Source organism: Nocardioides montaniterrae (assembly GCF_054782655.1).
In genome coordinates this window covers 113,551-226,782 of sequence record NZ_BAAGSB010000004.1, presented here as the reverse complement: position 1 = coordinate 226,782, position 113,232 = coordinate 113,551, and the positions used below count along the sequence as shown (strand labels likewise).

The following is a 113,232-nucleotide window of genomic DNA, read 5'->3' as shown; positions in this document are numbered from 1 at the left end:
CTCCATCACCGGCAGCGCCGCGCCGGGGCCGAGGTTGCCCAGCCCGAGGACGGCGGAGCCGTCGGTCACCACGGCGACGGAGTTGCCCTTGATGGTGAGCCGGGAGACGTCTTCGGGCCGGTCCGCCAGCGCCTGCGCGATGCGGCCGACACCGGGCGTGTAGGCCAGCGACAGGTCGTCGCGCGTCTTCAGCGGCACCTTGGAGGCGACCTCGATGATCCCGCCGAGGTGGGTGAGGAAGGTCCGGTCCGACACCTTGTGCACCCGTACGCCGGGCACGGCCTCGACCGCGGCCTGGATCTCCGCCGCGTGGTCGGCGTCGGCCGACGAGCAGGTCACGTCGACGACGAGCCGGTCGTGGCTGGAGTCGGCCACGTCGATCGCGGTCACCACACCACCGGCGTCGCCGATCGCCGTGGCCACCGACCCGACGACCCGGTGGTCGGGGTCGGCGTACAGGCGCAGGGTGACGGAGTTGGACGACGCGGTGACGGTGCGGGACATGGTGCGATCATCAGGCCTGCGCGGGGTTACTTGGAAGTACGCCGAGTCCGGCTCGACGAGCGTGCTCACGCGGTCACCAGCGCCGGCTGCGGAGCGGCCGGGACGGCGTCGGGCTTGCCGTCGGGCTGGCCGCTCGTGGTGACGTGCTCGGGGACCGCGGTCTCGTCGTACGGCTCGGCCCCGGAGAGCACCCGGTCGAGGCGGCCGCGGTCCAGGGTGCCGGTCCAGTGGCCGACCAGCACGGTGGCGATCGCGTTGCCCGCGAAGTTGGTGAGGGCGCGGGCCTCGGACATGAAGCGGTCGATGCCGACGATGAGGCCGACGCCGTCGACCAGCTCGGGTCGGTGCGAGCTCAGGCCGCCGGCGAGGGTGGCCATGCCGGCGCCGGTCACGCCGGCCGCGCCCTTGGAGGCGATCATCATGAAGACCAGCAGGGAGAGCTGGGCGCCGATCGAGAGCGGCTGGCCCATCGCCTCGGCGATGAAGAGCGAGGCCATGGTCAGGTAGATCGCGGTGCCGTCGAGGTTGAAGGAGTAGCCCGTCGGCACGACCACGCCCGCGGTGGCGGCGTCGACGCCCGCGTGCTCCATCTTCGCGATCAGCCGCGGCAGCGCCGACTCCGAGGAGGAGGTCGACAGGATCAGCAGGAACTCACGACCGAGGTAGCCGAGCAGGCGCAGCACGTTGATCCGGGTGGTCAGCCACAGCACGGTGCCGAGCACGCCGAAGACGAAGACCGCGCAGGTCAGGTAGAAGCCGACCATCAGCAGCGCGAGGCTCTTCAGCGCGTCCGCGCCGGTGGCGCCGACGACGCCGGCCATGGCGCCGAAGGCACCGATCGGGGCGGCCCACATGATCATGGTCAGCACCCGGAAGACCAGGCGCTGCAGGTGCGCGACCCCGGTCAGGATCGGCTGCCCGGCGGAGCCCATGCCCTGCAGCGCGAAGCCCACCAGCAGGGCGATCAGCAGGGTCTGGAGGACCTCACCGGACGTCAGCGCGGAGCCCAGCGAGGTGGGGATGATGCCGAGCAGGAAGTCCGTCGTACCGCCCTCGCCGGGGGTGACCTGGGCCTGGCCCGCGGTCGCGACGGCGTCCGACATGTGCAGCCCGCTGCCCGGGTGCAGCACGTTGCCGACCACCAGGCCGATCCCGAGCGCCACCGTCGACATCGCGGTGAAGTAGAGGAGCGCGAGGCCGCCGACCTTGCCGACCTTGGCAGCGGACGACACCGACCCGACGCCGAGCACGATCGTGCAGAAGATGACCGGCTGGATCATCATCTTGATCAGGGCCACGAAGCCCTTGCCGAGCGGCGCCAGCTGTACGCCGGTGTCCGGTGCGACCAGGCCGACCACGACGCCCAACGCGACGGCCGCCAGCACGGCGAGGTAGAGATAGCTGGTCCGGTTCCGGGGAGCACTGGTGCTCACGGCGTCCTCCTTGTTCTGGGGCCGGCCCGGTGCCGGCTCTGCGGATCACCTTCGGACGGCATGTGACCGCAGTCACCCTTGTGTTCGTTGTGTTCGCGCCGTCGGTGGAAGACTCCGGCTCATGGCCCGCGCCTCCGATCCCGGACGTACCCCGCGGGCGGAGCCGTCCCTGGCGCGCCAGATGCTGGTGCTGCAGGTCCTGGTGGTGCTCCTGCTCGGAGCGGCGGCGATCGGGCTGGCGGCGTACGACGCCCATCGCGACGCGCGCAACGACGCGACCCACCGGGTGGTCGCGGTGGCGACGACGTTCGCCGACTCCCCGGACCTGGTCGCCGCGGTGCAGACGGCGCGGCCCAGCGCGAAGGTCCAACCCCTGGCCGAGGCCGTACGCCGGTCGGCGGGCGTCGACTTCGTGACGGTGATGTCGCTCGGGCTGATCCGCTACAGCCACCCCAACCCGGCCGAGATCGGCAGGCGCTTCGTGGGCGACGTCGGCTCGGCGCCCGAGGGCCGGGTCTTCACCGAGCAGTACACCGGCACGCTCGGTCCGTCCGTGCGCGCCGTCGCCCCCATCCGCGACGGCCACGGCAAGGTCGTCGCGCTCGTCGCGGTCGGCATCAAGGTCGCCACCATCGACCGCCGGCTGGCCCGCTCGCTCGTCCTGATCGTCGGTGCGGCGGCCGCGGTGCTCCTCCTCGGCCTGCTCGGCACCTGGTTGGTGGCGCGGCGTCTGCGCCGCCAGACCCATGGCCTGGGCGCCCACGAGCTCGGCCGGATGTACGAGTTCTACGCGGCCGTCCTCGGCGCGATGCGCGAAGGGTTGGTGCTCCTCGACGACGAGGGCCGGGTGCAGCTCGCCAACGACGAGGCGCACCGCCTGCTCACCCTGCCCACCGACGCCGTCGGGCGACGGTTCGCCGACCTGGGCCTGGCTCCCGGCCTCGTCGCCGCCGCCACCGGCACGACGGCGAGCAGCGACCACCTCTACGCCGCCGGCGAGCGCCTCGTCCTGGTCAGCTCCGCACCCGCGAGCTGGGCGGGCCGGGAGGTCGGCGCGGTCGTCACCCTGCGCGACCAGACCGAGCTGCGCGCCGCGACGGGTGAGCTCGAGCTGGTCCGCGGGCTGACCGACTCGCTGCACGCGCTCAACCACGAGGCCGCCAACCGGCTGCACGCGGTCGTCTCGCTCATCGAGCTCGGGCGGCCGGACGACGCCCTCGAGTTCGCGACGACCGAGCTGCAGCTCGCGCAATCGCTCACCGACCGCCTGGTGGCCGCCGCCGGCGACCCGGCGCTGACGGCCCTGCTCGTCGGCAAGAGCGCCGAGGCGGCCGAGCGCGGGATCGAGCTGACCGTCGAGGGCGAGCTGCCCCAGCTCGCCGCGGTCGCCAGCCGCGACCTCATCACCGTCGTCGGCAACCTCGTCGACAACGTCTTCGAGGCGGTCGCCGACGCAGCGCATCGCCGCGTGCTCGTGCGGTTCGGCCAGGTCGACGACACGGCGACCGTGCTGGTCGAGGACAGCGGACCGGGGCTGAGTCCCGAGCAGTCGGCGCTGGTGCTGACGCGCGGCTGGTCGAGCAAGGCCGAGGCGGGCCACGGCCTCGGCCTGGCGCTCGTGGCCGGCGTCGCCCGCCGCCACGGCGGACAGGTCACCATCGGGCGCGCCGACCTGGGCGGCGCGTCCTTCCTCGTGACGCTGTCGCTGCGATCCGCCGGGGAGGATTCGTGAGCCCAGCGCTGCCGCCGATCCGGGTGCTGGTCGTCGAGGACGACCCGATCGCAGCCGAGGCGCATGCGGCGTACGTCGAGCGCCTCGACCGGTTCGCCCTCGCCGGCGTCGCGCACAGCACCGCCGAGGCCCTGCGCCTGCTGCGGCGCGTCCCTGTCGACCTCGTGCTGCTCGACCTCAACCTGCCCGACGGCCACGGGCTGGCGCTGCTCCAGCGCTTCCGCGCCGACGGCGTCCTCGCCGACGTGATCGCGGTGACCTCCGCGCGCGACCGCGAGGTCGTCCGCCGCGCGGCGACCCAGGGTGTCGCGCACTACCTGCTCAAGCCGTTCACGTTCGCGGGCTTCCGCGCCAAGCTCGAGCAGTACGCGACGTACCGCATGCAGCTCGCCGCGACCGCCGACTCGGTCGTGCAGGGCGAGGTGGACGCGATGTTCGGCGCGCTGCACCGGCCGGCGACCCCGCTGCCGAAGGGCATGAGCGAGGAAACGCTGTCCGCGGTGCTGGCCGGCCTGCGTGACGGCGACGGCGGGATGTCCGCCTCCGAGGTGGCCGCGCGCACGGGGACCTCCCGCGTCACCGCCCGGCGGTACCTCGAGCACCTGGCCGACAGCGGCGAGGTCGTCCGGGGACACCGGTACGGCGCCGGGCGACCCGAGGTCGAGTACCGCCTCCGCTCCGCGCCATGACCCGGCGCGCGTCCGCGCTGGTCGACCCCTAGGCCATGGTTCGATGGCGCGGTGCCTGCCCGGGTCGCCGTCGAGTCGGTCCACCTGCACCCGGTGCTGGGTTCGCGCAGATCCTGAGCGAGGCTCACCCCGGGCCGCCGGGGTGGGTCAGGTCGTAGGCACGCGCGCACTTCTGCGGCACCACCATCCGCCAGGCATCGACGACCAGCTCGCGCGCCTCGGCGGGGTCGAGCGCCGCCAGGTCGGCGTGGACCCAGTTGAAGCGCAGGTCCGAGGGACGCGGCAGGGAGAACCGCGGGTCACCACCGACCAGCGCGTCCCGCTCCTCCTTGGGGAACGCGAACCCCATGACGCGCTCGTCCGGCGAGAAGCCGACGTACACGATCTGCCCGACCCGGAACCGGAGCGCACCGCGGACGTACGCGATGTAGGACCGCTCGAGCTCGGAGCCCAGCGGTCGTACGTCGTCCACCACCGCCATGCCAGCACACTAGGCGCGTGCGCCGACATCAGCGGGCGCTGGCCTCGGCGAGGTCCTTCAGGTTCAACAGCTGGCGCCGAGCCATGACGAGGTCACCGACCGACAGGGCCGTCGCCACGATCCGCGGGAAGTCACCGACGATCTTGAGGACGAGCCTCGTCCGGCGATCACCGACCGGGTGGAGCCGGTAGGTCATCACGGCTCCCATGATCCGGGCGGTGAGGTGGTCCCCGTGCCGGACGTCGACGACGCGGCCGAGTGGCCGGCCGGCCGAGGAGCTGAACGCGTCGCCGATGTCCGGGTCGTCGAGGTGCAGGAGCTCGCGTGGCGAGCGGCGACCGAGGTTGTCGATCCTGTCGTAGGAGTACGGCGCCAGCCGCAGCTGCACGATCCACGGCCACACGACGCTCGGCGGCGCGTCGATCGTCACTCCCCGCCATGCCTGCAGCGATGCGCCCGGGACGTGGTCGTCGCAGGGATAGGACGCGCGGGTCTCCTCGGTCGTGACACCCCACCGATCGCCGATCACGTGCCGCTCCGATCGTGCGGCGGCACGATGCGGGTGGCGCGGTACGTCGGTGCGACCGGGCCGAGCTGACGGGCGAGGAAGCCGTTGAAGGCGCGCAGCCGTGTCTCGTCGTCTCCCGGCATGGCCGCGACCAGCCGAGTCAGGCCGCGGTCCACCCAGGTGACCGTGGCTGCCGCACGGTCCGCGCGCGGCAACTCCTCGAGCCCGAGCGCGGCCGGGACGTCTCGGCCGGGCAGCGTCTGCACCATGTCCTCGGACAGGAGGTCGCGCACCAGGGAGGCGTGGACACGGCGAGAGACCGGGAAGATCCGTTTCATGGTCGCCAGCCCGTCGATCATCGCCGCGGTCGCGACGCGCGAGTCCTCCGTCGGCCGGTAGAGGTGGTCGCTGATCCGGGTCGCCAGCTGGAGCTGCTCGGCGTCGGTCGTGCCGAGCAGCTCGGCGCTGGCGCCCTCGATGCGTGCGATCCAGCGCCACATCAGCTTGAAGCCGGCGGCCTCATCGGGTGTCGGTCGGGCACCGAAGTGCTCCATGAGCTTGATCCGGTAGGCGCCGAAGATGTGCCCGCCGACGGCAGTGGCGGCCTGGCTGATCGGCATGCTCACCGACGTGTCCCAGCGCCCCGAGCGGAGGATGCCCAGGCGGATCTGGGTGTGCAGCAGCCGGATCCGCACCCACTCCTCCCACCGCGGGCCGCCAGGCCTCATCGCGTCGACGTCGAGAGCGCCCACGAAGCCCGACGCGGACTCCCAGAACCGTCGCCGGAAGTCCGCTCCTGGCTTGGTCATCCGCCCGGTGCTCGCCATGACCCGCGCGGTGCCGCCGTCGACGTAGGTGAAGGGCAGTGCACCGTGCAGGCTGAGCACCATCCCGAGCGGGTGGCGCAGACCGAACGAGGCTCCGGGGCGCATCGCGTCGAAGTCCGCCCATTCCGGCAGGTGCTCGACGTCGGCCAGGAACGCCTCCGCGATCGGGTCGCCTTCCCTCCTCAGCCGCCGGGTGGTGGCGAGGATGTCTCCGCCCATCAGCTTGCGGTCGCGCAGGCGTCCGATGAGCGCCTCGGCGAGCGGGTCACCGACGTGGTCCCAGGCCTCGACGTCGACCTGCTCCGGCGGTCGATGAGCCGTGCAGCCGGGCGTGGCAGCGCGTTCACGGACCGCCTCGATGCGCTCGGCCAGGTCGGTGTACGAGGGTGTCGCTGCTCTGTGCTCCATGGCGGCCTCCGCAAATCAATCTTGACAACGACTAGATTCGTCGGACCGGTCGAACTTGTCAATGGCTAGTTCTCGGTAGGCTGCCGCCATGACGAAGAAGCCGTACCACCACGGTTCGCTGCGCGAGGCAGTGATCGCCGCCGCCGTGGCCGAGGTCGAGGCGGTCGGCGCAGCCAGCGTCAGCCTCCGCGAGATCGCGCGGCGCGCGGGCGTCTCCCACGCTGCACCGGTGCACCACTTCGGCGACAAGACCGGCCTCTTCACCGCCATCGCCACCGAAGGTTTCCGGCTGACGACCGAGGCCGTCGCACCGGTCGCGGTGGGGCCCTACGGGTTCCTCGACGGCGGAGCGGCGTACGTGCAGTTCGCGATCACCCACCCCGGCTACTTCGAGGTGATGTACCGCCCGAGGCTCTACCGCACCGATGACCCGGAGCTCGTCGAGGCCAGGGAGACCGCCTTCGCCGTGCTCGACGGCAGCGGCGCTGCCCTCGCCGAACGATGGGACGTCGACGACGCTCCCGGCCTGGTCCTCACCGGCTGGTCGATGGCGCACGGCCTGGCCACGCTCTACCTGGCCGGCAACCTCGAGGACCGCCTCGGCGCCGACCTGACCAGCATCAGCCAGCACCTGAGCGCCGGGATCATCGCGCTGGGCAAGGTCACGGAGCACCGCGCCCAAGGGAGCTGAGGGCGACGTCCGCACCCCATGCCGACGCGCGTACCGGCGTCAGTGAGCCATGTCGACGAAGCGGGAGTAGTGACCCTGGAAGGCCACGACGATGTCGCGGGTGGCGCCGTTGCGGTGCTTGGCGACGATCAGGTCGGCCTCGCCGGGGCGGGTCGACTCCTTCTCGTAGACGTCGTCGCGGTGCAGCAGGATCACCATGTCGGCGTCCTGCTCGATCGAGCCGGACTCACGCAGGTCGGACATCGCGGGGCGCTTGTCGGCGCGCTGCTCGGGACCACGGTTGAGCTGCGAGAGCGCGATGATCGGGACCTCGAGCTCCTTGGCGAGCAGCTTGATCTGGCGCGAGAACTCCGAGACCTCGAGCTGACGGGACTCGACCTTCTTGCCCGAGCTCATCAGCTGGAGGTAGTCGATGACCACGAGCTTGAGGTCGTGCTTCTGCTTGAGCCGGCGGGCCTTGGCCCGGATCTCGGTCATCGTCATGTTGGGCGAGTCGTCGATGAACATCGGCGAGGAGGACACCCGCGAGACGTTGCGCGCGAGCCGCTCCCACTCCTCGGTCGACATCTTGCCGTTGCGGATGTGGTTGAGCGCGACCTTCGCCTCGGCCGAGAGCAGACGCATGACGATCTCGGCGCGCGTCATCTCCAGGCTGAAGAAGACGCTGGTCAGGCCGTTGCCGATCGAGGCCGCACGGCAGAAGTCCAGCGCGAGGGTGCTCTTGCCCATGGCGGGTCGCGCCGCCACGACGATCATCTGGCCGGAGTGCAGACCGTTGGTCAGGTCGTCGAAGTCGGCGAAGCCGGTGGGTACGCCGTACACCCCCGCGTCCCGGTTCTCGATCGCCTCGATCTCGTCCAGGACGCTGTCCATGATGTCGCTGAGCGGGACGTAGTCCTCGGACTTGCTGCGGTTGGTGACCTTGTAGATCTCCGCCTGGGCCTCGTTGACGATCCCGTCGACCTCGCCCTCCTCGGCGTAGCCGATCTGGACGATGCGGGTGCCCGCGTCGACGAGCCGGCGCAGGATCGCCTTCTCGTAGACGATCTCGGCGTAGAAGCCGGCGTTGGCCGCGATCGGGACGTTGGCCGCGAGCGTGTGGAGGTACGCCGCCCCGCCGATCTTGGACAGCTCGCCGCGCCGCTGCAGCTCGGCGGCCACGGTCACCATGTCGACCGGCTCGTTGCGGCCGTAGAGGTCGAGGATCACCTCGTGGATCGACTCGTGCGCGGGGCGGTAGTAGTCGTTGCCCCGGATCTGCTCGATGACGTCGGCGATGGCGTCCTTGGAGATCATCATCGCGCCGAGCACCGACTGCTCGGCGGCCATGTCCTGCGGCGGCGTACGGCCGATGGGACCGCTCGACGGAGCGTTTCCGGGCTCGTAGGCGGCCGGACCGTCACCCCACTGCTCGGGCTCCCACTCCTCGGCCGCGCTCACCGCCACACTCCCCCTCGCCCCCGGCCAGACGGCCGGATCGAAACTCGCTGCTCACGATAGGTTCGAGCACCGACAGGGTCGGCAACAAGCCCTGACGGGCCCGTTGTCCACAGGGCCTGTGTATAACCCGGCCGGCCCCGTGGACGACACGCACGAACGGTGTGCACGGACTGGGGAGAAGGGTGTGGACAGGATGCCGCTGATGCCGACCACATGCCCCCTGACCTGGGGTTTTGTCGATCCACAGCTGTGGAAGGCAAATAGTCGGGGCCGGTTCGGGTTCACCGGGACGTCACCGCACGCTCGCCGTGAGGTCGCCGTACCGGCCTACCACGGGTACCGGACATACCCCCGGTATCCACAGGGTCACCCCAGTTATCCACCGGTGTCATGAGGGTCCTCTCACGTCTCCGCCCGCTGCCGAGCGGTGAGGACCGCGAGATGCTGCGGCTGGCGGTGCCGGCCTTCCTCGCCCTCATCGCCGAACCGCTCTTCCTGCTCGGCGACGCCGCCGTCGTCGGTCACCTCGGCACTCGCGAGCTGGCCGGCTTCGGCCTGGCCGGCACCGTCCTGCAGACCGCCGTCGGGCTCTGCGTCTTCCTGGCCTACGGCACCACGGCCGCGGTCGCCCGCCGGGTCGGCGCCGGCTACCGCCGGGCCGCGCTCCACCAGGGCGTCGACGGCCTGTGGCTCGCCGTCCTCATCGGCGTGCCGACCAGCATCGCCGTCGCCCTCGCCGCCCACCCCCTGGTCGCGCTCTTCGGCGCGCACGCCGCGATCGCGGACGCCGGTACGACGTACCTCCGCATCGCAGCCGGCGGCATCACCCCGCTCCTGGTCGCCCTCGCCGCGACCGGCGTGCTGCGAGGCCTGCAGGACACCCGTACGCCGCTCCTCGTCGCGGTCGTCGCGAACGTCGCCAACATCGCCCTCAACGTCGTCCTCGTCTTCGGGCTCGGCCCGATCCACCGGTTCGGCCTGGCCGGCTCGGCGCTCGGCTCGGTCATCGCCCAGCTCGGAGCGGCAGCCGTCCTCGCCGCGGTCGTCGCCCGCGCCGCACGGTCCGAGGGCGCCCGCCTGCGCCCCGACCGGAGCGGGATCCTCCGGGCCGCCCGCGCCGGCGTACCCCTGCTGGTGCGGACCCTCACGCTGCGCGCCTCGCTGCTGGTCACGACGTACGCCGTCGTCCTGGCCGCCCACGGCGGCGACGGACCCATCGCCACCCACCAGCTCGCGACCACGATCTGGGGCTTCCTGGCGTTCTCGCTCGACGCGATCGCGATCGCCGCCCAGGCCATCATCGGGCGCCACCTGGGCAGCGGCGACGTAGCCGCGACCCGCAGCGCCACCGACCGGATGATCCGTTGGGGCGCCGGCTCCGGGGTCGTCACCGGGCTGTTGCTGGCGGCCAGCGCCCCCTGGCTCGGCGCGCTGTTCACCAGCGACGCGAGCGTGCGCGCGGCACTGGTGCCGGTGCTGCTGGTCGCCGCGCTGCTGCAACCGGTCGCCGGCGTCGTCTTCGTCCTCGACGGCGTGCTCATCGGCGCCGGCGACGGCCGCTACCTGGCCCGCGCCGGCCTGATCGTGCTCGGCGGCTACGCTCCGCTGGTGCTGTTGGCCGGTTCCCTGTCGCTCGCCCTCGCCTGGATCTGGCTGGTCTTCGGGACCCTCTTCATGGGCGGCCGCCTGGTCACGCTCGTACGCCGGGCACGGGACGACGCCTGGCTGGTCACCGGGATCGCCCGATGAAGCCGCTGCAGTGGATCGGCTTCGGCCTGCTGATCGTCGGCGCCAAGGCGACCCTCCACGGCGGCTACGACCTGCTCGTCGACCCGGTCGGCTGGCTCCTGGTCCTCGTCGGCGTACGTCGCTTCGCCTCGGTGACGACGCCGCGCCAGGCCCGCCTGCTCGTGGCGATCGCCGTCGTCGCGCTGCTCTGCTCCGGGCCCTTGTGGTGGCCCGACACCCGGCACGCGCTCGAGGACGCCGATCCGGCCGTCCTGTGGAGCGTCAGCCTGGCCGAGCTCGCCTTCCAGCTGCTGCTCTGCCACGTCCTGGCCAGGCGGGCGTGGGCGGCCCACGACGAGGGGCCCTCGATGGGCCTGCGGCTCTGCGAGGTCGGCCTCGCCGGCGGCATCATCGCGCCGATCGTCTACTACACCGCCGAGCAGGGCTGGCTCAACGGCGTCGCCGCGCTCGGCCAGATCGTCCAGCTGGCCGTGATCGTGCTGTGCTTCGTGTTCTCGGGGCGGACTTGGGCGGGTGCAGGTTCCCCAAGGGATGCAGCCGAACCTCCGCTTCCCTAGCGTTGCAACCACTGGGAAGCGCCGGTTTCCCTGCATCCCTTGGGAAACCTGCAGCACCAGCCGACCCCCGAGAACGCCGAAGCGGCCGGCCCCCGAGGGGACCGGCCGCCTACGCGGTGATCAGTTGATCAGGCCGAGACGACGCTCAGCGCGACGGAGGCCGAGACCTCGTCGTGCAGCTTGACCGACACGGCGTGGTTGCCCAGCGCCTTGATCGGGGAAGCCAGCGCGATGGTGCGCTTGTCGATCGGCTCGCCAGCGGCCTCGCCGAGGGCGGAGGCGATGTCGGCAACGGTGACGGCGCCGAACAGGCGGCCTTCCTTGCCGGCCTTGACCTTGACCTTGACGGCCGAGCCCTCGAGCTTGGCCTTCAGCTCCTGCGCGTGCGCCACGTCGCGGACCGAACGGGCCGCGCGGGCGGCCTTGATCGAGTCGGCCTGGGACTGGGCGCCACGGGTCCAACGGATGGCGAGGCCCTGCGGGACGAGGTAGTTACGGCCGTAGCCGTCCTTGACCTCGATCACGTCACCGGCGCCACCGAGGCCGTCGACCTCCTGGGTCAGGATGATCTTCATATCTGCTCTCTCCTCTTTCCGGTGTCGCTCAGCGACCCGCGCCGGTGTACGGCAGCAGGGCGACCTCGCGGGCGTTCTTCACAGCCATCGCGATGTCGCGCTGGTGCTGGACGCAGTTGCCGGTCACGCGACGCGCGCGGATCTTGCCGCGGTCGGAGATGAACTTGCGGAGGAGAGCGGTGTCCTTGTAGTCGACACCGGTCGCCTTCTCCTTGCAGAACTGGCAAACCTTCTTCTTGGGCTTGCGAACGACTGCCTTAGCCATTGTGGTGCTCCTCCTTCAGAGCCCGGCGGTCCCAGTCACGGACCGCCGGAATGGTAGGTGAAATGAGTTGGATCAGAACGGGGGCTCGGAGTCAGCCACACCAGGCGCGGCCCACGGGTCGTTGGCGGGAGCACCGCCACCGAAGCCGCCACCGGACTGAGCCGGAGCAGCGCCCCACGGGTCGTTGCCACCAGCAGGCGCGCCGCCGCCGGACGGGGCGCCGCCGTACTGCTGGCCACCACCCTGTCCACCGGAGGAACGACCAGCACGCGCGACCTTCGCCGTCGCGTAGCGCAGGGACGGACCGACCTCTTCGACGTCGATCTCGAACACGGTGCGCTTCTCACCCTCGCGGGTCTCGTACTGCCGCGACTTCAGACGACCCTGAACGACGACCCGCATGCCCTTCTGGAGGGACTCGGCCACGTTCTCGGCCATCTGCCGCCACACCGAGCAGGACAGGAACAGCGCGTCGCCGTCCTTCCACTCGTTGCTCTGGCGGTCGAAGGTGCGCGGCGTCGACGCGATCCGGAAGTTCGCCACGGCCGCACCCGAGGGGGTGAAGCGCAGCTCCGGGTCGTCGACGAGGTTGCCGACGACGGTGATGGTGGTCTCGCCTGCCATGGATGTCTCCTGAGATTCCGTTCGAGTGATCGAGCTGCCTTGATCGTGTCCTACGCCACCGACAATAGGTAGGCGCTGTCCACAGGCTCCCGATCATGGGAACCGCGAACTGACCAGAGGTCAGTTGGCGGCGCGCAGCACCTTGGTGCGAAGAACGGCCTCGTTCAGACCGAGCTGACGGTCGAACTCGTCGACGGTCGCCGGCTCAGCCGTGATGTTGAGGATCGCGTAGATGCCTTCGGCGTTCTTGTTGATCTCGTACGCGAGACGACGGCGACCCCAGATGTCCACGTTGTCGACGGTGCCACCGTCGCCACGGACAACATTGAGGTACTTGTCGAGCGACGGCTGAACCGTCCGCTCGTCGAGGCTGGGGTCGAGGATGACCACGACTTCATACTTGCGCAAAGCGGTCTCCACCTCCTCTGGACTTGGCGGCCACGGACTTTCCGCGGCAGGAGGGCTTCGCGGCGCACCCCTCCAGGAAGGAGGAGGTGAACCGTCCGGGGTCCGCACCCACCATTCGGGTACGTAAATCCGGACAGGGCAGGCTAACAGCGGCCGGGACGGCGTACCGAATCAACGGGTCCCGGCGCCGCCAGCGGTCACTGGAAGGTGCCCGCACCCGTCGCCACCGGGCGCCCGGCGACGGTGACCGTCGCCGTGGCGGAGGCCGGCGGATCCCCCTTGAACGTCAAGGAGAGGTAGATGCAGGTCTTGCCGGAGCCGAGGCCCCACGGCTTGGTGCCGCCCGCCAGCTGGTTGCCGGCGTCGTCGACGGCGGTGATGGACACGTCGGTGCCGTCGGCCATGCCGGTCACGGTGAACTGCATGTAGACGGTGTCGCCTGCGTGGACGCCATACAGCTGCGAGGGGCTGCTCGGGCTGCTCGTGCCGGCGCAGTGGGTCTGGCTGGTCGCCCACTCGTTGGCGACCACGCTCGCGCTGGAGCTCGGCGGGGTCGAGGGGCTCGGCGAGGACGGGCTGGAGGGCGAGCCCTCGTAGTACGGCGAGACGTACGACGGGTCGCCACCCTTCTTGGCCAGGTCCAGGATCGCCTTGGCCAGGGCGACGGGTCGGATCAGCGCCGATCCGCCGGTGAACTCGCCCGCGTGGCCCTGGGCCGTGGTCGCGGTGATGACCGCGTCGTTGACGCCGATCAGCTCACCCTTGTCGTCGATCGAGGCTCCGCCGGAGTTGCCCGAGCCGATCCGGACGTCGCTGTCGATCCAGGCGCGCTGGGTGTCGAGCTTCGGGTCGGGCTCGAAGGTCGCCACGACACCCTTGGTGACGGTGAGCGAGGGCTTGAGCCGATCGCCGTCGGAGCCGAGGCTCGCCAGCGCCGGGAAGCCGAGCGCGGTGATCTCGTCGCCGGTGGACAGGTCGTTGCTGTTGCCGATCGGGATCGGCTCGGGGAGCTTGCCGCGCAGGTCGCCGGGCTTGATCGGGTTGCCGTCGGCGTCGGAGGTGATCTGCAGGACCGACATGTCCAGGACGCCGTCGGTCACGACCGGCTTCGCGCGGTACGCCGCCTCGACGGGCTTGTCGTCCTCGGGCGAGGTCAGCGCGATCAGCAGGTGGTCGGGTGCGGGCTCTCCCGTCTGCTGGCCCTGGGCCTCCGGGTCGCCGACGTGGGCCGCGGTGAGGATCAGGCCGGTGTCGCTGATGATCGCGCCCGAGCCGGTGTACTCCGGGGTGTCGTCGGCATCGGCGCCGATGATGAAGACGCTGGCGCGCTTGGCGCGCTCGAGCCCGCTGCTGTGGTTGCTGTCGCCACCGCCGCTGAGGGCGGCGGTCAGGCCGATGCCGCCGCCGACCAGCACCAGGCCGGCCAGCACGGCCGACCCGACCAGCAGCCCCTTCTTGCGGCGCTTGCGGGCGAACCCCCGCTGCGCCGTCGCGGCGTCGACGGCCGGGATGACCTCGATCTCGTAGCCCGCGGTCGGGTGGCCGAGGGTCAGGGTGGTCGGCTCGGTGATCCGCTTGTTGGTGACGCGGTCGCCGTCGACGTCGTACGTCCCGCCGGTGGAGCGGTCGGAGTACCACCAGCCGTCCGGACGCGGCTCGATGACGGCGTGCTGGCGCGAGACCGCCTCGTCCTCGATCGTCATCTCCAGGCCGGGCTCGCGGCCGATCCGCACGGGGCGGCCGGGCGGGAAGCGCAGCTGCTGGTTGTTGTCGCGGATCATCAGGCCGGGGCCTCCGCCGTACCCCTCCCGACCGGGCTGGCCCGCCGACGGGACCCGGGTGACGTCCAGGCCCGGCGCCGGCAGGTTCGGGATCGCGGAGATCGGGCGGGCCGAGGAGACCGGTGCGGGCGGTGCCTGCGGCGCGGGCGGGGTGACCCCGACCAGGCTCAGGCCGATCGTCTCGCCGCTGTGGTCGTCGCCCAGGCGCAGCGCGACCGGGGCGCCGAGCAGGAACGACTGGACGCGGCGGTCGCCGACCCAGGTCCCGGCGCTGCTGCCGACGTCGACGACCTCCCAGCCGCTGCCCTGCGAGCGCACCTCGAGGTGGCGGCGCGAGACCGACTGGCGGTCGACGACGACATCCGAGCCGGCGTCGCGGCCGATCCGCACCACCGCCGGCTCCTCGAACGTCCAGCTCTGCCCGGACATGGCGATGCGCAGGGTCGTCATGAGCGCATCATTGCCCGTCCCGTCGGTGGCCGAAACTAGGCTGGCCGCATGAGCGAGCTGCGCATCGGTGCCCACGTCGACCAGACCGACCCCGTGGCCGAGGCCGCCGCCCGCAACGCGCCGCTCGTCCAGTTCTTCCTCGGCAACCCCCAGTCCTACAAGGGCCCCGTGATCTCGTACGCCGACGGCGCGACCGCGCTGCGTTCGGCGGCCGAGGCGGCGGGCGTCGACCTGTACGTCCATGCGCCGTACCTCATCAACGTCGCGACCACGAACAACCGCCAGCGGATCCCCAGCCGCAAGCTGCTCCAGCAGCACATGGACGCCGCCGCCGAGCTCGGCGCGAAGGGCCTGATCGTGCACGGCGGTCACGTCCAGGACGACGACGACCCCGCCAAGGGCTTCGACAACTGGCGCAAGGCGATCGAGGCGACCGACCTCAAGATCCCGCTGCTGATCGAGAACACGGCCGGCGGGACCAACGCGATGACCCGCTACCTCGACCGGATCAAGGGCGTGTGGGACGCGATCTCCTCGGCGGAGGGTGCCGACATGGTCGGCTTCTGCCTGGACACCTGCCACGCCCACGCGGGCGGCAACAAGCTGGAGACGATCGTCGACGACGTCCGCGCGATCACCGGCCGGATCGACCTGGTCCACGCCAACGACAGCCGCGACGACTTCGACTCCGGAGCCGACCGGCACGCCAACTTCGGCGCCGGGATGATCGAGCCCGACCTGCTCGCCCACGTGATCCGCGAGGCCGGTGCACCGGTCATCTGCGAGACGCCCGGTGGCGCCGACCAGCACGTCACCGACTTCGGCTGGCTGCGCGAGCGGCTCTGAGCCGCGCCTGAGTCGTGTGCGGCGGGGGCTCACCCCCGAGATGGGGAGCCCCCGCCGCTGGTCGTGGGGTCAGCCCGCCCTCGTCGCGAAGACGACCGCGTTGCCGATCGGGTCACCGCGGTGGAGCGGTCCGCCGACGCTGACCAGCCGCAGCTCCGGGCGGCCGACCGAGGCGAAGACCTGCGTCGCCGGCAGCTTGCCGCGCGGGTAGAACGCGATCTTGGTGACGCGGTACCGCACCGCGGCACCGTCGCGCCGGCGTACGACGATCCGATCCCCCGCGCCGAGGCGGTGCAGCTGCTCGAGCGCACCGGGCTCCCCGACCCGGCGCTCGATGAAGCCCGCCACCACGGAGACGCCGGCCTCGCCGGGGGTCACCGAGGTGGCATCCCAGCCGGCCGCTCGCAGCGGTGGAAGGGCGAGGTCATGGCCGCCGGCCGCCGCGCCGAGCCGCACGACCCGGACGTCGAGGTGCAGGCGCGGGATCCTCAGCCGGGTCGGCGGCGAGGCCGGCAGCGGCGCCGACGAGCTGGGCGCTGCCGACCCGGTCGGCTCCGGGGCAGGCTCCGCCTCAGCGGGGCGCGAGCCCTTGGCCCCGTTGATCAACCCGGCGACGAGCATCAGCGCCAGGCACGCCAGGAATCCGTACGCCGCGATGCGGTGCGTGCGTGAGTACGACGAGCTCATCTGCCCTCCCGAGGGGTTCTCTCCAGCCGATCAAGGTGCGCGAAGACGACGACGTTGGACTGGTAGCCGCCGTTGTCCCGCTCGTAGGTGCCGCCGCAGGTGATCAGCCGCAGCTCGGCATCACGGGTCTCGCCGTACACGGCGCGGGTGGGGAACGTCCTCTTCGCGTACGCCGCGACGCGGTCGACCGAGAACACGGCCGTCCTGCGGTCGCTGCGATCGACCTCCACCGTGTCGCCGCGGTGGAGCGCCGAGAGCGCGTAGAACACCGCCGGACCGGTCTCGGAGTCGACGTGGCCGGCGAGCACGGCCGGACCGACCTGCCCGGGCACCGGGCCGAGGTCGTACCAGCCGGCCGTGTCCGCCTGGGACAGCGGCGGGACCTCGAGCTCACGCTCGCTCGTCAGGCCGAGCCCCATCAGCCGGGTCCGTACGTCGATCCGCGGGATCGCCAGGCGGACCGGACGAACCTTCGGGCCGGCGCCAGCCCGGGGCGCGAGCCCTGCCTGCGCCGCCGTGTCCTTCGGCGGGGTCGGGACGGCCGGACCGCCCCGACCGTCCAGCAGGACCGCGACCACGACCAGCACCAGGAGGACAGCGCCCACCCAGCAGCCGGTGCCGGGCAGCCGGCGTACGGCGAGGTCGCGGTGCGCGGTCGTCATCTCAGCCCCTCATCGCCGTCGTGGTGACCGAGACCGCGTGGGCGAAGACGATGACGTTGCGCCCGGTCGCGGTGTCGTAGCTGATCAGGCGGGCCAGCGGCTTGAGCGAGCGGCCGTAGACCCGGCGCGTCGGGAACTGCGCGGGCGCCACCCGGTCGACCTCGTCCACGACGAAGGTGACCTTGCTGCCGTCGGCCCGTGTGGTGCTGAACCGCTGCCCGGCCTGCGCGGAGCCCAGCTTCGCGAAGACCCCCTTGGCATCGCCGATGAAGACGGCCGGTCCCCGCTGGCCGGGCGCGGCTCCCTGGGCGAACCACGCGGCGTGCTCGCCACGCGGGGTGCCGAGCGTGCCCTGGTTGGTCATCCGGACCTGGGCCGGCGCGTCGTCGACACCGACCGCCGCGAAGGACAGCCCGGTCGGCGTGACCCGCTGCCTGGTGTCCCAGGTCCGCGCACCGGCGACCGTCGCCAGGTGCGGTTGCGGCATCTCGGCGTCGTGTGCCACCGGGGTCTCACGGGCCGGTCGCTCGTGCGGTCCCACCAGCGGCGCGAGCAGCACCACCGCGGCGACCATCGCGGCGAAGCCGCCGAGGACCACGAGCTGCTGGCGGCTGGGTCGCGGCAGGCTCGGCGTACGACGGACGCGCGGAGCGCGTGCGACACCGGACCCGGGGCTCGCGGGCACGACCCGCAGCCCGCGGTGCTGCCAGCCGGGCAGGAACACCGCGAGCGGACCGCGACCGACCAGCCACGGCACGCCCCACGCCATCGCGAACAGCGCGCAGTAGTGCCCGAAGCCGATCCCGATGCCCAGCAGGTGCACGACCGGGTTGTCGATCAGGCCCTCGACCACGCCTGCCCCCAGGGCGAGCGGGGCGGGCCAGTCGCCCTCCCAGCGCCGCTGCTGGAGGGCGTGGTCCACGCACTCCCACCCGACACCGAGCACGGTCACGACACCGAGCACGAGCACCGCGGTGATGGCACCCAGCCCACCGAGCACGAGGCTCGCGAGCAGGGCCATGGGCAGGCCCACCACCACGGCGAGCAGCAGGCGGGTCTGCAGGCGACCCGCGAACGTGGGGGTCACAGCTCCCGCCCTCCCATCCAGCCGAGCCAGCCTCTGAGCGAGCGCAGCGGCCCGAGGCGTCGGCCGATCCCGGCCGCCGCCAGCTGATCGGCGATCGTGAGGGCGGCGTACTGCATGCCGGCGAAGGAGTCGACCGGCCCGTAGTGGCCGCCGCGCGCGGTGGCCCCGCTCGCGAACATGCGGCCCTCGCCGCTGGTGCCGCCGGTGACACCGAAGACCTCGTCCACGCGCAGGCCGCCGAGGCGGTTGAGGCTCACGTCGTTGAACCGGAGCAGGTCGGCGACGAGGCCGTGATGGTCGGCGCGCCGCTCCAGGCCGGTGGCGTCCAGGACGTGGTCGGCGGCGAGCGCCATCTCCTCGCCGTTCTCGAGCCGGACCGAGGCGACGACCTTGGCCCCGCGCGGCATGAACGACTCGACCTGGCCGACCACGGCGTCGTACCAACCCTCGTGCCGACCGCTCGCCAGGACCCGTTCGGTCTCTCCGTGGAACGGGGACGTGGTGGCCCCGAGCTGCTCGATGAGGCGGATCCGCTCGTCCTCGTCCTCGGTGGCACGGATGCGGTCGCCGAGCTCGCCGCCGTACGCCGACCGTGGGAAGTCGAGGTCCTGGCGGACGAACCCGAGGCCGACCGAGTCCTCCGGACGGATGTCGTCGGCGACCGGCCAGCGGCGCATCAGGTGCCAGACGTGGATGTCGGCACCGTTGACCTCGCGGGCCGCGCCGATGCGTCGCAGCAGGTTGGCGGCGGAGGTGCCGGCGCCGCGGACGACGACCGATCCGCCGGACGCCGCGAGGCTCTCGATGACGTCCTCGTGCTCCTCGTAGACGTGCCGCACCCGGCCGTCCTCGTCGCCGGTGCGGAACTCGTCGGCCTCCGGGGTGATCGTCGGGCCGGGGGCTCCGAGCGCGAGATGCACGTGGTCGCATTGCAGCGCGGCGAGGCGCCCGTCCTTGCGGCAGATGACGAAGTAGCCGCCGCCGGCGCGCTTGAACAGGTACTCGGCCTGGGCGACGACCGTCATCCGCGACCAGCCGATGCGGTGGCCCTCGCGGGTGACGGCGCTGTTCATCCGGCGCACGGTCGGCGTGTAGGGCTGCTTCGCGAGCGGTCGGCCGATCGCGCCCAGCAGCGGCTTCACCGAGCGGCTCGACCAGGCCTCGCCGGCGGCGTACCCCGGGAAGCCCCAGGGGTTGTCGATCCGCGCCCGCGAGTCCGAGCGGAGACGGTCGTCGAGGAAGAGGCCCGACGACGTGCTGCGCTCCAGGAACGCGCCGACGGGTTGGCGGTGCGCGCTGACGACGGCGATGTCGCCGGCCGGTACGCCGCCGATGCGGAGCCGGTCGACCAGGGCGAACGAGCCGAGGCCGCCGCCGATGCTGACGACCTTGACCTGGGTGACGGGGATCTTCTGCGCGGCGAGCTGCTCCTCGCTCACGAGGCGTTCGGCCGGGTCGCCGTTGCCCACATCCGTGGTTTCCAACGTGGTGCTCAAAGGACTGCCTTTCGGTGGCAGGAGAGGAAGGTCGGTGTGGTGCGGCGGCGCCGACCGCCGCACCACACCGACCTGCGCTCAGCGACGTACGCGCTGACGGGACCGCGCGATGGCGACGGACGCACCACCGGCGAGGAGGAGACTCCAGACCCACGGCGACTCGTCGGAGCCCCCGTCGTCCTGCGCCTTGTCGGCCATGCCGCCGCCACCGGCGGCAACTGCGCCGGCCGGCATCGGGAAGGCACCCAGCGACGGGTTCACGAACTGCGAGATCGGGCCGGGTACGCCGGAGCTCACCGGACCGACCTCCCCCGCCAGACCGCTGACGTCACCCAGCGCGACGGTGCCAGGGGCAGGCGCCCCCGCACCCACCGCGCTGATCACGCCACCGGGGCTCTGCGCCGGGGCCGTGCCCTGGACGCGGAGGGTCTGGTGGCTGACCGTGCGCGACCCATCGGGCTGCACCGCGGACACGACGATCGGGCTGGCCTGCACACCCCGCTCCGGCGTGAAGCGACCCATGCAGGTCGCGCTCTCGCCGGGCGCGAGCTCGGTGCTCGAGCAGGACGTCGACTCCCCGGCCGCCGTGCCGCTGACACCGGTGACCGTCCGGTCGCTGGTGTTCGTGACCGTGAAGGAGACCGTCTGCGGACGGTGCGCCGCGACCTGCACCGCGCCGTTCGAGGCCGACTGGCCGTTGACCTCCGCCGTGCTGATCTTCAGCACCGGAGAGGCCGAGTCGCCGCTCCCGGCGGTCGGACCGTCGGTGGTGCTGCCAGGCGTCGTCGTGACCGGGATGTTCTGGCCACCGATCGTGACCGTCCCGTCCGGGTTCACCGGGTACGTCGTCCCGCCGACCGTGACCGTCCCATCCGGGTTCACCGGATACGACGTCCCCCCGACCGTCACCGAACCGGGCGTCGTCGAACCAGGCGTCGTCGAGCCAGGCGTGGTCGAACCAGGCGTGGTCGAACCAGGCGTGGTCGAACCAGGCGTGGTCGATCCGGGCGTGGTCGATCCGGGCGTGGTCGATCCGGGCGTGGTCGAGCCAGGCGTAGTCGAGCCAGGCGTGACCGGGATGTTCTGGCCACCGATCGTGACCGTCCCGTCCGGGTTCACCGGGTACGTCGTCCCGCCGACCGTGACCGTCCCGTCCGGGTTCACCGGATACGACGTCCCCCCGACCGTCACCGAGCCAGGCGTCGTCGAGCCAGGCGTGGTCGAACCAGGCGTGGTCGAACCAGGCGTGGTCGAACCAGGGGTCGTCGAACCAGGCGTGGTCGAACCAGGCGTCACCGGAATGTTCTGGCCACCGATCGTGACCGTCCCATCCGGGTTCACCGGGTACGACGTCCCGCCGATCGTGACCGAGCCACCCGACACCGGGTACTCGACGCCACCGACCGTCACCGAACCCGACGGCGTCGAGCCAGGCGTGGTCGAACCAGGCGTGGTCGAACCAGGCGTGACCGGGATGTTCTGGCCACCGATCGTGACCGTCCCATCCGGGTTCACGGGGTACGACGTCCCGCCGATCATGACCGAGCCACCCGACACCGGGTACTCAACGCCACCGACCGTCACCGAACCCGACGGCGTCGAGCCAGGCGTGGTCGAGCCAGGCGTGGTCGAGCCAGGCGTGGTCGAGCCAGGCGTGGTCGAACCAGGCGTCGTCGAACCAGGCGTCGTCGAACCAGGCGTCGTCGAACCAGGCGTCGTCGAACCAGGCGTCACCGGAATGTTCTGGCCACCGATCGTGACCGTCCCATCCGAGTTCACCGGGTACGACGTCCCGCCGACCGTGACCGAGCCACCCGACACCGGGTACTCAACGCCACCAACCGTCACCGAACCCGACGGAGCCGAGCCAGGCGTGGTCGAACCCGGCGTGGTCGAACCGGGCGTCGTCGAACCAGGCGTCGTCGAACCAGGCGTGGTCGCACCCGGGGTCGTCGAACCCGGCGTTGTCGAACCAGGCGTGGTCGAACCCGGCGTGGTCGAACCCGGCGTGGTCGAACCCGGCGTGGACGAACCAGGCGTAGACGAACCCGACGTCGTCGAACCGGAGGGCATCTGGGCCGTGCAGCCGCCGGGCGGCGTACCGGGGGTCCATGCGCTGACCGGGTAGGTCATGTCACCGATGGTGACCGTGCCGTCCGGGTTCACCGGGTAGCTCACCCCGTCGACCATGGCCGACGTACCGCTCACCGGGAAGTTCGCCCCGTTGACCGAGATCGAGCCGGTCGGCGTCGGCGCCGTGGCATCCGGCGTCTGGGAGACCGGCGTCGTCGAACCCGGTGAGGTCGAACCCGGTGAGGTCGAACCCGGCGAGGTCGAACCCGGCGTCGACGGCGTGACCGAGTAGGTCATGTCGCCGATCGTGACCGTGCCGTCCGGGTTCACCGGGTAGCTCACCCCGTCGACCAGGGCCGAGGTACCCATCACCGGGTAGCTCCCACCGTTGACCGAGATCGACCCGGTCGGAACCGACGAGGAGCCGACCGGCGTGGTCGAACCCTGCGTGGTCGAACCCTGCGTGGTCGAACCAGGCGTGGTCGAACCAGGCGTGGTCGAACCAGGCGTCGTCGAACCAGGCGTCGTCGAACCAGGCGTCGTCGAACCAGGCGTCGTCGAACCAGGCGTCGTCGAACCAGGCGTCGTCGAACCACTGACACCGGTCACGTAGCCGTAGCCCGTGGTCGACTTGATGCCGGCGGGCGTCGTACCGGAGACCGTGATCGGGACGACCTGGTCACCGGCGTCCGGCGTGAACGGTTCGGAGCAGACCGTGGAACCACCGGGTGCCAGCGCGGTCTCGTCGCACGTCATCGATCCCTGGGGCGTGTGCGCCTGCAGGTCCGCGACGTTCGCGGTCCCGGTGTTGGTCACCGGCACCGAGAGACTGCCCGACTGCCCGGCCGGCGCCTGCGCCGTCTGCGGAGCACCCGCGGCCATCCCGTCGAAGATGGGAGTACCGCTGGTCACGACGCAGTCGCACGCGTTCGAGAGCGCGTCGGCGGGCTGAGCACCCGGAACGGCGTCCGGACCGACCGGGTCGGGCCCGGCGGCAGCGGCCGACGTCGTCCCCGTGAGGTACGCCGTACCGCTGGTCCGCGTGGTGCCGTCGGCGTTGATGCCCGACACCGTCACCGGAACGGTCTGGGCTCCGACGACGGGCGTGTAGCTGCCGCTGCACGTGGTGTCGCCGCCGGCGCCCAGCTGGGCGTCGGTGCAGGCCAGCGAACCCTGCGGCGTCGTCGCCGTGAGGTTGCTGATCGTGCCGTCCGAGCTGTTGTAGACCGGGATGGCGAGGTCGGCGGGCTCGCCGGCCGGAGCCGAGGCGACGCCCGGAGCACCCGCCGCCGTCTGGTTGACGGTGGGGGTCTGCGAGGTGATGTCGCACTCGCAGCCCGATCCGCTCGCGCCCGACGACGCGGCGAGCGTCGCGGTGTCCTGCCGTCCCGACTGGATCCCGCTGGGGCGCGGGACCGAGGCCACCGCCGACGCCGCCTGGGCGTCGGCGGCAGGCGCCGGGGCAGCCGGCTCCGCAGGAGCGGGCGCCGGAGCCGCAGGCGCCGGGGCGGCCTGCGCCTGGATCGCCGGCGACACGGAGACCTTCGGGACGGCGTACGTCGGAACCTGCCGGCCGCTGAGGCTGCTGGCGATGCTGTTGACGGTGTCGGACAGGCTTCCGGTTGCGGGCGTGCTCTTCAGCAGCTGCGTGACGGGCTGGAGAAGACTCGGGTCATTGTTCGCGGGCGTGGTGGTCCCGCTGTCGGCGTGGGCGACGCCCACACCGACAGCGAGGAACCCGCCGACGAACAAGCCGGCCTCCACTGACCGCCTCATCCATGGATTCATCTCACTTCACCTTTCCCGAGGTACTCATGCGCCCGGCGCAGCGTCGGAGCCGCCGCAGGTGCAGAGCGTGTAGTCGAGCGACTTCGTGCTGGTCGTGGTGTTGCCGTTGACGTCGACACCGGTGAAATCGACCTTCACCCGGTTCTGGCCCGACTGCGGGGCGATCCCCACGGTGCAGGTCGTGGACTCACCGGGCTGCAGCGAGGACTTCGCGCAGCTGACGGAGCCGTTCGGCGACGTCGCGGTGAGGGTGCGGATCGGCGCGTTGCCGGTGTTGGTCACCTGGAAGGCGACCTTCGCCGGGGCGGTCGAGTGGAACGTGTACCGGACCACCGGGTTGGCCGCCTGGCCGTTCACCGACACCGAGCTGCCGGCCGCGATCTTGCCGGCGGCCGGGGCCTCACCGGTGTACGACGCCGCGCAGGTCTTGGCCATCTGCTGGCCGTTCTCGTTCGACGCGACGATGTTGAACCCGACCGAGTTCAGGCCGGTCCCGGCCGGAACGGTGTAGGTCAGGTACGCCGTCTGACCGGGCTGCACCGCCCCTACCGGCGTGGTCATGTGGCCGCCGTCGGAGGTGATGCCGGACAGGTGCGTCAGCGGCAGGTTGCCCGTGTTGGTGACCGGGACCCTGAACGTCACGCTCGAGCCCTTCTGCACCGAGATGCCGGAGCTGCCGCCGTTGACCGTCGTCTGGCCGATGGTGAAGGCGACCTTGCCCTGCTGCGCAGGCGCCGGGGTGGGCGCCGGGGCAGGAGCCGGCGCGGGCTCCGGTGCCGGAGCCGGGTTGGGCTCGGGTGCCGGGGTCACGGAACCGGGTGTCGTGGTGGACGGAGTGGTCCCGGCCGGGGTGCCGCCCTGCGGGCTGCCCGGCTGCTGGGTGCCCGGCTGCTGGGTGCCCGGCTGCTGGGTGCCCGGCTGCTGGGTGCCCGGCTGCGGAGTAGTCGCCGGAGCCGAGGAACCGCCGAGGACGCTGCCGACGACCGGGAGGCTGCCGAGGGAACCCAGCCCGGGCAGCGAACCGGAGGTCTGGGTGGATCCGCCCGGCGTGGTCGAACCCGGGGTCGTCGAGCCCGGGGTCGTCGAGCCCGGCGTGGTCGAGCCCGGCGTGGTCGAACCCGGGGTCGTCGAACCCGGCGTGGTCGAACCCGGCGTGGTCGAACCCGGCGTGGTCGAACCCGGCGTCGTCGAACCCGGCGTCGTCGAACCCGGCGTCGTCGAACCCGGGGTCGTCGAACCCGGCGTCGTCGAACCCGGCGTGGACGAACCCGGCGTGACGGACTCGACCGGCTGGCCGGTGGCCGAGGAGAGCACGCCGCCCACGACGGGGAGCGAGCTCAGCAGGTCGGCACCCGGGAGCGAGCCGCTGGACGGCAGCAGACCGCCCTGGCTACCACCCGAGATCGGACCGGTCAGCTGGTTCACCGGCAATGCGCTGGTCAGGCCAGAGAGCGGCGAGGACGAGTTCGGGTCACCGGTGGTCGAGCCCAGGATCGGGAGCGAGCTGGTCAGGCTTCCGAGCGGCGACGAGCCCGGCGTGGACGAGCCCGGCGTGGACGAGCCCGGCGTGCTCGAACCCGGCGTCGACGAGCCCGGCGTGGACGAGCCCGGCGTGGACGACGAGGTCGACGTCTTCACTGGGTAGGAGACCCCGTCGATGGTCACCTTGCCGTCGGTGACGGGGTACGGCATGCCGTTGACGGTGACGGTGTCGTTCGGGGCGACCGTGTACTGCTTGCCCTTGATCGTGACGGTCTGGACCGGGACGTTGTTCTGCGCGCCGAGCAGGTCGGCGACGAGCGGGCCCACGGTCGGGATCTGCGAGGTCGGCAGCCCGCTGAAGAGGCCGGCGGTCGGCAGGCCCGCGGTCAGGCCACCCGTGGGGAGGCCACTGGTGAGCGTGCTGCCGCTGGTGCCCGGCAGGCCCGGCAGACCGAGCGACTGCAGGGTCTGCAGGTTGTCGGTGATCTTGAGGACGTCGAGGATCGACACCGGGTCGTTCATCTTCGAGAAGACCGTCGTCGCGAGCGTCCGGAAGACGTCGAAGTTCTTGCCGGCGAACTGCAGGTACTCGTCCGGGGTCATCACGGTGTTGAACCCGAGGCGCTTGGTGACCTCGTCGACGCGGAGCGTGTTGTAGAGGTAGTCCGAACCCAGCAGCTTCGGCAGCGACGGGACGTTCGGCATGACCCGCTGGGCGAGGTTCATGACCTTCTCGGGCGTGGGCAGCCGGTCGAGGTTGAGCCTGCCGGTCTTGACGTCGATCGGCAGACCCATGCCGCCACAGCCGGTGAGGAGGGTGACGTAGTCGGTTCCGTGACCGCGGACGTGGGTCGGGTTGAAGATCGGGATCCAGCCGAGCGGGCCCTGGTAGATGTTCACGACCGGCATCTGCGAGTTGCCGATCGCGCCACTGGCCAGCGACAGCATCAGGTTCTTGTACGACGGATCCGTGTGATAGGTCAGGAAGTGCGACATGCTGCCGAGGACCGGGATGCCGTCCTCGTTCTTCCACATGTGCTGGAGGAAGAAGTCGCACATGTCGCCGCCTCCCTTCTCGGTCTGGTCACCGGTGGAGTGCGGCATCTGGTTCGGGTCGGTCGAGGTCTGCTCGGCCGGAGCGCCGGCGAGCAGTCCGCCGCTGAAGATCATCGGCGCGTTCGCCACGAACTTGCCGATGACCGGGAGGCTGCCGCCCGGCATGGATGCACTGAGACCGGAGAGGCCTCCGAGGCCTCCGGGCGCAGAGGTCGTGGACCCGGTGCTCGCCGGCGTGGTCGTCGGAGAGGTGGTGGTCGACGTCGTGGACGTCGACGTCGTGGTGGGGGCCCCGGTGGTCGAGGCGGAGACGGAGGTGGACGACGCGGTGGCGTCGACGGTGGGCGCCGCCATCAGGCCGCTGGCGGCAGCGGTCGAGGCCACGCCGAGGGTGGCTGCGAGGACCACGCCGGGGGCGATGATCGATCGGGCGGCGCGACGAGCGCGGACGACCGAGATGTCGTGGACGTAGGTCTGCGCCGCCTTCGGCGTCAGTGGGGTGGCGAGCCCGATCGGCTGCCAGTTCGCGGGTGCTTCACCGCGGTCGTACGCGTTCCGAGACGTGATGGACATGTCACTACTCCTGTTTCAGGTATCGCTTCGGAGGAAGTCGGTGCTACGAAGGACGGAGCGAGAGGGCTCCTGCGAATGCCGTCGCCGGGCGCCACCGAGAAGGTGGGCGGAGCGAGGTCGACGGCCCCGCGTCAGGACGACGCGGGTGACGCGGGCTCAGTCAGGTGAGAAGCCCGGGTCGACCAACGGAGTGCCCGGCCGAGGCCCGGCGACGGTGACGGCGGGACTGCCGATCACCATGACTGCACGGAACGCGAAGGTGCCAGCCACCTGGGTGAGCTCGTGCGAGCCGGTGGATCCGCTCGATGCGGGGCCCGGGGTGGAACCCGCAGCGGCACCGACTGCACCCGGCACCGGAACCGCGGAAGCGGTGACGATGCCCGGAGCGGACTGAGCCGCGAGGACGGCGCCGGCGGTCTCCGGCGGCGCAGAAGGTACGCCGGCAGCCGGACCGTCCAGCGCGGCGAAGGCGCCGGGGGAACCGGCGGCGAGACCCGGACGAGCACCGAGGACGAGCAGGTCGCTCAGGTGCGCCGCGGGTGAGTCGACGGAGGAGGTGCCGGCACCGGCCGGCGAGCTCGCACCGGTCGGGGACCCGACGGTCGGCGTACCGGCGCGGCCGCCGGCGAGCGGCGCGAGGACGGTGCCGAGGGCGACGCTCGCCTGACCCAGCGTGGTGTCCAGGCTCGTGCCCAAGGACGAGACCGAGGAGCCGACCGCGTCTACCACCGCGGTGCCCGTGTCGCGCAGGAGCGCGGTCATCGAGCCGACGACCGGCAGCGGGGCGGTCGCGTCGGCGACCATGTCGACGGCACCGTCCGCGGCCTGGGCCGCGGCGCCGAGGACCGGGGCGAGCGCGTCGTGCAGCGAGGGCAACCGGACCGGCTCACCCTGCGAAGGCTGGGCGGCGGCCGGGGTCGTCGTGGCGAGCGTGCTCGCCAGGGGCGCGGTCACGTGATGGGTAAGCGTGGAGGCTGGGCCGTGGGCGGCCGGCACGTGCGGCGTGGGAACCGGAGTCGCCTGGTGGGCGTCGCTCGCGTGGGCGAGCAGCGGGTGCAGCAGCGAGCCGGTCAGGTCGAGCAGACCGTGCACCAGACCGGGCCGGGCGGCCGGGGCCGCCTCACAGCTCGGGCGGTCGCAGTCCTTGGCATTGGCCGAGCTGCCGAGCAGCAGGACCGCGACGAACGACAGGCCGAGCAGCACGAGGAGCCGGCACGCGGTCCGGGCCGTGCGGCCCCCGCGTACGCCGGCCCGACCGCATGATGCGGTCGCCGCGACTGCTCCCATGTCGTCACCGTCCTGATCGGCGACACCCTCCGTGTCGCGTCATTCCCCGAGGAACCTCAGTCGGTGGGATCGGCGCGGGAGGCGCGTGGCCTCCCTCCCCCCGTCACCGCGACCGCGATCCCCCAGGATCCGCGGCATCGGTGACCGGGACTTGGATATTCAACGAATATCCGCGTCCCTGTGAGAATTCTTAGTCCCGAAAATTCGCGGTGTCTAGACCATTTCAGGAATTAATGGGAATTGTTTCCCGTCCGGCCACTTTCACCGCACGGACAGCTCGGCGTCGATCACCGAGGTGAGCCGGCCGACCTCTGGGCCCAGCCCCAGACGGGGCAGCCAGTCCACGACGTTCTCGCGGAACAGCACCCCGTTCGCCACCAGCTCGGCCTCGACGTACCCGGTCACCTCCAGGGTGATGATCCCGATCTGCGAGGCCCCGACGCGGGTGTGCAGCCACTCCAGCTCGGCGGACCAGTCGGCCTCCCGGCGTCCCGACCTACCGCCCGGGGGCGGGCGTCGTACGGCCCCTGCCGGAGCGGGAGGTACGTCGAACCCGCGGTGTGCCCACAGGTCGTGCAGGAGCGTGCCGAGGTAGTTGTCGGAGGCCTCACGCAGGCTCAACGGCTGCTCGCCCCCGCTGCGCGGATGCGCCACCAGCAGGCGGAACTCACCTCCGTGGCGCAGGGCCCACTGCCGGTAGCCCGCCCAGCCGGCGACCCACCGCGCGCCCGGATCGCCGGCCGGGTAGCGCGCGACGTCGGACTCGACCTCGCGCACGGCCTCGGCGTCGACGGTCTCGGCGACCAGGTCGATCAGCTGGCGGCGGCTGGCGACGTACCGGTAGAGGGCCGGCGAGCTCATCCCGATCGCATCGGCGATTCCGCGCAGGGCCAGCTCACGACCTTCGGCCAGCTGGAGCCGCGCCGCGGCCACGATCTCTTCATAGGTGGCTGCCCGACGACGGTCACGCCTGGTTGTCGACAAATTGATCGCCTTTCCGAGAACAAGTGCGATTCACGCTCAAATGCGAGCACCATTAACAGTAGTTATCAAGCGCCCACGCGGTCATTCGATATCTCAGCAGGTGATGACCGGCGCCCGGCACCGCGCCGGGCGTCGAGGCGCGCGGCGGCGACGGCCCGTCACCGTTTAGCCTTGCCCCATGCCTCTCGTGCGCCCGATCTCCCCGACCGAGCACCACGACTACCTGGCGGGCCTGCCGTCGGCGAGCTTCCTCCAGACGCCGGCGTGGGCGAAGGTCAAGAGCGAGTGGCGGGCCGAGTCGCTCGGTTGGTACGACGACGCGGGCACCCAGGTCGGTGCGGCACTGGTCCTCTACCGCCAGCTCCCCAAGCTCCGGCGCTACCTCGCCTACCTGCCCGAGGGCCCGGTCATCGACTGGGACACCGAGGACCTGGCGGCGTACCTCGACCCGATGGTCGCCCACCTCAAGAAGCAGGGTGCCTTCGCGGTCCGGATCGGTCCGCCGGTGGTGACCGCCCGCTGGTCGACCGAGCAGATCAAGCAGGGCATCGCCGACCCCGCGATCGACCTGCTCTCGCAGATCCCGCCGTCCGAGCGCAGCCCGCAGGGCGCCCGCACCGTCTCCCAGCTGGCCCGGCTCGGCTGGCGGCACCAGGGTGTCGACGGCGGCTTCGCCGCGGGCCAGCCGCAGTTCGTCTTCCAGGTCCCGCTCGCGGGCCGCACCGAGGACGACGTGCTCAAGGGCATGAACCAGCTCTGGCGCCGCAACATCAAGAAGGCCGCCAAGGAGGGCGTGGAGACCAGCCGCGGCACGCGCGCCGACCTGCCGGCGTTCCACGAGCTCTACGTCCACACCGCCGAGCGCGACCACTTCACCCCGCGACCGCTGTCCTACTTCGAGAAGATGTACGACGCACTCACGGCCGAGGATCCCGAGCGCTTCGTGCTCCACCTGGCCCGCCACGAGGGCGACCTGGTGGCGAGCACGATCGCGATCCGCGTCGGCCAGCACGCCTGGTACTCCTACGGCGCCTCCTCCACGATCAAGCGCGAGGTGCGCGGCTCCAACGCGATCCAGTGGGCGATGATCCGCGACGCGCTCGCCGCGGGCGCGACCGTCTACGACCTGCGTGGCATCACCGAGACCCTCGACGCCGACGACCCGCACGTCGGCCTGATCCAGTTCAAGGTCGGCACCGGCGGCCAGGCCGTCGAGTACGCCGGTGAGTGGGACCTACCGATCAACCGACCTCTCTACAAGGCCTTCGAGATCTACATGGGGCGTCGCTGAGATGTCCCTGACGCTCACCGTCGACGGCCCCCGCTGGCGCGCGCACCTCGAGCAGGTCGCGGCCGCCAACCCCGGTCTGGTCCCGGTGGCGAAGGGCAACGGCTACGGCCTGACCCTCGCGCGCCTGGCCCGCCGCGCGACCTGGCTGCGCGAGCGCGGCCACGACGTGACCGCCGTCGCCGCCGGGACGTACGCCGAGGTGCCGCAGCTCGCGCTCCGCTGGGACGGCGACATCCTCGTCCTCACGCCGTGGCGTCCCTGGGTCGGCCAGCAGCGCCCCGACCTGATCCACACGATCAGCCGGCTCGAGGACCTCCGCGCGATCCTCACCGCCGACCCCACGGCACGCGTCGTCCTGGAGCGGATGACCAGCATGCGCCGCCACGGCCTGTCCGCCGAGGACCTGTGGGCGGCCGGCGCCCTGCTGCGCGAGCATCCCGGCGCTCGCGTCGAGGGCCTCGCGATCCACCTCCCGCTCGCGGCCGGCGGCCACCTCCCCGAGGTCGACCGGCTGGTCACCGACTACGTCGGCGCCGGCGTGCCCGGTCGTCACGCGCGCACCATCTGGGTCAGCCACCTCACCCCGACCGAGCTCGACACGCTGCGCTCGACGTACGCCGACTTCACCATCCGTCCGCGGATCGGCACCGCGCTCTGGCTCGGTGACCGCGGGGCGCTGTCGGTCACCGCGACCGTGCAGGACGTGCACCCGATCCGGCGAGGCGAGAGCTTCGGCTACCGCGGCCGCACCGCGCCGAGGGCCGGGCACCTGCTCGTCGTCAGCGGCGGCACCGCCAACGGCATCGGCCTGGACGCCCCGACCGGCGACCTGTCGCCGCGCGCCCGGGCGGCCACCGTCGCCAAGGGCGGTCTGGAGGCGATGGGGCGCGCGCGCTCGCCGTACTTCCTGGACGGCCGCCAGCTCGCGTTCGCCGAGCCCCCGCACATGCAGGCGTCGATGTTGTTCCTGCCCGGCGCCGACGTCCCGCAGGTCGGCGACCGGATCGATGTCCGGGTCCGCTACACCGCGACGGAGTTCGACGAGATCGTCATCTCCTGACCCGCCGCGGCCTGACCAGTCGCAGGATCGGCTCGGCGAGGAGCAGGACGGCCCAGAGACCGAGGCCGAGGAAGAGGTCGAGCACCAGCTGCGACCGGTGTGGATCCAGGTCCGCCATTCCGCCTCGATCGAGAGGCGTGCTCAGCAGCAACAGGTAGTCGACCAGGCAGGCCAGCGGCAGCCCGACCAGCCACAGCGCCATCGACCACCACGAGCCACGTCCCGACCACACCCGCACGGCATGGATCACCCACGCGACGATGCCGAATCCGACGATGAGCACCTGTCGCCTGCGGCTACACCGCGACGGGCTGGGACGAGATCGCGATCGACGGCTGCGCCGCCGGGGCCGGCTCCGGCCGGAACATCTCGCGGATGATCATCACCGCGAGGTAGACCTCACCGGCGACGCGGACCACGATGCCGAGCCAGTAGAAGCCGGCGTTGCCACCGCCGTCCGGCGAGAGGTAGCCGCCGAGGAACCACCAGATCGTGCAGAAGTAGTAGACCTCGCATGCCTGCCAGACGATCTGGTCACGCCAGCGCGGGCGTGCGAGCGCCGCCAGCGGCAGCAGCCACAGGACGTACTGCGGCGAGTAGACCTTGTTGACGATCAGGAACCCGGCGACGACCAGGAACCCGAGCTGGGCGAAGGTGACCCGCTTCGCGCGCAGCCCGAGCACCAGCACGACCAGGCACCAGGCGCCGAAGAGCGCCCAGGACCACACGTTGATCGTGTGGGCCGACGTACCGCCGCCGCGCGCCTGGTCCAGGACCTGCCACAGCGAGCCCAGGTCGGCACCGCGGCTCGAGTTGAAGTGCCAGAACACCTTCCACTGGTCCGGTCCCGAGAGGTACGCCGGCGCGTTCGCCACCAGCCACGCGACCGCAGCACCGAGGACCGAGGCGACCAACGCCGCCCAGCGGCGCTGGCGGATGCAGAGCACCAGCAGCCCACCGAGCAGGAACAGCGGATAGAGCTTGGTCGCCGTGCCGAGGCCGATCAGGACGCCGGTCAGCAGCGGCCTGCCGCGCGACCAGCTCCACAGCGCGCCGGCGACCAGGGCGACCGAGATCAGGTCCCAGTTGACCAGCCCGGTGAGGGCCAACGCGGGTGAGAGCGCGAAGATCGCGGCGTCCCAGGGGCGACGGCGGTCGACCTTGGCGAGCAGCCACGCCGCCAGCAGCGCCAGTGCGGCGAAGCCGACCGCGTTGACCAGCGTGAAGATGGTCAGCTCCTTCTGCACCGAAGGATCGCCCCACAGCCGGTCGACCGGTTGGGAGGCGCGTGCGTCGACGTCCGGCGAGCCGTTGAGCCAGTGGGTCACCCAGGCGGTTCCCCAGGCCCAGTAGGAGATCCCGACCGGGTACTCCATGACCTCGTAGCGCGCCCGGGTCTCGGTGTCGCCGGAGTAGGGCCAGGTCAGCTCGGCGAACCCGCGTGGGACGTACAGCGGGCGCAGGTCAGTGTAGCACATGTGGGAGTAGGTCCAGTTCTGGTCGTGACCCTGCGCCAGCGCGCACGGCGCCTTCTGGACCAGTCCCAGGCTGAACACCACCGCGGTCAGCAGCAGCACGACCTTGGTCGGCGTCCACCAGCGGTGGGGACGGGCGTGGTCGCCCATCGGCCCACCCACCACGTCGCTGAGGGCGGCGACGACGCCGTCCTCACGCGTCGGGTGCACCTGCGGACCCGCACCGCTCATGTCAGCCTGCCGGCGGCGGTGGGTTCGCCCCGCCCGGCTTGTTCCCCGGAGGAGCTGTCGTGCAGAGGTTCTTCGGGTCGTTGGGGCACGGGTCGCTCTTGTCCGGGATCCCGTCGCCGTCGCTGTCCTTCGGCGTCGGCGTCGGAGGCGCGCTCGAGGTGGTCGGCGCGGCCGACGAGGTCGCCGCGGACGTCGAGTGCGTCGCGGTCGCCGACTTGGTCGGGGTCGCCTTCGCGGTGCTCTTGGTCTTGGTCGGCTTCGGAGGGACCGGAGCGTGACCGGCGTCAGGCGCCGTGCCGTCGACGAACGCCGGCGGCGGGAAGCTCTCGACCGGCAGGCCCTCCAGCGCCATCCGCATGATCGCGGTCCAGGTGCGGGCCGGGTAGTCGGCGCCGAAGTACGACGGCAGCCAGCCGTCGAGCTGCTCGTTGCCCTGGCCGCGGACGTACATCACGGCCGTCGCGAGCTGCGGCGTGAAGCCGGCGAACCACGCCGAGTCGACCTGGTCCTTGGCGTTGGTCGCCGTGCCGGTCTTGCCGGCGGCGGGACGACCGAGCGCCAGCGCCGCCGTACCGGTGCCGTGCTGGACGACCTGCTGCATCGCGTACGTCGTGTCCGCGTCGATGTCCTCGGGGATGGCCCGGTGGGTGCTGACCTTGTGGTGGTACCGGACGTTGCCGTCGCTGTCGACGACCTTCTCGATGATGTACGGGTCGGCGGCGACACCGTGGTTGGCGATCGTCGCGTAGGCGTTGGCCATGTTGATCGGGCTGACCGTCTGCGAACCCAGCGCGATGCCGGCGTTCGCCTCCTGGCCCGGCGAGTGGTCCGGGAAGCCGTACGGCGGGTGCGCGGGCTCGGCCGGCGGGATGCCCGCGGCGTTGATCAGCGCCTTGATCTTCTCGGGCCCGTCCGGGATCGACATGGTGAGGTCGGCGAACGCGGTGTTGATCGACTCCTCGAGCGCCTTGAGCAACGGGACGTGCGCGCCGTACGGCGTGTGGCCCTCGTTGTTGACCTCGTGGCCGTCCGCGTAGGTGTAGGGGCCGTTGCCCTGGAAGGTGTCCTTGAGCGAGAAGCCCGCCTTGAGGCCGGCCGCCAGCGCGAACGGCTTGATCGTCGAACCGGCCTGGCCGCCGGCGATCGCCCAGTTGAGCTGGGACTGCAGGTAGTCCTGGCCGGCGTACAGGCCCCGTACGGCGCCGGTGCCCGGCTCGACCGAGGCGACACCGATGTGCAGGTGCTTGGGCCCGAAGCCGGCCGGACGCTGCTCCTCGACGCCCTTCTCGTCCGCATCCATCGCGGCCTTGGTGAACGTGGTGGTGACCTGGAGGCCGCCCCCGTCGATCTCCTCCTCGCTGAAGCCGAGCCGCTCCAGCTCGGACTTGACCATCGTGAGGATGTGGCCGCGCTGGCCGCCGTACCGGTCGCTGGTCTTGATCTTGGGGAACTTCGGCAGGTGGTTCTCGGCCTTGTCCGCCTTGGTGGGGTCGGCCGTGCCCATCGCCACCATGGAGCTCAGCACCTTGTTGTAGCGGTCGAGCAGGTTGGCCTTCTCGGTCGCACCCTTGGCCGGGTCCATGTAGTTGGGGTTGTTGATCATCGCCGCGAGCGCTGCGCACTGGCGCAGGTTGAGCTTCTTGGCCTCGGTGTTGAAGTAGGCGTGCGCGGCGGCCTGGATGCCGTAGGCGCCGCGGCCGAAGTACACCGTGTTCAGGTAGCCCTGCAGGATCTCCTGCTTGGACTGCTGCTGCTGGATCTTCAGCGACAGGATCGCTTCCTTGACCTTGCGCTTGATGCTGCGCTCCTGGGTCAGGTACAGCAGCTTCACGTACTGCTGGGTGATCGTGGAGGCACCCTGGGTGGCGTTGCCGGAGGCATTGCTGAACAGCGCCCGGATGATGCCCTTGGGGTCGATGCCCTTGTCGGTCCAGAACGAGCGGTTCTCGATCGCGACGACGCCGTCCTTGATCGCCTGGGGCATCTCCGCGAGCGGGATCGCCGTACGGTCCTGGACGGCGAAGTCACCGAGGTCGGTCTTGCCGTTGGCGTAGTAGACGTGCGTCGTCTGGGTCAGGTACGCGCTGTTCGGGTCGGGGATGTCGATCGACTTGTAGGCGATGATGAAACCGACGATGCCGACCAGGCCCAGACACAGCAGCGGGATGACGATGAAGTAGACGAACGAGACCCACCGAGGGGTGCGCTTCAACCACGACTTCCCACCCTTGCGGGTGGCGCCAGCGCGACCCTTGGCGCGGCTCCCGGCCTGACGACGTACTCCACAAGGTGCAACCACGGCCCTCAGCGTACGCAGGGGCGCCAGGACACGTCTCATCCTCCTCGGGCCACGAGCGGGCCGCGCGCGCCTGCCCGCCACCTCCGGGACACTCCCGATCCATCGAAAGTTCCCGTTTCCCGGATATATCGATACGATAGGTCGCATGGCTAGGCGCGGCGACACCATCGAGCTGGCGGTCCTCGGACTGCTGCACGAGGGACCCATGCATGGCTACGAGCTGCGCAAGCGGCTCAACCTGATGCTGGGCTGGGGTCGACTGCTGTCCTACGGCTCTCTCTACCCGGCGCTGAAGAAGATGCTTCGCAGCAACCTTCTCGAGGAGGTCGGCGCCAGCGCCGTTCCCTCCTCGCGGCGCCAGCGCATCACCTACCAGCTGACCGACTCCGGGCGGGCGGAGTTCTCCCGCCTCATGTCCGAGGTCGGTCCCGCTGCGTGGGAGGACGACAACTTCGACATCCGCTTCCGGTTCTTCTCCTCCACGGACATGGAGATTCGGCTGCGTGTGCTCGAGGGCCGTCGCTCACGCCTCCAGGAGCGTCTCGATCGGGTCCAGCGCGAGCTGGCGATGACGCAGAAGGAGGTCGACCGCTACGCCACCGAGCTGCAGAGGCACGGTGTCGAATCGGTCGAACGCGAGGTCCGCTGGCTCTCTGAGCTGATCAATGCCGAGCGTGGTGCGGGCACCACGTCCGCCACCACCACAGAAAAGTAAGTAAGGAAGGAATCCCCATGGGTTCGGTTCGCGTAGCAATTGCGGGCGTCGGCAACTGCGCCACGTCCCTCATCCAGGGCGTCGAGTACTACAAGGACGCCGACCCCAACGGCACGGTTCCTGGTCTGATGCACGTGCAGATGGGCGACTACCACGTCAGCGACGTGGAGTTCGTCGCCGCGTTCGACGTCGACGACCTGAAGGTCGGCAAGGACCTGTCCGAGGCCATCAACGCCTCCCAGAACAACACCATCGCGATCTGCGAGGTCCCGACCCTGGGTGTGGAGGTCCTGCGTGGACCGACCCTGGACGGTCTGGGCAAGTACTACCGGATGACCATCGACGAGTCGCCCGCCGAGGCGGTCGACGTCGTCCAGGCGCTCAAGGACGCCCAGGTCGACGTCCTCGTCTCCTACCTCCCGGTGGGCTCGGAGGAGGCCGACAAGTTCTACGCCCAGTGCGCGATCGACGCCGGCGTGGCCTTCGTCAACGCCCTCCCCGTCTTCATCGCCTCCGACCCGGTCTGGGCCAAGAAGTTCGAGGACGCCGGCGTCCCGATCGTCGGCGACGACATCAAGTCCCAGGTCGGCGCGACCATCACGCACCGCGTGATGGCCAAGCTGTTCGAGGACCGCGGCGTCATCCTGGACCGCACGTACCAGCTGAACGTCGGCGGCAACATGGACTTCAAGAACATGCTCGAGCGTGAGCGCCTGGAGTCCAAGAAGGTCTCCAAGACCCAGGCCGTCACCTCCAACCTGACCGGCCCGCTGGCCGGCCTGGTCGACAGCAAGAACGTCCACATCGGCCCGTCCGACTACGTCGCGTGGCTCGACGACCGCAAGTGGGCCTACGTCCGCCTCGAGGGTCGCGCCTTCGGTGACGTCCCGCTGAACCTCGAGTACAAGCTCGAGGTGTGGGACTCCCCGAACTCGGCCGGTGTCATCATCGACGCCGTCCGTGCCGCCAAGATCGCCAAGGACCGCGGCCACGGTGGCCCGATCCTGCCCGCGTCGGCGTACCTCATGAAGAGCCCGCCGGTCCAGATCGAGGACACCCTCGGTCGCCAGCAGCTCGAGGCGTTCATCAAGGGCGAGTGATCATCGTCGGTTGAGTAGCCGCGAGCGCTAGCGAGCGGCGTGTCGAAACCGACCGAAGGGCCGGTCTCCCAGCAGGGAGGCCGGCCCTTCGCGCATCCGCTCCACGTCGCTGGGCCGCAGGAGGGTTGACACCGCTCGGAACGGGGCAGTTGAGTGGCTGAATCGCTGTCGAGGGATGGCGACCAACTCTGGGAGCGGATCCACCATGAACAATCCCCTGATCGCACGCTTCGGCGTGATCGGCTCAGCTGCGCTGCTGCTGATCTCGAGCTTCCTGCCGTGGTACCACGCCAGCGCGGACGGCCTCGGTTCGGCCAACCAGAACGGCTGGCACAACTTCGGACCCGTGGTCTTCGTCCTGGCGCTGCTCCTCATCGCCTACCAGGCGGTCCGTGTCGCCGGAGTGCTGCCGCTCGACGACGCCAAGGCCGACCTGATCACCGTCGGCCTCGCGGCCGCCACCCTGCTCTGCGGCGTCCTCTTCGTGATCATGCGGTTCGCCGGTGCCGGCGACCCGCCCGAGGTGTTCGGCATCTCCGCGTCGCCCGGCTGGGGCATGTACATCGGCATCGTCGCCCTCATCGCCCTGGGCGTCACCGCGTTCGCCGCGTTCAAGGCCGGCAACGCGATGGCCGGCCTGAAGAGCCTCCAGGCGCAGGGCGGCAACACCCCGCCGCCCCCGCCGCCGGCCCCGCCGGCCGCTCAGTGAGCTAGCCACGTACGACGAGAGGGTCGGTCTCCCACCGGGAGACCGACCCTCTTGCCGTGTCGGTGGTCGCGGGTCCTACGCCTCGGCCTCGGCCTTGAGGCGGACCAGCGTGGTGCTCATGCCGGCGAGGATCTCCTCGTCGAACTTCTCCTGCCCACCCATGGCGAGCTTCTGGGACCAGGCCGAGATGGGCGAGAGGCCGTCGGGCGCCGTACGCGTGTGGCGGACGTGGGTGCCGCCGTCGGCGGTCGGGCTGAGCTCGAAGGCCCAGTGCAGCCAGTTGTCGGCGACCCGGAAGGCGATCTCCCGCTCCGGCTCGACGACGGTGACCTTGGCGACGGTGGGCCACCGCTTCCAGCCGCTGCGGTTGACGTTGATCATCCGCGCACCGGGCACCACGGCCCCGCCGCGAACGACGGTCTTGACGACCTGCGGGCTCCAGCTCGCCATCCGCGGCAGGTCGGAGACCATGGCCCAGACCTGGGCGGGCGTGGCGGCGATGTCGATCTCAGCTTCGAGGGGCTTGGCGTCGTAGGACATGACGCACACGCTAGCGACGGTCAGCCGCGGCCGGCCCACCACTCCTGGAGGGCGGCGGTGGCGGCGGCCTCGCTCATCGGTCCGTTGTCCAGGCGCAGCTCGAGCAGGAAGCGGTAGGCCTCGCCGACCTCCCGGCCCGGCCCGATGCCGAGGATCGCCATGATCTGGTCGCCGTTGAGGTCCGGGCGGATGGCCGCGAGCTCCTCCTCGCCGGCCAGGCGCTCGATCCGGGCCTCCAGGTCGTCGTACGTCCGGGCCAGGCGCTCGGCCTTGCGCTTGTTGCGGGTCGTGCAGTCGGCCCGGGTGAGGATGTGGAGGCGCTCGAGCTCGTCACCCGCATCACGGACGTAGCGGCGTACGGCGGAGTCGGTCCACTCACCGGTGCCGTAGCCGTGGAAGCGCAGGTGCAGCTCGACGAGGCGGCCGACCTGGTCGACCTGGTCGTTGCTGAACTTCAGCGCCTTCATCCGCTTGCGGGTGATCTTGGCGCCGACCACGTCGTGGTGGTGGAAGCTGACCTTGCCGTCGGCCTCGAAGCGGCGGGTACGCGGCTTGCCGACGTCGTGCATGAGGGCTGCGAACCGGGAGACGAAGTCCGGCTCGTGCCCGCGCTCGCGCTCCAGGTCGATCGCCTGCTCGAGGACGGTCAGGGTGTGGTCGTAGACGTCCTTGTGGGAGTGGTGCTCGTCGCGCTCGAGCTTGAGCGCGGGCAGCTCGGGGAGGACGTGCTCGGCCAGGCCGGTCCCGACCAGGAGCTCCAGGCCCAGCCGCGGGTACGGCGCGCAGATCAGCTTGACCAGCTCGTCGCGCACGCGCTCGGCCGAGATGATCTCGATCCGGCCGGCCATCTCGGTCATGGCACGGACCACGCCCGGGTCGACGGTGAAGCCGAGCTGCGCGGCGAAGCGAGCGGCGCGCATCATCCGCAGCGGGTCGTCGGAGAACGACCGCTCGGCCGTGCCCGGCGTACGGATCACGCGGTGCGCGAGGTCGACGACCCCACCGAACGGGTCGACGATCTCGCGGCCGGGCAGCCGCACGGCCATCGCGTTGACGGAGAAGTCGCGGCGACCGAGGTCACCGGTGAGGCTGTCGCCGTACTCGACCTCGGGCTTGCGGCTGTCGGCGTCGTACGCCTCCGAGCGGTACGTCGTCACCTCGACGACCCACTCGCCCTTGCGGCAGCCGATCGTGCCGAAGTCGCGGCCCATGTCCCACCACGCGTCGCCCCACCTGCGCAGGATCTTGTCGGTGACGTCCGGGCGCGCGGACGTGGTGAAGTCGAGGTCGTTCGAGCGGCGTCCGAGCATCGCGTCCCGGACGGGGCCGCCGACCAGGGCGAGCTCGTGGCCCGCTCGCGCGAACAGCTCGCCGAGCTCGTCGACGACCGGACCGATCCGGTCCAGCTCGGCGGTCACGGCGGCCTGGACGTCGACCAGGCGCAGCGGCTCCCCGGGCACGGGCAGGTCGGCGTCACTCACGGGGCGTGAGTCTAGTAATCGCGCGGTCCGGCACGTCGGGCGCGCTCCCCCGGCCTGCCCTGCAGCTGTTCGCCAGATCACCCGACTACGGTTGGGGGGTGGCTTCAGGCAGGTGGGTGTCGCGCGCCGCGGCCGGCTTGCTCGGTTGCGCCGTGCTGTCCTCGGTGACCCTTCCCGCCGCCCACGCCACCCATCCGCGTCGCGCCCCCGACCCGGACGCCCCGCTCCAGATCGTCATCTCCGACCTGACCCCGGGCGTCCTGCCCCGCAGCGGGCCGATCGTCGTCAGCGGCACGGTCACCAACACCGACTCCGTCCCGTGGACCGACGTCAAGCTCTACCCGTACGTCGACAAGGACAGCTGCGTCGCCGCCTCGACGTGCTCGCCCGAGATGCGCAGCGCCACCGAGCTGGCCGAGGGCGCCAGCGCCGACCCGACCAGCCCGGTCGGCGAGCGCATCACCGACGCCAACGTCCAGCAGACGCTCTCCACCATCGCGCCGGGCCAGACGCTGTCGTTCCAGCTGACCGTCCCCCAGAAGGTCCTGCGCGACAACATCGCCAGCCCGCAGCCGGGCGTGTACTGGTTCGGGGTCCAGGCGATCGGCGCCAGCAGCACCACCGAGCGCGACCTGATCGCCGACGGCCGGGCCCGCACCTACCTCCCCTACATCCCCGCCGGGTACGCCGTGAACGGCCACCGGGCCGTCCTGCCGACCGCGATCGTCGTACCCCTGCGGGCGCAGATCCGGCACTACCGCGACGGGCGCGTGGCCGAACCCCAGACGTGGCTGGCCGCGCTCGGCCCCGACGGCACGCTCAGCAAGACATTGAGCATCGGCCAGGCGGCCGGAGGCCTGCCCATGACCTGGCTGGTGGACCCCGCCGTGCTCGACGTCGTCCACCAGCTCGGTGAGGGGAACCCGACCCGCCTCGTCGCCGCTCCCGGCCAGCAGCCCTCGGCGTCCGCGTCGGCCAGCGCGACGCCGGCGGACGACGACACCACCGACGACCCGGTCGCGGCGGCTGCGAACACCTGGCTCGACGACGCCCACCGCACCCTGTCCGACGGCCGGCTGATGACCCTCCCGTACGGCGACCCGCAGATCCTGGCCTCCGACGACACCGCCCCGCTCTACCGCGCGGCGCGCGCCCAGTCCGGTCTCCTCGACGAGTGGAAGCTGCCGTCGCGGCGCGCGATCGCCGGCCCCGACGGGTACGTCGACCCCGCCGGGCTCGCGACGATCAAGGACCGCAGCGTCGCCCTGCTCGCTGACGACGAGCTGCCCCGCGCGACGAAGCCCGGCACCGTCGGCACGCACCCGCTCGTCCCGACGTCCTCGGGCGCCGCGGCCGGCGGCCCCGAGCCCGGTGACCGCTTCTCCTCGATCGCGGTCCGCCAGCGGATCCTCAGCGAGGCGGCGATCCGGCTGGTCTCCGGCGACACCACGCCGCTCGTCGTCCAGCTGCCCGCACAGATGGGCGCCGGCGGCGCCGACCAGTTCTGGAGCGGCCTGAGCCAGACCTGGCTGCGGCTCACCGACCTGGGCTCGGTCATCGACAGCGCCGGTCCCGCCGTCGACGCCGGCCGGCTCAAGGCCCGGCACGCGAGCGTGGCGGACCAGTACGCCGCCCTCGCCCAGACCGAGGCCAGCCAGCTGATCGACACCGGCGACCTGCTGCAGTCGGTCGTCACCGCCCCCCACTCGGCCGCCGCGAACGCCCACGTGCGGACCGACGTCGTCCGCGAGGCGCTGGCCGGGACGTCGTACTCCCTGCGCACCGACCCCTCCGCCGCGGCACGCCTGACCCGCTCGCGCGCCTGGATCCTCGACACGCTCGGGTCCATCACGCTCAGCGCGCCGCCCGGCGTCACCCTCTCCAGCGCCGAGGGAAGCTTCTCCGTCACCGTCACGAACGACCTCGACGTGCCCGTGACCGTGCACATCGCGGCCGAGGCCGATGGCGCCCGCGTCGAGAAGGTCGATCCCGTCGCGCTCGCCGCCCACTCCCGCGCCTCGGTCCGCCTCGACGTGCACACCTCGCGTGCCGGCGTACGCAACGTGCGCCTCGAGCTCACCGACGGCTCCGGCCGCCCGATCGGCTCCGTCGTGACCGTGCCGATCCGCACCGGCTCGGTCGGCATCGTCATCTGGGCGATCCTCGGGACCGGTGCCGGCATCCTCTTCGCGGCCATCGTGATCCGGCTCCGCCGCCGGCTCGGCAAGCGCTCCGCCGGTGGGGCAGCGTGAGCGCGGAGAGCCTCCCGGAGGCCACCGGCGGGTCGAGCGTGCTCGGGAGCAGCGCGATCATGGCCGCCGGCACCGCCTTCTCGCGCGTGAGCGGCTTCCTGCGCTCGGCCCTCCTCGCCGCGGCGCTCGGCGCCAGCGTGCACGCGGACATCTTCACGGTGGCCAACACCGTGCCGAACATGCTCTACATCCTGCTGGCCGGCGGTGTCTTCAACGCCGTGCTCGTGCCCCAGCTCGTGCGTGCCATGAAGAACGACGCCGACGGCGGTTCGGCGTACGTCGACCGCATCGTCACCCTGGCGATGTGCTTCCTGACCGTCGTCACGGTGCTGCTCGTGGTGGCAGCACCGTTGGTGATGCGGGTGCTGCTCTCGGGTCAGTTCTTCGAGCCCGGCATGGAGGCCGAGCGCGACTCGGCGATCGACTTCGCCCGCTACTGCCTGCCGCAGGTCTTCTTCTACGGCATGTTCGTGCTGGTCGGGCAGATCCTCAACGCGCGCGGCCGGTTCGGGCCGATGATGTGGGCGCCGATCGCCAACAACGTCATCTCGATCGCCGTGCTGGTCGCCTACCTCGCGCACTTCGGCGCCGCCAGCGCCAGCGAGCAGGTCGGCGGCTTCGGCAGCGGCGAGGAGCTGCTGCTCGGCCTCGGCTCGACCCTCGGGATCGTCGCGCAGCTGCTGATCCTGCTGCCCTACCTGCGCAGGGCGGGCGTCCGGATCCGGCCGCGCTTCGACTGGCGCGGGACCGGCCTCGGCCAGACCATGCGCCTGGGCGTGTGGACCGTGCTGTTCGTGATCGTCAACCAGATCGCCTACGTCATCGTGACACGACTGGGCACCGGCGGAACGGCGGCGGCCCACGACGGCACCGGTATCACCATCTACTCCAATGCCTTGCTGATCGTGATGGTCCCCCACTCGATCATCACCGTCTCGCTGGCGACCGCGATCCTGCCGCGGATGTCACGCGCCGCCGAGGCCGGCGACCTGGCCGCCGTCGGCGCCACGCTCGCCTCCACCAAGCGCACCGCTCTCTCCGTGGTCGTCCCGTTCGGACTCTCTCTGCCGATCATCGCGCTGCCGCTGGCCCACGTGATGTGGGGCCACGGCGCCACCGCCGAGGTCTTCCACCGCTACGAGGCTCCGGTCGCCCTCTTCGGCGCCGGCATGCTGTTCATGACGATCCACTACCTCAACCTGCGCGGCTTCTACTCCCTGCAGCGCAACCGGACGGTCTTCTACATCCAGTGCGTCATCGCGGTCGTGAACGTCGCCGTCGCCGTCGCACTCGTCCATCGGGTCGATCCGTGGGACACGGCCCCGGTCCTCGTCCTCGCCTACACCGTCGCGTACGCCGTCGGCTCGGTCGTGTCCGGCGTGGTGCTGCGCCGCGAGCTCGGCGTACGTCGCTCGGCGCGGATGCGCGGCTTCGTCGTACGCCTCGTGGTCGCCACCCTCCTCTCGGTCGGCGTGATGTGGGCGATCGACGGCGTCTTCACGGACACCGTCGCCGAGATCACCGCCCACCCCGGCTGGGAGTGGGCCGCGGTCGAGCTGCTGGTCGACGGGCTCGCGCTCGGCGTGATGCTGCTGTGGCTGGCTCGTCCGTTCCGGCTGACCGAGATCACCGATGTCGCCGAGCAGGTCGGCCGCCGGCTCGCGCGCTGACGCGGTCGGCGGGACGCCACCTGCATAGGATGGGCCCGTGGCGCTGTCGACCCGGCCCGGGGAGGTCCTCGCCGGTCGCTATCGCTTGATCGATCTCCTCAGCGAGAGTGGCGGCGGGCGGTTCTGGCGTGCCCACGACCGCGTGCTCGAGCGGTACGTCGCCCTGCACGTCATCGCCGAGGACGACCCGCGCGCCCCCGGGCTGATCGATGCCGCCCGTGCCTCGGCGATGGTGCTCGACCCGCGGATCCTGCGCGTGCTCGACGCCGAGACCGAGGACGGCAAGTGCTACGTCGTCAACGAGTGGGGCACCGGTACCTCCCTCGACCTGCTGCTGGCCAACCACGGCCCCCTCGGACCGCGCCGCAGCGCGTGGCTCGTCGCCGACGTCGCCGGGGCCGTCCAGCAGGCGCACACCGTCGGGGTGGCCCACGGCCGGCTCAACCCGGAGAACGTGCTCATCGACCGGTTCGGGTCGGTCCGGCTGATCGGTCTCTGCGTCGACGCCGCCCTCCACGGCCTGCCCGGCGATCGCTTCACCACCGACCTCGGTGATCTCGGCGGCCTGCTGCACGCCTCGCTGACGGGCGCCTGGCCCGGACCGTCGAGCTCGCTGGTCCCGGCCGCTCCCCGCACCCCGGAGGGCATGATGCTCTCGCCGCGGCAGGTGCGCGCCGGCGTACCCAAGCAGCTCGACGACCTCTGGCGGGCGATCTCCGAGGCGACCGACCCGGCGCGCCACCGGCGGCGCGGGTTGCTGCGCTCACCCCTGACCACCCAGATCGACGTCGCCAACGCCCACGCCATCAGCACGGCGCTGCTGGACTTCGTCGGTGACCCGAGCGGCCTGCCGGCGGCCCTCGCCGCCTCCGTGCTGCCGATCAACCAGATCCGGCCCGTCGACCTCCCGGCCGTCTCCGATCCGATGGTCCACGACGTCGACCCCGATCCCGAGCCGCCGGTGGTCGAGCCCGAGCCCGACCCTGACCCCGAGCCCGCGGCCGCCGACGAGGCTGCGCCCGAGACCCGCGAGCCCGACGACTCCATCCCCCTGGTGACCGAGCTGCCCACGGAGGCCGGCCTCCCGGTGTTCGGGGACGACGGCGACGTCGAGTGGCTGCGAGCGCGCAGCACCCCGCCACCGCCGCCGCCCCCGTTCGAGGAGCCGCCGGAGCGGCCCCTGTTCGCGCCCGACCCGCCGGACGGCGCCCCCGTACGCCGGCCTCGGACCGACGTACCCACGCCCACGACCGTCGGCCTGGCCGATCGGGACCACCCGCTGGACCGGTCGTTCCCGACCGGTGAGATCACCGGGTTCTGGCCCTGGGACCACGACGCCGAGCTCGCGCGCGCCGAGTCCGCGGACGCCGACGAGGTGCCGGGACGCAGCTGGCTGCGGCTCGCGATGAGCGTGCTGGTCGCCATGCTCCTGCTGTTCGCGATCGTGATCGCCTTCAACCTCGGTCGTGGGCGCACGCCGCTGGGCAGCGTGCCCGACCACAAGCCGAAGGCGACCCACTCCGCCGCCGCCGGCACCGTGACCGGCCTGAAGGCGACCTCCTTCGACCCGCTCGGTGACGGCGAGGAGAACCCCGAGGACGTCGCCGCACTGCTCGACGGCAACCGCGCGACCACGTGGAACACCTCGACGTACGCCCAGCAGCTCGGCCCGCACGGCCTCAAGACGGGGGTCGGGATCCTGCTCGACCTCGGCTCGACGCGGACCGTCGCCGACGTGCAGGTCCAGCTGATCGGCGACCCGACCGCGGCCTCGCTCTACCTCAGCGCCGAGAAGCCGACGGGCGCGCCGACCGGAGCGCCGGCCGCCCACGCGACCTCCTCGGGCGGCACCCTCCGGCTCACCCCGGCCACCGACAGCTCCAGCACTACCGGTCGCTACGCCCTGATCTGGCTGACCGGGCTGCCGCACGTCTCGGACGGCTTCCGCGCCACCCTCACCGAGGTCACCGTCCATGCGCGATGACGCGGAGCTGCTCGCCGCCCACGTCGCCGGCGACCCCGAGGCCTTCGGCGAGCTCTTCGCACGCCACCGCGATCGGCTCTGGGCCCTCGCTCTCCGCACCACCGGCGACGCCGAGGTAGCCGCCGACGGCCTCCAGGACGCCATGATCGCCGCGTTCCGCCGGGCCGCATCCTTCCGCGGCGACGCCCAGGTCACCACCTGGCTGCACCGGGTCGTCGTCAACGCATGCCTGGACCAGCTGCGCCGGCGCGCGAGCCGGCGTACCGACGCCCTGCCCGACGACGTCGACGAGACCGACCGCCGCACCCTGCGCACCGACGAGGCCGCCGACCCCGCCGAGCTGAACGTACGCCGGGAGCGGGCGGCCGCCGTGATGACCGCGCTCCAGCGGCTCCCGGCCGAGCAACGGGCCGCCGTGGTGCTGGTCGACATGGAGGGCTACCCGGTCGCCGAGGTGGCCGAGATGCTCGACTGCGCGGTCGGGACGGTGAAGAGCCGGTGCTCGCGAGGCCGCGCGCGGCTCGCGGTGCTGCTCCGGGACCTGCTCGACGTCGACGAGGCCGCCCCCGTCGGCGAACCGCACGGGAACCCGTCGAACCCGCCTGACGTCGGATCAGGGAGCCCGCGCGGCCCACCCGCCACGCCGCTCGTCCCCGACTGACCCGACCCCTGCCCGAAGGCATCCCGTGACCGACTCACCGCTCTCCCCCGACCACGAGGCCGCCGTACGCCGTCTCCTGGCGTCGGTGGACGCACCCGAGCTGCCCGCCGACGTGGCCGGCCGGCTCGACGCGACGCTGGCAGACCTCGTCGCGGAGCGCTCGTCGGCCGACCCCGCGGTCGAGCCTGCTCCGGTGGTCGAGCCTGCTCCGGTGGTCGAGCCTGTCGAGACCCCGGTCGACCTCGCCGCGCGGCGGCGCCGGCGCGCGATCTCCACCCTGTTCGTGGCGGCCGCTGCCGTGGCCGCGCTCGCGGTCGGCGTACCCCTCCTCGGCCACGACCCCGACCAACCCAGCGCCGGCGCGCCTGCCGACCGGACCAGCGCAACGACTGCCGGACCCCAGGTCAGCAGCGTCCAGCAACCGGGGGCGACCACCCTCGGCTCCGGCAGGGCCGAGGACGACATGGCCGCCCGCGGCGTTCCCGTCCTGGGCCGGCGCGACCTGCGCAGCGGCCTGCTCGACCTGCGGCGCCGGCTCGGCCCCGCGGCGCGCTACGACACCGCCCGCCTGCGGGCGCCGCGTGGCTTCACGTGTGCGCCGGCGGCGTACGGCAAGGGCCAGCTCCTCGCCGTGAGGTACGCCGGAGCACCGGCCGTGGCCGCCTTCCGGGCACCCACCGCCTCCACCCAGGTCGCCGAGGTGCTGCAGTGCGGGACGGGCCAGGTCCTCGGCTCGGTCACCCTCCCGCCGCCCCACTGAGACCAGCACCGGCAGCCACACTGAGACCCTCCGCACCCCGGGGAATGCGGCGACCTACGATCGTCGTTGTTGCCATGACCTGCCGCCCGAGATCGATGCGGCGCACCTGACACGGAGGACCCGATGACCGACCAGCAGACCCGCGAAGTGATCGTGATCGGCTCGGGCCCGTCCGGCTACACCGCCGCCATCTACGCCGCTCGCGCCCAGCTCAACCCGCTGGTCTTCGAGGGCTCGGTCACCGCCGGCGGCGCGCTCATGCAGACCACCGAGGTCGAGAACTTCCCGGGCTTCCGCGACGGCATCCAGGGCCCGGCCCTGATGGACGAGATGCGCGCCCAGGCCGAGCGCTTCGGCGCCGAGCTGATCGCCGACGACGTGGTCGAGGTCGACCTGACCGGCGACGTCAAGGTCGTCAAGACCGCCGAGGGCACCTTCACCGCCAAGGCCGTCATCCTCGCCACCGGCTCGGGCTACAAGAAGCTCGACCTCCCCAACGAGGAGAAGCTCTCCGGACGCGGCGTCTCCTACTGCGCCACCTGCGACGGCTTCTTCTTCCGCGAGCAGCACATCGCGGTCGTCGGCGGTGGCGACTCCGCCGTCGAGGAGGCCACCTTCCTCTCGCGCTTCGGCACCAAGGTCTCCCTCATCGTGCGTCGTGACGAGCTGCGCGCCTCCAAGATCATGCAGGAGCGCGCGTTCGCCGACCCGAAGATCGAGATCGAGTGGAACTCCGTGGTCGAGTCGATCAACGGCGAGGAGTCCCTCGAGGGCATCACGCTGAAGGACACCGTCACCGGCGAGACCCGCGAGATCCCCTCGACCGGCCTGTTCATCGCCATCGGCCACGAGCCGCGCTCGGAGCTCCTGGTCGGCCAGGTCGACCTCGACGACGACGGCTACGTCCTGGTCCAGGGCGGCTCCACGGCGACCAACATCCCCGGCGTCTTCGCGGCCGGTGACCTGGTCGACCACCGCTACCGCCAGGCCATCACGGCCGCCGGCAGCGGCTGCGCCGCCGCGCTCGACGCCGAGCGCTACCTGGGCGAGCTCGCCCACACCACCGCGGCCGCCGGGAATGTCCCGGCCTCCGCGTAGGTTCAACACACCAGACGTTCCGTTCACCTCCCTCTGGAAGGAAGCCACCATGGCTGACAACATCTCCGCCGTGACCGACGCCGAGTTCGACGCGACGGTCATCAAGTCCGACAAGCCCGTCCTCGTGGACTTCTGGGCCGAGTGGTGCGGCCCGTGCCGCCAGGTCGCCCCGATCCTGGACGAGATCGCCGGACAGCACGGCGACAAGGTCACCTTCCTCAAGATGAACGTCGACGAGAACCCGGTGACCCCGGCCTCCTACCGCGTGACCGGCATCCCGACGATCAACGTCTACTCCGGTGGCGAGGTCGTCAAGACCATCGTCGGTGCCCGCCCGAAGGCCGCGATCCTCAAGGAGCTCGAGGAGTTCATCGCCTGACACCAGGCTCGGTGCTCCCGGCGCCCGCTCATCGTTCGCGATGGGCGGGCGTCGGCGCTTTTGCGCCCACCGGCCGTACGACGTGCACCAGCCGCTCCCATGCCGCACCGAGCTCGTCGCGCCAGGTCAGCACCGACCGCAGGTCCATCCGCATCCGCGGGTTGGTGGGGTGCGGGCGGTGGGTCTTGAAGCCGACCCGCGCGAGGAACTCCATGGGCAGCGCGCAGCCACCGCTGCGCCGACCGGCCCGCGCGAAGGCCTCGACCGCGCGGATGCTCGGATCCCCCCGGCCGATCAGGTCGCGCGCCATCCCCTGCACGAGCAGGCGACCCATGCCGACGCCGTCGTACGCCGGATCGACCCATGCGGTCGTGAGCAGCACGGCGTCCTGGGACACGGGCGCGGTCGGGAAGGCGCCCGCGCCCGGGACGTACGCCGCCGGCGCGTAGACGATGTAGCCGCGCGGCTCGCCGTCGATCATCAGGACCCGCCCGCACGAGCCCCACTCCCGCAGGACCTCGGAGATCCACGCCTCCTTCTCGGGCGTCGCCTCGGTCGCCTCGAGCCGCTCCCGGCGTACCGGGTCGAGCTCCCAGAAGACGCACGAGCGGCAGGGCGGATCGAGGCGCGCGAAGAGATCGAGCGTCAGCGGGACCGTCGTACGGGCCATAACTGGATCGTAGGCCTCGCGCGCAGGTGCGAGAATGGCTTGTGCGCAAGATCCGACAGAGCAAGAAGCTGGCCAACGTCCGGTACGACGTCCGGGGACCCATCCTCGAAGAGGCCCAGAAGCTCGAGGCCGAGGGTCACAAGATCCTCAAGCTCAACATCGGCAACACCGCACCCTTCGGCTTCGAGGCCCCCGAGGCCGTGCTGGCCGACATGATCCACCACCTGCCGAACGCCCAGGGCTACTCCGACTCCCGCGGCATCTACTCCGCCCGCACCGCGGTCGCGCAGTACTACCAGTCCCGCGGCCTGATCCGCACCGACGTCGACGACGTCTTCATCGGCAACGGCGTCAGCGAGCTCATCTCGATGGTGCTCCAGGCGTTCGTCGACGACGGCAACGAGATCCTCGTGCCCGCGCCGGACTACCCGCTGTGGACGGGCGCGATCTCGCTGTCCGGCGGTACGCCCGTGCACTACCGCTGCGACGAGGAGAACGGCTGGATGCCGGACCTCGAGGACATCGAGGCCAAGATCACCGAGAACACGCACGCCCTGGTGATCATCAACCCGAACAACCCGACCGGTGCCGTCTACTCCAAGGAGATGGTCACCAAGCTGGTCGACATCGCGCGGCGTCACGACCTCGTCGTGATGGCCGACGAGATCTACGAGAAGATCATCTTCGACGACGCGGTGCACCACCACGCGGCGGCCGCCGCGGGCGACGACGTGCTCTGCCTGACGTTCTCCGGGCTGTCCAAGGCCTACCGCGTCTGCGGCTACCGCGCCGGCTGGGTGATGATCTCGGGTCCCAAGGAGCTCGCGACCGACTTCCTCGAGGGCCTGACCCTCATCGCCAACATGCGCATGTGCGCCAACGTGCCCGCCCAGCACGCGATCCAGACCGCGCTCGGCGGCTACCAGTCGATCAACGAGCTGATCGTGCCCGGCGGCCGGTTCTACGAGCAGATCATGCTCGCCGACAAGCTGCTCAACGAGATCCCCGGCGTCTCCTCGGTCCGCCCGCAGGGTGCGCTCTACTGCTTCCCGCGCCTGGACCCCGAGGTCTACCAGATCGACGACGACCAGCAGTTCGTCATCGACCTGCTGCGCGCCAAGAAGATCCTGGTCACCCACGGCACCGGCTTCAACTGGTTCGCCCCCGACCACTTCCGGCTGGTCACGCTGCCCGACGTGGACATGCTCGAGGAGGGCATCGGCCGGATCGCCGACTTCCTCGCCACCCGGCGCTGAGGTATTTGTTCGTCCCGAACAATCCCGACCGCTGAAACTACGGCGCCCGCCGTCGCGTTCCTCGCCGCAGCCTGTCAGGCTCTGCCCCATGGCCGACCTGACGTACCCGATCACCATCGCCGCCGCGAAGACCTGGTTCCGCATCTCGAACTTCGACGTCCAGGTGGAGGGTGCTGAGAACATCCCCCGCACCGGTGGCGCCGTCCTCGCGTGCAACCACAACTCCTACCTCGACTTCGTGATGGCCGGCTACCCCGGTGAGAAGCAGAAGCGCTACACCCGCTTCATGGCCAAGCGCGAGGTGTTCGACCACCCGGTCGGCGGACCGCTGATGCGCAGCTTCCACCACATCAGCGTCGACCGCTCGTCGGGTGCCGCCTCCCTCGAGGCCGCCGCGGACGCCTGCCGTCGCGGCGAGATCGTCGGCATCTACCCCGAGGCCACCATCTCCCGCTCCTTCCAGATCAAGGAGCTCAAGACCGGCGCGGTGCGCATCGCGGCCATGGCCGGCGTACCCCTGCTGCCGACGGTGCACTTCGGCGCCCACCGGATCCAGACCAAGGGCCACCCGCGCGACCTGTCCCGCGGCAAGACCGTGCTGATCAAGACCGGGGAGCCGATGTACCCCACCGGCGAGGACCCGGTGGCCGAGACGGCCGAGCTGCACCGGCGGATGACCGAGCTGCTCGACCGCTGCATCACGGAGTACCCCGAGGACGAGAAGCCCGCGGGCGCCTGGTGGCTCCCCGCGACGTACGGCGGCTCCGCCCCCTCCCTCGAGGAGGCCGAGCGTCTCGACGTCGAGGAGAAGGCCGCCCGGGCCGCCCGCAAGGCCGAGAAGGCTGCGGCGAAGGCAGCGGAGAGCAAGAAGTAGCCACCTCGACAAGGCGATACGTCGCTTTGTCGACAAAGAGACGCCGGGTCAGCGCAGCTCCTGCGTGAGCCGGTGGGTCGTGCCTTGGATCGTCAGCGTCGCGAGAGCTCCGTTGACGAGCGGCAGGTGCGGGGGCACGTGCCCGATCTCCACATCGAGCACGATCGGCAGACCGAGCCGACTCAGGGCGTCGAGGACCGCCTCCACCTGGGACATCCGCGGGTTGTCGGCAGCCCTCGTCCGACCGATCACGATCGCGGCCGCGTCCTCGAACCAGCCGGCCAGCCGGAGGCCGTGGAGGTGGCGACAGATCGTCGCCGCCTCGTCCTCGGCGGCCTCGAGGTAGACGATCAGCCCCTCCGCAGCGTGCTTCTCGCCGAAGGCCGCCACGTCGCCGTACGCCGTGCCCGCCAGGTTCGCCAGCGTCTCGATGCAGCCGCCGATCAGCCGACCGGTCACGTGGACGTCCTCGGCTCCGTGAAGGCGCCACCCACCTCGACCGACCTCACGCCACTCGGTCGCCCGCGGATCGTCCTCGAAGCGCCACCAGTCGGCGACGACTCCTGAGTCGCTCTGGACGTGCGGTCCTGGGTCACTGACGACATCGAGCCACGCCAGCAGCCCGGTCGGAGGCCGGTAGGGCGTGTCCGCGAGGTTGTCCCCGTGCATCGTGGCCCACCCCAGCCGGGTGGTGAGCGGGACCAGCAGGGTGGAGATGTCGGAGTAGCCCACCAGCCAGGTCGGCTCGGCCTCGGCGAGGCGGTCCCAGTCGAGCAGGTCCACCACGTCGATCGCCGTCTCCCCGCCCCACGGCGGCACCACGCAGCGGATCGACGGGTCGCAGAGCATCGCGGTCAGCTCGGCCGCCCGCCGGGCCGCCGGTGCCGACGTGATGCCCGCGCCGTCCATGCACTCGCCGACCACCACGTCGTACCCCCGCTGGCGCAGCCACTGGACGCAGAACGCGACGCGCTCGGCGGCGGGACCGGTGACGCCCGACGCCGGGGAGGTCACCCCGATCGTGTCGCCCGGTCGCAGGGCTGACGGGAAACGGATCATGGGCCCGATCCTGCCACCACCCATGAACCATCGCTTTGACGATCTGTCGCTTTGTCGACATTCGCATCGTCCCAGGTCAGCGCTGGGAAATGCCGAAGGGCGCCGCGGGTGCGGCGCCCTTCTGCGTTGCTCGGTCGGCCGGAGCCGGCCGTTCAGATCACGCGGTCGTGCCGGTTGCGGGGATCGATCAGGTCGACGATGCGCTGGAGGTCGCCGGTGTTCGCGAACTCGATGGTGACCCGGCCCTTGGCCTTGCCGAGATCGATCTTCACACGCGTCTCGAGCCGATCGGCCAGGCGCTCGGAGAGGTCGGCCAGACCGGGAGCCTTCGGCTTGGCCGTGCGAGCGCGCTGCGGCTTCGCGTCGCCCTGGCCGACAGCGATGATCTCCTCGAGCGCGCGCACGCTGATGCCTTCGGCAACGACCCGCTGGGCGAGCTTGTCCTGGGCGTCGGAGTCGGCGACACCGAGCAGGGCCCGGGCGTGGCCGGCCGACAGCACGCCGGCAGCCACGCGACGCTGCACGGCCGGCGTCAGCTTGAGCAGTCGCAGCGTGTTGCTGATCTGCGGGCGCGAGCGGCCGATGCGCTGAGCGAGCTCGTCGTGGGTGCAGGCGAAGTCCTCGAGCAGCTGGTTGTACGCCGCCGCCTCTTCGAGCGGGTTGAGGTTGCTGCGGTGCAGGTTCTCCAGCAGCGCGTCGCGCAGCATGTCGGTGTCGTCGGTCTCGCGGACGATCGCCGGGATCGTGGCGAGGCCGGCCTGCTGGGTGGCGCGCCAACGGCGCTCGCCCATGACCAGCTCGTAGGACTTCTCGCCCGTCTTGCGGACGACGACGGGCTGCAGGAGCCCGACTTCCTTGATCGAGTGGACCAGCTCGGCCATCGCCTCCTCGTCGAAGACGCTCCGAGGGTTCACCGCGTTGGGCTGGATGTCCCCGACGGGCAGCTCGGCGAAGTAGGCCCCATCGACGGCCGTCAGACCCGAATCTGCGCTCTGAGCGCCGATCGCGGCGCCGGTGGACCCCAGGTCCACCGATGCGCTGGAAGGCGCTCTGGCGGCAATGTCCGCATCCCGGTCGTCAAGCTTGACAGCGGGCGTCTCGGCGTCCGCGGGCGGACCGCTCGGGATGAGCGAGCCCAGACCACGGCCCAGACCACGTCGCTGCGCGTTGTTGCTCATCAGTTCTCCACCTTCGCGCGGCCCACGATCTCTCGCGCAGCCTCCAGATAGGACAGTGCACCGGGGGATGCCGGGTCATAGGTGATGACCGTCTGACCGTACGACGGCGCCTCCGAGACGCGCACGGAACGCGGGATGTTGGTCTTGAGGACCTGGTCCCCGAAGTGCTCGCGCACCTCCTCGGCGACACCGGCGGCGAGGCGGGTGCGGGCGTCGTACATCGTCATCAGGATGGTCGACACGACCAGCTCGGGGTTGAGGTGCTGCTTGACCATCTCGACCGTGTTGAGCAGCTGGCCCAGGCCCTCCAGGGCGTAGTACTCCGCCTGGATCGGGATGAGCATCTCCGCGGCCGCGCAGAGCGCGTTGAGCGTGAGCAGGCCCAGCGACGGCGGGCAGTCGATAAGGACGTAGTCGAACCGGTCCTCCCCCGCCGTGGCGGCGTCGCCGACCCGCGGGTGGCCGAGGATCGCCTTCTTCAGGCGGTTCTCACGGGCGACCACGCTGACGAGCTCGATCTCCGCGCCGGCCAGGTCGATGGTCGCGGGGACGACGTACATGCCGGCGATGTCCGGGCATGGCTGCGCGATCTCGACGAGCGGCGTGCCGTCGACGAGGGCGTCGTACGTCGACGCGACGCCGCGGTGGTGCTCGACGTTGAGCGCCGTCGAGGCATTGCCCTGCGGGTCGAGGTCGATCACCAGGACACGCTGGCCGAGGTTCGTCAGCGCGGCCGCCAGGTTGACCGTGGAGGTCGTCTTGCCGACGCCGCCCTTCTGGTTCGCCACCACGAACAAACGGGTGGTGACCGGGCGGGGAAGCTGCTCGGACGGAATGCCCTGACGCACCATCACCGACTGCTGAGCAGCGCGGGCCAGGGGAGTGAGGTCGTCCTCGAAGGCAGCCGCGGCAGCGGCGATCTCGGCGGCGGTGCGCACCTTCGGCATGCCCGAGACCGCCTCTGTTTCACGTGAAACATCACCGGCGGTGCTGGACGGGGTCACGACGCTCTCCTGTGGAAAACTTGGGTCAACCTGTGGATGCTCACGCTCAGCACGGTCCTCGACATCGGTGGAAAACTCCGGGGATCCCGGGGCTTCGGTCACGACTTCCTCCTCGACTTGCCACGCTGATGGGTGCGCTGACCCGTTGCCCGACGACGACCGTCCCGGGCCGACTTGCGCCTGCCGACGGGCGGCCACGATACCCGCGCCGGATCGGCCGCGGTAACCCTCACGACGCGAGCGGGGACGACCGAGTCGTCCTCGTCGGCGTACACGTTGACGATCGGTTCGGCACAGCCCCAGCGCTCCAGCAGAGCGGTCGCGGACTCGATCTCCGCGGTCGCGCTCTCACCCTTGAGCAGAGACAGGGCGCCGGCGGGTTCGGTGAGGGGCAGGCACCACTCCAGCAGGTTGTCGAGGGCCGAGACCGCGCGGGCGGTGACCACGTCGAAGCGCTCCTTGCCGTGCAGCGCGTCGGCCCGTCCACGGACGACCCGCACGTTCACCAGCTCGAGCTCGGCGGCAACCTCTTCGAGGAACGTCGTACGCCGCAGCAGCGGCTCGACCAGCGTCACCGAGACGTCGGGGCGGGCGATGGCCAGCACCAGGCCCGGCAGCCCGGCGCCGGTGCCGATGTCGGCCAACGTGCAGTCGGCCGGAAGCTCGGGGGACATCAGCACGGAGTTGAGGATGTGCCGGTCCCAGATCCGCGGGGCCTCGCGTGGACCGATCAAGCCGCGCACGACGCCCTCGGTGCAGAGGAGCTCGGCATAACGATCGATCAGCGGCAGCCGCTCAGCGGGGAAATGCCGCGCGGCGGCGGGGTGCCGGTCAGGCACACCCACCGCCGCGTCGTTGTCTTGTTTCACGTGAAACGTCGTACGTCAGTCAGCCGGGAGGACGACGACGTAGCGACGGGGCTCGACACCCTCGGACTCCGAGCGCAGACCGGCGGCCGCGACGGCGTCGTGCACGATCTTGCGCTCGAAGGGCGACATCGGGTCGAGCCGGGCCGGCTCGCCGGACTCGATGACGGCAGCCGCCGTCTCCGCACCCAGCTTGGTCAGACGCGATCGCTTGTCGGCACGGAACCCGGAGATGTCCAGCATCAGGCGGGAACGCTCGCCGGTCTCGCGGTAGACCGCGAGGCGGGTCAGCTCCTGGAGAGCCTCGAGCACCTTGCCGTCGTGGCCGACGAGCTGGGACAGGTCGGCACCGACGATGGAGACCGACGCCCGGTCGATCTCGACGTCCATGTCGAGGTCTCCGTCGAGGTCGGCGATGTCGAGGAGCTCCTCGAGGTAGTCCGCGGCGATGTCACCCTCACGCTCGAGGGCCTCGACGCGGGACCCGGCAGGAGCCTCGGTGGCCTCGTCGGCCGGGGTCTCGATCTCGGTGCTCATTCGGAGTCTCCCTTGTCCTGGTTCTGGTTCTGGTTGGGGTGGCTACCGCCACCTGAGGTCTTCCGCTGCGAGCGGGTCTGGCGCTTCGGCTGCTGGCGTACGGCGGGGCGCACGTCGGTGCCCGGCTCGGCGACCTCGCCGCCCTCGGCGATCGCCGCGTCGCCGGCGTACTTCTCCGGGTGCTTGGCGGCCTTGGCCTTGTCGCGCTCCTGCTTGGCCTTGAAGGCCGGCGTGCCGGGAACCGGGTTGTTGCGGATCACGTAGAACTGCTGGCCCATCGTCCACAGGTTCGAGGTGGTCCAGTACAGGACGACACCGATCGGGAAGGCGACACCGGTGATCGCGAACACGAAGGGGAGGACGTAGAGCAGCATCTTCTGCTGCTGGGCGTACGGGCCGGACAGGGCGTCGGCCGGCATGTTCTTGGTCATCAGCTGGCGCTGGGTGGTGAAGGTGGTCGCGATCATGCAGACGAAGAGGACCAGCGCCACGATCATGACCGAGCTGTCCGGGGTCGGACCCCAGGTCCGCGCGCCCCAGAACGACTCGGTCACGGGAATCTTGCCGAAGACCTCCGAGCCCTTGAACTGGTTCGCCAGGTGGTCGGTCAGGAAGCCGTTGCCGGTACCGGACTTGGCCGCGTGGTCGACCAGGCGGAAGAGCGCGAAGAACACCGGCATCTGCAGCAGCAGCGGCAGGCAGGAGGCGAACGGGTTGGTGCCCGTCTCCTTGTAGAGCTTCATCGACTCCTCAGCGAGACGCTGACGGTCGTGACCGTACTTCTTCTGCAGCTCCTTCATCTTCGGCTGCAGCAGCTGCATGTTGCGGCTGGATTTGATCTGCTTGACGAAGAGAGGGATGAGCGCTGCACGGATCGTGATGGTCAGGCCGATGATGGCCAGTGCCCACGAGAGGCCGCCGGACGGGTCGAGCACCAGGCTGAGCAGCCAGTGCCAACCGACCAGGACGGCCGAGACGATGTAGTACAGCGGCACCATGATGAAGTGGCCGATGTCGCCGATGAAACCCACTAAAGGCTCCTAGTTGTTTGATGACGGGGCGGGACGTGATCGACCCCGCCCGGGGTCCAGGGGTGGCAGCGGGCGATGCGCTTGATCGCCAACCAGCTGCCTGTGAGCGAGCCGTGCACGGTGATCGCCTCGACGGCGTACGACGAGCACGACGGGTAGAACCTGCAGGTCTGTCCGAGCATCGGGCTGATCGCGAACTTGTAGGCGCGAAGGACCGCGATGAGGACGTGCTTCACGGAAGGATCCGGGCCAGACAGCGGTCGAGGTCGGCTCCGAGCTCGGCGTACGACGCCCGGGCGGCTGCCGTGTTGGCGCGCACCACCACGGAGCTGGTCGGCGGCAGTGTCGAGAGCCGGTCGGCGACCAAGTGCCGAAGTCGGCGCTTGACCTTCGAACGTACGACCGATCCGCCCACGGCCTTGCTCACCACGAAGCCGACCCGGGTTGCGGGTACGCCGACGTGCCCGCCGACTGGGTCGACGAGCACGTGAGTGACCAGGGTGGTTGAGCCGGCACGGCGGCCGCTTCGGGTGGTGGCCCGGAACGACTCGGCGTCCCGCATCCGGTGGATGGCGGGAAGCACGCTCAGCCCTGGCGCGGCCGCAGGCTGCGCATCAGAGGCGAAGGTGCCTCAGACCGCGAGGTCCTTGCGGCCCTTCCGGCGACGGTTCGCCAGGATGGCGCGACCCGCACGGGTCCGCATCCGAAGGCGGAAACCGTGCGTCTTGTGACGACGGCGGTTGTTCGGCTGGTACGTCCGCTTGCTCACGTCTGACCTCTCGAAGGTGATTCTGGGAAGGGCCATCCGGGCGGCACGTCTGTGTGACGCGACCTGTCGGCCGCCACCGCGCAGCCACGAACAATCCGGATGGTTTGCTCGTGGACATGCGGCGAACGGTCGACACCGAACGACCGGCCAACGGTACGCGCGGAGCGAAGACAGGGTCAAACTGACGGACCCGTTCCGAATTGTCGACAAAACCTGTGGATAGCGGGTTGATCCGGCCCCGTGCCGGTAGGTAGGTTCGATCAATCCGGGTTTCCCCTCCGGTCCGATCCCCGCCGATCGCGCGCAGTCCCGTGCTGGTCCCGAACCAGGCGAAAAATCCGGTTCTGACCTGCGGAAATGCAACAATCGGCCCGGGGCACGGCCCGGTCTCGGCGGTGCCGATCCGACGGGGGCGAGGCACAGTCCACAGCCTGTGGACAATGTTGTGGAGGGTGAGAGGGATCAAGTGACCGGGACGTACGACGACGGCAGCCAGGACGACCCGACCAACGAGGTCGCAGCGGCCGAGGACCGACTCGAGACCGAGTGGCGTGCGGTCATCGGCGACCTCCAGGTCCACCAGAGCGCGTGGTTGCGGTCGAGCAAGGCGGTGACGCTGCACGGCACCACCGCGATCGTCGCGGTTCCTGACGACTTCACGCGCAAGCGGCTCGAGGGCCGGCTCCGAGGCGAGCTCGAGGGCGCGCTGAGCGACCGCTTCGGCCACGACATCCAGCTGGCGGTCACCGTGGACGCCACGCTCCAGCACCCGCTCGACACCGACGACGGATCGTCGTACGCCGCTCCCGAGCCGGCTCCGGCCGCCGCGACGTCGATCCCGGACGGTCGGATCCCCGACGGTCGATACGACGACATGTCGACAAAGCAACATGGCGACAAGTCGACGTCGATGATCGGCGACGACACCTCCCTCCAGGCCTCGACCCCGCAGCAGGGCGAGACCCGGCTCAACCCGAAGTACACCTTCGAGACCTTCGTCATCGGCTCGTCCAACCGCTTCCCGCACGCAGCGGCCGTCGCGGTCTCGGAGGCGCCGGGCCGCAGCTACAACCCGCTGCTGGTCTACGGCGAGTCCGGTCTGGGCAAGACCCACCTGCTGCACGCGATCGGCCACTACGTCCGCACCATCTACGCCGGCTCCAAGGTGCGCTACGTCAGCTCCGAGGAGTTCACCAACGAGTTCATCAACTCGATCCGCGACGACCGGTCCGACCGGTTCAAGCGCAAGTACCGCGACGTCGACGTGCTGCTGATCGACGACATCCAGTTCTTGGAGGGCAAGGAGCAGACGCAGGAGGAGTTCTTCCACACCTTCAACGCGCTGCACAACGCCAACAAGCAGATCGTGCTCACCTCCGACCGCAGCCCCAAGCGCCTCGAGGCGCTCGAGGACCGGCTGCGCAACCGGTTCGAGTGGGGCCTGATCACCGACGTCCAGCCGCCGGACCTGGAGACCCGCATCGCGATCCTGCGCAAGAAGGCCGCGATGGACCGGCTGACGGCTCCCTCCGACGTGCTCGAGTTCATCGCGAGCAAGATCCAGACCAACATCCGCGAGCTCGAGGGCGCGCTGATCCGGGTCACCGCGTTCGCGAACCTCAATCGCCAGGAGGTCGACATGACCCTGGCCGAGATCGTGCTCAAGGACCTGATCCCCGAGGGTGGGGAGCCGGAGATCACCGCCGGCCTGATCATCGCCCAGACCGCGAACTACTTCGGGCTCTCCATCGAGGAGATCACCGGGCCGAGCCGTGGCCGCCACCTGGTGATGGCACGTCAGATCGCGATGCACCTGTGCCGCGAGCTGACCAACGACTCGCTGCCGCGCATCGGCAAGCACTTCGGCGGCCGCGACCACACCACGGTCATGTACGCCGAGCGCAAGATCAACCAGCTCCTCGGCGAGCGGCGCGCGGTCTTCAACCAGGTCAGCGAGCTGACCAACCGGATCAAGATGCAGGCCCGCCAGGCTTGATCACCCGAAGGCTCCTGCCTGTGGACAACGCACCGAAAACGGTCCGAACTACACGGGGAGGATTCCGTGGAGGCACGGGGCGCTCCGTCCCCAGGGAGCCGTTCCTCCACATGCAGGCCTGGTGCGACCCGCGGCAGTCCACATCGAACTACACCTGCAAAGACCGCTCTGACCAGCACGAACAACAGTTCTCCACAGAGTGCACAGGACCTATGAACACTACCTACCTACCTATGCATCCAGATTTCCGTGGAACTTCTCCTGCGCTCCTGCCTGTGCATGAACCCCACGATTCAGCGCGGCGTGGCAGGATGCATTCCCCTACAGCTTTGTCATTCACCAGCCCACACGGCCGTCTCGTCGTACCGGCTCCTGCGGAGGTAGACCACCAGTGAAGTTCCGAGTCGACCGCGATGTCCTCGCGGACGCTGTCGCATGGGCCGCACGCACCCTGCCGGTGAAGCCGAGCATCCCGGTGCTCGCCAGCCTGCTGATCGAGGCGAGCGACGACGGCCTGGTGCTGTCGACCTTCGACTACGAGACCTCCGCCCGGGCGACGTTGTCCGCAGAGGTCGCCGACGAGGGCAAGGCACTGGTGAGCGGCCGCCTGCTCGCCGACATCTGCCGCAGCCTGCCGAACAAGCCGGTCGAGCTGGTCCTGGACGGCGCTCGCGTCGCGCTGACCTGTGGTTCCTCGCGCTTCTCGTTGCAGACCCTGCCGGTCGAGGACTACCCGTCGATCCCGGAGATGCCGACGTCGAGCGGCACCGTCGCCAGCGACGCCTTCGCCCACGCGGTCGCGCAGGCCGTGACCGCTGCCGGTCGCGACGAGATGCTTCCGGTCCTCACCGGCGTACGCGTCGAGATCGAGGGTGACTCGATCTCGCTGCTGGCCACCGACCGGTTCCGCCTCTCGCACCGCGAGCTCCAGTGGAACCCCGGTACGCCGGACGCGTCCTTGGCCGCACTGGTTCCGGCCAAGGTCCTGGCGGACACCGCCAAGTCGCTGACCGCCGGACCCGAGATCACCATCGCGCTCTCCGGCGGTGGCTCGGGAGACGGCCTGATCGGCTTCGAGGGCACCGGTCCCGGCGGCACCCGCAGCACCACCACCCGCCTGCTCGACGGCGAGTTCCCGAAGGTCCGCGGCCTGTTCCCGAGCGAGAAGCTCACGGTCGCCAAGATCGACAAGGCCGCGCTCATCGAGTCGGTCAAGCGCGTCGCGCTCGTGGCCGAGCGCAACGCCGCCGTACAGCTGGCCTTCCAGGACGGCGTGCTGACCCTGGATGCCGGCAGCGGCGACCAGGCGCAGGCCTCCGAGTCGGTGCCGGCCGACATCGAGGGCGACGACCTCACCACGGGCTTCAGCCCGCAGTACCTGCTCGACGGCCTCACCGCCATCGACCAGGGCGTCGTCGAGCTGGCCTTCACCCAGTCCTCCAAGCCGGTCGTCATCAGCGGCACCGAGCAGGAGTCCGACGACGGTGGCAGCTTCCGCTACCTGCTCATGCCGCGTCGTCTGCTTTCCTGAAGGAAGCAACGCCACCACCTTCTCGACGCTCAAGGAGTCGCTGTGCCCACTCTCGGTCTGATCGGTCTCGGCAAGATGGGCGGCAACATGCGCACCCGCATGCGCGACGCCGGCCTGGAGGTCGTGGGGTACGACCGCAACCCGGAGCTCTCCGACGTGGCGAGCCTCCAGGAGCTGGTCGAGGCACTGCCCTCGCCCAAGCTGGTCTGGGTGATGGTGCCGGCCGGCGACCCGACCCGGTCGACCATCGCCGAGCTCAAGGAGCTGCTCAGCGAGGGTGACCTGGTCGTCGACGGCGGCAACTCCAAGTACACCGACGACGCCGAGAACGCTGCCTCGCTGGCCGAGAAGGGCATCGGCTTCGTCGACTGCGGCGTCTCCGGCGGTGTGTGGGGGCTCAAGAACGGCTACGCCCTGATGTACGGCGGCAAGACCTCCGACGCCGAGAAGGTCATGCCGTTCCTGCAGGCGCTCAAGCCCTCCGACACCGAGGACGGCCTGGTCCACTGCGGCGAGACGCCGGGTGCCGGTCACTTCTCCAAGATGGTTCACAACGGCATCGAGTACGCCATGATGCAGGCGTACGCCGAGGGCTGGGAGCTGCTCGACAAGGTCGACATCGTCGACAACGTGCCCGAGATCTTCGCCTCCTGGCGCACCGGCACCGTGGTCCGCTCCTGGCTGCTGGACCTGCTGGTCGACCAGCTGCGTGCCGACGAGCACCTGAGCAAGATCAAGGGCTACGCCGAGGACTCCGGCGAGGGCCGGTGGACCGTCGAGGCGGCCATCGAGAACGCCGTCCCCATGCCGGCGATCTCCGCGTCGCTCTTCGCGCGGTTCACCTCGCGCCAGGAGGACGACGTGGCGATGAAAGCGATCGCGGCCATGCGCAACGGTTTCGGCGGGCACGCGGTCCAGAAGGAAGCATGATCGGGGGATGAGCGTTCCCGAGCCTCCCGGCGGTCAGCCGCAACAGCCCCGCCGATGAGCGGGGCCGTGCCGGCGGTGCGGTCTGGGAGGATGGTCGGGTGCACGTCGCGCACCTGACCCTCCACAACTTCCGGTCGTACGCCGACCTGGAGCTCTCGCTCGACCCCGGGGTCACCGCGTTCGTCGGTCGCAACGGCCAGGGCAAGACCAACCTGGTCGAGGCGATCGACTACCTCTCCCGCCTGGGCTCGCACCGCGTCGCCAGCGACGCACCGTTGATCCGGGCCGGCGCTGCCCAGTCCGTCGTACGGGCCTCGGTGGTGAAGGACGGCCGGACCGCGATCCTCGAGGTCGAGCTCAACCCGGGCCGGGCCAACCGGGCGCGGATCAACCGCAACCAGCTGACCCGGGCGCGCGACATCATCGGCATCGTCCGCACGGTCGTGTTCAGCCCCGACGACCTGGCCCTGGTCAAGGGTGACCCGTCCGATCGGCGCCGCTTCCTTGACGACCTGCTGGTGCTGCGCTCACCGCGTCTCGCGGGCACGAAGGCCGACTACGACCGTGTCCTCAAGCAGCGCAACAGCCTGCTCAAGACGCTCTACGCGGCTCGCGGGGCCTCGCGTGACGCCGCGCTGGCCACCCTCGCCGTCTGGGACGACCAGCTCGTGGCCGTCGGCTCGGAGCTGCTCGAGGCTCGACTGGGCCTGACCCACGAGCTGGCGCCGTACCTCGGCAAGGCCTACGAGGCGGTCGCTCGCGGCGCCTCGCGCGACGACGCGCGGATCTCCTACCGGTCCAGCGTCCCCGGTCTCGAGACCGTTGCTGCGCAACCTGCTCGACCCACGATCCAAGCGGCGTACGTCGAGGAGCTGGCCGAGCGCCAACGTGAGGAGATCGACCGCGGGCTGACGCTGGTGGGGCCGCACCGCGACGAGCTCGAGCTCAGCCTGGGGCCGGGCGACGACGCCCGGCTGCCGGTGAAGGGCTACGCCAGCCATGGGGAGTCCTGGTCGTTCGCGCTGGCGCTGCGGCTGGCGGCGTACGACCTGCTGCGTGCCGACGGGGACGACCCGATCCTGGTCCTCGACGACGTCTTCGCCGAGCTCGACTCCGACCGGCGCGCCCAGCTCGCCAGCCTCGTCGCGGGCGCCGAGCAGGTGCTGGTCACAGCCGCGGTCGGGGCCGACGTACCTCCCGAGCTCAGCGGTGTCACCTACCGCGTCGCCGACGGGGAGGTCACCCGTGAGTGACGTCGAGGAGCCCGAGGAGCAGGAGCCGCACCGCAGCGACGGCCTGGACCTCGCGCGCTCGCTGCTGCGCGGCGCGATGGGCGCAGCCGCGCCGTCGGAGCGGCCGCGGCGCAAGCGCACGGGGGAGTACGGCGAGCGCAAGGACCGCCCCCGCCGGCTGCGGACGGGCGAGGCCCAGCTGAGCGGCGCGCACCCCGACGGCCGCGACCCGCAGATGCTGTCGGCCGAGATGGATCGCATCATCGGCGACCGCGGCTGGGGCCTGGACCTGCAGATCCGCGGCGTCTTCGCGCGCTGGGCCGAGCTGGTCGGGTCCGAGATCGGCGAGCACTCCACGCCCGAGCGGTTGGTCGACGGCGTGCTCGTCGTACGCGCCCACTCGACGGCCTGGGCGACCCAGCTGAAGATGCTCGCGAGCACCGTCGTACGTCGCCTCAACGAGGAGCTCGGCGAGGGAACGGTGACCGTCGTGGAGGTGCTCGGACCCAACGCGCCGAGCTGGAAGCACGGCCTCAAGAGCGTCAAGGGGCGCGGGCCGCGCGACACCTACGGGTAAGCCGGCGCCGTACGCCTCGAAATGCGGCCCCAGGAGGCTCGAGGCCGATACCCGCCCTCATCGACCCCCCTGATCGGGCCTGCTGTGGGCGGTTCTGAGCCGCTGAAGGGGCCTTTGTCCACAGCGACACCCCCCGCTGTGGACTGCGCACCGTGTTCTCGCCCACTCAGGGGCTAATATGGAGGTCGAGGCCGGGCCTGCGCCGCCCGGGGAGACCCAGGGCGCATGCTGCGGCCTTCGTCATGCCACCAGCAGCAAGGGGTCCAGGTGTCCGAGGAGCAGAAGTCGACCGTGGTCGAGGGGTCGTACGACGCCTCCGCGATCCAGGTGCTCGAGGGGCTCGAGGCGGTGCGCAAGCGCCCGGGCATGTACATCGGGTCGACCGGTGAGCGCGGCCTGCACCACCTGATCTGGGAGATCGTGGACAACGCGGTCGACGAGTCGCTCGCGGGTCACTGCGACGAGATCAACGTCGTGCTCAACGCCGACGGCTCGGTCAGCGTCAGCGACAACGGCCGTGGCATCCCCACCGACACCGCACCCAGCCAGGACATCCCGGCGGCGACGCTCGCGCTGACCGTCCTGCACGCCGGCGGCAAGTTCGGCGGCGGTGGCTACAAGGTCTCCGGTGGTCTGCACGGCGTCGGCTCCTCGGTGGTCAACGCGCTGTCGACCACGCTCAAGCTCGAGATCAAGAACCGTGGGCACCTCTGGGAGCAGGAGTTCGACCTCGGCGTCCCGCGCTACCCGCTGCGCCAGGTGCGCGCGCTCGAGGACGGCGAGGAGACCGGCACCAAGGTCACCTGGATGGCGTCGGCGGAGATCTTCGAGACCACGACGTACTCCCTCGAGACGATCACCGCCCGCTTCCGCGAGATGGCGTTCCTCAACAAGGGCCTGCGCATCGTGCTGCGCGACGAGCGTCCCGACGCCGGCGAGCTCGCCGAGGCGATCGAGGACAGCACCATCGAGCACGACACCGACAAGGCCGGCGACCTGCACGCCGCGCAGAGCGAGGACGGCCAGGTCGCGGTCGAGTCGGTCTTCCAGTACGCCAACGGCCTGGCCGACTACGTCGACTTCATCAACCGGCGCAAGCAGACGGTCAGCTCCATCGTCGCCTTCGAGGCCGAGACCAGCGATACCGTCCCGAACCCGATGAGCCTCGAGATCGCGATGCAGTGGCAGGTCTCGTCGTACAACGAGAGCGTCCACACCTTCGCCAACACGATCAACACCCCCGAGGGCGGCACGCACGAGGAGGGCTTCCGTGCGGCGCTCACCTCGCTGATGAACAAGGCCGGCGAGGACTGGGGCCTGATCAAGAAGAAGGAGGACCGACTCACGGGTGACGACATCCGTGAGGGTCTGACCGCGATCATCAGCCTCAAGATCTCCAACCCGCAGTTCGAGGGACAGACCAAGGCCAAGCTCGGCAACACCGAGGCCAAGGGCTTCGTCCAGGGCGTCGTGCACGAGCAGCTCGGCGACTGGCTGGAGAAGAACCCGAACGAGGGCAAGGAGATCATCCGCAAGGCGCAGGCCGCCGCGACGGCGCGGATCGCGGCCCGCAAGGCCCGCGACCTCGCCCGCAACCGCAAGGGCCTCCTGGGTGGCGGTGGACTTCCGGGCAAGCTCTCGGACTGCCAGTCGACCAACCCGGAGGAGTGCGAGGTCTTCATCGTCGAGGGTGACTCCGCCGGTGGCTCGGCCCGCCAGGGTCGTGACCCGCGGATCCAGGCGATCCTCCCGATCCGCGGAAAGATCCTGAACGTCGAGAAGGCGCGCATCGACAAGGCGCTCGGCAACGCCGAGGTCCAGTCGATCATCTCCGCCCTCGGCACCGGCGTGCACGAGGAGTTCAACCTCGAGAAGCTGCGCTACCACAAGGTCGTGCTGATGGCCGACGCCGACGTCGACGGCCACCACATCAACACGCTCCTGCTCACCCTGCTGTTCCGCTTCATGCGGCCGCTGATCGAGCACGGCTACGTCTACATGGCGCAGCCGCCGCTCTACCGCCTGCGCTGGAACAAGCCGCACGAGCACGAGTTCGTCTACTCCGACTCCGAGCGCGACGCGCTGATGAGGGCCGGCCTCGAGGGCGGCAAGAAGCTGCCCAAGGAGAACCCGGTCCAGCGCTACAAGGGTCTGGGCGAGATGAACGCCAAGGAGCTGTGGGAGACCACGATGGACCCCGACCAGCGGCTGATGCTGCAGGTCACGCTGGACGACGCCGCCCAGGCCGACGAGATCTTCTCGATCCTGATGGGCGAGGACGTCGAGGAGCGCCGCTCCTTCATCCAGCGCAACGCCAAGGACGTCCGATTCCTCGATATCTAAGTATCTAGTACTGATCTTAGATTTCGATAGAACGAGCCAGAGAGAGCAATCGTGACTGAGACCCCGAGCAACCTCGCCGGAGCGGGTGGCGGCGGACGGATCGAGCCCATCGAGCTGCAGACCTCGATGCAGCGCGCCTACATCGACTACGCGATGGCGGTCATCGTCGGCCGCGCGCTGCCCGACGTGCGCGACGGCCTCAAGCCGGTGCACCGCCGCGTCCTCTACGCGATGTACGACGGCGGCTACCGCCCCGATCGCGGCTTCTCCAAGTGCTCGCGCGTCGTCGGTGACGTCATGGGTCAGTACCACCCCCACGGCGACACGGCGATCTACGACACCCTCGTGCGCCTGGCGCAGCCCTGGGTGATGCGCGCACCCCTCGTGCAGGGTCAGGGCAACTTCGGCTCGCCGGGCAACGACTCCGCGGCCGCCATGCGTTACACCGAGTGCCGGATGGCGCCGCTGGCCATGGAGATGGTGCGCGACATCGAGAAGGAGACCGTCGACTTCCAGCCGAACTACGACGGTCGCTCCGAGGAGCCCACGGTCCTGCCGGCGCGGTTCCCGAACCTGCTCGTCAACGGGTCGGCCGGCATCGCGGTCGGCATGGCCACCAGCATCCCGCCGCACAACCTGCGCGAGGTCGCCGAGGGCGCGAAGTGGGCGCTGGAGCACCCGGACGCCACGCGCGAGGAGCTGCAGGACGCGCTCATCGAGCTCGTCAAGGGCCCCGACTTCCCCAACGGCGCGCTGATCGTCGGGCGCGAGGGCATCGAGCAGGCCTACCGCACGGGTCGTGGATCGGTCACCCAGCGTGCGGTGATCGAGGTCGACGAGGACAACAAGGGCCGCACCTGCCTGGTGATCACCGAGCTGCCCTACATGGTCAACCCCGACAACCTCGCGCTGAAGATCGCCGAGCTCGCCGACTCCGGCAAGGTCCAGGGCATCGCCGACGTGCGCGACGACACCTCCGACCGCACCGGCCAGCGCCTGGTGATCGTGCTCAAGCGCGACGCGGTCGCCCGCGTCGTGCTCAACAACCTGCTCAAGCACACCGAGCTGCAGACCAACTTCAGCGCCAACATGCTGGCGCTGGTCGACGGCGTCCCGCGCACGCTCAGCATCGACCAGTTCATCAGCAACTGGGTCGAGCACCAGGTCGAGGTCATCCGCCGCAGGACCGAGTACCTCCTGCGCGAGGCCGAGAAGCGGGCCCACATCCTGCGAGGCCTGGTCAAGGCGCTCGACATGCTCGACGAGGTCATCGCGCTCATCCGTCGCTCGCCGGACGCGAACGAGGCCCGCGAGGGCCTGATCGCCCTGCTCGACATCGACGAGCTCCAGGCGACCGCGATCCTCGACATGCAGCTGCGCTCGCTCGCAGCCCTGCAGCGCCAGCAGATCATCGACAACCTGGCCAAGATCGAGCTGGAGATCGCCGACTACCGCGACATCCTCGCCAACGTCACCCGCCAGCGGGCGATCGTCGCCGAGGAGCTCGCCGAGATCGTGGAGAAGTACGGCAACGACCGGCGTACGCAGATCATCGCGGCCGACGGCGACCTGTCCATGGAGGACCTGATCCCCGACGACGACCACGTCGTCTCGATCACCCGCGGCGGCTACGCCAAGCGCACCCGCGCCGACCAGTACCGCACCCAGAAGCGGGGCGGCAAGGGCGTGCGCGGTGCCTCGCTGCGCGGCGACGACGTCGTGGAGCACTTCATCGCGACGACCTCGCACCACTGGCTGCTGTTCTTCACCACGGCCGGCCGCGTCTACCGCACCAAGGTCTACAACCTGCCCGAGGCCGGTCGCGACGCCAAGGGCGGTCACGTCGCCGGACTGCTGTCCTTCCAGCCCGACGAGCAGATCGCCCAGGTGCTGGCGATCCGTGACTACGAGCAGGCGCCGTACCTCGTCCTGGCCACCAAGACCGGTCTGGTGAAGAAGACCAAGCTCGGCGACTACAACAGCCCACGTCAGGCCGGCGTCATCGCGATCAACTTCAAGCGCGACGACGACGAGCTGATCGGTGCCGAGCTGGTCAACGAGGACGACCACATCCTGCTGGTCTCCCGCAAGGGCCAGGCGATCCGCTTCCCGGCCGACGGCGGCCAGCTCCGTCCGATGGGCCGGGCGACCGCGGGTGTCACCGGCATGAAGTTCCGCGAGGGCGACTCGATGCTGTCGATGTCGGTGATCCGCGCGGCCGACGTCGCGATGGAGGAGGCCCAGGCCGAGGCGGAGGGCGTCACGCAGTACGTCTTCACGATCACCGACGCCGGCAAGGCCAAGCGGACCCGGATCGCCGACTACCGCGTCCAGTCGCGCGGTGGCCTCGGCATCAAGGCCATGCAGCTCGCCGACGAGACCCGCGGGTCCCTGGTGGGCGCGTTCATCGTGGTCGACGGTGACGAGATCCTCTCGATCACCGCCTCCGGACAGGTCGTCCGCTCGCCCATCAACGACGACTTCCGCCCGACCGGTCGATCGACCCAGGGGGTCAACTTCGTGACGCCGAAGAAGGGTGACTCCGTCGCGGTCGTCGCTCGCTCGGTCGAGTCGAAGGTCGACGAGGACGAGGCCGAGGACGGAGCGGTCGAATCGCCGGAGGTTGCCGCGGGTGACACAATCAGTGACGCCGTGGCGCCGGAGGGTGCAGGCGAGACCGACACCGTGGAGGATGGCGACTGATGACCCAGAGCGTGGAAGACACCGCGATCCGGCCTCCCGTCGGTTCGGGCCGGGGCCCGCGCCGGGCTCACCTTCGGCTCACCCGGATCGACCCGTGGTCGGTCATGAAGACCTCGTTCCTGCTCTCGATCGCGTTCGCGGTCGTGACCGTGGTCGCGGTCGGCATGGTCTGGCAGGTGCTCGGCTTCGCTGGTGTCTGGGACTCCATCAACAGCACGGTCGACACGGCCGGCAGCGGCGCGACCTCGACGTTCCACGTGCAGGACTTCATCGGCACCGGCCGCGTCCTGGGCTTCACCGTCCTGGTCTCCGCGGTCGACGTCATCCTGATCACCGCGGCGTCGACGCTCTTCGCGTTCCTCTACAACATGGCCGCAGCGCTGTGGGGCGGCGTCGAGGTGACGCTGTCCGAGGACGCCGCCTGAGCGTTCGGCGTACGCCGTTTTGTGGGGGCTGACACCGCTCCGGTAACGTTCAGCCTCGGTTCAGGCCGCGGGGGCTTCCACCCCAGAGCCTGCACCACCTGCGCCTATAGCTCAGACGGTTAGAGCACCACACTGATAATGTGGGGGTCGGAGGTTCAAGTCCTCCTAGGCGCACGAGACGAGCCCTGGACGCAGTCACTGCGGCCGGGGCTCTTCACGTTCCCGAGCTCGTCCATGGAAGGATCGGTCGCATGATCAAGAAGCTGCTGCTCGCCGCACTGGCCACCGCCGGTGCGGTCGTCGCCCGCCAGAAGCTCCAGGAGAGCAACGCCGAGAAGGCGCTCTGGGCGCAGGCCACCGACACGATCTGATCCACCCTGCGGGGCCTTGGCGCAATTGGTAGCGCACCTGCTTTGCAAGCAGGGGGTTAGGGGTTCGAGTCCCCTAGGCTCCACCACTCGATGCGATGGCCCGGCAACCGCCGGGCCATCGTCGTCGCTTCGGACCACCCGCATGGCAAGATCAGCCGCGTGAGACTCGTAGGCTTCGGGGCGGTGCTGGTGGCGCTGTCGGTGCTGACGGCCTGCGGCTCCGATCCCGCGCCGGTCTACCAGCAGGTGGGTGGCACCGCCCCGACCGTCGAGACGTACGACGGTACCCTGGACCCCTCCAAGGCCGTGCTGCCGCTCGTACCGGGTGCGGCCACCACCCTGAAGGTCACCGACTTCACCCAGGTGCGGCTCACGCTCGGCTTCGGCGACCTCGACGGCACCGCACCGAAGGCCGACCGGGCGCGCTTCTGGCGGGAGCTGCCGCAGACGGCTTCGCTGTCGTCGGGCCTGCTCAAGCCGGTCGACGACCGCCTGCGTGCCCGCTTCGGGTTCGGCGCCGACGACGTCGACTGGGAGGCGTCGTACGCCGGCGGCGGGACCGACGGCTGGGTGCTGGCCTTCCGCGAGGGCCTGGCCATGGGCGGCGTCGAGCGCGCGGTCCGCGCCGGTGTCGGACCGCTCAAGGGGGCGGTCGTCGATGCCGCCGAGCACCTGGTGACCTCGGCCGCGCCGCCGGACGGCTCGGAGTCCTGGGGTCACGACGCCCACCTCGTCGCGCTGGTGGGCCGGCCCGCGGAGGCGACGTACGTCCAGCGCGGGTGCCTGGACCTCGACGGCGTCTTCGGCGCCGGGAAGGCCGAGCAGCTGGCGCCAGGCCCGCAGAACGTCGTCGACTCGCTCGAGCCGCTCGACGGCTACGCGATCACCTTCGGCGGCGAGCTCGCGACCGCCCAGCTCGGAGCCGACCGCGACGACCTGTTCGAGCGGCTCCGGCTCGCGGGGGTCATGCCGGCGACCAAGCCGGACTTCGGGACGGTCTTCGCGCGGGGTGTCGCCGACCCGTCGACGGGCCGGCTGGGGTTCCAGCTGATGAAGCCCGCGGCCGGCGTACGGCTCGTCGTGGGCGGGCATCTGCCGTTCGCGGTCTGCGCCGCCGGGTGAGATGTAACTACGTGTCCAGTGCACTACCAGGGTGAAGGACCACCCGGGTAGTGGTCACAACACGTAGTTACACGTGAGCCAAGCGGTCGAACGAGGCCTTGTCGTGGGCGCAGAAGACGGTGACCTCGGGGTGGCCCTGCGCGAGCTCGTGCAGGCGCTCGAGGTTGGCGCGGCGCTGCTGGTTGTCGACGGCCATGACGACCTGGAACGCCGTCAACGCCTTCGGGCAGCTGGGGGAGGGGTCCATCTGGTGCCCGCCGAAGTAGGCGTCGCCGGCGTGCAGGAGCCAGGTGCCGTCCTCGCGGCGTACGGCGATGCCGCTGTGGCCGCGGGTGTGGCCGGGCAGCGGGATCATCACCACGTCCTCGCCGAGGACCGTCGCGGAGGCGAAGCCGAACCAGCCCTGGCCGTCCGGGTCGCCCTCGCGGTGCTCGACCCAGAGCGGGTGGTGGGCCCACTGGGCCTGGATGTAGCGGGCCTTCTCGCGGAGGGTCGGGTGCTTGGCGGCGGCGAGCTCCTTGGCGTGGACGTGCACGCGGGCGTTCGGGAAGTCGCCGAGCCCGCCGGCGTGGTCGAGGTCGAGGTGGGTCACCGCGATGTCGGTGACGTCGGCGGCGGAGTAGCCGCGGGCCGCCAGCTGCACGACCGCGGGCTCGCTCGGGTCGAGCGCGGCGCCGGTGGCCAGGACGAACGGCCTGCCCAGGCGTCGGGGATCGGCCACGTCCGCCGTACCGATGCCGGTGTCGACCAGCAGCAGCCCTTCGGGACGCTCGACGAGGAGCACGTGGGCGACGAGGGGCGGCGCGAGGCGCGGGCGCATGGTGGCGCAGTTGAGGTGGTGGATCGGCACGCCTCTAGTCTGGTGGCGTGGTCAAGTGGTGGAGTCCGACGCTGTGGGGCGCCCACCTGCTGGCCGTCGTGGCGTTCGCGGCACCGGCCGCCCTCGGCTACTGGCAGTACGACGTGTGGCACGACCACCGCATCGCCGAGCAGCACGACCTGACCGGTGCTCCGCCCGTCCCGCTCGACGAGGTGATGGGTCACGACGAGGCGTTCCCCGGGGACGGCGTGGGTCAGCCGGTCGAGCTGCGCGGTAGCTGGCTGACCGGTGCGACCGTCCTCGTCGAGGACCGACGTGACGACGCGGGTCACCGCGGCCGCTGGGTGGTCACCCCGCTCACGGTCGGAGGCCCTGACGCGCCCGCCATCCCGGTGGTGCGGGGGTGGGTGCCGGAGAGCACCGGCCCGTCCGGCGTACCCAAGCCGCCGTCCCCGACGGCCGACGTGACGGGCTGGTTGCAGCCGCCCGAGGGCCAGGGTGCGGCCGACGACAACCCGAGCGACGCGATCCTCCCGTCGCTCCAGGTCTCCGCCTTCGCCCAGCGCGTCAAGCAGGACCTGTACGGCGGGTTCGTGGTCGCCAAGCACCCCGACGCCGGCCTCGCGCCGGCCACCCTCAGCCAGCTGCCGGCGGTCGGCGCCGGCACCTCGCTGCGCAACATCCTCTACGCGTTCGAGTGGTGGTTCTTCGCGGCCTTCGTGGTGTTCATGTGGTGGCGCCATGTGCGCGACGCCACGACGGAACGACCTGTGGGGGACGCCTCCGCCGACGGGGTAACCGATGACCCCGTAGCCTCTGGCTCGTGATCAAGCTCTTCGCCGCGTACCGGATCTTGGCGATCGTCGTCGGCATCTTCCTGCTGGTCGACTTCGTGTGGACGTGCGCCATGATGAAGTCGTTCAGCATCGCTGCCTTCCAGACCGCGGGAGACCCCATCTGGTTCCTGTGGATGCTCCACGGCTACTTCTACATCGCCTACATCGCGGTGGTCCTGGTGTTCGTGCGGCGGGCGGGCTATTCGCCGCTCACCTTCGTCCTGATGATCCTCGGTGGCCTGGTGCCGCTCCTGATGTTCTACGTCGAGCACCGGGTCAACCTGCGCTTCAAGGCCGAGCACCCCGAGCTGTTCGCGGCTCCGGTCGCCGCCTGACCGATCTCCCCCGGTCCCACGCAGTGCGTGGGGCCGAGAGACAGCGGTCAGTCCTGGTCGCCCGGCAGCGGGTCGGTCAGCGGGTCGACCTCGGTCTTGGCCGGCGGGATGTCGACCGGCGGCGGCGGCACCTCGCCGGTGACGACCGGAGTCTCGGCGGTGTCGTCGGAGAACGGGGCGGCCTCGCCGGTCACGTCGGCCGCCGACTCGTCGGAGGGCGCGGCAGCCGGCTCGGCAGGGGCGGCGGGGGTCTCGGCAGGCTCGGTCGTGGCGTCGGGCTCGACCACCGGCTCGGCCTCCGTCGGCGCGGGAGCGGCCGGCTCGTCGTACGACGACTGCCACCCACCTGTGGCCGCGGTGGCGCCGCCACCCTGCAGCTTCTTGGCCACGGCTGCGCCGGCTACACCGAGCAGCACGAGGAACAGCAACTTCTTCAGCATCGGACGTCCTTCCTCAGGTGTCGCTCGACCTCCGAGACGGGCCGAGCGACAAGTCGTCGTACGCCTTCATCCCATCATGTGCCTCGTCACGGGGCCACCGTAGGATCGGATCGGCCCGACATCCGGGCACCTACCCGAGACGTGAGGACGACTCCCGATGGCTGCGCAGCAGGCGATCTTCAAGACCAACAAGGGCGACATCACCGTCAACCTGTTCCCCGACCACGCCCCGAACACCGTGGCCAGCTTCGTCGGGCTGGCGACCGGCAACCCGGTGACCGTCACCCCCGAGGGCCCGTTCTTCCCCTCCCCGCGCGAGGGTTCGGTCGGCGACGGCCCGTTCTACGACGGCCTGACCTTCCACCGGATCATCCCCGGCTTCATGATCCAGGGCGGCTGCCCGCAGGGCATGGGCATCGGTGGCCCGGGCTACAACTTCAACGACGAGGTCCAGAACGACCTCGCCTTCGACAAGCCCTACCTGTTCGCCATGGCCAACGCCGGCACCCAGGGCGGCCGTGGCACCAACGGCTCGCAGTTCTTCATCACCGTCGCCCCGACCCAGTGGCTGACCGGCAAGCACACGATCTTCGGTGAGGTCGCCGACCAGGCCGGTCGCGACGTCGTCGACGCCATCGCCGCCGTCCGCACCGGGGCCAACGACAAGCCGGTCGAGCCGGTCGTCATCGAGTCGGTCGAGATCGTCTGAGCATCGGCGGGCTGGTTCCGTGAATTCTGAGTCTCCGGCCGGGGTGCCGACCTGCTACCGGCATCCCGGTCGCGAGACCCACATCCGCTGCCAGCGCTGCGAGCGGGCGATCTGCCCCGACTGCATGCGCGACGCGGCGGTGGGCTTCCAGTGCCCGAGCTGCGTGGCCTCGGGCCGCAAGGAGACCCGGGTGGGACGTACGCCGTACGGCGGGCTGGTCCCCGACAAGCCCGGTGCGATCACCTCGGTCCTGATCGGCATCAACGCCGTCATCTGGGTCGTCATCATGGCGACCGGTCGCTACGGCAGCGCGCTCTACCAGCACCTCGCGCTCTCTCCGCTCGGCAGCTGTGCCTCCGCGCATCTCCCCGACCGCGTCTACCCGACGGTCCACAGCCAGGTGGTCTGCACGACGCAGGTCCAGGGTGGCGACGGCAACTGGATCCACGGCGTCGCCGACGGCGCCCCGTGGCAGCTGCTGACCAGCACCTTCACCCACGTCGAGGTCTGGCACATCGCGTTCAACATGTACGCCCTGTGGATCCTCGGCCCGCAGCTCGAGCTGGTCCTTGGTCGCGTCCGGTTCATCGCGCTGTACCTGCTGGCCGGTCTCGCCGGCTCGGTCTGCGTGCTGTGGCTGGCATCCACCGACACCCCCACCATCGGCGCCTCCGGTGCGATCTTCGGGTTGATGGGCGCTCAGCTCGTCATCGGCCACAAGGTCGGCGCCGACCTCTCCTCGCTGTGGGTCCTGCTCGCCGTCAACGCGGTGCTCAGCTTCACCATCCCGCACGTGTCCTGGCAGGGCCACCTCGGTGGCCTGGTCGGCGGCGCGCTCGTCGCCGCGATCATCGCCTACGCACCGCGTGAGCGCCGCACCTTGGTCCAGTACGCCGGCATGGGAGCCGTGCTGCTCGCTCTCGCGGGTGCCGCGGTCGCTCGGATCGGCATGCTGGCCTGATCGACAGCCTTGCTCGAACCGTCCCGGGAGTCCCCGGGGCGGTTCGTGGTTTTCCACAGGGTTCTCCACCGATGGGGATAAACCACACCCATGTAATTCATCCACATCCGTGGATAACCCTGGGGACAACTGTGGGTGCGTGGTGGGTGGTTCGGTGGGTCCCGGCCGTCGTCGGGCACCCGCCCGCGGGCGTGGAGCCCGCGGGCGGGTGCCCGCCTAGGCCGGGACCCACCGAACCACCCACCACGCACCCAAAGGGGCACACCGGGTCTCGAGAGGGCCGCAGCGTCCCTTCTCGACCTACGAAGGGGTCACTCCCAGCGCGTGGCGAAGGTGAAGCCGACGGCCATGAAGCAGATGCCGACGAACAGGTTCTTCTGGGCCAGGTCGTTGAAGATCGGCAGATCCTTCGGGTTGTTGCCCGTCAGGAAGATGTAGTATAGGCAGATCCAGATCAGGCCGAGGATGAAGCAGCCGAGCATGCCGACCACGACGCCGCGACCGCGGCCGAGCGGCGTCTTGGGGTGGGCGGAGAAGGCGAGCCCGACGAAGAATAGGGCGAAGCCGATCAGGTAGTTCCACTTCTCCAGGTCGCCCATGAAGGAGGGGCCACCGGCCGGCAGCGGGACACCCTTGGCGTTGGTGGCGCCCCAGCCGCCTTCAGGGCGGACGCCCCAGTAGGTGAACACGACCCAGGCGATACCGAGGGCGATGAGCGCCAGCGCGATCACGAACCGGACCGTCAGGACGGGTCCGCGGTCGGGGTTGGCGAAGGGGTTCGGGCCCTTGCTCTTCGGCAGGCGGGGCAGCTTGGCCACGTTCGGTGCTCCTCGATGGTTCCCGGTCGCGGTGATCGGGTCGGCGACTAACCTAGCCAGTATGACGGAGGCGGGTGGCCCCAGACGCGGCCGGGCGGTCTGGCGCATCGGTACGCCGGTGGTCGTGCTGCTCTGCGGCGCGCTGTTCGTCACCTCGGCGATCGACAGTGACGGGACGGACCTGCGTCCGGGGCGCTACTCGGACCTCGCCAGTGTCTACGCAGCGGAGAAGGCGGACGTCGCACGCTTGGACCAGCGCCGCCAGCGGCTGGTCCAAGAGGTCGACCAGCTGACGTCCGAGGTGGGCAGCCAGGGCGTCCACCGCGCTCGCCACCAGATCCGCCGGCTGGAGGACCCCGCCGGCCGGACGGCTCGCTCCGGCCCGGGTCTCTCGATCACGCTCTCCGACGCTCCTGAGGACGTCCTCGAGAAGGCCCGCAAGGCCGATGATCCCGGCCTCGACCTGAACCGGCTCGTGGTCCACCAGCAGGACATCCAGGCCGTCGTCAACGCGCTGTGGACCGGGGGAGCGGCGGCTGTCACGATCGCCGGCCAACGCGTCGTCTCGACCACGGGCATCAAGTGCGAGGGCAACGCCGTCCAGCTGCAGGGTCAGCCCTACCCGCAGCCCTACGTCATCCAGGCCGTCGGGGACCCGGCCCGGCTGCAGGCCGCGATCGACGCCGATCCGTTGGTGACCGGCTTCCGCGTCGACGCCTCCAACCCGAAGATCGCCGTCGGGTGGGCGATGCAGACCGAGTCGGAGGTCGTCGCGCCGGCGTACACCGGGCTCTTCGACATGCACTACGCGAAGCCGCTGGCTCCGAAGTAGTCGCTACGGCGTCGGAGGCGTCGTCGGCTTGCTCGCGGGGTCGTTCGGGTCGGTGCCCGCGGTGACCTCCTGGCTGTCGGTGTAGCCGTCGCCGTCGGTGTCGGCCACCAACGGGTTGGTGTGGGTCGAGTTGACCTCGCGGCCGTCACCGAGCCCGTCGCCGTCGGTGTCCCGGTTGTGCGGATCGGTGCCCTTCTGCGCCTCGACCTGGTCGGAGAGACCGTCGCCGTCGGAGTCCGGCGGCGGGACATAGGTCGAGACCCAGATGTAGACCTGCTGACCCTGCTTGAGCGTGTGGCCCTTGTCGGGCGCCTGGTCGACGACGGTGCCCTTGGGGTGCTTGGCGTCGCCCGGGTCGTCGTTGACCTTGACCGTGAAGCCGGCCTGCACGATGGCGTGGATCGCGTCCTTGTCGCTCATGCCGACGACATTCGGCACGCCGTGCGGGCCGCGCGACAGGCACAGCTTGACGGCGACGTCGGTGCGGACCGGCGTGTTCGGGACCGGCGTCTGGGAGACGACCGAGCCCTTCGGCTCGTCGGAGTCGCACTGCTTGAACGTGATGTTCTTGCGGCTGACGTGCTGGGCGACCAGCGTGCTGATCGCGAGCCTGCGCGAGGACAGCGTGGTGACGTCGGGCATCGGGAACTCGCAGGGTCCGCGCGAGAGCCACAGCTGGACGCTGGTGGTGCCGGGGTAGTAGCCGTCGGCCTCGGGCTGCTGGCGCGTCACCGTGAACGGCGTCGGATAGCGGTCCGAGCACTCGGTCAGCGAGTCGTCGATGTTGCCGAAGTCGGCGTTCCCGAGCGCCTCGTTGGCCTGCTCCTGGCTCATCCCCACCACGGAGGGCAGCTTGGAGTCGGACGGACCGCTGGGGAACAGCTTGGGCCACACCACGAACGCGGTCAGCAGGATGACGCCTAGCAGCAGGAGCAGCAGGAGGAGCAGCGGCCACTTGCCGCTGCGGCGCCTGCCGCGGCCACCGCGACCGTCGAGCGGAGGTACGGCGGCCCCGCGCACGGAGGTCTCGCTGGGCCGGTCGGCGGCGGGCACCGTCGTCATGCGGGTGGAGGTCGAGGCGAGCGGGACCGGGCCGGGCTCCTGGACCGGGGCGACCGCCTGCACGGGCCTGCCGGCGAGGTAGCGCTCGATGTCGGTGCGCATGGCCGCGGCCGACTGGTAGCGGTCCTCGACGCGCTTGGCCAGGGACTTCATCACGATCGCGTCGATCTCGGGCGTGAGGTCCGCGTCGAAGTGGGACGGGGGTACGGCGGGCTCACGGACGTGCTGGTAGGCGACCGCCACGGGGGAGTCGCCGATGAACGGCGGCCGGCCGGTGAGGAGCTCGTAGAGCAGGCAGCCGGCGGAGTAGACGTCGGAGCGCGAGTCGACGTTCTCGCCTCGGGCCTGCTCGGGGGAGAGGTACTGGGCGGTGCCGACCACGGCCGCGGTCTGGGTCATCGAGGAGGCGGCGTCGCTCATCGCGCGGGCGATGCCGAAGTCCATCACCTTGACGTCGCCGGACGGCGTGAGCATGACGTTGCCGGGCTTGATGTCGCGGTGGATGATCCCGGCGCGGTGGCTGTAGTCGAGCGCCGAGAGCACGCCGGAGGTGATCTCCAGGGCCCGCTCGGGAAGGATCTTGCGGCCCTCGCGCAGGATGTCGCGCAGGGTGCGGCCCGCGACGAACTCCATGACGATGTAGGGCTGCAGCGCGCCGTCGGTCGTGGGCTCCTCGCCCGTGTCGTAGACCGCGACGATCGCGGGGTGGTTCAACGAGGCCGAGGACTGCGCCTCGCGGCGGAACCGGGCCTGGAACGTGGCGTCGCTGGCCAGGTCGGTGCGCAGGCGCTTGACCGCGACCACGCGGCCGAGCCGCGAGTCGGTGCCCTTGCGGACCTCGGCCATGCCACCGCGGCCGAGGAGCTCGCCGAGCTCGTACCGGTCGCCGATCAGCGCACGCTGACCGCCGCCACCGCCCGAGTCGATGCGTCCCGTGCTCATCAGGGCGTGCCTCCGGTGAGGGGTGTGAGGGGGTTGCCGCCCGCGGCCGGCGAGGAGCTCGACGGGGGCGCGGAGCTCGTGGGAGCAGCGCTGGTCGTCGGTGGGGCGGAGGTGGTCGGCGCGGCCGAGGAGGTCGCGGGGGCGGGGCCGTAGTACTGGACCGTGACCAGGGAGCCCACGGGGACCTTCCCGGAGGGGTTGACCCCGGAGACCAGGTCGGCCGTGTGGGTCCCGTCGTTGTCGACCTGGTCGAGGGTCACGTCCAGGCCCAGCCCGGTCAGGTCGTCGTACACGTCGTGGAAGTCGCGGCCGATGTAGGCGTTCGGGTCGACCGTGACCGTGGTGGCCGCCGAGGAGCTCGGCGCCGTCGGCTTCGTGTGGTGGGTCCTGGCCGGCGGGCTGCTGGTGTACGTCGTCGGGGTGTTGTCGCCGCCACCGCGCAGCAGCAGCCACGCGATGAGCAGGGCGATCACGACGAGGACCAGGACCAGACCGACGGCCGGCCAGGGGCTGCCGCCACGACGCTCGTCGCCGGCGTACGCCGCAGCGGCGTCGAGCCGCTCCATCGGCGGAGCAGGCGTCGGGGTGACGGCAGTGGCCGGGAGCACGGCGGTGGCCGGCCCGGTGTCGGCTGCCGGCACCGGGACCGGCGCGACCACGGGCGCGGCCTTGACGCCCGAGGGGTTGCGCAGGGCTGCGGCGAACGCGGCGCCGTCGGCGAACCGGTCGGCCGGCTCCTTGGCCAGGGCGCGGGTGACGACGCGGGCGATGTCGCCGGGGATGGCGGGCGGCAGCTGCGGGACCGGCTGCTGGATGTGGGCGAGCAGGGTGGCGACGGGGGTGTCGGCCTCGAAGGGGCGCTTGTTGGCCAGGCACTCGAACGCGACGCAGCCGAGCGAGTAGACGTCGGAGGCCGGCGAGGACGGGTTGCCCCGGGCCTGCTCGGGCGAGAGGTACTGGGGGGTGCCCATCACCGCGCCGGTGCGCGTGATCGCGGTGGCGTCGCCGGCGCGGGCGATGCCGAAGTCGGTGACCTTGACCTGGCGGTCGGGGGTGATCAGCAGGTTGGCGGGCTTGACGTCGCGGTGCACGATCCCGGCCGCGTGGGCGACGGCCAGCGCGTCGGCGGTCTGGGCCATCAGGTCGCGGACGACCTCGGGGTCCATCGCCCTGCCGGACTCCTTGGCGGCGGAGAGCAGCATGGACAGCGGCTGCCCGTCGACGTGCTCCATGACCAGGAACGGCGCGCCGCCCTCGGGTGCGTCGGCGCTGTAGTCGAAGACGCCGGCGATGCCGGGGTGGTGCAGCGCGGCGGCATGCCGGGCCTCGGTCTCGAAGCGGGTGCGGAACGTGGCGTCGTCGGCGTACTCGTGCTTGAGCACCTTGACGGCGACCACGCGGTTCAGACGGGTGTCGGTGGCCTTCCAGACCACGCCCATTCCGCCCGTCGCGATGCGCTCGTCGAGGCGGTAGCGGCGGTTCGCGTCGGCGTACCGGGGCTCGCTCGCGGGGGTGCTCACTTGTTCATCACCGCTTCCATGACGGCCTTGGCGACCGGGCCGCCGAGGGTGCCGCCGGCGATCTCGCCGCGGCCGGTGCCCGGCGCGGACTGGATCATGACGGCGACGGCGACCTCGGCGTCCTTGGCGGGCGCGAACGAGGTGAACCAGGCGTACGGCGGCTTGTCGGTGCCGGTCTGTGCGGTGCCGGTCTTGCCGGCCACCTGGACGCCCGGGATCGCGGCGGGGTACGCCGTACCGCTGTCGACCGTGTCGATCATCAGCTGGGTGACCTCGTCGGCGGTCTGCGGCGAGATCGCCTGGCGCAGCTCGTCGGGCTGGGTGGTCTCGAGGGTCTGGTAGTCGGCCGACTGGATCTGGTCGACGAGGTAGGGGCGCATCAGCTTGCCGTGGTTGCCGATCGCGGCGGCGACCATCGCCATCTGCAGCGGCGTCGCCTGGACCTCGAACTGGCCGAAGCCGGTACGGGCGGTCTCGGCGTCGTTGAGCTCGCGCGGCGAGCTCGCTCCCGGATCGGTGACGTCCTTGGGATAGACCGACTGCGCCTGGGGGCTGTAGTCCTGCAGGTAGTCGCTGTTGAAGCCGAACGCCTCGGCCTGCGCGCGCATCTTCTCGGGGCCCAGGGCGACCGCCATCCGCGCGAACGCCGTGTTGCAGGAGTCCTCCATCGCCACGGCGAAGGAGATCATCTGCGCGTCGCAGCCGGTGCGGCCCTCGTTGTCGACGACGTTCTGCGAGCCGTGCGTGCCGGGCAGCTGGTAGCCCGAGCCCGAGGGGACCATGTCGTCGAGGTGGTAGAGCCCGTTCTCGATGGCCGCCGCGGCGGTCACCACCTTGAACGTCGAGCCGGGGAACAGCCGGAGGTACGTCGCGCGGTTGAGCAGCGGCTGGAGCCCGTTGTGGTCGAGCCGGTCGTAGGTCTTGGTGCGCACCGTGCCGTCGTGGCTGGCCAGCTTGTTCGGGTCGTAGGACGGGAGCGAGACCATCGCCAGGATCTTGCCCGTGCGGGGCTGGATGGCGACCACGGAGCCTTCGCCGTGGGGGCCGATCGTGCGGAGCAGGGAGTCGTACGCCGCCTGCTGCGCCGCGGGGTCGATCGTGGTGATGACGTTGCCGCCCTGGTTGGTGTCGCCCTGCAGCATGTCGACCAGCCGGTGCACGAACAGGCGCGGGTCCTGGCCGGAGAGCACGTCGTTCTGGGTGTGCTCCAGGCCGGTCTGCACGCCGAGCTGGAGGTAGCCGGTGATCGGGGCGAAGACCGGGCCCTTCGGGTAGACGCGGAGGTACTTGAACCGGTCGTCGCTGGCCTTGCTGCGCGCGATCGGCTGCTTGCCGGCCAGGATCAGGCCGCGTTCGCGGCTGTAGGCCTGCTCGGCCTCCCGGGTGTTGCCCGCCTTGCTGTTGTAGTCGTCGGCCTTGACGAACTGCAGGTAGGTCACGTTGAGCATCAGCGCCAGGAACAGCACCATGCAGAAGATCGAGACGGAGCGGATCGGCTTGTTCATGCGTCGACCACCTTCACCATCTGGGTCATCTCCATGTCGGGGTCGCTCTCGGCCTCGTCGAGGTTGGGGAGCGGGCGCCTGGCCTGGTCGGAGATGCGCAGGAGGATCGCGACGATCACCCAGTTGGCGATCAGCGAGGAGCCGCCGTACGACAGGAACGGGGTGGTCAGGCCGGTCAGCGGGATCAGCCGGGTGACGCCGCCGATGACGACGAAGACCTGGATGGCGAGGACCGAGCCGAGGCCGGCGGCGACGAGCTTGCCGAAGCCGTCGCGGGCGATCAGGGCGGCACGCAGCGCCCGCTCGACGATGATGCCGTAGAGCAGCAGGATGGCGATGACGGCGGTCAGGCCGAGCTCCTCGCCGACCAGCGCCATGATGAAGTCGTTGTGCTCCTCGGGCACCCGCAGGTGCAGGTTGTCACCGCTGCCGAGGGTGAGCATCCCCTGGCCCAGGCCGCGTCCGATCAGGCCGCCCCAGGAGAAGGAGTAGATGCTCTGGACGAGCTGGTAGCCGCTGCCGCTGGCGTCCTGGAACGGGTGCAGCCAGATGTCGACGCGCTCGGTGACGTGACCGACCAGCTTGTACGCCGCCAGCGCGCCGGCCAGGAACATCGCACCACCGACCACGAGCCAGCCCGAGCGCTCGGTGGCGACGTACAGCATGACCAGGAAGATGCCGAAGAACAGCAGGCTGGAGCCGAGGTCCTTCTGCAGCACCAGGATGCACATGCTGACGGCCCACATCGCCAGGATCGGCCCGAGGTCGCGGCCCCGCGGCAGGTCGATGCGCAGCACCCGGCGACCGGCCAGGGCGAGGGCGTCGCGGTGGCCGACGAGGTAGCCGGCGAAGGCCATGACCAGCAGCACCTTCGCGATCTCACCGGGCTGCAGGGTGAAGCCGCCGACGCCGATCCAGATGCGCGCGCCGTTCACCTCCTTGCCGATCACCGGGAGCATCGGCAGGATCAGCAGCACGATCGCGGCCAGCCCGAAGGTGTAGGTGTAGCGGCCGAGCACGCGGTGGTCGCTGACGAAGTAGAGGGTCGCCACGAACAGCCCGACGCCGAGCGTCATCCACATCAGCTGCTTGCTGGCGTTGCTGGTGTCGATGGCCAGGTCGATGCGGTGGATGAGGGCCAGGCCGAGGCCGTTGAGGGCCGCGACCACGGGCAGCAGCACCGGATCGGCGTACGGCGCCACGAGGCGGACCGTGACGTGCGCGGCGACGATCAGCGCGGTCAGCCAGCCGCCGTAGGCGATCAGGTTGGCCGGGACCTGGCCGTTCACGCCGAGGCCGACGGCGACGTACGCGCCGATGCCGGCGACGAGCGCGATGATCAGCAGGAAGAGCTCGGCGCCGCGGCGTTGGCGGTGGACGAAGCCCATCAGTGGTGAGCCCGCCATCAGCCGACCCCCAGCTTGCCGAGGTGCTCGACGATGGCGCGCGCGGAGGCCAGGCCGTCGGCGGACTTGCCGTCCTTGACGTCGGACTGGGCCTCGGGCGGCAGGTCGGCCAGCGAGAGGCTGCTGTCCTGGTAGACCTCGGAGAGCCCCAGGCCCTCGACGCCGCGGAAGATCGCGACATGGCCGTTGTGGTCGGCGACGTAGTACTGCTGCTGGGTCCACCAGTACGCCGAGGCGCCGGCGGTCCACAGCAGGCCCAGGCCGATCAGGGCGACCATCACCCGCCGCGTCCAGTTGAAGCGGCGCGGCGCGCGCGGGGCGTAGCGGTAGGCCTCGGGGTCGAACGGAGGATCGGCCCGGATCGCGTGGGGCGCCTCCTCGGGCAGCGGCGCAAGCTCGGCGTCGACCGGCTCGAGCTCGCCGGTGTCGCCCGAGCGATGCCCGCGGAAGCGACCGCGCGGCAGCTTGCGGCGCAGCTCGGCGGCCGCGCCGACGACCTGGGGCTCGGTGCTGTCCGTGGTCGAGCCGGTGGTCGAGGCTGCCGGGACCACGTCGGCGACGACGCAGGTGACGTTGTCGGAGCTGCCGGCGTCGAGGCTGGCGCGCACCAGCTCGATCGCTGCGAACTCGGGGGTGCCATCGGCCAACAGCTCGGCGATGCGTGCGTTGTCGAGCACGCCGCAGGCGCCGTCGCTGCAGAGGAAGAGCCGGTCGCCCGCCTCGGCCTCTACCCGGAACAGGTCCGGGTCGACGTCGTGCAGGCCGTCGAGCGCCTTGAGGATCAGGTTGCGGTGCGGGTGGACCCGCGCCTCCTCCTCGGTGATCCGGCCCTCGTCGATGAGGCTCTGCACGAAGGTGTGGTCGGTGGTCAGCTGCTGCAGCTTGCCCTCGCGCAGCAGGTACGCCCTCGAGTCGCCGATGTGGCCGAAGCCGAACGTCGTGCCGTCGAACAGCGCGATGACCGCGGTCGTGCTGGTGCCGTTGAGGGCGGGGTCGAGGTCGACCTGGTGGCCGATCGCGTCGTGCGCGAGGTGCAGCCCGTCCGCGACGCGGACCGTCAGGTCACCGGTCTCGACGGTGTCGGGGGCGACGTCGATGTGCCGCAGCTCGCTGATCGCCGTGCTCGAGGCGATGTCGCCGCGCGCGGCACCGCCCACACCGTCACAGACCGCGAGCAGCCACGGCCCGGCGTACCCGGAGTCCTGGTTGTCCTTGCGGACGCGACCGACGTCGGAGACCGCGTGGAAGCGCAGCTCGAGAACGGGAGGTACGCCGCCCTCCGGCTGCTCGTCCTGGGCCGCCGCCGCGTCCGCGGCATCCTCGGCCACCGGGTCGGGGAGCCGGGTCTCGACGGTCGGGTCGACCGGGGTGTCCTCGGCGTCGGTCATCGGCTACTTCCTCAGCTCGAGGATCGTCTTGCCGATGCGGACCTGGGACCCGAGGCCGATCGGCATGGCCTGGGTGATCCGCTGGCTGCCGAGGTACGTGCCGTTCGTGGAGCCGAGGTCCTCGACGTACCACTGGTCACCGGAGGAGACGATCCGCGCGTGCCGCGTGGAGACGTAGTCGTCGTCGAGGCGGATCGCCGCGTCGTTGCCGCGGCCGATCAGCACCGGCGCGGAGGCCAGGTCGGCGCTGATGCCGGTGTTGGCGCCCTGCACGACGGTGACGTGCGTGGGGTTGCCGCGCTTCTTGGCCGGCTTCTGCTTGGCCGCCTTGGGGGCGCGGCCCGCCGCTGCCGCCTGGGACGGGACGCGCGCGCCGAACATGTCGGAGCGGATCACCGAGATGGCGGAGAGGACGAAGATCCACAGGATCGCGAGGTAGGCGATCCGGACCAGGAACAGGGTGAGCTCAGACATCGGCGCCAGCCTCGGGTCGGAGTCGGAGGACCATCGAGGTGTGGCCGACCTGGACGCGAGAGCCCTCGCGCAGTCGGGCGCGGGCGACCTTCTGCCCGTCGACCCGGATGCCGTTGGTGGATCCCATGTCGTGCACCTCGATCTCGGGAGCGCCGTTCGCAGCGGTGGTGATCAGGAACTGCGCGTGCCGCCGGCTGACGCCGGGGTCGTTGATCCGGATGTCGGCGTCGCTGCCGCGGCCGACCACGAGACCGGGCGCCACGAGCGGCTGCTCCGTGCCGTTGACCTCGATCACCGCACGGGCGGGCCGGTCGTTGCGCACGTTGCTCGCGGTCACCGATGCCTCCGCCTTGCTGAGCACGGTGAAGCGGCCGGTGCCGAGGTCCTCGTCGGGCACGAAGGCGATCCTGATCGGGCCGGGGAAGACGTAGCCCTGGGCCTCGGCATGCTCCTGCAGCTGCTCGATCAGCTCATCGGTCAGCGAACCGACGTACGGCGCCATCCGCTCGAGGTCGCCCGGGGACAGGTCGACCTGGAAGGTGTTGGGGACCAGCCGGCGCTGCCGGGAGAGCACCTGCGCCTTGTTGTCGACCTCGCGCTGGAGCGCGGCCGCGATCTCGACCGGCTGCACGGCGGAGCGGAAAGTCCGCGCGAAGACACCGGAGATCGCCCGCTCGAGTCGTTCCTCGAAGCGCTGCAGTCCGCCCACGCGGGCCTCCTCTCCTGATGTCGTGGCTGGTGGCCGGTGCGCGTGTGCGCGCACAGGTCGGTGCCGTCGATCGTATCGGTGGGGGTGTGCACGAACCCGGAATGCTCCCCCCGGGCGGCGCGGCACGTGCGGTTCGGGTCCCCTCGGTTTGGGCGGCGTCAAGCCCGTCAGATAGTCTTACCGGGCTTTGAGCGCGCGTGGCGGAATAGGCAGACGCGCACGGTTCAGGTCCGTGTGTCCGAAAGGACGTGGGAGTTCAACTCTCCCCGCGCGCACAGTGAGATGAAGGCCCCGGTCAGTTGACCGGGGCCTTCGTCGTACGTCGGGGCGCGGGGCTGAGAGGCGACTGTGGTTTTCCGGTTGCCCCTTGCGCGGTCGCCGATGAGCGGATTGGCTCGTGGTACGCGCGCCTGACGATGGCGCCTTACTCGGAAGGAAATCGTCATGAGCTTCTTGGACAAGGCGAAGGACCTGCTCTCGGGCCACTCGCAGCAGGCTGATGCAGCGTTCGACAAGGCTGCCGAGGCCGTCGACCAGAAGACCGGTGGCAAGTTCACCGACCAGATCCAGCAGGGCGAGGGCATGCTCGAGCAGCAGCTCGGGGTCCAGGCCGACGAGCCGGCCCAGGCGCCTGAGCAGTCCGCCGCCCCGCAGCAGGCTCCCGAGGCCCAGCAGGGTCAGGTCCCGCAGGGTCAGGCACCGCAGGAGGGCACGGGCGAGGCGGTCCCGCAGGCGCCGGCAGCCCCGGAGGCGCCCGCCGCTCCGGAGGTCCCGCAGGGTCAGGCTCCCCAGGAGGGCATGGGCCAGACCACCGACCAGACCGCTGGCCAGGCCGCTGGCCAGGTCCAGGGCGAGGCAGCCCCGTTCGAACCGGCCGCGGGAGACGCGACCGTCGTCCGCGAGCAGGACCCGACGCTCGGGCAGTGAACGTCGTACGAAGGCCCCGGTCGTGACGACCGGGGCCTTTGTCGTACGTCGACCGTGGCTAGCGCGCGAGCAGCGAGTTCGGCTGGAACCTGATCCGCCGATCGGAGTCCTCGCGCGCGGGTCGCAGCAGGTCGAAGCCGGAGGTCGCGACCAGCTGCCAGTCGGGATCGGCGCCGGAGAGGCGCAGCAGGCCGCGTGCGCACTCCTCGTGCAGCGGCGGGGCGTGGAAGGCGTTGCGACCGACCTCGGTCGGCGTACCCACGAAGACCACGGGCCGGCCCAGCGGCTCGGCACAGACCCCGCAGATGCGGCTCAGCGCGCACTGCGTGACGCGGCGCATCGCCAGCTCCGCGAGCGGAGGACGGGCGTCCTCCTTCCACGCGAACGGCCCGGTCATGCCGTCCGGGAACCTCATCCGCGTGCTCCCGCCCCCGATCGCGACCAGCCGCCGAGCTCGCTGCGTCGGGCGGGCCGCTCGTCGTCGGTACGCCGGCGCCGCTCGCGGGTCGGGCCCGGAGGCTCGACCTCGTCGCTGCTGGTCCAGGAGTTCGGCAGCGAGAGCTTCATGATGGTGCGCAGCGCCTGGCCGTACTGCCGGTAGAGCGGCCCGGTCGTGTACGGGATCGCGTACTTGTCGCAGAGTGCGCGCACCTTGACGGCGATCTCGGCGTACCTGTTGCTCGGGAGGTCGGGGTAGAGGTGGTGCTCGATCTGGAACCCGAGGTTGCCGGACAGGACGTGGAGCAGCGGTCCGCCGTTGAAGTTGGCGGCGCCGAGGATCTGGCGCAGGTACCACTCCGATCGGGTCTCGTCCTCGATCTCCTCCTCGGTGAAGTGCACCGCGCCGTCGGGGAAGTGACCGCAGAAGATGATGACGTAGGACCAGAGGTTGCGGATCAGGTTGGCCGTGGCGTCGGCCGTCATCGTCGTACGCCACTGCGGACCGGAGAGCGCCGGGTAGACGACGTAGTCCTTGAGCGCCTGGTTGCGGCCCTTGCGGACGATCTGCTTGAGCTGGCGCTTCATCTCGCGCGGGTCCTTCTCGCCCTTGCGGATGCGCTCGATGTCGAGGTCGTGCAGCGCCACGCCCCACTGGAACAGCGCAGCCAGCAGCGCGTTGTAGATCGGCTGCCCGACGTTGGCCGGGTGCCACTTCTGCTCCCGGGCCATCCGCAGGATGCCGTAGCCGATGTCGTTGTCGTAGCCGAGCACGTTGGTGAACTGGTGGTGGATGTAGTTGTGGCTGTGCTTCCACTGCTCGGCCGGCTGCGCGGTGTCCCACTCCCAGTTGGAGGAGTGGATCTCGGGGTCGTTCATCCAGTCCCACTGGCCGTGCATCACGTTGTGGCCGATCTCCATGTTCTCCAGGATCTTGGCCACCGCGAGGCAGCCGGTCCCGATCACCCACGCCGGCTTTCGCGTACGCCGCAGCTGCGTGCCGGCGAGCAACGCCACCCGGCCGGCGGTCGCGAGGCCGCGCTGCACCTTGATCATCCGGTTGATGTACGCCGCGTCCGCGTCACCGCGTGACTCCTCCACCTCGGCCCTGATCGCGTCGAGCTCGCGGCCGAGCTGGTCCACCTCCTCCTCGGTGAGGTGGGCGTATTCCTTGACGTCGGAGATGGCCATTGCGTTCCCTTCTATATGTCGAGCGTGCAGTCGCCGACGGCTGCGGTGACGCACGTCTGGACGGGTTCGTTCGTGCCGGCGTACTCGTCGCCGTTGCGCAGGTCGCGCACCTTGCCCTCGACGAGCGTCAGCGTGCAGGTGTGGCAGATGCCCATCCGGCAGCCGTACGGCATGCCGACGCCGGCCTGCTCGCCTGCCTCGAGGACCGTGGTTGCGCCGTCGGCGTCGATGGTCCTGCCGGAGTTGCGGAAGGTGATGGTGCCGCCCTCACCCCCGTCGCCGCCGAGCTCGAGGGAGAACCGCTCGAGGTGGAGGCGGTCCTCCGCGTCGTGCTGGCGGAAGTGCGCGGTGATCGCGTCGAGCATCGGGGCGGGGCCGCAGGCGTAGGTCTCACGGTCGCGCCAGTCGGGGCAGATCCGGTCGAGATCCGCGAGGTCGAGCATCCCGTCGACGTCGGTGTGGAGCCGGTGCAGCACCAGTCCCTCGTGCTTGTCGGCCAGCCCCTGCAGCTCCTCGCGGAAGATCATCCGGTCCTCGGTCGGCGAGGAGTAGTGCATGACGATGTCGGGCATGGTCCCGCGGCGGTCCAGGGTGCGCAGCATCGCCATCACCGGGGTCACGCCGCTGCCGCCGACCAGGAAGAGCATCCGCGCCGGAGGCGGATCGGGCAGCACGAAGTCGCCGTCGGGCAGCGCCAGCCGGACGATCGTGTTCGGCTCGACGCCGTTGACCAGGTGGCTGGAGAGCAGGCCCTCCGGCATCGCCCGGACGGTGATCGAGATGGTGCCGCCGCATCGCTCCGGCGGCGAGCTGACGGAGTAGGAGCGCCACTGGAACCGGCCGTTGACCGGGATCCCGATGCCGACGTACTGACCGGGACGGTGGTCGTAGCGCCAGCCCCAGCCTGGTCGGATCACGATCGTCGCCGCGTCGTCGGTCTCCTGGACGACGCGCTCGATCCGGCCGCGGAGCTCGCGTGAGCTCCACAGCGGGTTGAGCAGGCGGAGGTAGTCGTCCGGGTGCAGCGGCGTCGTCAGCTTGCTCCCGGCCGATCGGACTCGTTCCCAGGTGATCGTGCTGGCCACGTCATTCAGTGAACGCGTGTGCTCCGAGAGGTTCAAGACGTTTGAGATCCGAGGAGTGGGTAGCACCCTGTCCGGCCTTGGAGGGATGTGCGAGCCTGCCGGGGTGGAGAGTGCCCCGCCTGTCGTCCAGCGCTGGACCGCGTCGAGGCGGGGCCGGGTGCTCGACACTGTCGTCCTTGCTGCGGTGACGATCATCCTGATAGCGACGTACGTCGACGACGAGGGAGCATCCGTCGGTACGCGGGTCTTCCACGTGGCACTTTTCCTGGTCGTCCTGTGGGGGACCGTCGGTGTGTGGACCGGTCGGCTCGAGCTCACCGCCGATGCCTTGGTCGCGGACGCTCTCGGCCGTAGGCGCAGGGTCATTCCACTGAGCGACATCCGGTCCGTACGCCGCACCCTGCTCGGTGTCGCCGTCGACGACGGCTCTCCCCGGGACTGGGTGACTCCCGCCTGGATCGGCTCGTCCCGGCGGCAGGGCGAGGAGATCGTTGCCGCCGTCGAGGCCGCTCGGGCTCGCGTCTCCGGGTGAGGCTCTGAGTCTCACCGACGTCCCTAGACATCGTGTGGATCTGGAGCCACCAGATGACCAGGTGTGCGACCCTGCCGGGGTGTCAGCAGACCTCCTCACCGGCGTGCTCGCCGTACTGACCGGCGTCGTGGCGATCGCGGACTGGGTGTCCGTCGTGAAGGAGCGCAAGGACCTCGAGACCTGGCTCAAGCCGGCGACGCTGGCCCTGATGACGATCACGGTGATCGCGGCCGGCGCGCTCGACCACCGAGCCGGCGTGTGGCTCGTCATCGCCCTGCTGCTCGGCTTGCTCGGTGACATCGCGCTCCTCGACGACACCGTGGAGAGCCGCTTCAAGGCGGGTCTGGCGGCGTTCCTGGTCGGCCACCTGGCGTACGTCGTCTGCTTCGTCGCGCTGCCCGGCACACTCGAGGTCCTCGGGGGCTACTGGGTCTGGGGTGGCATGGGCGTCATCGCCCTCGCGCTGAGCGTCGGCAACGGCGTGCTGCCGGCCACCTTCAAGCAGGGCGGGATCGCGCTGGCGGTGCCGGTGGCGGCGTACATGTCGGTGATCACCGCCATGACCCTGGCCGCCTGGCTGACCGCCGACTGGTGGATCGCGATCGGCGCGAGCATCTTCGTGGCCAGCGACTCGATCCTGTCGATCAACAAGTTCGTCCGGCCGCTGGGGCGCGCCGCGCGCCCGGCGATCATGGTCACCTACCACGTCGGCCAGGCGCTGATCGCCGTCGGCGTGCTCCGCCTCGTCGCCCGGTACTGACCGTCATGCCGAAGCTCGCAATCCTGCTCATCGCGTTCTTCGTCAACGTCCCGCTGGTCGCCCAGGGACCGGTCGGCCTCTGGGACGAAGCGCCCGCCCTCGTCGTCATCACGGCGGCCATCGACGTCTTCCTCGTCGTGGTGGTCGCCTTCTCGATCCGGCGACGCCTGCGAGAGCTGGTGCAAGACTCGGAGGCATGACCTCTCTCCACGACTTCACGGCGACCGCGATCGACGGCACCGACATCGACCTCTCGGCGTACGACGGCAAGGTCGTCCTGGTGGTGAACACGGCGTCGAAGTGCGGGTTCACCCCGCAGTACGAGGGCCTGCAGAAGCTCCAGGAGACGTACGCCGACCAGGGGTTCACCGTGATCGGGTTCCCCTGCGACCAGTTCGCCCACCAGGAGCCTGGCGACGACGCCGAGATCGCGACGTTCTGCAGCACCAGCTACGGCGTCAGCTTCCCGATGACGACCAAGGTCGAGGTCAACGGCAAGGGCGCGCACCCGGTCTACCAGTGGCTCAAGAAGGAGCAGGGCGGCCTGCTCGGCGGCGCGATCAAGTGGAACTTCACCAAGTTCCTGATCGGCAAGGACGGCCAGGTCATCGACCGCTACGCCCCGACCACCAAGCCCGAGCAGCTCACCGAGGACATCGAGCGCGCGCTCGGCTGATCGCGACACCTTGTCGCACTTTACATTCGCCAAACTCTTGTCAAACGGCTTTACAACTCCTAGCGTTCTGTCAATCGGCGCAACGAAGGGCAGATGACATGAGCACGGCAGCATTCGGCAGCACGGTTCCTGACGGCAGCACGGTGACCTGGAAGGACAAGAAGCGCTACCTCTGGCTCTGGGGCCTGATGGTCCCCGGCTTCGGCATCCTCTTCGCGGTGGCGTACGTCGCGAGCGGGGGCTGGTGGGGCTTCACCCTCGTCGCCCCGTTCCTGATCAACTTCTTCATCCCGCTGCTCGACCTGATGCTCGGGTTCGACAACAGCAACCCGCCGGACGAGGTCATCGAGGCGCTGGAGAACGACAAGTACTACCGCTACGTCGTCTTCGCCTACATCCCGCTGATGTTCTTCATCGTGGTCGCCGGCTACGCGATCATCGATGGCGTCAACCCGGTCGAGTGGATCGTCTCCCACGTCGGCCTGGGCGACTGGGGCCGTGTGCACCTCAGCACCAACCTGATGGCCCCGCACCTCGACCTGCCGTGGTGGCACAAGGCGCTGTGGGCGCTCTCGATCGCCGGTGTCGTCGGCGTCGGCATCAACACCGCCCACGAGCTCGGCCACAAGCGCGAGTCCGTCGAGCGCTGGCTCGCCAAGATCACGCTGGCGCCGACCTTCTACGGCCACTTCTACATCGAGCACAACCGGGGCCACCACGTCCGGGTCGCGACCCCCGAGGACCCGGCCTCCTCCCGGCTGGGCGAGAACATCTACCAGTTCTGGCCGCGCACCGTCTTCGGCTCGCTGAAGAGCTCGTGGGAGGTCGAGGCCAAGCGCTTCAAGCGCAAGGGCACGCACCCGTTCCACGTCAGCAACGACGTCCTCAACGCCTGGGTGATGTCGATCGTCTTCTACGCCGGTCTGGTCGCGCTGTTCGGCTGGGACGTCGCGCCGTACTTCCCGATCACGATCATCTTCGGCTTCTCCCTGCTCGAGATCATCAACTACCTCGAGCACTACGGCCTCAAGCGCCAGAAGGTCGGTCCCAAGCTGCGCTACGAGCGCGTGCTGCCGATGCACAGCTGGAACAGCAACAACATCGTCACCAACATCTTCCTCTACCACCTGCAGCGCCACAGCGACCACCACGCCAACCCGACCCGTCGCTACCAGGCCCTGCGTGACTTCAAGGAGTCGCCGGCCCTGCCCACCGGGTACGCCGGCATGCTGACCCTCGCGCTGTTCCCGCCGCTGTGGCGCAAGGTGATGGACCCGCGCGTCGTCGCCCACCTCGACGGCGACATCACGCTGGCGAACATCAAGCCGGGCAAGGAGGCGAAGTACCTCGCCAAGTTCCCGCCGCCGGAGGTCCACCAGCAGCACGAGGACATGTTCATCCAGGACCAGTCGGGCGAGATCCTCGCAGCCCGCTGCCCGGGTTGCGGCTACACCTACGATGTCGCCGCCGGCGACGAGCACCAGGGCTTCCCGGCGGGGACCGCGTGGGCGGACATCCCGGAGGACTGGTTCTGCCCCGACTGCGGCGTCCGCGAGAAGATCGACTTCGTCCCCTTCGACCCCGACAAGATTGAGGCCTGAGCACGTGAAGATCACCGCCGACCTGGACAAGTGCGAGGGGCTCGGCATGTGCGAGTCCATGGCCAACGACTTCTTCGAGGTCGACGAGGACACCGACCAGGTCGTGATCCTCAACGACAGCCCGACCGAGGCCGAGCGCGCCCACGTGTACGCCGCCGTCCAGGCGTGCCCGGTCCTCGCGCTGACGCTGGCCGACTGACATGACACTGGCCACCGCTTCGTCGTACGCCGTCGCGCCGCTGCGCGACCGGCTGTGCGCCGCGGCGGTGCAGGTGCTCACCGACGAGGGCTGGGGCCGGGTCACCATGGCCCGGCTGGCCGACGAGGTCGGCGTCAGCCGGCAGACCGTCTACAACGAGGTCGGCACCAAGAACGACCTCGCGGAGGCGATCGTCCTGCGCGAGCTGGAGTTCTTCCTGGCCGGGGTGAACCAGTCCTTCGACGAGTTCCCCGACGACCTCGAGGAGGCCATCCGTGCCTCGTGCCGACGGGTGCTCAAGTACGCCACCGACAACGCGCTGCTGCACGCCGTCGTGTCGGCCAACCACGGTGCCGACACCGAGCTGCTCCCGCTGCTGACCACCAACAGCGCCTCGCTGCTGGAGGGCGCCAGCGCGGTGCTGCGGGCCCGCATCTCGGCGTACGACCACCAGCTGAGCGAGCGCGAGATCTCCGTGTGCATCGACCTCGTCGTGCGACTGGTCCTCAGCCACGTGATGCAGCCCGGGGGCGAGCCCGCCGACGTCGCTGATGAGATCGCGTGGGTAGCGGCGCGGATCCTGGGCTGAGTTGACTACCCTTCAGCCCGGAGGGAAGCACATGATCCACGCGCGGCGAGGTCTGCGACAGCGTGCCCTGGCGCTCGGTGCCAGCGGCCTGCTGGGTGCTGCCCTGCTCTCCGGCTGTGGTGGATCGGGACCGGCCAAGCATCCGAGCGCCGCGCCCAGCACCCAGCCGATCGCGCACGCCGCAGATCCCAGCCACGCCATCGGCGCGCCCGGCAAGTGGGACGGCAAGCTGCCCGGTGACGACCTGCTGGTCGTCTCCGACAAGACCCTCCCCGCCGACGTCCTGAAGAAGATCGACGCGATCCGCATCGGCAAGGGCAAGGGCGCGGTCAAGGGCGTCCAGGTTTCGGTCCCGCTCTCGATCAAGCAGTTCTCGCTGGAGAACCAGCTCTACAACGTCGCCGCCGTCGACCCCGCCCGTTACCGCGACTTCACCGGTGCCAAGAGCGCCGGCTGGCAGGAGCAGTGGAACCGGATCGCCGGCGGTGAGATGGCCGTCGTCCAGCGTCTGCAGGGCACGCTGCCGCTGGACAAGGACGGGTACGTAGCCGTCGGCTCCGGTGACCAGTCGCAGAAGATCCACCTCGGTGCCTGGTCGCCGTCGACGGTCGAGGGTATCGACGTCATGGTCAACACCAAGTGGGGCGACGACCTCGGCATCCCCGAGGACAACGCGCTGCTGATCAACACCGGCTTCGCCTCGCCAGACGACGTCCGCAAGCAGATCGAGAAGATCGACAAGAGCCTCTCGATCACCGCGCTCGACGCGGTCGCCCAGAACGGCATCGACCCCAAGGCGGTCCAGAACGTCCAGTTCGTCGGTGCCTTCTCCCAGGCGGTTGGCCTCTACCGCTACACCGCCGTCGGCGGCGGCCGCGTGGTGCCGAGCTCGGCCTGGGTGGCCTCCCACATCGAGACCCGGACCATGCCGATCATCGGCCCGATGACCTGCAACAAGTACATCTTCCCGCAGCTGTACGCCGCCCTCCGCGAGATCCAGGCCCGCGGCCTGGCGGACAAGATCACCAACTACGCGGGATGCTTCGTCCCCCGCTTCATCGCCGGTACGACGACGCTGTCGAACCACGCGTTCGGCCTCGCCTTCGACATCGACCCTGCCGACAACGCCCGCGGCACCGTCGGCCACATGGACCCGGGCGTCATCCAGACCTTCCAGCGCTGGGGCTTCACCTGGGGCGGCACCTGGCGCTACACCGACCCGATGCACTTCGAGCTGAACCACCTGGTGAAGCCGGGTTCCTGACCCTGACACCATCACTGTCACGGTTGTGTCATGATCGGGCCATGACTTACCAGCTCGGTCAGGGAACGGGCCCGCTCGCGGGCGTCAAGGTCGTCGAGATCGCCGGCATCGGGCCCAGCCCGCACGCCTGCATGATCCTGGCGGACCTCGGTGCCGACGTGATCCGGGTGGAGCGTCCCGGTGGCCAGCAGCTGTCCGGCGGCTCGAACGACCTGCTCAACCGGGGACGCCCGAGCGTCGCGCTCAACCTGAAGGACCCGAAGGCCGTCGAGACCGTCCTCGACCTGGTCGCCCAGGCCGACGTCCTCGTCGAGGGCATGCGCCCCGGCGTCACCGAGCGCCTCGGCCTCGGCCCGGAGGAGTGCCAGGCGCGCAACCCGAAGCTGGTCTACGCACGGATGACCGGCTGGGGCCAGGACGGCCCGTGGGCGCAGGCCGCCGGCCACGACATGAACTACATCGCCATCACCGGCACGTTGCACGGCCTGGGCCAGGTCAAGGAGAAGCCGCAGTTCGCGGGGAACCTGATCGGTGACTTCGGCGGCGGGTCGACGTACCTCGTCATCGGCATCCTCGCCGCCCTGCTCGAATCCAAGGTGTCCGGCAAGGGCCAGGTGATCGACGCCGCGATCGTCGACGGCACCGCCAACCTCAACGCCATGACCTCGGCGTTCCTCGCCGGCGGCGGCCACAAGGAGGAGCGGGCGAGCAACCTGCTCGACGGCGGTACGCCGTTCTACGACATCTACGAGACCGCTGACGGCGAGCACATGTCGGTGGGCGCCCTCGAGCCGCAGTTCTACGACATCCTGGTCGACCTGCTCGGCATCAAGGACCAGGCTCCCGACATCTTCGGCCGCTTCGACCCGGCGCAGGCGGCGCAGCTGCGCACCCTGCTGACCGACACCTTCAAGACCAGGACCCGCGACGAGTGGTGCGCGATCTTCGACGGCACCGACGCCTGCGTGGCGCCGATCCTCAAGCTCTCCGAGGCGGCCGAGCACCCGCACATCAAGGCGCGCGGGATCTTCGTCGAGCACGAGGGCATGCTGCAGCCGGCGCCCGCTCCGCGCTTCTCGCGCACCCAGGCCACGCTCTCGATGCCGCCGGCGGCGGGCCCGGGCGCGCACACCCGTGAGGCGCTCGCCGCGTGGGGCATCGCCGACGTCGACTCCCTGATCGAGGCCGGGGTCGCCGTGCAGCCCGAGGTGGGCTGAGCTCCGCCGGAGTCAGGAGTCCTTGCGGCGGCCGCGGTAGGGCGGCGCCGTACGGGCGATGGCCGACTCGTACGCCGTCACCAGGCCACCGACCGACAGCGGCCGGAGCCGCAGCATGATCTCGCGCAGGTGCGCGGCGTCGTCGTACCTCGGAGCGAGCTGGTCGTTGATGACGTCCCAGAGCTCCTTGGCCATCTGCTCGCCGTGCTCCTGGTAGATCGCGGCCGACGCGAGGGCGACCTCGCGGGGGAAGCCGAGGTCGAGCAGGCGCAGGCCGCTGGAGAGCTGCGCCTCGAAGACGAGGTACGCCGACCCGCGCCGGCGTACGACACCGAGGGCGTTGAGCGTGGCGAGGTCCTCGGGCGAGAGGGCGCGACCGCTGCGGGCGTCGAGCTCGGCCTTGGTCAGCTCGACCGGGTCGTCGGACTGCGGCGGGGCCGCCATCGTGCGCGCCAGCGCGATCTCGTCGGGGGAGGCGTCGTGGGGGATGTTGGCCACGAAGCGCTCGATCGCGCCGAGGGTGAGGCCGTGCCTCTGCAGCTCCTGGATCAGCTCGAGACGGGCGATGTGGCCGTCGTCGTAGTAGCCGGAACGGCCGCGCCGGATGGGCGGCGGGATGAGCCCGCGCGACTGGTAGAAGCGGATCGTGCGGACCGAGAGGTCGAGCCGCGTCGCCAGCTCCGTGAGGGAGACCACACCGCTCTCAGCCACCTCTTCACCACCCTCGCCCTTGACCATGACACTAATAGTGTCACAATCAGCGGGAGGGCTGTCGCAACCTGCGCGGCCATCCCACGCGGCGCCTCTTCCGGCGCTCCGGAACCAAGCCAGCCCAGACAAGGACGGTCATGGCAGAAGCATTCATCTACGACCACGTGCGCACCCCCCGCGGTCGAGGCAAGAAGAACGGGTCGCTGCACGAGGTCAAGTCCATCGACCTCGTCGTCACGCTCATGAACGCGATCGAGGACCGCAACCCGAACCTCGACACCGCCGGCATCGACGACGTCATCCTCGGCTGCGTCACCCCGATCGGCGAGCAGGGCTCGGACATCGCGCGCGTCGCCGCCATCAAGGCCGGCCTCGCCGAGACCGTCGCCGGCGTACAGCTCGACCGCTTCTGCGCCTCCGGCCTCGAGGCCGTCAACCAGGCCGCTGCGCGCGTCCGCTCCGGCTGGGAGGACCTGATCCTCGCCGGTGGCGTCGAGGCGATGAGCCGCGTGCCCATGGGCTCCAACGGTGGCGCCTGGGCCCAGGACCCCAAGACCAGCCTGGACACGGGCTTCGTCCCGCAGGGCATCGGTGCGGACCTGATCGCGACGATCGAGGGCTTCACCCGCGAGGACGTCGACGCCCTCTCCGCGCAGTCGCACGCGCGTGCCGCGAAGGCGTGGGCCAACGGCTACTACGACGACTGCGTCATCCCGATCACGGACCAGAACGGCCTGGTCATCCTGGACAAGGACGAGACCGTCCGTCCCGACACGACCGTGGAGTCCCTCTCGGCCCTCAAGCCGTCCTTCATCCAGCAGGGCGGCGAGGTCGGCTTCGACGACGTCGCGCTGGCGAAGTACACCGAGGTCGAGGCGATCAACCACGTCCACCACGCCGGCAACTCGTCGGGCATCGTGGACGGCGCGTCGCTGGTCCTCATCGGCAGCGAGGAGGCCGGCAAGAAGCACGGCCTCACCCCGAAGGCGAAGATCGTCGCCGGTGCCGTCATCGGCTCCGAGCCGACGATCATGCTGACCGGTCCCGCCCCGGCCGCCCGCAAGGCGCTGGAGAAGGCCGGCCTGACCGCCGACGACATCGACCTGTGGGAGATCAACGAGGCCTTCGCCTCCGTCGCCCTGCGGTTCATGAAGGACATGGGCATCACCCAGGACGTCACCAACGTCAACGGTGGCGCCATGGCGATGGGCCACCCGCTGGGTGCGACCGGCGCGATCATCCTCGGCACGCTCGTCGACGAGCTCATCCGTCAGGGCAAGAAGCGTGGCCTCGCCACGCTCTGTGTGGGTGCCGGCATGGGCATCGCCACGATCGTCGAGATCGTCTGAGACGCGGACAGACAAGGAAGACAACAGACATGACTGAGACCGCTGTTAAGTACGACGTCGACGCCGATGGCATCGTCACGCTGACCCTGGACGACCCGAACCAGTCGGCCAACACCATGAACGACCTCTACGTCTCCTCGATGGAGGCGGCGGTCGACCGCCTGCACGCCGAGCAGGAGAGCATCACCGGCGTCGTCATCGCCTCGGCGAAGAAGACCTTCTTCGCCGGCGGTGACCTCAAGGGCATGATGGGCGTCCGCAAGGAGCACGCGGCCGACATCTTCGCGATGGTCGAGAAGGTCAAGGGCTCGCTGCGCAAGCTGGAGACCCTGCCCAAGCCGGTCGTCGCCGCCATCAACGGCGCCGCGCTCGGCGGTGGCTACGAGATCACCCTCGCCACCAACCACCGCATCGCCGTGGACGGCAAGTACACGATCGGTCTGCCGGAGGTGAAGCTCGGTCTGCTGCCCGGTGGTGGCGGTCTGACCCGCATCGCCCGCAAGCACGGCCTGATGGCCGCGATGACCGAGTTCGTCGCGACCGGCGCGGAGTTCAAGCCCGCCGCCGCCCAGGCCAAGGGCCTGATCGACGAGGTCGTCGCCACCCAGGACGAGCTGATCCCCGCCGCGAAGGCGTGGATCAAGGCCAACCCCGAGGCGCACACCCAGCCGTGGGACACGCCGGGCTACAAGGTCCCCGGTGGTACGCCGTCCTCCCCGTCCCTCGCCGCCTTCCTGCCGGCGTTCGCGCCGATGCTGCGCAAGCAGCTCAAGCAGGCCGACATGCGGGCGCCGAAGGCGATCCTCTCCGCGACCGTCGAGGGCCTCAACGTCGACTTCGACACCGCGCTGCGCATCGAGGGCCGCTACTTCACCGAGCTGGTCACCAGCCAGCAGGCGAAGAACATGATCCAGGCGTTCTTCTTCGACCTCGGCTCGATCAACGCGGGCAAGGAGCGTCCGGCGGGCGTCGAGAAGTACATGCCCAAGAAGGCCGTCGTCCTTGGCGCCGGCATGATGGGTGCGGGCATCGCCTACGTCCTGGCTCGCGCGGGTGTCGAGGTCGTCCTCAAGGACGTCGCGATCGAGGCCGCCGAGAAGGGCAAGGCCTACACCGCCGCCATCAACGAGAAGGCCGTCTCGCGCGGCAAGCTCACCCAGGAGGCGGCCGACGTCATCCTGAACCGGATCACGCCGACGATCGACGCCTCCGACGCCAAGGACTGCGACATCGTGGTCGAGGCCGTCTTCGAGAACGTCGAGCTCAAGCAGAAGGTCTTCAACGAGGTCATCCCGTTCCTCGCCGAGGGTGCGCTGCTGTGCTCGAACACCTCGACGCTGCCGATCACCGAGCTGGCCAAGGGCATCGACGGTGACGCCTCGCGCTTCATCGGCCTGCACTTCTTCAGCCCGGTCGACAAGATGCCGCTGGTCGAGATCATCCGCGGTGGCGAGACCTCCGACGAGTCGCTCGCCCAGGCGTACGACGTCACGCTGGCCATCAAGAAGACCCCGATGATCGCCCACGACTCGCGGGGCTTCTACACCTCGCGCGTCATCGGCTTCATGGTCAACGAGGGCATGCAGATGGTCGCCGAGGGCGTCCACCCGCTGACCGTCGAGCGGGCCACCACGCAGGCCGGCTACCCGGCCGCGGTGCTCCAGCTCTCCGACGAGCTCAACCTCGAGCTGATGGCGAAGATCGCCAAGTCGGCCGAGGAGGACCCGAACTTCGTCAAGCACCCGGGTGGCGACGTCGTCACCAAGATGCTCGAGGCGGGTCGCGCGGGCAAGCTCCGTGGCGCCGGCTTCTACGACTACGTCGACGGCAAGCGCGGCTCGATCTGGGCCGGTCTCTCCGAGCTGTTCCCGGTCGCCGAGGAGCAGATCCCGATCGCTGACGTCAAGGACCGGATGCTGTTCGCGGAGGCCCTCGAGACCGCCAAGTGCTTCGAGGAGGGCGTCGTCACCTCGGCCGCCCACGCCAACATCGGCTCCATCTTCGGCATCGGCTTCCCGCCGGCCACCGGTGGTGCGGCGCAGTTCATCACGGGCTACGACGCGGCCGATGGCAGCTACGGCATCGAGGCGTTCCTCAAGCGTGCCGACGAGCTGGCCGACAAGTACGGCGACCGGTTCCGTCCGACGCAGTACCTCCGTGACATGGCGGCGAAGGGCGAGTCCTTCCCCGCCTGAAACGGCGTGTAACTACGTGTCCAGTGCACTACCCGGGTGGTCCTTCACCCTGGAAGTGAGCACAACACGTAGTTACATCACCTCCGCCGGGTCGGTCCCCCAGAAATGGGGGGCCGACCCGGCGGCCGTTTTGGCAGGGTGTTGTCATGGCGATGGTGGTGCGCGGCGTACGGGCGGCGGACGAGTGGCGCGAGCTGCGTGACCTGCGGCTGCAGGCGCTGCGCGACCCGATCGCGTCGAAGGCGTTCGTGGCGACGTACGACGAGGAGGCGGCCCAGCCGGACCGGTTCTGGATCGACCGGGCGGCCGGCAACGCGGAGGGGGAGGCGTCGTACCAGGCGATCGCCCTCGACGGCGACCGGTTGATCGGCTGCGTGGTCGGCCTGCGGGAGCGCGCCGGCGACGTCGACTGGGCCGGCGTGCCGGTCGCGCACGACGGCGTGCTGCTGGTCGGCGTCTACGTCGCCCCTGAGGGTCGCGGCACAGGGCTGCTGGGAAGGCTGGTCGACGACGTCCACGGCTGGGCGCGGAGCGAGGGTCTGGGGCGCAGCCGGCTCCAGGTGCACGCCGAGAACCCGCGGGCGCAGGCGGCGTACGCCAAGCTCGGGTTCGCCTTCACCGGCGAGACCGTGGAGATCGCGAGTGGGGTCGAGCGCGAGATGGCCCGCTGCCTCTAGGGTCGGAGGCGTGAGCGACGAGACGCCGTTGAAGGTGCTGATCACGGGAGCCGCGCAGGGGCTGGGCGCCGCGCTGGCCGACGCCTACGAGGACCGCGGGCACTCGGTGCTGCGCACCGATCGGGAGTACGGCGACGGCGTCTTCAAGCTGGACGTGACCAGCGACGAGGACTGGGCGCAGGCACGTCAGCTCGTCGAGGAGGCGTGGCGCGGGCGGATCGACGTGCTGGTCAACAACGCCGGCATCGCCGGCGGCGGGCGTCTGGACGTGTCGGGGATGGACGAGTGGCAGCGGCTGGTCGACATCAACCTGCTCGGCGCCGTCCGCGGCACCGCCGCCTTCACGCCGGTCTTCAAGGCCCAGGGCAGCGGTCGGATCGTCAACATCGCCTCGCTCGCCGGGCTCGTCCACCCCGCCGGCATGGCCGGCTACAACGCCACCAAGGCCGCGGTCGTCGCACTCACGGAGACGACCGGCCACGAGCTGGCGGCGTACGGCGTGAGCGCGCACGTTGTGTGCCCCTCCTACTTCCGCACCGCGCTCATCGAGGGTGCGCAGGGTCGCGACGCGGCGCTGGTCTCGACCATCGGCAAGCTCGTCGCGAACGCTCCGCGGGGGCCCGAGGAGATCGCGCGCGCGATCCTCGAGGGCATCGACCGCGGGGAGGAGCTGATCGTGCCGGACCCGGAGGCGCGGGCGGCGTACGACCTGAAGCGGAGCGACCGGGCGGCGTACGACCAGGTCATGAGGGCGCAGGCGCGCAAGCTGGGGGAGGACGCAGGTGAGTGACGAGAGCAGGCCGGTCCGCGACGAGGACGCGTTCGACGTCGGGGCGGTGGAGGAGTGGCTCGGGCTGGGCCCGATCGAGCAGGTGCGGCAGTTCCCCGGCGGCGCCTCCAACCTGACCTACCTGCTGCACATGCAGCAGGGCGCCGAGCTGATCCTGCGCCGGCCGCCCAGCGGGACGAAGGCGAAGGGCGCGCACGACATGGGTCGTGAGTACCGCATCCAGGCCGGCCTCCGGTCGGTCTTCCCGCAGGTCGCCACGATGATCGCGTACGCCGCCGAGGACGACAGCCCGATCGGCACGGAGCTCTACGTCATGGAGCGGGTCGACGGCGAGATCCCGCGGCGCGACTTCGGCTTCGAGATCTCCCCCGAGCAGACCGACGCGCTCTGCCGCGCCGCGTGCGACACCCTGGTCGCGCTGCACTCCGCGCCGGTGCTGGACGTGCCCGAGCTGGCGGCGCTGGCGAAGGGCGACGGCTACGTACGCCGCCAGGTCGGTGGCTGGACCCAGCGGCTCGCCAACGCGGCGACCTCCGACATGGGCGACTGGTCCGACATCACCGCCTGGCTCGACGAGCGGCAGCCCGCCGACGTCGGGCAGTGCATGATCCACAACGACTACCGCTTCGACAACATGGTCCTCGACCGTGCCGACCCGACCCGGATCGTGGCGCTGCTGGACTGGGAGCTCGCCACGGTCGGCGACCCGCTGATGGACCTCGGCGGCACGATGTCCTACTGGGTGCAGCCCGACGACGACGACTTCTTCCTGATGTTCCGCCGCCAGCCGACGACGGCCCCCGGCATGTGGACCCGCGCGCAGTTCCGCGACCACTACCTCGCCGCGCGCGGCATGACGCTGACCGAGGACCAGTGGCTGTTCTACGAGGTCTTCGGGCTCTTCCGCCTCGCGGTGATCGCCCAGCAGATCTGGTACCGCTACTTCCACGGCCAGACGACCAACGAGGCGTACGCCGCCTTCGGGCCGGCCGTCGGCTACCTCGAGAGCCGCTGCCGGCGGCTCATCTCCGAGTCCGGGTCGGGGGCCTGACGTGGGCCTGATCCTGCTGGCCCGTCACGGCCAGGCCTCCTTCGGTGCCGACGACTACGACGTCCTGTCCGAGACCGGGCACGAGCAGGCCCGGCTGCTCGGGCGCTGGCTCGCCGCGCAGGGCGCTGCCCCCGCCCATGGGATCCACGGCGGCATGCGCCGCCAGCGCGAGACCTGGGAGGGCATCGCCGAGGGCCTCGACCAGCTCGACCAGCCCGACCTACCCGACGACCCGGCGGAGGTCGACACCGGATGGGTGGAGTTCGACCACCTCGGGGTGCTCGACCGGCACGCGGAGGCGACGGGTGCGGCGATCGATCACGGAGCGGACCGGCGTACCTTCCAGCAGCACTTCGAGGTCGCGACCGCTCACTGGGCGAGCGGGGCCGAGGGCTACCCCGAGACGTACGCCGACTTCGTCGGCCGGTCGCTGCGTGCCCTCGAGCGCGCCGCGGACGCGACCGGGCCGACGCTGGTCGTCAGCAGCGGGGGAGTGATCGCCGCGATCGCCGCCACGCTCGTCGCGCCGGGCGCGACCATCGAGCAGATCGCGCCGATCTGGCAGCGGTTCAACACGGTCATGGTGAACACCGGCGTCACCCGGATCATCGTCGGCCCGACCGGCGCGCGGCTGCTCACCTTCAACGAGCACCCGCACCTCACGCGCGAGCAGGTCACCTACCGATAGGTTCGCCGCCGTGACCGATCAGGCGATGAACGCGCTCGTCGCGACCGGGCTGGGCACGATCGCGGCGATCATCCTGCTGGTGCCGACGGCGGCGTACCAGTATCGACTCGACGGCAAGCTGCAGCCGCGCGACCTGGCGATCCTGCTGAGCGGCGCGATCTACGGCCTGGCGCTGTGGACGTACACGCTGCTGCCGATGCCGGCCGATCACCACTTCCGCTGCAAGCGCGCCGTGCTCGACCCGATGCACTCGCTGCGGGGGCTGACCGGTGGCGGCGTCGGGCTGGTCCACAACGCGGCCTTCCTGCAGATCGCGCTGAACGTGCTGCTGTTCGTGCCGATGGGCTACTACGTCCGGCAGATCCTGGGCCGCGGCGTGGTCGTCGCGACCGGGCTCGGGTTCGCGACCTCGCTGCTGATCGAGATGACCCAGAAGACCGGCGTCTGGCACCTCTACCACTGCGCCTACCGCCAGTTCGACGTCGACGACCTGGTCGTCAACACCCTGGGCGCGCTGTTCGGCTCGCTGCTCGCCGCCCTGTTCGTACGCCGCCGCCGCGGCCCGATCGTGCTGCCCACCCGGATCACCCTCGGGCGGCGGCTGGTCGGCCTGCTGTCCGACGTGCTGTTCGTGGTCCTGGTTGGGGGCGGCACAGCCGTCGCCTACAACGCGTGGTTCGTCTACGGGCCCGGTGGGCATCCCGACCCCGATGTGCGGCAGACGCTCCAGGTCGCCGTACCGGGTGCGGTCGAGCTCGCGATCGTGCTGCTCGCCGGTCGCACGGTCGGCGAGTGGGTGATCTCGGTGCGGACCGTCCTGGTCGGACCGCTGCCGCTCCCCACTGCGCGGAGCGTCAAGCTGGCGATGGGCATCGGGCCGGCCATCGCGCTGCTGGGGGTCGACACCGACCTGTCCGCCTTCGCCCTCGTCGGGTGGCTGATCCTGACGGCGGTGGCCGTCGTACCGACCAAGCAGCACCGGGGTCTCTCCCACGTCGCCTCCGGCCTCGAGCTGGCGATCGCGAAGCCGGGGGACTGAGCGCACCCCCCGGACGTCGGGGCGTCAGGGCCGCCAGGTCACGCCGTTGCCGGTGGGACCCGGGTCCTCCCGGACGGGCGGCGTGGGCAGGTTGCGCCCGGCAGCGGTGTCGCGCACAAGGAGCGCCTCGATGAGGGAGAGGCGCTTCTCCCAGGCGCTGGGTCCGCGTCCCGGGCTTCTGGTCTGCAGCACTGCGCGGCCGTGACGGATCCGCAGGGCCCAGGGGCGCCGCGACACCAGCAGGCTGACGAGCTCGACGTCGATGAGGTCGCGGACGCGGTCGGCGTTGGCCGCGGTCGACCAGACGAACGTCTCCGGCGGCCACGTGCCCTCGTCCGGCTCGATCGGGTTGCCCCAGATGTACTGGTTGCCCATCTCCTGCAGGCAGTGGACGTCGCAGTCCGGGAGCCGGTCGACGCCGTCGATGACGATGACGTCGTAGCGGTGGCCGCGCTTGCCGGGCCAGCCGACCTCGCCGCACACGATCCGGCGGGGACCGTCGTACCACTGCCAGGCGTCGCGGACCGGGGTGTCGCCGCCGTCGCGCTCGGAGTGCAGCACCTCGTCGGCCGGGATCGACGCGATCCAGCTCCAGCCTCGTGCCTGGGCGAGGGCCGCGAGATCCTCCTGGTCGCCCATCGGCTCAGAGCAGCTTCTTCACCACGCCGAGCGGGGCGTGCTTCATCACCGGCGCCATCGCGGCCCAGGGGAGGGCCGGCACGCAGGCGTCGGCGACCTCCTTCTCGATCGCGGACACCATCGAGCGGACGCCCTTCTCGGTGGAGGCCATCAGCGGCGTCGCCTGCTCGACCTTGTCGTTCATCTCCGAGGCGATGTAGCCGGGATAGAGCACGGTGACCTTGATCTTGTCCTGCAGCCGGGTGCCGTAGAGCTCGGTGCGCAGGCCCTCGGCGAGGTGTGCGACACCGGCCTTCGTGGCGGCGTACGTCGTCAGTGCCGAAGGCATGCCCCGCATCGCGGACATGCTCGAGACCATGACCAGGTGGCCGCGCTCCTGGCGGCGGAAGATCTCCATCGCGGCCTCGGTCTGCGCGAGCGCGCCGACGAAGTTGGTCATCGCGGTCTGCAGGTTGGCGTCGAAGCGGCCGGTGCCGAGCTTGGCGCCCTTGCCGAGGCCGGCGTTGATGACGACCCGGTCGATGGTGCCGAGCTCGTCGGCGAACTCTGCGAAGACCCGGAACACCGCCGGGTGGTCGTTGACGTCGAGCGCCCGCAGGACGATCCGGCGGGCGCCGTGCTCGGCGAGGATCTCGGCCTTGAGCTCCTCGAGGCGGTCGGTACGCCGCGCGCACAGCGCCAGGTCGTAGCCGCGCGCCGCGAACTGGCGGGCCATCTCGGCGCCCAGGCCGCTGGACGCGCCGGTGATGAGGATCGTCTGCGTCATGGCGTCAGTCTGGCGCACCCGGGAGGGCTGCGGCGACGAGCCGGCGCATGAGCGCGCCGACCTGCTCGATCGGCACCGTGGAGCGCTGGGCGATCGCCATCGCGGTGGCGCCCTCGGCGCTGCTGAGCACGAGCGCGGCGAGGTCCGAGGCGTCGTGGGCCGGCACGCCGGAGACACGCAGCGCGCCGGCGATCAGCTCCTGCCAGCGCACGAAGATCCGGCCCGCCGCCTCGCGGGCGAGTGGCACCTCGGCGCCGCCCAGGGCAGCCGCGACGATCGGGCAGCCCTCGCAGAAGTCGCTGGCGACCAGCTCCGCGGCCTGGAGGGCGAGGTAGGCGTCCATCGCCTCGAGGAAGTCGGGCACCGCCGCGAACAGCTGCTCGATGGCGGTCATCATCTCCTCGCCGCGCTGCTCGATGGCGGCGGCGATCAGCTCGTCCCGACCGCCGGGGAAGTTGAGGTAGAGGCTCCGGCGGGCGACGCCGGCCTGGGCGAGGAGGTCGCTGACCGTCGTACCGGCCACCCCGCGGGAGCGGGTCAGCGTCACCGCTCCGTCGAGCAGCCGGTCGCGTGCCGTGGTCATCGTGTGTCGCCCCTCACCGCTCCATCGTGCCTCAGGCACTTGCCAGTAGACCAAATAGTCTACTACCGTCGCGATCATGTCCACCCAGACCCCCGCCGCGACCGAGCTCTCCCCGGTCGAGCAGCGCGCCAAGCTCGCTGAGCCGTTCACCCTCCCGAACGGCTTCGTGATCCCCAACCGCCTGGCCAAGGCCGCGCTCAGCGAGAGCCTCGCCGACCAGGACTTCGCGCCGGGCGAGCGGATCCGCCGGCTCTACGGCCGCTGGGCCGACAGCGGCATGGGCTTGACCATCACCGGCAACGTGATGGTCGACCGCCGCGCGATCGGCGAGCCCGGCAACGTCGTGGTCGAGGACGAGCGGCACCTCGCCGAGCTCGCCGAGTGGGCCGCCATCGTCAAGTCCGGCGGCTCGCGCGCCTGGGTGCAGATCAACCACCCCGGCCGCCAGACCCCGCGCAACCTCACCCCGCACCCCGTCGCGCCGTCGCCGATCGGTCTGCAGGGGGCCGGCGGCATGTTCGCGAAGCCCCGCGAGCTGACCAGCGCCGAGATCGAGGGCCTGATCCGGCGGTACGCCGAGACCGCCCGCATCGTCGTGAAGGCCGGCTTCGAGGGCGTGCAGATCCACGGTGCCCACGGCTACCTGGTCTCGCAGTTCCTCTCGCCGCTCTCCAACGAGCGCACCGACGCCTGGGGCGGTACGCCGGAGAAGCGTCGCCGCTTCGTCCTGGAGATCCTGGCCGCGATGCGCGCCGAGGTCGGCGCCTCGGTGCCCGTGGCCATCAAGCTCAACTCCGCCGACTTCCAGCGCGGTGGCTTCGGCGAGGACGAGTCGATCGAGGTCGTCCACGCGCTCGCCGAGGCCGGTATCGACCTGCTCGAGGTCTCCGGCGGCACCTACACCTCCGCCGCGATGCTCGGCGTCGACGACTCCCTCAAGGAGAGCACCCGCAAGCGCGAGGCCTACTTCCTCGGCTACGCCGAGCGGGTCCGCGCCGAGCTGCCCGACCTGCCGCTGATGCTCACCGGTGGCTTTCGGACCGTCTCCGGCATGGCCGCGACGCTCGAGTCCGGCGCGATCGACCTCGTCGGCCTGGGCCGGCCCCTGACCGTCGAGCCCGACGGCCCCCGCGACCTCCTCGCCGGCGTGACCGCCGAGAGCGTCGTCCGCCCCCGCCGCTCCGGCATCAAGCTGATCGACAGCCTCACCGAGCTGACCGCCTACACCGTCCAGATGTGGCGGATGGGCGATGGCAAGGAGCCCGCTCCTCGTCGTCACCCGGCGTACAGCGTCACGCGCTACCTGCTCCAGAACGGCGTGGACAGCCTCAAGGGCGTGCGCAGCGCGAAGTGATGTAACGACGTGTCCAGTGCACTACCCGGGCGGTCTACCACCCGGGTAGTGCGCAGAACACGTAGTTACTCGAACTAACAGACAGGCTTGACTGTTTGTTTCTACGACGGCAGGCTGGTCCCCGTGACCAGCCTGCCGACGCGCGTTCCCCAGGAGGAACGCACCCGGGCGATGCGGGCGCGGCTGCTCGAGGCGGCCGTCGAGCTGCTGGTGGAGCAGGGCTTCAGCGGTACGTCGACCACGCTGGTCGCCGAGCGGGCCGGCGTCAGCCGGGGTGCGCTGATGCACCACTTCCCGACCAAGAACGACCTCGTGGTCGCAGCGGTCACCCACCTCACCGAGATCCGTGGCTCCGAGCTCGAGGCCGCGGTCGCCAAGCTGCCCAGCGGGCGGAGGCGCACCAGTGCGGTCGTCGAGGTGCTCGGTGAGCACTTCGCCAGCCCGGTGTTCACCGCGGCCCTCGAGCTGTGGGTCGCCGCCCGCACCGACCCTGCGCTGCTCGAGGCGGTCGGGCCGCTCGAGCGCAAGATCGGCCGTGACACCCACCGGCTGACGGTGGAGCTCCTCGGTGCGGACGAGTCGCACGCCGGCGTACGCGAGATGGTGCAGGCCACCCTCGACCTGGTGCGTGGCCTCGGGCTGGCCAGCACTCTCGGCGACGACGCCGCCCGGCGTCGGCGCATCCTCGACCAGTGGGCGCGCGTCCTGGACGACGCGCTCCGGAAGGACTCCTGATGAGCGTCTTCGATGCAGTGGCCGCCGACCTGACGGACGAGGGCGACGCGCTCCGAGCCGCGGTCGCACCGCTGGGCGACGAGCAGTGGGCGACCATGACGCCTGCGGACGGTTGGTCGATCGCGACCACGATCGCGCACCTGCTCTGGACCGACGAGGTCGCGGTGCTCGCGGCCCGCGCCTTCGGGTCCGAGGAGGGCAAGGCGGCGTGGGACGACGTGGTCATGCTCGCGCTCCAGGACCCGACCGGGTTCGTCGACACCGAGGCGCTGCGGATCGCCGGTGAGCTCAACCCCAGCGAGCTCCTGGCGCGCTGGGATGCCGCCCGCGCGGCCCTCCCGGACGCGCTTCGCGAGGTCGCCGACGCGCAGAAGATGCCGTGGTTCGGCCCGCCGATGTCGCCCACCTCGATGGCCACCGCGCGGTTCATGGAGACCTGGGCGCACGCGCTCGACGTGTACGACGCCCTCGGGCTGACCCCCGCACCGACCGACCGGATCAAGCACGTCGCTCACATCGGCGTACGCACCCGGAACTTCTCCTTCGCCAACAACGGGCTGACCCCGCCGGCCGAGGAGTTCCGGATCGACCTGGTCGCCCCGAGCGAGGACGTGTGGAGCTGGGGACCGGAGGACGCGGCCCAGACCGTCACCGGATCGGCGTACGACTTCTGCCAGCTGGTCACCCAGCGCATCCACCGCGACGACACCGACCTGGTCGCCCACGGCGTCGATGCCGAGAAGTGGCTGACCATCGCGCAGGCCTTCGCGGGTCCTGCCGGCGGCGGCCGGGAGGCCAAGGCATGACCGCACCGATCGGTTTCGATACGCCCTCGCCCAGCGGCTCGGGCTACTCAACCACCGGGAGCTTGCGCGTAGCGAACTGCTCCGGCTTCTACGGCGACCGCCTCTCGGCGCTGCGCGAGCAGCTCGAGGGGGGCGAGGTCGACGTGATCACCGGCGACTACCTCGCCGAGCTGACCATGCTGATCCTCGGCATGGACACGCTGCGCGACCCGAGCCTCGGCTATGCCCGTACGTTCGTGAAGCAGGTCGAGGAGTCCCTCGGCACCGCCCTCGAGCGCGGCGTCAAGATCGTCAGCAACGCCGGCGGCCTCAACCCGTCGGGCCTGGCGACGAAGCTGACCGAGGTCGCCCAGGGCCTCGGGCTCGCCCCCAAGATCGCGTACGTCGAGGGCGACGACCTCCGTGGCTCCGCCCTGTTCGAGGGGGCGCTGACGGCCAACGCCTACCTCGGCGCGTTCGGCATCGCCAGCGCATTGAGCAAGGGCGCCGACATCGTCGTCACCGGCCGCACCACCGACGCCAGCGTCGTCGTCGGTCCCGCCATCGCCCACCACGGATGGACGCCGACCGACTACGACCAGCTGGCCGGCGCGGTCGTCGCGGGCCACGTCATCGAGTGCGGCACCCAGGCCACGGGCGGCAACTTCTCCGGCTTCCGCGACCTGTTCCGCGAGGGCCGCTCGATGGCCAAGCTCGGCTTCCCGATCGCCGAGATCGCCGCCGACGGCAGCACCGTGATCACCAAGCACGAGACCACGGGTGGCGCGGTCACGGTCGACACCGTCACCGCGCAGCTGCTCTACGAGATCCAGTCGACGCGCTACCTCAACCCCGACGTGACGACCCGCCTCGACACGATCCGGCTCCGCCAGGAGGCCAAGGACCGCGTCGAGATCTCCGGCGTGACCGGCGCCGCGCCGCCCGAGCAGCTCAAGGTCGCGGTCAACACCCTCGGCGGCTACCGCAACCAGATGGAGCTCGTCCTCACCGGCCTCGACGTCGACGAGAAGGCGGCCTGGGTCCGTGCGCAGCTCGACGACGTGTTCACCGCCGAGGAGGTCCACTGGACCCAGACCCCGATGCGCCCGGGCGACGCCGACACCGAGGAGGGCGCCTCGGTCCTGCTCCGCGTCATCGGCAAGGACCCGAAGCCCGAGCCGCTCGGCAAGCCGTTCACCGGCCCCGTGGTCGAGCTCGCGCTCGGCAGCTACCCCGGCTTCACGATGACCACGCCGCCGGGCAAGCCGACGCCGTACGGCGTCTACACGCCGGCGTACGTCGACCGCTCGGCCGTGCAGCACACGGTGGTCCACCACGACGGCACGCGCGAGGTGATCGCCGACCCCACGGCGTACGTCGACCCGGGCGAGCTCGACGACAGCATCGGGAGCCGCACGTCGCCGTACCCCGCCCCCGCCGACACGCTCACCCGGCGGATGCCGCTCGGCACGTTCGTCCACGCCCGCTCCGGCGACAAGGGCGGCAACGCCAACCTCGGCCTGTGGATCAAGAACGACGGCAGCCCCAAGTACGCCGACCGGGTGACCTGGCTGGCCAAGATGATCAGCGAGCGGAAGGTCCGTGAGCTGGTCCCGGAGGCCGCGCAGCTGCCGATCGACGTCTACGTCCTGCCCAACCTGGGCGCCGTGAACATCGTGATCCACGACCTCCTCGGCGACGGGGTCGCCGCCTCCACCCGCTTCGACCCGCAGGCCAAGGGCCTGGGCGAGTGGGTCCGCAGTCGCATCGTCCACATCCAGGAAGGCCTCGTATGACCATCAGCTTCGACCACGGCTGGAGCCCCGAGCAGCTGGCGCTGAAGAGCTCCGCCAAGGCGTTCGCGGCCCGCGAGCTCATGCCCCACATGGAGGCCTGGGAGCGCGCCGGCGAGATCCCGCGCGAGGTCCAGAAGAAGCTGGCCCAGGCGGGTCTGCTCGGCGTCGGCGTGAAGGAGGAGGTCGGCGGCGACGGGGGCGACCTGCTCGACGCGACCGCGATGCAGGAGGGCCTGATGGAGGCCGGTGTCTCCGGCGGCTTCCTGGCCAGCGCCTACACGCACGGCATCTCGATCCCGCACATCGTCGCCGCGGGCTCGCCCGAGCTCATCGACACCTGGGTGCGCCCGACGCTGGCCGGCGACCTGATCGGCTCGCTCGGCATCACCGAGCCGGGCACCGGCTCCGACGTCGCCGGCATCACCACCAAGGCCGTTCGTGACGGCGACGAGTGGGTGATCAACGGCGCCAAGATGTTCATCACCTCCAGCGTCCGCGGCGACTTCGTCACGACCGCCTGCCGCACCGGCGGCCCGGACAGCGGGGCGCACGGCATCTCGCTGATCGTCGTACCCAAGGGCACGCCCGGCTTCACCGTGTCCCGCAAGCTCGACAAGATGGGCTGGCTCGCCTCCGACACCGGCGAGCTGTCGTACGTCGACGTGCGCGTGCCGGTCACCAACCTCGTCGGCCAGGAGAACCACGGCTTCTACTACATCGCCGACCAGTTCGTCACCGAGCGGATCTGGCTGGCGCTGATGGGCTACGGCCACGCGATCCGCTGCCTCCAGCTCAGCATCGACTACTGCAAGCAGCGCGACACGTTCGGCAAGGCGCTGGTCAAGAACCAGGTCGTGCGGGCCAAGCTCGTCGAGATGCACCGCCAGGTCGCGGTGGCCCGGTCCTACACGATGGAGGTCGCGCGGCGGTACGTCGCCGGCGAGAGCGTGATCGCCGAGGCGTGCCTGGCCAAGCAGACCGCCGTCGACACGGCCGTCTGGGTGGCCGACCAGGCCGTCCAGCTGCACGGCGGGATGGGCTACATGCGTGAGTCCGAGGTCGAGCGGCACTACCGCGACGTACGCCTCCTGCCGATCGGTGGCGGTGCGACCGAGGTCCTCACCGACCTCGCGGCCCGCCTCCTGGACTACGCCTGATGAGCCTGATCAAGCCGCTCAGCGGCGAGGTGTCGGTCCACATGAAGGCCACGCCCCAGGAGATCTGGGCGCTGCTCAGCGACGTCACCCGCATCGGGGAGTTCAGCCCGGAGACGTTCGAGGCCAAGTGGACCCGCGGGTCGACCGGCCCGGCCGTCGGCGCGACGTTCCGCGGCCACGTCAAGCGCAACGGCGTCGGCCCCGTCTACTGGACCCCCTGCACGGTCACCCGGTGCGTCCCCGGCGAGGTCTTCGAGTTCGCCGTGGGCCTGTCCGCCGAGAAGGCGATGAACACCTGGGGCTACCGGCTCCAGCCCGAGAACGACGGCACGCGGGTGACGGAGTACTTCCGGCTCACC

Annotated in this window: 109 protein-coding genes and 3 tRNA genes (2 of these 112 cut by a window edge); 61 read left to right on the top strand and 51 right to left on the bottom strand. The window is 70.5% G+C overall.

Annotation, left to right across the window (positions count from 1 at the left end):
* Positions 1–504, bottom strand: the start of a protein-coding gene (locus ACYVJ3_RS09010) for a malic enzyme-like NAD(P)-binding protein (protein ID WP_460852561.1). The gene continues 882 nt to the left of window position 1, outside the view; the window shows 504 of its 1,386 coding nt (coding positions 1–504); the start codon lies at positions 502–504; its stop codon lies off the left edge, out of view.
* 65 nt (positions 505–569) lie between these two features.
* Positions 570–1,937, bottom strand: coding sequence for a cation:dicarboxylate symporter family transporter (locus ACYVJ3_RS09005; RefSeq protein WP_460852560.1), 1,368 nt, complete (start codon positions 1,935–1,937; stop codon positions 570–572).
* A 121-nt stretch (positions 1,938–2,058) separates the two neighbouring features.
* Between ACYVJ3_RS09005 and ACYVJ3_RS09000 the strand changes: the two genes are divergently transcribed.
* Positions 2,059–3,669, top strand: coding sequence for a sensor histidine kinase (locus ACYVJ3_RS09000; RefSeq protein WP_460852559.1), 1,611 nt, complete (start codon positions 2,059–2,061; stop codon positions 3,667–3,669).
* Positions 3,666–4,358 carry a response regulator gene (locus ACYVJ3_RS08995; RefSeq protein WP_460852558.1) on the top strand — a complete coding sequence of 231 codons (693 nt, stop codon included), beginning with the start codon at positions 3,666–3,668 and terminating at the stop codon, positions 4,356–4,358. Before ACYVJ3_RS09000 ends, ACYVJ3_RS08995 begins: the two co-directional genes overlap by 4 nt.
* Before the next feature lie 124 nt (positions 4,359–4,482).
* On the opposite strand, the gene ACYVJ3_RS08990 is transcribed toward ACYVJ3_RS08995, so the two are convergent.
* Genes ACYVJ3_RS08990 through ACYVJ3_RS08980 form a run of 3 tightly spaced genes read right to left on the bottom strand, consistent with a single transcriptional unit; the run spans position 4,483 to position 6,582 of the window.
* Entirely contained in the window at positions 4,483–4,839 is a 357-nt protein-coding gene (locus tag ACYVJ3_RS08990; RefSeq protein WP_460852556.1) for an MmcQ/YjbR family DNA-binding protein, read from the bottom strand.
* 28 nt (positions 4,840–4,867) lie between these two features.
* Entirely contained in the window at positions 4,868–5,368 is a 501-nt protein-coding gene (locus tag ACYVJ3_RS08985) for an SRPBCC family protein (RefSeq protein ID WP_460852555.1), read from the bottom strand.
* Positions 5,365–6,582: a hypothetical protein gene (locus tag ACYVJ3_RS08980; RefSeq protein WP_460852553.1), complete on the bottom strand. Its 1,218-nt coding sequence runs from the start codon at positions 6,580–6,582 to the stop codon at positions 5,365–5,367. The genes ACYVJ3_RS08985 and ACYVJ3_RS08980 overlap by 4 nt, the downstream gene beginning before the upstream one ends.
* A gap of 88 nt (positions 6,583–6,670) precedes the next feature.
* On the opposite strand from ACYVJ3_RS08980, the gene ACYVJ3_RS08975 reads away from it, so the two are divergent.
* Positions 6,671–7,273, top strand: coding sequence for a TetR/AcrR family transcriptional regulator (locus tag ACYVJ3_RS08975; protein ID WP_460852552.1), 603 nt, complete (start codon positions 6,671–6,673; stop codon positions 7,271–7,273).
* Between the two features lie 39 nt (positions 7,274–7,312).
* On the opposite strand, the gene dnaB is transcribed toward ACYVJ3_RS08975, so the two are convergent.
* Positions 7,313–8,713 (bottom strand): replicative DNA helicase, encoded by a 1,401-nt coding sequence (gene dnaB / locus ACYVJ3_RS08970; protein WP_460852550.1) that lies wholly within the window; start codon positions 8,711–8,713, stop codon positions 7,313–7,315.
* A gap of 390 nt (positions 8,714–9,103) precedes the next feature.
* Between dnaB and ACYVJ3_RS08965 the strand changes: the two genes are divergently transcribed.
* Together ACYVJ3_RS08965 and ACYVJ3_RS08960 are read left to right on the top strand one after the other, a co-directional pair.
* Positions 9,104–10,462, top strand: a complete 1,359-nt coding sequence (locus ACYVJ3_RS08965) for an MATE family efflux transporter (protein ID WP_460852549.1) — start codon at positions 9,104–9,106, stop codon at positions 10,460–10,462.
* Positions 10,459–11,019, top strand: a complete 561-nt coding sequence (locus ACYVJ3_RS08960; RefSeq protein WP_460852547.1) for a hypothetical protein — start codon at positions 10,459–10,461, stop codon at positions 11,017–11,019. Before ACYVJ3_RS08965 ends, ACYVJ3_RS08960 begins: the two co-directional genes overlap by 4 nt.
* A gap of 128 nt (positions 11,020–11,147) precedes the next feature.
* Here ACYVJ3_RS08960 and rplI read toward each other — a convergent pair whose 3' ends face one another.
* The 5 genes from rplI to ACYVJ3_RS08935 form a co-directional block, all read right to left on the bottom strand.
* On the bottom strand, positions 11,148–11,594 hold the full coding sequence (gene rplI, locus ACYVJ3_RS08955; RefSeq protein WP_460852545.1) for a 50S ribosomal protein L9: 447 nt from the start codon (positions 11,592–11,594) through the stop codon (positions 11,148–11,150).
* 28 nt (positions 11,595–11,622) lie between these two features.
* Positions 11,623–11,859: a 30S ribosomal protein S18 gene (gene rpsR / locus ACYVJ3_RS08950; RefSeq protein ID WP_460852544.1), complete on the bottom strand. Its 237-nt coding sequence runs from the start codon at positions 11,857–11,859 to the stop codon at positions 11,623–11,625.
* A 72-nt stretch (positions 11,860–11,931) separates the two neighbouring features.
* Complete coding sequence (locus ACYVJ3_RS08945; RefSeq protein ID WP_460852541.1) at positions 11,932–12,483, bottom strand: single-stranded DNA-binding protein; 552 nt, start codon at positions 12,481–12,483, stop codon at positions 11,932–11,934.
* Between the two features lie 120 nt (positions 12,484–12,603).
* Positions 12,604–12,891 carry a 30S ribosomal protein S6 gene (gene rpsF / locus ACYVJ3_RS08940; protein ID WP_460852539.1) on the bottom strand — a complete coding sequence of 96 codons (288 nt, stop codon included), beginning with the start codon at positions 12,889–12,891 and terminating at the stop codon, positions 12,604–12,606.
* Between the two features lie 197 nt (positions 12,892–13,088).
* Complete coding sequence (locus ACYVJ3_RS08935; RefSeq protein ID WP_460852536.1) at positions 13,089–15,122, bottom strand: FHA domain-containing protein; 2,034 nt, start codon at positions 15,120–15,122, stop codon at positions 13,089–13,091.
* A gap of 48 nt (positions 15,123–15,170) precedes the next feature.
* Here ACYVJ3_RS08935 and ACYVJ3_RS08930 point away from each other — a divergent pair, with 48 nt between their 5' ends.
* Complete coding sequence (locus tag ACYVJ3_RS08930; RefSeq protein ID WP_460852535.1) at positions 15,171–15,968, top strand: deoxyribonuclease IV; 798 nt, start codon at positions 15,171–15,173, stop codon at positions 15,966–15,968.
* 69 nt (positions 15,969–16,037) lie between these two features.
* Here ACYVJ3_RS08930 and ACYVJ3_RS08925 read toward each other — a convergent pair whose 3' ends face one another.
* The 8 genes from ACYVJ3_RS08925 to ACYVJ3_RS08890 form a co-directional block, all read right to left on the bottom strand.
* A complete protein-coding gene (locus ACYVJ3_RS08925) occupies positions 16,038–16,655 on the bottom strand; it encodes a sortase domain-containing protein (RefSeq protein WP_460852534.1) in 618 nt (205 codons plus the stop codon).
* A complete protein-coding gene (locus ACYVJ3_RS08920) occupies positions 16,652–17,317 on the bottom strand; it encodes a class F sortase (protein ID WP_460852533.1) in 666 nt (221 codons plus the stop codon). The genes ACYVJ3_RS08925 and ACYVJ3_RS08920 overlap by 4 nt, the downstream gene beginning before the upstream one ends.
* Before the next feature lies 1 nt (position 17,318).
* On the bottom strand, positions 17,319–18,404 hold the full coding sequence (locus tag ACYVJ3_RS08915; protein ID WP_460852532.1) for a sortase domain-containing protein: 1,086 nt from the start codon (positions 18,402–18,404) through the stop codon (positions 17,319–17,321).
* Positions 18,401–19,843 carry an FAD/NAD(P)-binding protein gene (locus ACYVJ3_RS08910; protein WP_460852530.1) on the bottom strand — a complete coding sequence of 481 codons (1,443 nt, stop codon included), beginning with the start codon at positions 19,841–19,843 and terminating at the stop codon, positions 18,401–18,403. Before ACYVJ3_RS08910 ends, ACYVJ3_RS08915 begins: the two co-directional genes overlap by 4 nt.
* 135 nt (positions 19,844–19,978) lie before the next feature.
* Positions 19,979–23,749, bottom strand: coding sequence for a hypothetical protein (locus ACYVJ3_RS08905; protein WP_460852529.1), 3,771 nt, complete (start codon positions 23,747–23,749; stop codon positions 19,979–19,981).
* Positions 23,750–23,785: 36 nt separating this feature from the next.
* Positions 23,786–26,872: a hypothetical protein gene (locus ACYVJ3_RS08900; protein WP_460852527.1), complete on the bottom strand. Its 3,087-nt coding sequence runs from the start codon at positions 26,870–26,872 to the stop codon at positions 23,786–23,788.
* Between the two features lie 156 nt (positions 26,873–27,028).
* A complete protein-coding gene (locus ACYVJ3_RS08895) occupies positions 27,029–28,159 on the bottom strand; it encodes a hypothetical protein (RefSeq protein WP_460852525.1) in 1,131 nt (376 codons plus the stop codon).
* 261 nt (positions 28,160–28,420) lie between these two features.
* Entirely contained in the window at positions 28,421–29,092 is a 672-nt protein-coding gene (locus ACYVJ3_RS08890; protein WP_460852524.1) for a TetR/AcrR family transcriptional regulator, read from the bottom strand.
* A 229-nt stretch (positions 29,093–29,321) separates the two neighbouring features.
* On the opposite strand from ACYVJ3_RS08890, the gene ACYVJ3_RS08885 reads away from it, so the two are divergent.
* Positions 29,322–30,434: a lipid II:glycine glycyltransferase FemX gene (locus ACYVJ3_RS08885; RefSeq protein WP_460852523.1), complete on the top strand. Its 1,113-nt coding sequence runs from the start codon at positions 29,322–29,324 to the stop codon at positions 30,432–30,434.
* Between the two features lies 1 nt (position 30,435).
* Positions 30,436–31,494, top strand: a complete 1,059-nt coding sequence (locus ACYVJ3_RS08880) for an alanine racemase (RefSeq protein WP_460852522.1) — start codon at positions 30,436–30,438, stop codon at positions 31,492–31,494.
* On the opposite strand, the gene ACYVJ3_RS08875 is transcribed toward ACYVJ3_RS08880, so the two are convergent.
* Genes ACYVJ3_RS08875 through ACYVJ3_RS08865 form a run of 3 tightly spaced genes read right to left on the bottom strand, consistent with a single transcriptional unit; the run spans position 31,484 to position 35,412 of the window.
* Positions 31,484–31,777 carry a hypothetical protein gene (locus tag ACYVJ3_RS08875; protein ID WP_460852521.1) on the bottom strand — a complete coding sequence of 98 codons (294 nt, stop codon included), beginning with the start codon at positions 31,775–31,777 and terminating at the stop codon, positions 31,484–31,486. The two genes, ACYVJ3_RS08880 and ACYVJ3_RS08875, sit on opposite strands and share 11 nt — an antisense overlap.
* Before the next feature lie 13 nt (positions 31,778–31,790).
* Positions 31,791–33,200, bottom strand: a complete 1,410-nt coding sequence (locus ACYVJ3_RS08870) for a glycosyltransferase family 87 protein (RefSeq protein ID WP_460852520.1) — start codon at positions 33,198–33,200, stop codon at positions 31,791–31,793.
* Position 33,201: 1 nt separating this feature from the next.
* Positions 33,202–35,412 carry a transglycosylase domain-containing protein gene (locus tag ACYVJ3_RS08865; RefSeq protein WP_460852519.1) on the bottom strand — a complete coding sequence of 737 codons (2,211 nt, stop codon included), beginning with the start codon at positions 35,410–35,412 and terminating at the stop codon, positions 33,202–33,204.
* A gap of 232 nt (positions 35,413–35,644) precedes the next feature.
* Here ACYVJ3_RS08865 and ACYVJ3_RS08860 point away from each other — a divergent pair, with 232 nt between their 5' ends.
* The 3 genes from ACYVJ3_RS08860 to ACYVJ3_RS08850 all read left to right on the top strand — a co-directional run bounded on the left by ACYVJ3_RS08860 (position 35,645) and on the right by ACYVJ3_RS08850 (position 38,023).
* Positions 35,645–36,214, top strand: a complete 570-nt coding sequence (locus tag ACYVJ3_RS08860) for a PadR family transcriptional regulator (RefSeq protein ID WP_460852518.1) — start codon at positions 35,645–35,647, stop codon at positions 36,212–36,214.
* 17 nt (positions 36,215–36,231) lie between these two features.
* Positions 36,232–37,314 (top strand): inositol-3-phosphate synthase, encoded by a 1,083-nt coding sequence (locus tag ACYVJ3_RS08855; protein WP_460852517.1) that lies wholly within the window; start codon positions 36,232–36,234, stop codon positions 37,312–37,314.
* Positions 37,315–37,519: 205 nt separating this feature from the next.
* Complete coding sequence (locus tag ACYVJ3_RS08850) at positions 37,520–38,023, top strand: hypothetical protein (protein ID WP_460852516.1); 504 nt, start codon at positions 37,520–37,522, stop codon at positions 38,021–38,023.
* Between the two features lie 75 nt (positions 38,024–38,098).
* Here ACYVJ3_RS08850 and ACYVJ3_RS08845 read toward each other — a convergent pair whose 3' ends face one another.
* Both ACYVJ3_RS08845 and ACYVJ3_RS08840 read right to left on the bottom strand, forming a co-directional pair.
* The gene (locus ACYVJ3_RS08845) at positions 38,099–38,563 is read right to left on the bottom strand and encodes an SRPBCC family protein (protein ID WP_460852515.1); all 465 of its coding nucleotides are present in this window, start codon (positions 38,561–38,563) and stop codon (positions 38,099–38,101) included.
* A gap of 20 nt (positions 38,564–38,583) precedes the next feature.
* A complete protein-coding gene (locus ACYVJ3_RS08840; protein WP_460852727.1) occupies positions 38,584–40,008 on the bottom strand; it encodes a CCA tRNA nucleotidyltransferase in 1,425 nt (474 codons plus the stop codon).
* Positions 40,009–40,142: 134 nt separating this feature from the next.
* Here ACYVJ3_RS08840 and ACYVJ3_RS08835 point away from each other — a divergent pair, with 134 nt between their 5' ends.
* The 7 genes from ACYVJ3_RS08835 to trxA all read left to right on the top strand — a co-directional run bounded on the left by ACYVJ3_RS08835 (position 40,143) and on the right by trxA (position 48,848).
* Entirely contained in the window at positions 40,143–42,296 is a 2,154-nt protein-coding gene (locus tag ACYVJ3_RS08835) for a DUF6049 family protein (protein ID WP_460852514.1), read from the top strand.
* The gene (murJ, locus tag ACYVJ3_RS08830; RefSeq protein ID WP_460852513.1) at positions 42,293–43,966 is read left to right on the top strand and encodes a murein biosynthesis integral membrane protein MurJ; all 1,674 of its coding nucleotides are present in this window, start codon (positions 42,293–42,295) and stop codon (positions 43,964–43,966) included. Before ACYVJ3_RS08835 ends, murJ begins: the two co-directional genes overlap by 4 nt.
* Positions 43,967–44,003: 37 nt before the next feature.
* Positions 44,004–45,950 carry a protein kinase family protein gene (locus ACYVJ3_RS08825; protein WP_460852512.1) on the top strand — a complete coding sequence of 649 codons (1,947 nt, stop codon included), beginning with the start codon at positions 44,004–44,006 and terminating at the stop codon, positions 45,948–45,950.
* Positions 45,940–46,611 (top strand): RNA polymerase sigma factor SigM, encoded by a 672-nt coding sequence (gene sigM, locus ACYVJ3_RS08820; RefSeq protein WP_460852511.1) that lies wholly within the window; start codon positions 45,940–45,942, stop codon positions 46,609–46,611. Before ACYVJ3_RS08825 ends, sigM begins: the two co-directional genes overlap by 11 nt.
* Before the next feature lie 25 nt (positions 46,612–46,636).
* Entirely contained in the window at positions 46,637–47,371 is a 735-nt protein-coding gene (locus ACYVJ3_RS08815; protein ID WP_460852510.1) for a hypothetical protein, read from the top strand.
* Between the two features lie 123 nt (positions 47,372–47,494).
* The gene (gene trxB / locus ACYVJ3_RS08810; RefSeq protein WP_460852509.1) at positions 47,495–48,469 is read left to right on the top strand and encodes a thioredoxin-disulfide reductase; all 975 of its coding nucleotides are present in this window, start codon (positions 47,495–47,497) and stop codon (positions 48,467–48,469) included.
* Positions 48,470–48,518: 49 nt separating this feature from the next.
* Positions 48,519–48,848: a thioredoxin gene (gene trxA / locus ACYVJ3_RS08805; protein ID WP_460852508.1), complete on the top strand. Its 330-nt coding sequence runs from the start codon at positions 48,519–48,521 to the stop codon at positions 48,846–48,848.
* A 28-nt stretch (positions 48,849–48,876) separates the two neighbouring features.
* Here the strand turns inward: trxA and ACYVJ3_RS08800 are convergent, their stop codons facing one another.
* On the bottom strand, positions 48,877–49,518 hold the full coding sequence (locus tag ACYVJ3_RS08800; RefSeq protein ID WP_460852506.1) for a GNAT family N-acetyltransferase: 642 nt from the start codon (positions 49,516–49,518) through the stop codon (positions 48,877–48,879).
* Positions 49,519–49,559: 41 nt separating this feature from the next.
* Here ACYVJ3_RS08800 and ACYVJ3_RS08795 point away from each other — a divergent pair, with 41 nt between their 5' ends.
* Together ACYVJ3_RS08795 and ACYVJ3_RS08790 are read left to right on the top strand one after the other, a co-directional pair.
* Positions 49,560–50,774: a pyridoxal phosphate-dependent aminotransferase gene (locus ACYVJ3_RS08795; protein WP_460852504.1), complete on the top strand. Its 1,215-nt coding sequence runs from the start codon at positions 49,560–49,562 to the stop codon at positions 50,772–50,774.
* Positions 50,775–50,862: 88 nt separating this feature from the next.
* Positions 50,863–51,648 carry a lysophospholipid acyltransferase family protein gene (locus tag ACYVJ3_RS08790; protein ID WP_460852503.1) on the top strand — a complete coding sequence of 262 codons (786 nt, stop codon included), beginning with the start codon at positions 50,863–50,865 and terminating at the stop codon, positions 51,646–51,648.
* A 48-nt stretch (positions 51,649–51,696) separates the two neighbouring features.
* Here ACYVJ3_RS08790 and ACYVJ3_RS08785 read toward each other — a convergent pair whose 3' ends face one another.
* The 9 genes from ACYVJ3_RS08785 to rpmH all read right to left on the bottom strand — a co-directional run bounded on the left by ACYVJ3_RS08785 (position 51,697) and on the right by rpmH (position 58,092).
* On the bottom strand, positions 51,697–52,707 hold the full coding sequence (locus ACYVJ3_RS08785; RefSeq protein WP_460852501.1) for a S66 family peptidase: 1,011 nt from the start codon (positions 52,705–52,707) through the stop codon (positions 51,697–51,699).
* A gap of 152 nt (positions 52,708–52,859) precedes the next feature.
* Positions 52,860–53,885, bottom strand: a complete 1,026-nt coding sequence (locus ACYVJ3_RS08780; RefSeq protein WP_460852500.1) for a ParB/RepB/Spo0J family partition protein — start codon at positions 53,883–53,885, stop codon at positions 52,860–52,862.
* Positions 53,885–54,832 (bottom strand): ParA family protein, encoded by a 948-nt coding sequence (locus tag ACYVJ3_RS08775; RefSeq protein ID WP_460852498.1) that lies wholly within the window; start codon positions 54,830–54,832, stop codon positions 53,885–53,887. The genes ACYVJ3_RS08780 and ACYVJ3_RS08775 overlap by 1 nt, the downstream gene beginning before the upstream one ends.
* A gap of 155 nt (positions 54,833–54,987) precedes the next feature.
* Positions 54,988–55,758 (bottom strand): 16S rRNA (guanine(527)-N(7))-methyltransferase RsmG, encoded by a 771-nt coding sequence (gene rsmG / locus ACYVJ3_RS08770; protein ID WP_460852495.1) that lies wholly within the window; start codon positions 55,756–55,758, stop codon positions 54,988–54,990.
* A gap of 15 nt (positions 55,759–55,773) precedes the next feature.
* Complete coding sequence (locus ACYVJ3_RS08765) at positions 55,774–56,292, bottom strand: Jag family protein (protein ID WP_460852493.1); 519 nt, start codon at positions 56,290–56,292, stop codon at positions 55,774–55,776.
* On the bottom strand, positions 56,289–57,290 hold the full coding sequence (gene yidC, locus ACYVJ3_RS08760) for a membrane protein insertase YidC (protein WP_460852726.1): 1,002 nt from the start codon (positions 57,288–57,290) through the stop codon (positions 56,289–56,291). The genes ACYVJ3_RS08765 and yidC overlap by 4 nt, the downstream gene beginning before the upstream one ends.
* 32 nt (positions 57,291–57,322) lie before the next feature.
* The gene (yidD, locus tag ACYVJ3_RS08755; RefSeq protein ID WP_460852490.1) at positions 57,323–57,559 is read right to left on the bottom strand and encodes a membrane protein insertion efficiency factor YidD; all 237 of its coding nucleotides are present in this window, start codon (positions 57,557–57,559) and stop codon (positions 57,323–57,325) included.
* A complete protein-coding gene (gene rnpA, locus ACYVJ3_RS08750) occupies positions 57,556–57,906 on the bottom strand; it encodes a ribonuclease P protein component (RefSeq protein WP_460852489.1) in 351 nt (116 codons plus the stop codon). The genes yidD and rnpA overlap by 4 nt, the downstream gene beginning before the upstream one ends.
* 48 nt (positions 57,907–57,954) lie before the next feature.
* A complete protein-coding gene (gene rpmH / locus ACYVJ3_RS08745; RefSeq protein WP_460852487.1) occupies positions 57,955–58,092 on the bottom strand; it encodes a 50S ribosomal protein L34 in 138 nt (45 codons plus the stop codon).
* 466 nt (positions 58,093–58,558) lie between these two features.
* Between rpmH and dnaA the strand changes: the two genes are divergently transcribed.
* From dnaA to ACYVJ3_RS08685, 12 genes are all read left to right on the top strand, one after another.
* Positions 58,559–60,088 carry a chromosomal replication initiator protein DnaA gene (gene dnaA / locus ACYVJ3_RS08740; RefSeq protein WP_460852485.1) on the top strand — a complete coding sequence of 510 codons (1,530 nt, stop codon included), beginning with the start codon at positions 58,559–58,561 and terminating at the stop codon, positions 60,086–60,088.
* Positions 60,089–60,479: 391 nt separating this feature from the next.
* Entirely contained in the window at positions 60,480–61,619 is a 1,140-nt protein-coding gene (gene dnaN / locus ACYVJ3_RS08735; protein WP_460852484.1) for a DNA polymerase III subunit beta, read from the top strand.
* Between the two features lie 42 nt (positions 61,620–61,661).
* Positions 61,662–62,549, top strand: a complete 888-nt coding sequence (gene gnd, locus ACYVJ3_RS08730; protein WP_460852483.1) for a phosphogluconate dehydrogenase (NAD(+)-dependent, decarboxylating) — start codon at positions 61,662–61,664, stop codon at positions 62,547–62,549.
* A gap of 98 nt (positions 62,550–62,647) precedes the next feature.
* Complete coding sequence (recF, locus tag ACYVJ3_RS08725; protein ID WP_460852482.1) at positions 62,648–63,802, top strand: DNA replication/repair protein RecF; 1,155 nt, start codon at positions 62,648–62,650, stop codon at positions 63,800–63,802.
* On the top strand, positions 63,795–64,358 hold the full coding sequence (locus ACYVJ3_RS08720; protein WP_460852481.1) for a DciA family protein: 564 nt from the start codon (positions 63,795–63,797) through the stop codon (positions 64,356–64,358). The genes recF and ACYVJ3_RS08720 overlap by 8 nt, the downstream gene beginning before the upstream one ends.
* 225 nt (positions 64,359–64,583) lie before the next feature.
* Positions 64,584–66,701 (top strand): DNA topoisomerase (ATP-hydrolyzing) subunit B, encoded by a 2,118-nt coding sequence (gene gyrB / locus ACYVJ3_RS08715; protein WP_460852479.1) that lies wholly within the window; start codon positions 64,584–64,586, stop codon positions 66,699–66,701.
* A gap of 51 nt (positions 66,702–66,752) precedes the next feature.
* Positions 66,753–69,404 carry a DNA gyrase subunit A gene (gyrA, locus tag ACYVJ3_RS08710; protein ID WP_460852478.1) on the top strand — a complete coding sequence of 884 codons (2,652 nt, stop codon included), beginning with the start codon at positions 66,753–66,755 and terminating at the stop codon, positions 69,402–69,404.
* Positions 69,404–69,829 carry a DUF3566 domain-containing protein gene (locus tag ACYVJ3_RS08705; RefSeq protein WP_460852476.1) on the top strand — a complete coding sequence of 142 codons (426 nt, stop codon included), beginning with the start codon at positions 69,404–69,406 and terminating at the stop codon, positions 69,827–69,829. Before gyrA ends, ACYVJ3_RS08705 begins: the two co-directional genes overlap by 1 nt.
* A gap of 100 nt (positions 69,830–69,929) precedes the next feature.
* Positions 69,930–70,003: transfer RNA gene (locus ACYVJ3_RS08700), tRNA-Ile, on the top strand.
* A gap of 77 nt (positions 70,004–70,080) precedes the next feature.
* On the top strand, positions 70,081–70,200 hold the full coding sequence (locus ACYVJ3_RS08695; protein WP_460852475.1) for a DLW-39 family protein: 120 nt from the start codon (positions 70,081–70,083) through the stop codon (positions 70,198–70,200).
* Between the two features lie 10 nt (positions 70,201–70,210).
* Positions 70,211–70,286: transfer RNA gene (locus ACYVJ3_RS08690), tRNA-Ala, on the top strand.
* 73 nt (positions 70,287–70,359) lie between these two features.
* The gene (locus ACYVJ3_RS08685) at positions 70,360–71,322 is read left to right on the top strand and encodes a hypothetical protein (protein WP_460852474.1); all 963 of its coding nucleotides are present in this window, start codon (positions 70,360–70,362) and stop codon (positions 71,320–71,322) included.
* Between the two features lie 67 nt (positions 71,323–71,389).
* Here ACYVJ3_RS08685 and ACYVJ3_RS08680 read toward each other — a convergent pair whose 3' ends face one another.
* The gene (locus ACYVJ3_RS08680) at positions 71,390–72,172 is read right to left on the bottom strand and encodes an MBL fold metallo-hydrolase (RefSeq protein WP_460852473.1); all 783 of its coding nucleotides are present in this window, start codon (positions 72,170–72,172) and stop codon (positions 71,390–71,392) included.
* Positions 72,173–72,189: 17 nt separating this feature from the next.
* Here ACYVJ3_RS08680 and ACYVJ3_RS08675 point away from each other — a divergent pair, with 17 nt between their 5' ends.
* Both ACYVJ3_RS08675 and ACYVJ3_RS08670 read left to right on the top strand, forming a co-directional pair.
* Positions 72,190–72,969 (top strand): SURF1 family protein, encoded by a 780-nt coding sequence (locus ACYVJ3_RS08675; protein WP_460852471.1) that lies wholly within the window; start codon positions 72,190–72,192, stop codon positions 72,967–72,969.
* Entirely contained in the window at positions 72,966–73,313 is a 348-nt protein-coding gene (locus ACYVJ3_RS08670) for a DUF3817 domain-containing protein (RefSeq protein WP_460852470.1), read from the top strand. Before ACYVJ3_RS08675 ends, ACYVJ3_RS08670 begins: the two co-directional genes overlap by 4 nt.
* 47 nt (positions 73,314–73,360) lie before the next feature.
* Here ACYVJ3_RS08670 and ACYVJ3_RS08665 read toward each other — a convergent pair whose 3' ends face one another.
* Positions 73,361–73,753, bottom strand: coding sequence for a hypothetical protein (locus ACYVJ3_RS08665; RefSeq protein WP_460852469.1), 393 nt, complete (start codon positions 73,751–73,753; stop codon positions 73,361–73,363).
* 157 nt (positions 73,754–73,910) lie between these two features.
* Here ACYVJ3_RS08665 and ACYVJ3_RS08660 point away from each other — a divergent pair, with 157 nt between their 5' ends.
* Together ACYVJ3_RS08660 and ACYVJ3_RS08655 are read left to right on the top strand one after the other, a co-directional pair.
* Entirely contained in the window at positions 73,911–74,462 is a 552-nt protein-coding gene (locus tag ACYVJ3_RS08660) for a peptidylprolyl isomerase (protein ID WP_460852468.1), read from the top strand.
* A 19-nt stretch (positions 74,463–74,481) separates the two neighbouring features.
* Positions 74,482–75,423 (top strand): rhomboid family intramembrane serine protease, encoded by a 942-nt coding sequence (locus ACYVJ3_RS08655; protein WP_460852466.1) that lies wholly within the window; start codon positions 74,482–74,484, stop codon positions 75,421–75,423.
* Positions 75,424–75,734: 311 nt separating this feature from the next.
* Here the strand turns inward: ACYVJ3_RS08655 and ACYVJ3_RS08650 are convergent, their stop codons facing one another.
* Positions 75,735–76,241: a cell division protein CrgA gene (locus ACYVJ3_RS08650; protein ID WP_460852465.1), complete on the bottom strand. Its 507-nt coding sequence runs from the start codon at positions 76,239–76,241 to the stop codon at positions 75,735–75,737.
* Between the two features lie 61 nt (positions 76,242–76,302).
* Here ACYVJ3_RS08650 and ACYVJ3_RS08645 point away from each other — a divergent pair, with 61 nt between their 5' ends.
* The gene (locus tag ACYVJ3_RS08645) at positions 76,303–77,073 is read left to right on the top strand and encodes a DUF881 domain-containing protein (RefSeq protein ID WP_460852463.1); all 771 of its coding nucleotides are present in this window, start codon (positions 76,303–76,305) and stop codon (positions 77,071–77,073) included.
* 3 nt (positions 77,074–77,076) lie between these two features.
* Here the strand turns inward: ACYVJ3_RS08645 and pknB are convergent, their stop codons facing one another.
* The 7 genes from pknB to ACYVJ3_RS08610 are packed head-to-tail and all read right to left on the bottom strand — an operon-like array spanning position 77,077 to position 86,079.
* Positions 77,077–79,077: a Stk1 family PASTA domain-containing Ser/Thr kinase gene (gene pknB, locus ACYVJ3_RS08640; RefSeq protein ID WP_460852462.1), complete on the bottom strand. Its 2,001-nt coding sequence runs from the start codon at positions 79,075–79,077 to the stop codon at positions 77,077–77,079.
* The gene (locus ACYVJ3_RS08635) at positions 79,077–80,597 is read right to left on the bottom strand and encodes a serine/threonine-protein kinase (RefSeq protein WP_460852461.1); all 1,521 of its coding nucleotides are present in this window, start codon (positions 80,595–80,597) and stop codon (positions 79,077–79,079) included. The genes pknB and ACYVJ3_RS08635 overlap by 1 nt, the downstream gene beginning before the upstream one ends.
* Entirely contained in the window at positions 80,594–82,102 is a 1,509-nt protein-coding gene (locus tag ACYVJ3_RS08630) for a peptidoglycan D,D-transpeptidase FtsI family protein (protein WP_460852460.1), read from the bottom strand. Before ACYVJ3_RS08630 ends, ACYVJ3_RS08635 begins: the two co-directional genes overlap by 4 nt.
* Positions 82,099–83,508 carry an FtsW/RodA/SpoVE family cell cycle protein gene (locus ACYVJ3_RS08625; protein WP_460852458.1) on the bottom strand — a complete coding sequence of 470 codons (1,410 nt, stop codon included), beginning with the start codon at positions 83,506–83,508 and terminating at the stop codon, positions 82,099–82,101. Before ACYVJ3_RS08625 ends, ACYVJ3_RS08630 begins: the two co-directional genes overlap by 4 nt.
* Positions 83,508–84,896 (bottom strand): PP2C family protein-serine/threonine phosphatase, encoded by a 1,389-nt coding sequence (locus ACYVJ3_RS08620; RefSeq protein WP_460852456.1) that lies wholly within the window; start codon positions 84,894–84,896, stop codon positions 83,508–83,510. The genes ACYVJ3_RS08625 and ACYVJ3_RS08620 overlap by 1 nt, the downstream gene beginning before the upstream one ends.
* Positions 84,897–84,899: 3 nt before the next feature.
* Positions 84,900–85,370, bottom strand: coding sequence for an FHA domain-containing protein FhaB/FipA (locus tag ACYVJ3_RS08615; RefSeq protein ID WP_460852455.1), 471 nt, complete (start codon positions 85,368–85,370; stop codon positions 84,900–84,902).
* Entirely contained in the window at positions 85,363–86,079 is a 717-nt protein-coding gene (locus ACYVJ3_RS08610; RefSeq protein ID WP_460852453.1) for an FhaA domain-containing protein, read from the bottom strand. The genes ACYVJ3_RS08615 and ACYVJ3_RS08610 overlap by 8 nt, the downstream gene beginning before the upstream one ends.
* A 191-nt stretch (positions 86,080–86,270) precedes the next feature.
* Between ACYVJ3_RS08610 and ACYVJ3_RS08605 the strand changes: the two genes are divergently transcribed.
* Positions 86,271–86,354: transfer RNA gene (locus ACYVJ3_RS08605), tRNA-Leu, on the top strand.
* Positions 86,355–86,523: 169 nt separating this feature from the next.
* Entirely contained in the window at positions 86,524–87,006 is a 483-nt protein-coding gene (locus tag ACYVJ3_RS08600) for an antitoxin (RefSeq protein ID WP_460852451.1), read from the top strand.
* Positions 87,007–87,064: 58 nt separating this feature from the next.
* On the opposite strand, the gene ACYVJ3_RS08595 is transcribed toward ACYVJ3_RS08600, so the two are convergent.
* Genes ACYVJ3_RS08595 through ACYVJ3_RS08585 form a run of 3 tightly spaced genes read right to left on the bottom strand, consistent with a single transcriptional unit; the run spans position 87,065 to position 89,720 of the window.
* Positions 87,065–87,421 carry a hypothetical protein gene (locus ACYVJ3_RS08595; protein WP_460852449.1) on the bottom strand — a complete coding sequence of 119 codons (357 nt, stop codon included), beginning with the start codon at positions 87,419–87,421 and terminating at the stop codon, positions 87,065–87,067.
* On the bottom strand, positions 87,418–88,635 hold the full coding sequence (locus ACYVJ3_RS08590; RefSeq protein ID WP_460852448.1) for a fatty acid desaturase family protein: 1,218 nt from the start codon (positions 88,633–88,635) through the stop codon (positions 87,418–87,420). The genes ACYVJ3_RS08595 and ACYVJ3_RS08590 overlap by 4 nt, the downstream gene beginning before the upstream one ends.
* 11 nt (positions 88,636–88,646) lie before the next feature.
* Positions 88,647–89,720: a ferredoxin reductase gene (locus ACYVJ3_RS08585; protein WP_460852447.1), complete on the bottom strand. Its 1,074-nt coding sequence runs from the start codon at positions 89,718–89,720 to the stop codon at positions 88,647–88,649.
* Between the two features lie 157 nt (positions 89,721–89,877).
* On the opposite strand from ACYVJ3_RS08585, the gene ACYVJ3_RS08580 reads away from it, so the two are divergent.
* The 9 genes from ACYVJ3_RS08580 to ACYVJ3_RS08540 all read left to right on the top strand — a co-directional run bounded on the left by ACYVJ3_RS08580 (position 89,878) and on the right by ACYVJ3_RS08540 (position 96,558).
* The gene (locus ACYVJ3_RS08580; RefSeq protein WP_460852446.1) at positions 89,878–90,252 is read left to right on the top strand and encodes a hypothetical protein; all 375 of its coding nucleotides are present in this window, start codon (positions 89,878–89,880) and stop codon (positions 90,250–90,252) included.
* A gap of 79 nt (positions 90,253–90,331) precedes the next feature.
* Positions 90,332–91,012 (top strand): lysoplasmalogenase family protein, encoded by a 681-nt coding sequence (locus ACYVJ3_RS08575; protein WP_460852445.1) that lies wholly within the window; start codon positions 90,332–90,334, stop codon positions 91,010–91,012.
* A 5-nt stretch (positions 91,013–91,017) separates the two neighbouring features.
* A complete protein-coding gene (locus tag ACYVJ3_RS08570; RefSeq protein ID WP_460852444.1) occupies positions 91,018–91,212 on the top strand; it encodes a hypothetical protein in 195 nt (64 codons plus the stop codon).
* Entirely contained in the window at positions 91,209–91,688 is a 480-nt protein-coding gene (locus ACYVJ3_RS08565; protein WP_460852442.1) for a glutathione peroxidase, read from the top strand. The genes ACYVJ3_RS08570 and ACYVJ3_RS08565 overlap by 4 nt, the downstream gene beginning before the upstream one ends.
* A gap of 98 nt (positions 91,689–91,786) precedes the next feature.
* The gene (locus tag ACYVJ3_RS08560) at positions 91,787–93,289 is read left to right on the top strand and encodes a fatty acid desaturase (RefSeq protein WP_460852440.1); all 1,503 of its coding nucleotides are present in this window, start codon (positions 91,787–91,789) and stop codon (positions 93,287–93,289) included.
* 4 nt (positions 93,290–93,293) lie between these two features.
* A complete protein-coding gene (locus ACYVJ3_RS08555) occupies positions 93,294–93,488 on the top strand; it encodes a ferredoxin (RefSeq protein WP_460852439.1) in 195 nt (64 codons plus the stop codon).
* A gap of 1 nt (position 93,489) precedes the next feature.
* Entirely contained in the window at positions 93,490–94,077 is a 588-nt protein-coding gene (locus ACYVJ3_RS08550; protein ID WP_460852437.1) for a TetR family transcriptional regulator, read from the top strand.
* Positions 94,078–94,108: 31 nt separating this feature from the next.
* Positions 94,109–95,341, top strand: coding sequence for a M15 family metallopeptidase (locus tag ACYVJ3_RS08545; RefSeq protein ID WP_460852434.1), 1,233 nt, complete (start codon positions 94,109–94,111; stop codon positions 95,339–95,341).
* 41 nt (positions 95,342–95,382) lie between these two features.
* Positions 95,383–96,558 (top strand): CaiB/BaiF CoA transferase family protein, encoded by a 1,176-nt coding sequence (locus ACYVJ3_RS08540; protein WP_460852432.1) that lies wholly within the window; start codon positions 95,383–95,385, stop codon positions 96,556–96,558.
* A gap of 12 nt (positions 96,559–96,570) precedes the next feature.
* Here ACYVJ3_RS08540 and ACYVJ3_RS08535 read toward each other — a convergent pair whose 3' ends face one another.
* Entirely contained in the window at positions 96,571–97,269 is a 699-nt protein-coding gene (locus ACYVJ3_RS08535; RefSeq protein WP_460852429.1) for a MerR family transcriptional regulator, read from the bottom strand.
* Positions 97,270–97,406: 137 nt separating this feature from the next.
* Between ACYVJ3_RS08535 and ACYVJ3_RS08530 the strand changes: the two genes are divergently transcribed.
* The 7 genes from ACYVJ3_RS08530 to ACYVJ3_RS08500 all read left to right on the top strand — a co-directional run bounded on the left by ACYVJ3_RS08530 (position 97,407) and on the right by ACYVJ3_RS08500 (position 105,058).
* Positions 97,407–98,618 carry an acetyl-CoA C-acetyltransferase gene (locus ACYVJ3_RS08530; protein WP_460852428.1) on the top strand — a complete coding sequence of 404 codons (1,212 nt, stop codon included), beginning with the start codon at positions 97,407–97,409 and terminating at the stop codon, positions 98,616–98,618.
* 29 nt (positions 98,619–98,647) lie between these two features.
* Positions 98,648–100,813 carry a 3-hydroxyacyl-CoA dehydrogenase NAD-binding domain-containing protein gene (locus ACYVJ3_RS08525; RefSeq protein WP_460852426.1) on the top strand — a complete coding sequence of 722 codons (2,166 nt, stop codon included), beginning with the start codon at positions 98,648–98,650 and terminating at the stop codon, positions 100,811–100,813.
* Positions 100,814–100,959: 146 nt separating this feature from the next.
* Complete coding sequence (locus ACYVJ3_RS08520) at positions 100,960–101,490, top strand: GNAT family N-acetyltransferase (protein ID WP_460852424.1); 531 nt, start codon at positions 100,960–100,962, stop codon at positions 101,488–101,490.
* 10 nt (positions 101,491–101,500) lie between these two features.
* Positions 101,501–102,280, top strand: a complete 780-nt coding sequence (locus ACYVJ3_RS08515; RefSeq protein ID WP_460852422.1) for an SDR family NAD(P)-dependent oxidoreductase — start codon at positions 101,501–101,503, stop codon at positions 102,278–102,280.
* On the top strand, positions 102,273–103,331 hold the full coding sequence (locus tag ACYVJ3_RS08510; RefSeq protein WP_460852421.1) for a phosphotransferase family protein: 1,059 nt from the start codon (positions 102,273–102,275) through the stop codon (positions 103,329–103,331). The genes ACYVJ3_RS08515 and ACYVJ3_RS08510 overlap by 8 nt, the downstream gene beginning before the upstream one ends.
* Before the next feature lies 1 nt (position 103,332).
* Complete coding sequence (locus ACYVJ3_RS08505; RefSeq protein ID WP_460852420.1) at positions 103,333–104,019, top strand: histidine phosphatase family protein; 687 nt, start codon at positions 103,333–103,335, stop codon at positions 104,017–104,019.
* Between the two features lie 10 nt (positions 104,020–104,029).
* Entirely contained in the window at positions 104,030–105,058 is a 1,029-nt protein-coding gene (locus ACYVJ3_RS08500; RefSeq protein ID WP_460852418.1) for a VanZ family protein, read from the top strand.
* A 24-nt stretch (positions 105,059–105,082) separates the two neighbouring features.
* Here ACYVJ3_RS08500 and ACYVJ3_RS08495 read toward each other — a convergent pair whose 3' ends face one another.
* The 3 genes from ACYVJ3_RS08495 to ACYVJ3_RS08485 are packed head-to-tail and all read right to left on the bottom strand — an operon-like array spanning position 105,083 to position 107,046.
* A complete protein-coding gene (locus tag ACYVJ3_RS08495; protein ID WP_460852417.1) occupies positions 105,083–105,697 on the bottom strand; it encodes a hypothetical protein in 615 nt (204 codons plus the stop codon).
* 4 nt (positions 105,698–105,701) lie between these two features.
* Positions 105,702–106,463, bottom strand: a complete 762-nt coding sequence (locus ACYVJ3_RS08490; RefSeq protein ID WP_460852415.1) for an SDR family oxidoreductase — start codon at positions 106,461–106,463, stop codon at positions 105,702–105,704.
* A gap of 4 nt (positions 106,464–106,467) precedes the next feature.
* Positions 106,468–107,046, bottom strand: a complete 579-nt coding sequence (locus ACYVJ3_RS08485) for a TetR/AcrR family transcriptional regulator (RefSeq protein WP_460852413.1) — start codon at positions 107,044–107,046, stop codon at positions 106,468–106,470.
* Between the two features lie 76 nt (positions 107,047–107,122).
* Between ACYVJ3_RS08485 and ACYVJ3_RS08480 the strand changes: the two genes are divergently transcribed.
* From ACYVJ3_RS08480 to ACYVJ3_RS08455, 6 genes are all read left to right on the top strand, one after another.
* The gene (locus ACYVJ3_RS08480; RefSeq protein ID WP_460852411.1) at positions 107,123–108,400 is read left to right on the top strand and encodes an NADH:flavin oxidoreductase/NADH oxidase family protein; all 1,278 of its coding nucleotides are present in this window, start codon (positions 107,123–107,125) and stop codon (positions 108,398–108,400) included.
* A gap of 123 nt (positions 108,401–108,523) precedes the next feature.
* Positions 108,524–109,135 (top strand): TetR/AcrR family transcriptional regulator, encoded by a 612-nt coding sequence (locus tag ACYVJ3_RS08475; protein WP_460852410.1) that lies wholly within the window; start codon positions 108,524–108,526, stop codon positions 109,133–109,135.
* Positions 109,135–109,941 (top strand): TIGR03084 family metal-binding protein, encoded by an 807-nt coding sequence (locus ACYVJ3_RS08470; protein ID WP_460852408.1) that lies wholly within the window; start codon positions 109,135–109,137, stop codon positions 109,939–109,941. The genes ACYVJ3_RS08475 and ACYVJ3_RS08470 overlap by 1 nt, the downstream gene beginning before the upstream one ends.
* Positions 109,938–111,716, top strand: a complete 1,779-nt coding sequence (locus ACYVJ3_RS08465; RefSeq protein ID WP_460852407.1) for an acyclic terpene utilization AtuA family protein — start codon at positions 109,938–109,940, stop codon at positions 111,714–111,716. The genes ACYVJ3_RS08470 and ACYVJ3_RS08465 overlap by 4 nt, the downstream gene beginning before the upstream one ends.
* Positions 111,713–112,873, top strand: coding sequence for an acyl-CoA dehydrogenase family protein (locus tag ACYVJ3_RS08460; protein WP_460852406.1), 1,161 nt, complete (start codon positions 111,713–111,715; stop codon positions 112,871–112,873). Before ACYVJ3_RS08465 ends, ACYVJ3_RS08460 begins: the two co-directional genes overlap by 4 nt.
* Positions 112,873–113,232, top strand: partial view of an SRPBCC family protein gene (locus ACYVJ3_RS08455; RefSeq protein WP_460852405.1) — the 5' portion only. Its footprint extends 123 nt past the window's final position; the window shows 360 of its 483 coding nt (coding positions 1–360); the start codon lies at positions 112,873–112,875; the stop codon falls past the right edge of the window. Before ACYVJ3_RS08460 ends, ACYVJ3_RS08455 begins: the two co-directional genes overlap by 1 nt.

Bases quoted from the DNA above. Each gene is read 5' to 3' on its own strand.
- ACYVJ3_RS09000 (WP_460852559.1), top strand. From the start codon at position 2,059: ATGGCCCGCGCCTCCGATCCCGGACGTACCCCGCGGGCGGAGCCGTCC.
- ACYVJ3_RS08990 (WP_460852556.1), bottom strand. From the start codon at position 4,839: ATGGCGGTGGTGGACGACGTACGACCGCTGGGCTCCGAGCTCGAGCGG.
- ACYVJ3_RS08980 (WP_460852553.1), bottom strand. From the start codon at position 6,582: ATGGAGCACAGAGCAGCGACACCCTCGTACACCGACCTGGCCGAGCGC.
- ACYVJ3_RS08975 (WP_460852552.1), top strand. From the start codon at position 6,671: ATGACGAAGAAGCCGTACCACCACGGTTCGCTGCGCGAGGCAGTGATC.
- ACYVJ3_RS08965 (WP_460852549.1), top strand. From the start codon at position 9,104: ATGAGGGTCCTCTCACGTCTCCGCCCGCTGCCGAGCGGTGAGGACCGC.
- ACYVJ3_RS08960 (WP_460852547.1), top strand. From the start codon at position 10,459: ATGAAGCCGCTGCAGTGGATCGGCTTCGGCCTGCTGATCGTCGGCGCC.
- rplI (WP_460852545.1), bottom strand. From the start codon at position 11,594: ATGAAGATCATCCTGACCCAGGAGGTCGACGGCCTCGGTGGCGCCGGT.
- rpsR (WP_460852544.1), bottom strand. From the start codon at position 11,859: ATGGCTAAGGCAGTCGTTCGCAAGCCCAAGAAGAAGGTTTGCCAGTTC.
- ACYVJ3_RS08945 (WP_460852541.1), bottom strand. From the start codon at position 12,483: ATGGCAGGCGAGACCACCATCACCGTCGTCGGCAACCTCGTCGACGAC.
- ACYVJ3_RS08935 (WP_460852536.1), bottom strand. From the start codon at position 15,122: ATGACGACCCTGCGCATCGCCATGTCCGGGCAGAGCTGGACGTTCGAG.
- ACYVJ3_RS08930 (WP_460852535.1), top strand. From the start codon at position 15,171: ATGAGCGAGCTGCGCATCGGTGCCCACGTCGACCAGACCGACCCCGTG.
- ACYVJ3_RS08925 (WP_460852534.1), bottom strand. From the start codon at position 16,655: ATGAGCTCGTCGTACTCACGCACGCACCGCATCGCGGCGTACGGATTC.
- ACYVJ3_RS08920 (WP_460852533.1), bottom strand. From the start codon at position 17,317: ATGACGACCGCGCACCGCGACCTCGCCGTACGCCGGCTGCCCGGCACC.
- ACYVJ3_RS08905 (WP_460852529.1), bottom strand. From the start codon at position 23,749: ATGAGGCGGTCAGTGGAGGCCGGCTTGTTCGTCGGCGGGTTCCTCGCT.
- ACYVJ3_RS08900 (WP_460852527.1), bottom strand. From the start codon at position 26,872: ATGTCCATCACGTCTCGGAACGCGTACGACCGCGGTGAAGCACCCGCG.
- ACYVJ3_RS08895 (WP_460852525.1), bottom strand. From the start codon at position 28,159: ATGGGAGCAGTCGCGGCGACCGCATCATGCGGTCGGGCCGGCGTACGC.
- ACYVJ3_RS08885 (WP_460852523.1), top strand. From the start codon at position 29,322: ATGCCTCTCGTGCGCCCGATCTCCCCGACCGAGCACCACGACTACCTG.
- ACYVJ3_RS08880 (WP_460852522.1), top strand. From the start codon at position 30,436: ATGTCCCTGACGCTCACCGTCGACGGCCCCCGCTGGCGCGCGCACCTC.
- ACYVJ3_RS08870 (WP_460852520.1), bottom strand. From the start codon at position 33,200: ATGAGCGGTGCGGGTCCGCAGGTGCACCCGACGCGTGAGGACGGCGTC.
- ACYVJ3_RS08860 (WP_460852518.1), top strand. From the start codon at position 35,645: ATGGCTAGGCGCGGCGACACCATCGAGCTGGCGGTCCTCGGACTGCTG.
- ACYVJ3_RS08855 (WP_460852517.1), top strand. From the start codon at position 36,232: ATGGGTTCGGTTCGCGTAGCAATTGCGGGCGTCGGCAACTGCGCCACG.
- ACYVJ3_RS08850 (WP_460852516.1), top strand. From the start codon at position 37,520: ATGAACAATCCCCTGATCGCACGCTTCGGCGTGATCGGCTCAGCTGCG.
- ACYVJ3_RS08845 (WP_460852515.1), bottom strand. From the start codon at position 38,563: ATGTCCTACGACGCCAAGCCCCTCGAAGCTGAGATCGACATCGCCGCC.
- sigM (WP_460852511.1), top strand. From the start codon at position 45,940: ATGCGCGATGACGCGGAGCTGCTCGCCGCCCACGTCGCCGGCGACCCC.
- trxB (WP_460852509.1), top strand. From the start codon at position 47,495: ATGACCGACCAGCAGACCCGCGAAGTGATCGTGATCGGCTCGGGCCCG.
- trxA (WP_460852508.1), top strand. From the start codon at position 48,519: ATGGCTGACAACATCTCCGCCGTGACCGACGCCGAGTTCGACGCGACG.
- ACYVJ3_RS08800 (WP_460852506.1), bottom strand. From the start codon at position 49,518: ATGGCCCGTACGACGGTCCCGCTGACGCTCGATCTCTTCGCGCGCCTC.
- ACYVJ3_RS08790 (WP_460852503.1), top strand. From the start codon at position 50,863: ATGGCCGACCTGACGTACCCGATCACCATCGCCGCCGCGAAGACCTGG.
- ACYVJ3_RS08785 (WP_460852501.1), bottom strand. From the start codon at position 52,707: ATGATCCGTTTCCCGTCAGCCCTGCGACCGGGCGACACGATCGGGGTG.
- ACYVJ3_RS08780 (WP_460852500.1), bottom strand. From the start codon at position 53,885: ATGAGCAACAACGCGCAGCGACGTGGTCTGGGCCGTGGTCTGGGCTCG.
- ACYVJ3_RS08775 (WP_460852498.1), bottom strand. From the start codon at position 54,832: ATGCCGAAGGTGCGCACCGCCGCCGAGATCGCCGCTGCCGCGGCTGCC.
- ACYVJ3_RS08765 (WP_460852493.1), bottom strand. From the start codon at position 56,292: ATGAGCACCGAGATCGAGACCCCGGCCGACGAGGCCACCGAGGCTCCT.
- yidC (WP_460852726.1), bottom strand. From the start codon at position 57,290: ATGGTGCCGCTGTACTACATCGTCTCGGCCGTCCTGGTCGGTTGGCAC.
- gyrB (WP_460852479.1), top strand. From the start codon at position 64,584: ATGCTGCGGCCTTCGTCATGCCACCAGCAGCAAGGGGTCCAGGTGTCC.
- ACYVJ3_RS08705 (WP_460852476.1), top strand. From the start codon at position 69,404: ATGACCCAGAGCGTGGAAGACACCGCGATCCGGCCTCCCGTCGGTTCG.
- ACYVJ3_RS08695 (WP_460852475.1), top strand. From the start codon at position 70,081: ATGATCAAGAAGCTGCTGCTCGCCGCACTGGCCACCGCCGGTGCGGTC.
- ACYVJ3_RS08665 (WP_460852469.1), bottom strand. From the start codon at position 73,753: ATGCTGAAGAAGTTGCTGTTCCTCGTGCTGCTCGGTGTAGCCGGCGCA.
- ACYVJ3_RS08660 (WP_460852468.1), top strand. From the start codon at position 73,911: ATGGCTGCGCAGCAGGCGATCTTCAAGACCAACAAGGGCGACATCACC.
- ACYVJ3_RS08645 (WP_460852463.1), top strand. From the start codon at position 76,303: ATGACGGAGGCGGGTGGCCCCAGACGCGGCCGGGCGGTCTGGCGCATC.
- pknB (WP_460852462.1), bottom strand. From the start codon at position 79,077: ATGAGCACGGGACGCATCGACTCGGGCGGTGGCGGCGGTCAGCGTGCG.
- ACYVJ3_RS08630 (WP_460852460.1), bottom strand. From the start codon at position 82,102: ATGAACAAGCCGATCCGCTCCGTCTCGATCTTCTGCATGGTGCTGTTC.
- ACYVJ3_RS08625 (WP_460852458.1), bottom strand. From the start codon at position 83,508: ATGGCGGGCTCACCACTGATGGGCTTCGTCCACCGCCAACGCCGCGGC.
- ACYVJ3_RS08620 (WP_460852456.1), bottom strand. From the start codon at position 84,896: ATGACCGACGCCGAGGACACCCCGGTCGACCCGACCGTCGAGACCCGG.
- ACYVJ3_RS08615 (WP_460852455.1), bottom strand. From the start codon at position 85,370: ATGTCTGAGCTCACCCTGTTCCTGGTCCGGATCGCCTACCTCGCGATC.
- ACYVJ3_RS08600 (WP_460852451.1), top strand. From the start codon at position 86,524: ATGAGCTTCTTGGACAAGGCGAAGGACCTGCTCTCGGGCCACTCGCAG.
- ACYVJ3_RS08595 (WP_460852449.1), bottom strand. From the start codon at position 87,421: ATGAGGTTCCCGGACGGCATGACCGGGCCGTTCGCGTGGAAGGAGGAC.
- ACYVJ3_RS08590 (WP_460852448.1), bottom strand. From the start codon at position 88,635: ATGGCCATCTCCGACGTCAAGGAATACGCCCACCTCACCGAGGAGGAG.
- ACYVJ3_RS08570 (WP_460852444.1), top strand. From the start codon at position 91,018: ATGCCGAAGCTCGCAATCCTGCTCATCGCGTTCTTCGTCAACGTCCCG.
- ACYVJ3_RS08565 (WP_460852442.1), top strand. From the start codon at position 91,209: ATGACCTCTCTCCACGACTTCACGGCGACCGCGATCGACGGCACCGAC.
- ACYVJ3_RS08560 (WP_460852440.1), top strand. From the start codon at position 91,787: ATGAGCACGGCAGCATTCGGCAGCACGGTTCCTGACGGCAGCACGGTG.
- ACYVJ3_RS08550 (WP_460852437.1), top strand. From the start codon at position 93,490: ATGACACTGGCCACCGCTTCGTCGTACGCCGTCGCGCCGCTGCGCGAC.
- ACYVJ3_RS08545 (WP_460852434.1), top strand. From the start codon at position 94,109: ATGATCCACGCGCGGCGAGGTCTGCGACAGCGTGCCCTGGCGCTCGGT.
- ACYVJ3_RS08540 (WP_460852432.1), top strand. From the start codon at position 95,383: ATGACTTACCAGCTCGGTCAGGGAACGGGCCCGCTCGCGGGCGTCAAG.
- ACYVJ3_RS08530 (WP_460852428.1), top strand. From the start codon at position 97,407: ATGGCAGAAGCATTCATCTACGACCACGTGCGCACCCCCCGCGGTCGA.
- ACYVJ3_RS08525 (WP_460852426.1), top strand. From the start codon at position 98,648: ATGACTGAGACCGCTGTTAAGTACGACGTCGACGCCGATGGCATCGTC.
- ACYVJ3_RS08520 (WP_460852424.1), top strand. From the start codon at position 100,960: ATGGCGATGGTGGTGCGCGGCGTACGGGCGGCGGACGAGTGGCGCGAG.
- ACYVJ3_RS08495 (WP_460852417.1), bottom strand. From the start codon at position 105,697: ATGGGCGACCAGGAGGATCTCGCGGCCCTCGCCCAGGCACGAGGCTGG.
- ACYVJ3_RS08490 (WP_460852415.1), bottom strand. From the start codon at position 106,463: ATGACGCAGACGATCCTCATCACCGGCGCGTCCAGCGGCCTGGGCGCC.
- ACYVJ3_RS08485 (WP_460852413.1), bottom strand. From the start codon at position 107,046: ATGACCACGGCACGCGACCGGCTGCTCGACGGAGCGGTGACGCTGACC.
- ACYVJ3_RS08480 (WP_460852411.1), top strand. From the start codon at position 107,123: ATGTCCACCCAGACCCCCGCCGCGACCGAGCTCTCCCCGGTCGAGCAG.
- ACYVJ3_RS08470 (WP_460852408.1), top strand. From the start codon at position 109,135: ATGAGCGTCTTCGATGCAGTGGCCGCCGACCTGACGGACGAGGGCGAC.
- ACYVJ3_RS08465 (WP_460852407.1), top strand. From the start codon at position 109,938: ATGACCGCACCGATCGGTTTCGATACGCCCTCGCCCAGCGGCTCGGGC.
- ACYVJ3_RS08460 (WP_460852406.1), top strand. From the start codon at position 111,713: ATGACCATCAGCTTCGACCACGGCTGGAGCCCCGAGCAGCTGGCGCTG.